Genomic DNA, 114,354 nt, shown 5'->3' with positions numbered 1-114,354 from the left:
CACAAAACCATAGGCGCGAAAGTTGCGGCAGCGCGCCGCACCGGCGGTGCAGATGCCAACCCAGATCGCCAGTGCGCCGAGAAACAGTTCGGTGTTTTGCGCAAATAACGCAATCAGCGCCACCATCACCGCCGACCCCGTCAGGGTGCCGAGGAAGCGGTAGAAACTCTTGGCGAACACCTGGCCGCTCTGCGGCTGCATGACGATGAACACGGTGATCATCGCCGTGCGCGGTTGTGGCAATTCCAGGCGCATGGCCAGCCACAGCGTGAGGAACGCCGCGATCAGCACCTTGAAAATGTAGACCCAGGTCACGCCGTCGCTGCGTGCCCAATCAAAGAAACCCCGGCGCCATTCCAGGGAGTACAGCCAGCGCAGAGGGGCGGGCAAGGGAGTCATGGAGTCTTGTTCACTCAGGAAAGTCTGGAAACGATTGAAACCCTGTGGCGAGCGCGCTTGCTCGCGCCGGGCAGCGAAGCGGCCCCAGAACTCTGGTAGCCCAAAGATCTTGTGAGTGCTTCGCACTCAAGCGCGAGCAAGCTCCCTCGCCACAAAAGTGGCCTTGCCTGACGAGTCACTTCAGAAGGCTCGGGGTTTTCGGTGGCTGGGTCTGCTGGGCATTCGGCACATCGTCACCCGCTCCCAGACCGCCACCCAATGCGGTCACCAGCTCGGCATGGGCGCTCAAACGCGCCGCCTGCACCTGCTGCTGCACCTGTTGCTGCTTAAACAACAAGGTTTGCGCGTTGAGCACATTGAGGTAATCGGTGAGCCCGCGCTGATAGGCAATCATCGCGATGTCGTAGGTCTTCTGCGCAGTGGCTACCGACTCGGCAGCGAAAGTTTGCTGCTTGTCCATCGACTCGCGACGGATCAACTGATCAGAGATGTTTTTCAGCGCGTTGACCAGGGTTTGGTTGTAATGCGCCACCGCGATGTCGTACCCGGCCGAGGCTTCACCCAACTGCGCGCGCAAACGCCCGCCATCGAAGATCGGCAAGGAGATCGCCGGGCCAACGCTGTAGTTGAGCTTCTTGCCGGTCAAAAACTCCAGCGCCCCGCCGCCGGTGGCCATGTAGCCGAGGCTGCCGACCAGATCGACGTTCGGATAAAAACCGGCATGAGCGACATCGATGCCGCGGGCTTGCGCCGCCACCTGCCAACGACTGGCGACCACGTCCGGCCGTTGACCGAGCAACTGCGCCGGCAGCGCCGACGGCAGCTTCAGCGCCGCGCCCAACGACAGCGTTGGCCGCTGAAGCTGCGCGCCCTCCCCCGGACCTTTACCGGCGAGCGCGGCCAATTGATTGCGACTCAGGGCGATTTCTTCGTCCAACGCATCGATCTGCCGATGGGTTTCCGGCAACGGCGTCTCGGCCTGGCTCACTTCGAAATGGGTGCCGATGCCGCCGCTCAAACGCTTCTGCGCCAGCTCGAGAATTTGCTGTTGCTGCTTCAGCGTCGCTTCGACGATGTCCCGTTGCGCGTAGTGCAACGACAGCTCGATGTAGACGCGCATGATATTGTTCTGCAATTCGAGTTGGGCCTGGCGCGCTTCGGCGACCGTCATATGGGCCATGTCCACGGCGCGCTCGGTGGCATTGCTTTCGCGGCCCCAGAGGTCGAGGGCATAGCTGAAACCCAGCGCGGCGTTGTTATCCCAAGTGGTGCTGTTGGCCAGGTCACCGGGACCGTAGAACGGATCGGTGGGCCAGTTGTGACGTTTGAGCGTGGACTCGCCGTTGATCTGCAACGACTCTGCTGCTTCGGCGATGCCGGCCATCGATTTGGCTTGACGCACCCGTGCGGCGGCCATGGCCAGGGTCGGACTGCCTTGCATGGCGGTTTCGATCCAGCGGTTCAGTTGCGGATCGCCATACGCCTGCCACCATTGTGCGGTGGGCCAATGCGCATCCTGTGCGGCGCTCTGGATGGCTTCGTCGGTGACCAGTGAATCGGCCTCCAGCGCCTTGCCCTGCGGGCCAATACCTCCGGTTCCGATGCAGCCGCTGATTGCCAGGGTTAAAGCGAAAACACTGAGCGGCTGAAGCGCTCTGCTGATGCGACGCGGCACTGCTGCGATTTCCTGAGGTGGGGAGTTTTGCGGGATGCGCAATTCTATGGGGCCACCGGAAGGGCGATAAGCTGGGAATCCTGTGAATCTTTGTTACCGTTAACGAGATAATCCGGAAGTCATCTTTAGTCGCCTGTAAAAAAACAGAAACTTCGTGTCACAATTTGCTATTCGCCAAGAGAGCACCCCATGGACACATTGCAAAACATGCGCGCCTTCAGTTACGTGGCCGAGGCCGGCAGTTTCACCGCCGCCGCGGTGCAACTGGACACCACCACGGCCAACGTCTCGCGCGCGGTCTCCAACCTGGAAGCCCACCTGCAAACCCGTCTGCTCAACCGAACGACCCGTCGCATCGCCCTGACCGAAGCCGGCAAGCGTTATTTGCTGCGCTGCGAGCAGATCCTGGCCTACGTCGAAGAAGCCGAAGCCGAAGCCAGCGACGCCCACGCACGCCCGGCCGGGCAGCTGAAAGTGCACACCATGACCGGCATCGGCCAGCACTTCGTGATCGACGCCATCGCCCGCTATCGCAAAACCCATCCGGACGTCACCTTCGACCTGACCATGGCCAACCGCGTACCGGACCTGCTCGACGAGGGCTACGATGTCTCCATCGTGCTCGCCAGCGAACTGCCGGACTCGGGCTTCGTCTCCCAGCGCCTGGGCATCACCTACAGCATCGTTTGCGCCTCGCCGGCCTACGTCAAAGCCAACGGCTGCGCACAAAAACCCAGCGACCTGCTCAACCACGCCTGCCTGCGCCTGGTGAGCCCGGTCATCCCCCTCGAGAAATGGGCCTTCGACGGCCCGGATGGCCAGGAAATGGTCACCATCAACAGCTCACCGTTCCTAGTCAACTCCGCCGACGCCATGAAAACCGCGATCACCAGCGGCATGGGCGTCGGCGTCTTGCCGCTGTACGCGGCCATCGACGGCCTGCGCGACGGCACGCTGGTGCGTGTGATGCCCAAATACCGATCCCAGGAACTGAACCTGTACGCCATCTACCCTTCGCGGCAATACCTGGATGCGAAGATCAAGACGTGGGTGGAGTACCTGCGTGGGTCGCTGCCGGAGTTGTTGGCGGCGCATCAGGCGGAGTTGGCGGCGTATGAACTGAGCGGGAGCCTGGGTGGGGTTCGGGTGGCGAATTGAGGTTGGCGGTGCCGAGTGGAACTTGATTGAGTGCATATCCATGCTCGGGGGGCGGGCTACCGGCCGGCCTAATTGCTTGGGCATATGATGATCCCCTGTAGGAGCCAGCCTGCTGGCGATGGTCGTCAACGATAATGTGTCCTGTCTGAATGAACGCAGTGTCTGGGGTTTTTTCGCGAGCAGGCTCGCTCCTACAATGGGATGGGGGGCATATGGTGGAAATTGGTCGGCTGGCAGGCCGCCATCGCTGCGATGCGGCGACCCGACAAGCCAGCTCCCACAGAAGGGCAAAAGCAAGCAAAAGCAAAAGTAGAACACCATACAACCGCCGTTGCTTCTCACCACTCAACAGGCCGAGCGTTAGCTCGCCTGCAGCTTTTGATCTTGATCCACCCGCCCCCTCGGCAGGCTGAGTGGAGGCGTTTATCCGGGGGTGGGCGCGTAGCGCCGTGCGGCGCAGCCGCACACATCGAGAGGAGGTCGTCGCGAAGCAGACCGGAGGCGATGCCCCCGGATGAATGCCGGAGCGAAGGAACCCCGAGCCTCAGCGAGGGGCCGTACGTCAGGGGCAAGCGTTTTTTTGGTTACTTTTTTTTGGCGCTTGTAAAAAAAGTCACTCGCCGTAAGGGCGAAACCCTAAGCCGCCGTTACCGCAGCAACGGATATGTACACGTTCTATCCAACGCCTGGCCGGCCCAGAGGCCGCCAAGGCAAGGCCAAACTGACAGCGCCGTCAGTTAGCAGTCACCTTCCCGACCCCCAAACAGGTTTATAAAGGGACATACCCTTCGCCCAAAAACCAGCCCCGGCGCCCCACTCGCATGCGAATCCAGCAAAAACCCGCCCTGCTCGTCGCCCTCCTGATTCTCCTGGCAGCGCTGGGCGTGTGGTTCGCCACCAAACCCGCCAAGGCAAAACTGGCCACCCCCACCGCCATCCCCGTGCGCGTCGTCAACGTCACCGAAAAAGACGTCCCGCGCTTCGTCAGCGGCATCGGCTCGGTGCTGTCACTGCACAGCGTCGTGGTCCGCCCCCAAATCGACGGCATCCTCACCAAAATCATGGTCAAGGAAGGCCAATTGGTGAAAAAAGGCGACCTGTTGGCCACTATCGACGATCGCTCGATCCGCGCCAGCCTTGACCAGGCCCGGGCGCAACTGGGCGAAAGCCAGGCGCAACTGCAAGTGGCGCAGGTGAACCTCAAGCGCTACAAACTGCTGAGTGTCGACGACGGCGTTTCCAAGCAGACCTACGACCAGCAACAAGCGCTGGTCAACCAGCTCAAGGCCACCGCTCAAGGCAACCAGGCCTCCATCGACGCCGCTCTGGTGCAACTGTCTTACACGCAGATTCGCTCTCCGGTGACCGGTCGCGTCGGCATTCGTACTGTGGATGAAGGCAACTTCCTGCGCATGACCGACACCCAGGGCCTGTTCACCGTGACCCAGATCGACCCGATCGCTGTGGAGTTCTCGCTGCCGCAACAGATGCTGCCAACCCTGCAGGGCCTGATCAACGACCCACAGCGCGCTCAGGTAAAGGCTTATATCGGTGCCGATACCGACGGCGAAACCGGCAATCTGCTGGGCGAAGGCCATTTGACCTTGATCGACAACCAGATCAACGCCAACACCGGCACCATCCGCGCCAAGGCCGAATTCAACAACCCGGGACAGAAGCTCTGGCCCGGCCTGCTGGTGACGGTAAAAATTCAGACCGCACTGGATAAAGATGCGCTGGTCGTACCGCCCAACGTCGTACAGCGTGGCCTCGATCAACATTTCGTCTACCGCCTCAAGGGCGACAAGGTCGAAACCGTCCCGGTGCAAATGGTCTATCAGGACAGCGGCCAGAACATCATCAAAGGCGTACAGCCCGGGGATAAGCTGGTCAGCGACGGGCAGTCCCGCCTCAAGCCCGGCTCGACGGTGCAGGTGCTGACCGATCCGCCGCAAGTAGTGCAATCGGAGTCGGCGCCATGAAGGGCCATGGTTCGGTTTCAGCCTGGTGCATCGATCATCCGGTGGCGACCATTCTGCTGACCTTTGCCCTGGTGCTGCTGGGCGCGATTGCCTTCCCGCGTTTGCCCATCGCGCCGTTGCCGGAAGCGGAATTTCCGACCATCCAGGTGGCCGCGCAATTGCCAGGTGCCAGCCCGGAAACCATGGCGTCGTCGGTGGCCACGCCTCTGGAAGTGCAATTCAGCGCCATTCCCGGCGTGACCCAGATGACCTCGAGCAGTGCTCTGGGCTCGACCAACCTGACCCTGCAATTCACCCTCGACAAGAGCATCGACACCGCCGCCCAGGAAGTCCAGGCCGCGATCAACACCGCTGCCGGCAAACTGCCCAAGGACATGCCGAACCTGCCGACCTGGCGCAAGGTCAACCCGGCCGACAGCCCGGTGCTGATCCTCAGCGTCAACTCGTCGCTGATGCCCGGCCCGGAGCTCAGCGACCTGACGGAAACCCTATTGTCCCGTCAGCTCAGCCAGGTCGATGGTGTCGGACAGGTCGCCATCACCGGTCAGCAGCGTCCGGCAATTCGCGTCCAGGTCTCCGCCGATAAACTGGCGGCCATCGGCCTCACCCTGGCCGACATCCGTCTGGCCATCCAGCAAACCAGCCTCAATCTGGCCAAAGGCGCGCTATACGGCGAGTCAAGCATCTCGACGCTTTCGACCAATGATCAACTGTTCCATCCCGACGAATACAGCCAACTGATCGTTTCCTACAAGGATGGCGCACCGGTTCATCTCAAGGATGTCGCCAAAGTCGTCAACGGTTCGGAAGATGCCTACGTTCAAGCCTGGGCGGGGTCGCAGCCGGGGGTCAACCTGGTGATTTTCCGCCAGCCAGGCGCCAACATCGTCGAGACCGTGGATCGCATTCAGGCGGCACTGCCGGCGCTGGAAGCCATGTTGCCGGCTTCGGTGCAGGTCAAGGTGCTGATCGACCGCACCCAGACCATCCGCGCGTCCTTGCATGAAGTGGAAATCACCTTGCTGATCGCCGTCCTGCTTGTAGTGGCGGTGATGGCGCTGTTCCTGCGCCAGTTGTCAGCCACGTTGATCGTGTCGGCGGTGCTTGGTGTGTCGCTGATCGCCAGTTTTGCCCTGATGTACGTCATGGGCTTCAGCCTGAACAACCTGACGCTGGTGGCGATCGTGGTGGCCGTGGGGTTTGTGGTCGACGATGCGATCGTGGTGGTGGAAAACATTCACCGTCACCTGGAGGCCGGCGACGGTATGCGCGAGGCGGCAATCAAGGGTGCCGGGGAAATCGGCTTCACCGTGGTCTCGATCAGTTTCTCGCTGGTGGCAGCATTCATTCCGCTGCTGTTCATGGGGGGCGTGGTCGGGCGGCTGTTCAAGGAATTTGCGTTGACCGCCACCTCCACCATCCTGATCTCGGTGGTGGTGTCCCTGACGTTGGCGCCGACCCTGGCCGCGCTGTTCATGCGCGCACCTGTGCATCACGCCCACGATAAACCGGGCTTCGGCGAGCGTCTGCTGGCGTGGTACGAAAAAGGTCTGCGCCGCGCCCTCGCCCACCAGAAAACCATGATCGGTGTGTTTGCGTTGTCGCTGGGGCTGGCCGTCGCTGGTTACATCTTCATTCCCAAGGGCTTTTTCCCGATTCAGGACACCGGTTTCGTCCTCGGCACCACTGAAGCCGCCGCCGATATTTCCTACGGCGACATGGTGAAAAAACACCTGGCAATGGCCGAAATCGTCGCTGCCGACCCGGCAGTCGAAACCTTCTCGCACTCGGTCGGGGTGTCAGGCAGTAACCAGACCATCGCCAACGGACGGTTCTGGATCACCCTGAAAAAACGCGGTGACCGCGATGTCTCGGCCAGCCAGTTCATTGACCGGATTCGCCCGCAACTGATGAAAGTGCCGGGCATCGTCCTGTACCTGCGCGCCGGCCAGGACATCAACCTCAGTTCCGGCCCGAGCCGTGCCCAATACCAATATGTGCTCAAGAGCAACGACGGCGCGACCCTGAGCACCTGGACCCAGCGCCTGACGGAAAAACTGCGCGCCAACCCGGCCTTCCGCGACATTTCCAACGACCTGCAGTTGGGCGGCAGCATCACCCACATCAACATCGACCGTAGCGCCGCGGCCCGTTTCGGCCTGACCGCCAGTGACGTCGACGAAGCGCTTTATGACGCGTTTGGCCAACGCCAGATCAATGAATTCCAGACTCAGGTCAACCAATACAACGTGATCCTGGAACTGGACACCCAGCAACGCGGCAAAGCCGAAAGCCTCAACTATTTCTACCTGCGCTCGCCCCTGAGCGGGGAAATGGTGCCGTTGTCGGCCCTGGCCAGGTTCGAAGCGCCGACCATAGGCCCGCTGTCCATCGCCCACGACGGCATGTTCCCCGCCGCCAACCTGTCGTTCAACCTGGCCCCCGGCGTGGCGTTGGGCGATGCGGTGATCATGCTCAACCAGGCCAAGGCCGACATCGGCATGCCAACCGCCATCAGCGGTAACTTCCAGGGCGCGGCCCAGGCGTTCCAGAGTTCGCTGGCCAGCCAGCCGTGGCTGATTCTCGCGGCGCTGTTGGCGGTGTACATCATTCTCGGTGTGCTCTACGAGAGCTTCGTGCATCCGCTGACGATCATTTCGACCTTGCCTTCGGCGGGCCTCGGCGCAGTGATCATGCTGTGGATCTGCGGTCAGGATTTTTCGATCATGGCCTTGATCGGCTTGGTGCTGTTGATCGGTATCGTCAAGAAAAACGGCATCCTGATGATCGACTTCGCCCTCGAAGCGCAGCGCAATGGCGGCCTGTCGCCGGAAGAGGCGATCTTCAAGGCCTGTATCACGCGCTTCCGGCCGATCATCATGACCACCCTCGCCGCGCTGCTTGGCGCCCTGCCGCTGATGCTCGGCTACGGCACCGGCGCCGAATTGCGCCAGCCGTTGGGTATCGCTGTAGTCGGCGGCTTGCTGGTGAGCCAGGCGCTGACGCTGTTCACCACCCCGGTCATATACTTATGGCTGGAGCGGTTGTTTCACAAACACACTCCTTCACCAGCGCCTCCGCCCGTACCGGCGCTGGCGACCACAGACTGAGGCGGGGTCATGCGCGTCCTGATTGTCGAAGACGAAGAAAAAACCGCGGACTATCTGCACCGCGGCCTGACGGAACAGGGTTACACCGTAGACCTGGCCCGCGATGGCGTGGAAGGCCTGCACATGGCGCTGGAAAGCGACTACGCGGTGATCGTCCTCGATGTGATGCTGCCGGGCCTCGACGGCTTTGGCGTCCTGCGCGCCTTGCGTGCGCGCAAGCAGACCCCTGTGATCATGCTCACCGCCCGCGAGCGGGTAGAAGATCGCATCAAAGGCCTGCGCGACGGGGCCGACGATTACCTCGGCAAACCGTTTTCCTTCCTTGAACTGGTAGCACGCCTGCAAGCGCTGACCCGGCGCAGCGGCGGTCATGAACCGGTGCAAGTGAGCATTGCCGACCTGTGGATAGATCTGATCAGCCGCAAGGCTACGCGCGGCGGCGCACGGCTGGACCTGACCGCCAAGGAGTTCTCGCTGCTCAGCGTATTGGCCCGGCGCCAGGGTGAAATCCTCTCCAAGACCGCCATCGCCGAGATGGTCTGGGACATCAATTTCGATAGCGACGCCAACGTCGTCGAAGTCGCGATCAAACGTCTGCGGGCCAAGCTCGACGGCCCTTTTGAAGAAAAACTGCTGCACACGATTCGTGGCATGGGTTATGTGCTGGAGAGCCGTGGTGTCCAGTAACTCGATCGCCCTGCGCCTGAGCGGGATGTTCACACTGGTGGCGCTTCTGGTGTTTCTGCTGATCGGCTGGGCACTCTACCAACAGGTCGACAAAGGCCTGGGGTTGTTGCCCGAGGCCGAACTGGACGCGCGTTACAGCGTGCTCGAATCAACGGTCGGCCGCTACGGCACGCCCGAGCACTGGGTGAAGATCAACAACAAACTCAAGCTGCTGGGCGAAGAAGACAAACGCATCAGTTTCTGGATCGTCAGCGGCGATCCGCGCTACGAATACGGCAATCCGACACCGCAGATCCGCGAGTTCTCCCAAGGGCCGCTGGGCATGCGCGACATGACCCTGCCCGGTCAGCCTTACCCGCTCAAAGTGCTGGTCAGCCAGTTCCCGGCCAAGGACCAGCGCCCGCCACTGCGCTTCATGATCGCCATCGACACCGAGACCTTTCACCAGACCCAGCATCAGCTGCTGATTGCCTTGATTGCCCTGGCGATCGTTGGCGTGCTGATGGCCTCGGCACTGGGCTATTGGGTGGCACGTATCGGCCTCAAGCCGTTGATCAAACTGTCCCATGAAGCCCAGCGCCTGGCCCCGCCGCTGCGTTCGGGACGCTTGAGGTTATCGCCCTTGCCGCCGGAACTGGATCAGTTCGTCAATGCTTTCAACGCCACCCTTGAGCGGGTCGAACAGGCTTACTCGCGCCTGGAGTCGTTCAATGCCGATGTCGCCCATGAACTGCGATCACCGCTGACCAATCTGATTGGCCAGACCCAGGTGGCACTGACCCGCGGACGCTCGGCGGAACATTATTTCGAAGTGCTGCAATCGAACCTCGAAGAACTCGAACGCTTGCGCTCGATCATCAATGACATGCTGTTCCTCGCCAGTGCAGACCAGGGCAGCAAAGCGACCAAACTGACCTCGACTTCGCTGGCCGATGAAGTGGCCACGACCCTGGAGTATCTAGATTTCATTCTCGAGGACGCCCGGGTTGAAGTGCAGGTCAGCGGCGATGCCCTGGTGCGCATCGAGATCGCCCATTTGCGTCGGGCGTTGATCAACCTGCTGAGCAACGCAGTCCAGCACACCGAGCCCGGGCAGGTGATTGAAGTGCGGATCGAAGCCGGGGAGCATCAGGTCAGCATCGGTGTCGCCAACCCCGGTTCGCCGATTGCCAGCGAACATCTGCCGCGCTTGTTCGAGCGTTTCTACCGCGTTGACGCTTCGCGTAGCAACAGCGGCAACAATCACGGGTTGGGTCTGGCGATCGTCAAGGCGATTGCACTGATGCATGGCGGTGATGTGTTTGTGCGCAGTGATCACGGGATGAACACGTTCGGCATTCACCTCCCCGTCTGAAACACTACCGTGGCGAGCGAGCTTGCTCGCGCTGGGCTGCGAAGCGGCCCTGAAACCTGTGCACGCGTCCTTTCAGTCAGCATTGTGCTCCCTGGATTCACGACTGCACCACAGCCGAGCGGGAGCAAGCTCCCTCGCCACAGAAAAACGCTTGGCATTACAACTATTGCCGTAACCGCAACAGTCCTTTCATGAATCCGGCCTTTTTCCCAACGCCGGACATCCTTATCTTTGCCCGCACCAAACAGCACTTGCCAAGCAAGAAGGTTTTAAAGATGTCCAACAGTATGGGTATTGCCAGCGCTTTCGTTTTGTCCTCTTTGTTCCTGTCTCCGTTCGCCATGGCTGAAGAGTCGCAAGCCTTCGTCGCGCAAAACAGCGCACGCGCCGCCGTGTACGCGCAGCACCAGAGCGAGATGACGGCCAAAGCACAGGACGCCACCCAGGCCCCGCAAGCAGCGAGCACTCAAGGCCGGGTCGAGAAAGACAGCTGATTGCTGCGCATCGCTCCCATTTCCCTCGACGCTTTTCATCGGCTCTTCCCTTTGAAAAGTTGTCTTCAAAGCCGCTGCCATCAGCGGCTTTTTTTCGCCTTTTCCACGCCACTTCACACTATCGATCAGGCATAAAAAAAGGCCACCCGAAGGTAGCCTTTAAAAAACTAGAGAGGTTTTTTACTTACACGGCCGCAACAGGACGCATGTAAGAGATCGGTGCAGTACTGGCGTCTTCGAAAGTCACGACTTCCCAAGCATCTGTCTGCTCAATCAACTTGCGCAGCAGCTGGTTGTTCAATGCATGTCCGGACTTGAAGCCCTTGAACTCACCAATCAGGCTATTGCCCAGCAGGTAGAGGTCACCAATTGCATCGAGGATCTTGTGCTTCACGAATTCGTCTTCATAGCGAAGGCCGTCTTCGTTCAGTACACCATCCGCGTCGACCACAATAGCGTTTTCAACGCTGCCGCCGAGTGCGAGGTTGTGCTTGCGCAGGTACTCGATGTCACTCATGAAACCAAAGGTACGGGCGCGGCTGACTTCTTTTACGAACGAAGTACTGGAAAAATCCACGCTTGCACTTTGTGTGCGGTCACGGAAAACAGGGTGATCGAAATCGATCTCGAAGCTCACCTTGAAACCTTCGAAAGGGACGAAAGTGGCGCGCTTGTCGCCGTCTTCCACTGTCACTTCACGCAGGATGCGGATGAACTTCTTGGCGGCTTCCTGTTCTTCCAGGCCAGCCGACTGAATCAGAAATACGAAGGGTCCAGCGCTACCATCCATGATCGGGACTTCGGACGCGGAGAGCTCGACGTAGGCGTTATCGATGCCCAGGCCAGCCATGGCCGAGAGCAAGTGCTCCACCGTATCCACTTTGGTGTCACCGTTGACCAGAGTGGTCGACATCGTGGTTTCACCAACGTTTTCCGCGCGCGCCGGGATCTGCACCGCAGGGTCCAGGTCGGCACGAACAAACACGATGCCGGTGTCGACAGGCGCAGGCTTGAGGGTCAGGTAGACCTTCTCCCCGGAGTGCAGACCTACACCTGTGGCACGGATAATATTTTTCAGTGTGCGTTGTTTAATCATGGCTTGGGCCGCTTCAGCGCAAATTGCGAACTGGTATCAACAAAGGCTGGCGATGATAGCAGACCATGCCTTTGCTGAACACCAATCACCTTCATAGCCCTGATACATTTCATCAATCGGCCTGACGACGCAGGAATGCTGGAATGTCCAGGTAGTCCAGATCATCTTGCGGATTCATCTTCGCGGCAGCCGCAGCACCGGCCTGAGCCTGGTTGCGCATGACGGTCGGACGGTCCAGGTCACGGTAGTTCACCGCTGGAGCTTCCTGACGAACAGGGGCTTGTTGTTGTGGCTGCGACGCCATCGACGTGTGAACGGTATTGTCGATGACCTTCACAGGCTTCTCGATTTTAGCGCCCAGGCCGGTCGCCACGACAGTCACGTGCAGCTCGTCGCGCATGTCCGGATCGATAACGGTACCGACCTTGACCATCGCATGCTCGGAAGCGAAGGCTTCGATGATGCTACCCACGTCGGAGTACTCACCCAGGGACAGGTCAGGACCGGCGGTGATGTTCACCAGGATGCCGCGTGCGCCTTGCAGGTTCACGTCTTCGAGCAACGGGTTGCGGATGGCTGCTTCAGTGGCTTCACGTGCACGGTTCGGACCGCTGGCGCAGCCAGTGCCCATCATCGCCATGCCCATTTCACTCATCACGGTACGCACGTCGGCGAAGTCGACGTTGATCATGCCCGGACGCTTGATGATGTCGGAGATACCGCGAACGGCACCGGCCAGTACATCGTCAGCCTTGGCGAAAGCCGACAGCAGGCTGGCGTCTTTACCGAGGATGGTCAGCAGCTTCTCGTTGGGAATGGTGATCAGCGAGTCGACGCTTTCCGACAGCAGGCGGATGCCCTCGTCGGCCAGCTGCATGCGCTTGCGACCTTCGAACGGGAACGGACGGGTCACCACCGCAACGGTGAGGATCCCCATTTCCTTGGCCACTTCGGCAATGATCGGCGCAGCACCGGTACCGGTACCACCGCCCATGCCAGTGGTGATGAACACCATGTTGGTACCCTGCAGGACTTCGGCAATGCGCTCACGGTCTTCGAGAGCGGCCTGACGACCTACTTCAGGGTTGGCACCGGCACCCAGACCTTTGGTCACGCCGGTACCCAGTTGCAGGATGGTCCGCGCGCTGATGCTTTTCAGCGCCTGGGCATCAGTGTTGGCGCAGATGAACTCGACGCCTTCAATGTTGCTCTTGACCATGTGATTCACAGCGTTGCCGCCGCCACCGCCAACACCGATAACCTTGATTACCGGACTTGCGGGGATGTTGTCTACGAGTTCGAACATTTTCCCTCTCCTTTACGTTCTCTAGTTTTTTTCGCCTACTGCGTATATCTACAACGGTGCTGCGGTAAATCCTTAGAAATTTCCCTGTACCCAGCTCTTGATGCGATCGAGCAAGGCGCCTTTCGGCTCTTCGTTGCTGTAGCTGTCGCGACTGCCGATGCCCGAGAACGAAATGCCGTCGGATTGCTTCTGCAGGCCGTACATCAACAGGCCAACGCCGGTGGAATAAATCGGGTTGCGAACTACGTCATCCAGGCCCCTCACACCGTGAGGCACGCCCAGGCGTACTGGCATATGGAAGATTTCCTCGGCCAATTCGGTGGCGCCTTCCATCTTCGACGTACCACCGGTCAGCACGATGCCGGCCGGAATCAGGTCTTCGTAGCCGCTGCGGCGCAGCTCGGCCTGGATCAGCGTGAACAGTTCGTCGTAGCGCGGCTCGACCACTTCGGCCAGGGCCTGGCGAGACAGTTCGCGCGGCGGACGGTCGCCAACACTCGGCACCTTGATGGTTTCACCGGCACCGGCCAGCTTGGCCAGGGCACAGGCGTAGCGAATCTTGATTTCTTCGGCGTACTGGGTCGGGGTGCGCAACGCCATGGCGATGTCATTGGTCACCTGATCGCCCGCGATTGGAATCACTGCGGTGTGGCGGATCGCGCCCTCAGTGAAGATCGCGATGTCAGTGGTGCCGCCGCCGATATCCACCAGGCACACGCCCAGTTCTTTTTCGTCGTCGGTCAGCACCGAATAGGCCGACGCCAGTTGCTCGAGAATGATGTCGTCGATTTCCAGGCCGCAGCGGCGCACGCATTTTTCAATGTTCTGTGCGGCGTTGACGGCGCAGGTGACCACGTGAACCTTGGCTTCCAGACGTACCCCGGACATGCCCAGTGGCTCGCGCACGCCTTCCTGGTTATCGATCACGTAATCCTGCGGCAGGGTGTGCAGCACCCGCTGGTCAGCCGGGATCGCCACAGCCTGGGCGGCGTCGAGCACGCGTTCAAGGTCGGCAGAGCTGACTTCGCGATCACGAATCGCCACGATGCCGTGGGAGTTCAGGCTGCGAATGTGATTGCCGGCCACGCCGACAAATGCCGAGTGGATGCGGCAACCCGCCATCAGCTGGGCTTCTTCAATCGCGCGCTGGATCGATTGCACGGTGGATTCGATGTTCACCACCACGCCTTTCTTCAGGCCACGGGACGGATGCGTACCGATCCCGACGATTTCCAGCGTGCCGTCGTCCGAAACCTCGCCTACCAGCGCCACCACCTTGGAGGTGCCGATATCGAGACCGACGATCATTTTGCCGCTTTGCACGTTTGCCATGGGTCCTGCCTCTTCTTAATTCTTCGCGACAGCGGGTTGGGCTGCCGTCGGCGCTACGGGTTCCCGCCAGCCAACAGCGAGGCCGTTGGCGTAGCGCAGATCGATACGCGCAATGTTCGTAATCTGTTCTTTAAGCGTCTTGTCGTAGATGGCAATGAAGCGGCGCATCTTTTCCACCTGGTTGCCGCGCCCCAGCAGCAGTTCGATCCCGGGGCCCGCACTGCCTGGGCCGGTGGTCAGGAACCAGCTGCCTCGTTCACGCAACTCCAGGCGTGCAATCGAGAAGCCCAGCGGCCGGAGCATCTGGCTCAGGACCTGGTATTGCTGCATCACCTGCTGTTGAGCCCGTTGTGGACCGAACAGCTGCGGCAAGTGTTCGTAGTTCGCCAGCTCACGCGGGGTAAAGGCCTGACCCTGGTTATTCAACAGCGACTCGTCACCCCATCGGGCAACCGGCAGTTGCTCTTCCAGGCGGATCACCACTTGATCCGGCCACACCCTGCGCACTTCGGCGTGGGCAATCCATGGCATCTGCTCCAGCTCGGTGCGCATGCTCGCCAGGTCGATGGTGAAGAAACTCGACGCCACGAATGGAGCGATCCGTTGCTGCACCGCTTGCTGGCTGATGTAGCTCAAGTCGCCCTGCACGTTGATTTTGGTGATCGGCCGGTCAGCGTACGGCAGCAAACGCTGCGCGCCTTCGTATGTACCGAACCCCAACGCCACCAGCAGCACCGGCCAGAACAGACTCTTGAGAAAACCGAAATTGGCTTTCGGCAGGCGCGCAGACATCGGCTCTTTGGCCACCATTCGGCTGGCACCCCGCGGCACCGGCTTGCGGCCGGGTACGGGTGGCTGATGTCTGACTTGAGCGCCATGCATGGTCTTAACCTCTTGCCTCGATACTTGCGGCCAGGATCGCCAGAACCAATTGCTGGAAATCCAGACCGGCAGCACGGGCCGCCATCGGAACCAGACTGTGATCGGTCATGCCCGGTGCGGTGTTCACTTCCAGAAACCAGAACTGCCCGTCGGCGTCCTGCATCACGTCCGCCCTGCCCCAACCGGCGATACCCAGCGCGTCACAGGCTTTCGCCGTGAGGTCCATGAGTTCCTTTTCCTTGGCGCTATCCAGCCCGCACGGAATGCGGTATTGGGTATCGTTGGCGATGTACTTGGCGTCGTAGTCGTAGAAACTGTGCGTCGTGCCCAGGGCGATGGGAGGCAACACCTGGTCACGCAGGGTGGCGATGGTGAACTCCGGACCTTGAATCCATTGCTCGACCAACACTTGCGAATCGTAGGTACTGGCCGCTTTCCAGGCGTCGATCAATTCGGACGCGGAAGTCACTTTGGCCATCCCGATACTTGAACCTTCATGCGCCGGTTTGACGATCAAAGGAAAGCCCAGTTCCGTCGCTGCCGAAATACAATCGGCCTCGCTGCGCAGCACGGCGTGACGTGGCGTCGGAATCCCGAGGCTGTGCCAGACCTGCTTGGTGCGCAGTTTGTCCATGGCCAGGGCCGAAGCGAGAATGCCGCTGCCGGTGTAAGGAATGCCCAGGCATTCGAGCAGGCCCTGCATGCTGCCGTCTTCACCACCGCGACCGTGGAGGATGATGAAGGCGCGGTCGATCTTTTCACTCTGCAGACGCTGCAACAGGTCGTCGCCCACATCGAGGCCGAACGCATCCACGCCCGCACTTTGCAGCGCGTCGAGAACGGCGTTGCCCGATTTCAGGGACACCTCGCGCTCGGCACTCTTGCCACCGAACAACACGGCGACGCGGCCGAAGTCCTTCGGCGCGACAGTGGAAACGAGGTTGGCGTACGCAGCAATCATTTCAACTTTCCCTCTACCGATGCCGCCACGGCACCCGTGAACAACGAACTCTTCAACAAACTCGGGGCAAGACCGCCCACATCACCCGCGCCCTGGCACAGCAGGATGTCGCCGGCACGCAGCAGCGGCTTGACGATCGGCGCCAGGTCGGCACCGCGCTCGATGTAGATCGGATCGAGCTGGCCGCGCTGGCGGATGCTGTTGCACAGCTTGCGGCTGTCAGCACCCGGGATCGGCTCTTCGCCGGCCGGATAGACTTCCATCAACAGCAGCACATTGGCGTCGGCCAGGACATTGACGAAATCGTCGTACAGGTCGCGGGTGCGGCTGTAACGGTGCGGCTGGTAGACCATCACCAGTCGGCGCTCCGGCCAGCCACCGCGCACGGCCTTGATCACCGCCGCCACTTCGGTCGGGTGGTGACCGTAGTCGTCGACCAGCATCACGCTGCCGTCGTCCACCGGCAGTTCGCCGTAGACCTGGAAGCGCCGGCCGACACCCTGGAACCCGGACAGGCCCTGAACGATGGCTTCATCGCTGACGCCCTCGTCCGTGGCGATGCAGATGGTCGCCAGTGCGTTCAATACGTTGTGGTTGCCCGGCATGTTCACCGAGACATCGAGCGGCTCGCGATCTGGACGCAGCACGGTGAAGAAGGTTTGCATACCTTGCTGGCGCACATTGATCGCGCGCACGTCGCAGTCGTCGCCGAAACCGTAAGTCACGGTCGGACGCTTCACTTGCGGCAGGATTTCACGCACCACCGGATCATCCAGACACACCACGGCCAGACCGTAGAACGGCAGGTTGTGCAGGAACTCGACGAAAGTTTTCTTCAGCTTGTTGAAGTCACCGTCGTAGGTCGCCATGTGATCGGCGTCGATGTTGGTGACCACGGCGACCAGCGGTTGCAGGTGCAGGAAGCTCGCATCGCTTTCATCGGCTTCGGCGATCAGGTAGCGGCTGGTGCCAAGCTGGGCATTGGTGCCTGCGGCGTTCAGACGACCACCGATGACGAACGTCGGGTCCAGGCCACCGGCGGCGAACACCGAAGCGATCAGGCTGGTGGTGGTGGTTTTGCCGTGGGTACCGGCGACGGCGATGCCGTGGCGATAGCGCATCAGCTCAGCCAGCATTTCTGCACGCGGTACCACCGGGATGCGGCGTTCCAGTGCAGTGGCGACTTCCGGGTTGGACGTGTTCACGGCACTCGACACCACCAGCACGTCGGCAGCGGCAGCGTTTTCGGCACGGTGGCCGATGAAAATCTGTGCGCCGAACGTTTCCAGGCGCTCGGTGACCGGCGAAGCCTTCAGGTCGGAACCGGACACTTCATAGCCCAGGTTCAACAACACTTCGGCAATCCCGCACATGCCCACACCGCCGATACCGACGAAGTGGATACGGCGGATGCGGCGCATTTCCGGTTGCGGCATGGCTTTCTGATTCTCAACCATGGGCCACCTCCAGGCAGGTGTCGACGACGTTACGGGTAGCATCGGGTTTGGCCAGGCGGCGTGCCGCAGTAGCCATTTCTTCGAGTCGTTGCGGTTGCATCAGGACCTCTGTCAGGCGAGCGGCAAGATCCGCTGCGCCAGTCGTTCTTTGCGGCATCAGGAAAGCAGCGCCTTCACGGGCCAAATAATCGGCGTTGCGGGTCTGGTGATCGTCGATGGCATGGGGCAAAGGCACCAGCATCGAGGGCAGACCGGCGGCAGCCAGTTCACTGATGGTCAGCGCGCCTGCGCGACATACCACCAGGTCGGCCCAGCCATAGGCTTGGGCCATGTCTTTGATGAAAGGCTGCACTTGCGCCTCGACGCCAGCCGCGCGATAGCGCTCTGCAGTCACTTCATCGTGGTTTCTGCCAGCCTGATGGAACACGTCCGGACGCAGGTCGACAGCGACTTGCGCCAGGGCTTCAGGCAGCAACTTGTTCAACGGCTCCGCGCCCAGGCTTCCGCCGAGGATCAGCAAACGCGCCTTGCGCCCAGCCAGGGCTGGTCGCGATGTTTCGAGGAACAGTTCGGTGCGCACCGGATTACCGGTGGTCCGTCGGCTGCTCGACAGGGTAAAGGTGTCGGGGAATGCTTCACACACCCGGGCGGCGAACGGCACAAGCAACCGATTGGCGGTGCCGGCCACGGCGTTCTGTTCGTGAACGATCACCGGCACACCGGCCAGTTTCGCCGCAATGCCGCCAGGACCGGTCACATAACCACCAAAACCGACCACGCAGGCCGGCCGCAGCCGTCGAATGATCGCCCGCGCCTGCCAGACCGACTGGAGCAACATCAACGGTGCCTTGAGCAGGGACAACTTGCCCTTGCCGCGCAAGCCACTGGCGTTGATCCGATGCAATTCGATGCCGGCCGCAGGAACCAGATCGTTTTCAATACCCCGTGGCGTACCGAGCCAGTGCACGGTATAGCCGCGAGCCTGGAATTCGCGGGCACAGGCCAGCGCCGGGAACACGTGGCCTCCGGTGCCGCCCGCCATGATCAATACGTTAGCGCCCATGGGTCGGCTCCTCGGCGAAGTCGCTCTCATGGAACTCCATCTCTTCACTGCCCAAATGGGTTCGACTCTCCCACTCAATGCGCAGGAGCAAACCGAGACAGGCACAGCAGATCACCAACGAGCTACCGCCATAACTGAGGAACGGCAATGTCAGGCCCTTGGTCGGCAGCAGGCCGACGTTCACGCCGATGTTGATCAGGAACTGGCCGATCCACAGGAACGACAACCCGTAGGCAACATACGCGGCGAAGAACTGCTTGGCCTTCTCGGCCCACAAGCCGATGTACATGCCGCGAATACATACGAAAACGAACAGCGCGACGGTGCACAGGGAACCGACAGCCCCCAGTTCTTCGGCGAGCACCGAGAACACGAAGTCAGTGTGGGCTTCCGGCAGGTAAAACTGTTTCTGCACGCTGTTGCCCAGGCCAACGCCCAGCCACTCACCACGACCGAACGCGATCAAGGCCTGGGACAGCTGATAACCGGCACCGAACTGGTCGGCCCATGGATCGGCGAAGTTGGTCAGGCGCGCCATGCGATAAGGCTGCATTTGAATCAACAGCACCACGGCCCCGACGGCCAACACCACCATCAACGAGAAACGGAACAACCCGACGCCGCCAAGGAACAGCATCGCCGCCGCAGCGCCCATCATCACCACGGTGGCACCGAAGTCCGGCTCCATCAGCAACAGGCCCGCCATGGGCAGCAGCACGATGAACGGCTTGAAGAAGCCCATCCAGCTTTCCCGCACTTCTTTCTGGCGACGTACCAGATAACCGGCGAGGTAGATCACCACGAACACCTTGGCGATCTCGGAAGGCTGGACGTTGAAGAAACTGAAACCGATCCAGCGCATCGAACCGTTCACTTCCCGGCCGATGCCCGGGATGATCACCATCACCAGCAAGCCGAACGCACCGATCAGCATCAGCCAGCCCAGGCGTTGCCATGTAGCGATCGGGATCATCATGGTGACGATGCAGGCACCCAGCCCCAGCACCACATAGATAAGGTGGCGGATCATGTAATACAGGGCACTGCCCGACTGAACCGCCGCCACCTCGGTGGACGCCGATGCGATCATGATCAGGCCCAGACCAATCAACGCCAGGCAACCGACAAGCATCGGGAAGTCGAGGTCGATGCCGCGCCCGGTGATCAATGGCGAAGGGTACGGCTTGATGATGTTCATCAGGCTCATGCCAGTTCCTCCACGGCTTGGACGAACTGGTGACCACGGTCTTCGTAGTTCTTGAACATGTCGAAACTGGCGCAGGCCGGCGACAGCAGCACCACGTCGCCCGGTTGGGCAGCGGCACGGCATTGCGCCACGGCTTCGACCAGTGAGCCCGCCCGAATCAGCGGCACGGCATCGCCGATCGCTTCGCCGATCTTGTCGGAGTCGCGACCCATGAGGATCACGGCGCGGCAGTTGGCCGCCACCGGATCGCACAGATCCTTGAACTCGGCACCCTTGCCGTCGCCACCGGCGATCAGCACGATCTTGCCGTCGATGTCCGCACCCAGGCCTTCGATGGCCGCCAATGCAGCGCCAACGTTGGTGGCTTTGGAATCGTTGTAGTAACCCACGCCGTCCAGGTCGCGCACCCACTGGCAACGATGCTCAAGCCCGGCGAAGGTGCGCAGGGCCGACAGCATGGCATCGAACGGCAGGCCGACCGCATGGCCGAGCGCCAGGGCTGCCAACGCATTGGACTGGTTGTGGGCGCCCCGAATTTTCAGCTCGCGCACCGGCATCAGGTTCTGGAATTCGAAGGCCAGGTACTTCTCGCCGTCTTCTTCGCGGATACCGAACGCCTTGAAATCGGGTTTGCTCAAACCGAAGGTCCAGCACGGCTGACCCTCGCCCATCAGCGGACGGCTCAGTGCATCCTGACGGTTGACCACGAACTGCCGGGCGCCACGGAAGATCCGGTGCTTGGCCAGGTGATAGGCCGGCAGACCGCTGTAGCGATCCATATGGTCTTCGCTGATGTTGAGTACGGTCGCCACTTCGGCGTTGAGCTGATCGGTGGTTTCCAGCTGGAAACTCGACAGTTCCATCACGTACAACTCGATGTCGTCGCTGAGCAAGTCCAGCGCCGGCGTTCCGAGGTTGCCGCCGACGGCGACACGCTTGCCGGCCGCAGCCGCCATCTCGCCGACCAAGGTGGTGACAGTGCTCTTGGCGTTGGAACCGCTGATGGCCACGATCGGCGCCTTCGCGTTACGCGCGAACAGCTCGATATCGCCGGACAACTTCACGCCACGGGCGGCGGCAGCCTGCAGGGCCGGGGTCGCCAGGGCCAGGCCGGGGCTCACGTAGAGCTCGTCGGCACGGCACAGGAATTCGACATCCAGCTCGCCACAACGCACTTCCACGTGCGGATAGTCACGCTTGAGCGTGGCCAGTTCCGGTGGATTTTCCCGCGTATCGGCCACGGCAAACGCCACGCCCCGGTTCGCCAGGAAGCGAACCAGGGACATGCCGCTCTTGCCGAGGCCGACAACGATGCGGAAGTGGTCAGAAGCGATCAGAGACACGAGTTTCTACCTCAGCTTCAGAGTGGCAAGGCCGACCAACACGAGAATCACGGTGATGATCCAGAAACGGACGATCACGCGCGGCTCGGGCCAGCCCTTGAGTTCAAAGTGGTGGTGAATCGGTGCCATGCGGAACACGCGGCGACCGGTCAGTTTGAAGGAGGCAACCTGAATGACCACTGACAGGGTTTCCATCACGAACACACCGCCCATGATGAACAGGACGATTTCCTGACGGACGATCACTGCAATGGTGCCCAGGGCCGCGCCCAGCGCCAGTGCGCCGACGTCACCCATGAAGACTTGCGCCGGGTAAGTGTTGAACCAGAGGAAACCCAGGCCGGCACCGATCAGCGCGCCGCAGAACACGATCAACTCACCGGCACCCGGTACATAAGGAATCAGCAGGTATTCGGCAAATTTCACGTTACCCGACAGGTAGCAGAAAATGCCCAGGCCACCGCCAACCATCACGGTCGGCATGATCGCCAGGCCGTCGAGGCCATCAGTCAGGTTGACCGCGTTGCTCGAACCGACGATCACGAAATAGGTCAGGACGACGAAACCTGCGCCCAATGGAATGCTGTAGTCCTTGAGCATCGGCAGGATCAACGTGGTTTCTACCGGAGTGGCCGCGGTCATATAAAGGAAGATCGCCGCGCCCAGGCCGAACACCGATTGCCAGAAATACTTCCAGCGGCTCGGCAAGCCACGGGAGTTCTTCTCGATCACTTTGCGGTAGTCATCGACCCAGCCGATGGCACCGAACAACAGGGTTACCAGCAACACGACCCAGACATAGCGGTTGGTCAGGTCAGCCCACAGCAGGGTGCTGACGCCAATGGAAGACAGAATCAACGCGCCGCCCATGGTCGGGGTGCCCGACTTGGACAGGTGCGATTGCGGACCGTCGTTACGAACGGACTGGCCGATCTGACGGTTCTGCAAAGTGCGGATCATCCACGGGCCATAGCACAGCGACAAAACCAGCGCGGTCAGTACACCGAGAATCCCGCGCAGGGTCAGGTACTGGAAGACCGCGAAGCCTTTGTAGAACTGTTGCAGATACTCCGCTAGCAGCAGCAGCATTAATGTTTCTCCAGACTGGTCCCGCACAAAGCGGCGACGATGTTTTCCATCGCTGCGCTGCGCGAGCCCTTGATCAAAATGGTGGTGTTTGTATTTTGCTCGGCGCCCAGGGCCTTGATCAGTTCAGCCTGAGTGCTGAAGTGAAAAGCCTGTGGACCGAAGGCGTTGACGGCGTGAACCATCATTGGCCCGACGGCGTACAGCGCAGAAACCTTGCCACGGGCGTACTCGCCCACGTCGCGGTGCCCCTGCTCCGCCCAATCGCCCAACTCGCCGATATCCCCGAGCACCAGAACGGTGCGGCCGGAAAAGCCGGCGAGTATATCAACGGCGGCGCACATCGAGGTGGGGTTCGCGTTGTAAGTGTCATCGATGACGCGCATGCCATTGCTGGCCAATTGCGCGACGGTACGACCCTTGACCGGTTGCACCGCGCCAAGACCGGTGGCGATGCCGAACAGCGACACACCCAGGGCATGGGCAGCGGCGGCGGCAGCCATCGCGTTGGCAACGTTATGCGTGCCGAGCAGGTTCAGTTGCACGCGCTCCACACCTTCAGGGCTGTGCAAATTGAACGCCGGGCAACCACGGGCATCGGTGGTCAGGTCACTGGCAAAGAAATCGGCGCTGGTGTTGCTCAAGGCGAATGTCAGCACCTTGCGTTCGCCGGCGCGCTTCTTCCAGATACCAAATGCCTTGTCGTCGAGGTTGAGCACGGCGATGCCATCGGCCGCTAGGCCTTCGATGATCTCGCCCTTGGCTTCGACGATTTTTTCCGGCCCGCCGAACTCGCCAACGTGGGCGGTCCCGGCGTTGTTGAGAATGGCTACGTGGGGTTTGGTCATGCCCACGGTGTAGGCGATTTCACCCAGACGCGAAGCGCCGAGTTCGATCACGGCAGCGGTGTGTTCCGGCGCCAGCTCGAGCAGGGTCAGCGGAACGCCGAGGTCGTTGTTCAGGTTGCCGCGGGTTGCCAGTACCGGACCGCGGGTCCGCAGGATGCTCGCGAGCATTTCCTTGACCGTGGTCTTGCCGCTGGAGCCGGTGACGGCTGCGACTTGCTTCGTGAAGGCCTGGCGATTCAGGGCACCCAACTGGCCGAGGGCCTGGCGGGTATCGCTGACCAGCAGTTGCGGCAGCGCGCTGTCGGCGACTTCGCGCTCGACCAATGCCGCCACGGCGCCTTTGACCGCGACGTCATTCAGATAATCATGGCCATCGAAGCGTGGTCCGGCCAAGGCAATGAACAATTGGCCAGGCTTGATCGCACGGCTGTCGATACTGACGCCATCGAAACTGGCATCGGCAGAAATCAGGCGAGCATTCAGTGCGTTCGTCAGCTCGCTCAGTTTCAAGGCCTTAAGCATGGGCCACCTCCCACGCGGTCAAGGCATGATCGGCCTCAACCAGATCGGAGAAGGCATGGCGCTCTCCGTTGATTTCCTGATAGTCCTCGTGACCTTTACCCGCGAGCACGATCACGTCGTCCGCTGAAGCGTCGGCGATCAATTGGGCAATCGCCTGGCCACGGCCAGCAACGAAGGTGACTTTATCCACAGCGGTGAAACCGGCGCGGATGTCATCGAAAATCACCGCTGGATCTTCGGTACGCGGATTGTCGTCGGTCACCAGCACGCCATCGGCCAGGCGCTCGACCACTTCAGCCATCAACGGACGCTTGCCGCGATCGCGGTCGCCGCCACAGCCGAACAGGCACAGCAAACGGCCTTTGACGTGCGGGCGCAGGGCGGTCAGGACTTTTTCCAGGGCATCCGGGGTATGGGCGTAATCGACCACCACCAACGGCTGATTGCCACCGCCAAGGCGCTGCATGCGCCCGGCCGGGCCTTCGAGTTTCGGCAACACCTTGAGAATCTCGTCCAGCGCGTAATCCAGGCCGAGCAAGGCACCGACCGCCGCCAAGACGTTGCTCAGGTTGAATCGACCGAGCAAAGTGCTGCGCAAAAGGTGTTCGCCTTGCGGCGTGACCAGCGTGGCACGCACGCCTTCGTCATCGAACTGCGCTTCACGGCAATACAGGTAAGCGCTGCTGTCGAGCAGGCTGTAGGTGATCAGCCGCGACTCACGTTTTTCGGCGGCCAGTTGCCGGCCGAAATCGTCATCGAGGTTGACCACCCGACACTTGAGATCATTCCAGGCAAACAGCTTGGCCTTGGCGTCGCCATACGCCTGCATGGTGCCGTGATAGTCCAGGTGATCGCGGGACAGGTTGGTCATCACCGCCACATCAAAAGCCAACGCAGTGACACGCCCCTGGTCCAGGCCATGGGACGAGACTTCCATGGCGACGGCTTTGGCACCGGCCTTTTTCAGGTCGCCCAGGGTCGCTTGCACAGCAATCGGATTCGGCGTGGTGTGCAGGCCGCTTTCCAGCGCGCCGTAGAAACCGCAACCCAGGGTGCCGACGATGCCGCAGTGCTGGCCCAGCAGATCCAGCGCCTGGGCAATCAGTTGGGTCACGCTGGTCTTGCCATTGGTGCCGGTCACGCCGACCAGATTCAGATGATGGCTCGGCTCGCCATAAAAGCGCCCGGCAATGTCCGACAGTTGCGCTGCCAGGCCTTTGACCGGAATCAACGGCACTTCAGTGATCGGCAGCACGGTGGCGCCTTCGACTTCGTACGCCACAGCTGCGGCGCCGCGTGCCAGAGCATCGGCAATGTGCGCACGACCATCGAATTTGCCGCCCGGCACGGCGAGGAACAAATCGCCCGCGCGGACATTGCGGCTGTCGAGCGCCAATTCACGGATCAACAGATCGTGGCCGGCGTGGGGGAAAATCTTGTTCAGACTTAATGACATCAGCCGCGCCCTCCATTGGCTTTCAGTGGAACGACCGGCGTAGCGTTCGCTTGTTGAGTAGGTGGCAGGTTGTCCGGGGTGACGTTCATCAGGCGCAGGGTGCCGGACATCACGCGGCTGAACACCGGCGCCGATACCAGACCACCGAAGTAGCCGGCCTTGGTCGGTTCGTCGATGACGACCACGATGGCGTAACGTGGATCGCTCATCGGGCCGAAACCGGCGAACAGCGAGCGATACGAGTTTTCGGCGTAACCCTTGGCCCCCACCGAAGTCTTGCGCGCAGTACCCGACTTGCCGCCCACGTGATACGCCGGCACTTGCGCACGGAAGACACCGCGCGGAGCTTCGATCACTTGTTGCAGCATGGTTTGCATGGTTTTCGCGACTGTTTCGGGCAGCACTTGAGTGGTCTGCGGCGCTTTGTCGGTTTTGATCAGCGTCAGTGGTGCGAGGCGACCGTTGTTGGCCAACGCCGAGAAGGCGTGAACCAGCTGGATCGCGGTCACGGAAACACCGTAGCCGTAGGACAGCGTCGCGGTCTCGGCCTTGCGCCATTCACGGTAATTCGGCAGGTTGCCGACGCGCTCGCCCGGGAAACCCAGGCCGGTGTCCTGACCGAGGCCGACTTTCTGTGCGAGACGGAAAATCGTCTCGCCACCGATATCGAACGCGATCTTGCTCATGCCCACGTTACTGGAGTTGATCAGGATGCCTGTCAGGTCGAGCACCGGACCTTCGGTCTTGGACACGTCCTTGATGGTGTATTTACCGATCTGCAAGGTCCCCGGGTACACCTCGACGGTATCGCTCGGTTTCCAGCGCCCGGTTTCGATCGCGGCGCTCATCGAGATCGCTTTCATCGTCGAACCCGGTTCGAACACGTCGATCATCGCGCGGTTACGCATCATCGCCGGTTGCAGGTTGCGCCGGTTGTTCGGGTTGTAGGTCGGTTGGTTGACCATCGCGAGAATCTCGCCGGTCTTCACGTCCATGATCACCAGGCTGCCGGCCTTGGCGCCGTTCTCGATGATCGCATTACGCAACTCGCGGTTGGCCAGGTATTGCAGGCGCAGGTCAATGGACAACGCCAAGGGCTTTCCGGCCTTGGCGTTTTTGGTGACCTGGACATCCTTGATCAACCGGCCGCGCCGGTCCTTGATAACCTGCCGTTTGCCCGGCACCCCGGCCAGCCATTCGTCATAGGCCAGCTCGACACCTTCGCGACCGTGATCGTCGATGTCGGTGAAGCCGACCATATGCGCGGTCACTTCACCGGCCGGATAAAAACGGCGGAATTCTTCGATACCGTAGACACCCGGCACTTTCAGATCGAGCACAGACTGGCCTTGCTCAGGCGTCAGCCCGCGCACCAGGTAAATGAATTCTTTATTGGCCTGGGCTTCAAGGCGCTCAGCCAGGGCTTTCGGATCTTGCCCGAGCGCCGCGGCGAGTGCTGGCCACTTCTCCTTGGCCAGCTGCATTTCCTTGGCGTTGGCCCACAGGGTGGTCACCGGCGTACTCACGGCCAACGGCTCGCCGTTACGGTCGGTGATCAAGCCACGGTGCGCCGGAATCGGAATATGACGAACGCTGCGCGCGTCGCCCTGACCTTTCAGGAAGTCACGGTCAACCACTTGCAGATCGATGATGCGCCAGGCGATTGCTGCCACCATGACACCGAGCAAGCCCAGCACCAGACGGAAACGCCACGGAAAGAGTGCGCCTTCAAGTTTCATCATGGCGCCACCATCTGCACTTCGGCGGCGCCCGGAATGCGCATTTTCAGTTGTTCGGTGGCGAGCACTTCGATACGGCTATGGGCGGTCCAGGTGCTCTGCTCCAGAATCAACCGACCCCATTCCGCCTGCGCCTTGTCGCGCACGCTCAACTCGCCGTAAAGCGAGTTCAGCAATTGGCGGCTCCAGTGCGCGCTGTAAGACACGCCGATGGCCGACACCAGCACGCCGACAAACAGCAGCAGCATGAAAAAGCTTCCGCCGGGCAGTGGCTTGGCGAAAAGCTTGCTCACCGAAGTTTCTCCGCCACGCGCATGACGGCGCTACGGGAACGTGGGTTGGCTTTGAGTTCGGCGTCGGAGGCCGTCTGCGCTTTGCCATGGACTTTGATTTTCGGTTCGAATGCCACGTGGCGAACCGGCAGGTTGCGCGGCAGGTTGTCGGCTTCGCCTTTCACCAGCTTGCGCATGAACAATTTGACGATGCGGTCTTCCAGCGAGTGGAAGCTGATCACAACCAGACGACCACCGATTTCCAGGCATTCCAGAGCGGCTTCGAGGCCGGCTTCCAGATCGCCCAGTTCGTTGTTGACGTGAATACGCAGCCCCTGGAACGCTCGGGTAGCAGGGTTTTTGCCTTTTTCCCAGGCAGGGTTGGCGACTTTCAACACCTCGGCAAGATCGGCAGTGCGCTCGAACGGCTTGATGTCGCGGCGTTCTGCCACTGCACGAGCCATGCGTCCGGAAAAACGCTCTTCGCCGTATTCCTTGAATACCCGGGCAATTTCTTCCACGGGCGCGGTGTTGACGAACTCCGCAGCACTGATCCCGCGGGACGGGTCCATGCGCATGTCCAGTGGGCCATCGTTGAGGAAACTGAAGCCGCGTTCAGGGTCGTCGAGCTGCGGCGAGGACACACCGAGGTCAAGCAGAATGCCGCTGACCTTGCCCTTCATGCCGCGCTCGGCAACTTCAGAACCCAGCTCGGCAAAGCTGCGCTGCACAACGACAAAGCGGCCGTCTTCGGCCGCTAGCGTCTGCCCGGTGGCAATCGCTTGAGGATCCTTGTCAAATCCGAGCAAACGACCATCGGGACCGAGCCGGCTAAGGATCAATCGGCTGTGCCCGCCGCGCCCGAACGTGCCATCCAGATAGCAGCCATCAGGACGTACGGCGAGAGCCTCGACGGCTTCGTCAAGCAGTACGGTGATGTGGTTAAAGCCGCTATCAATAGTCACAGGATCAGATCACGCAGTTCATCAGGCATCGCGCCCGGTTGTTGAATAGCAGCCAGGTCAGCGGCAGAAACCGCATTCCAGGCATCCTCGTCCCACAATTGGAACTTGTTCAATTGGCCTACCAACATCGCGCGCTTATCCAACTTGGCATATTCACGAAGACGCGGCGGAACCAGAAAACGACCACTGCCATCGAGCTCAAGGTCGACGGCATTACCAATCAGTAAACGTTGCAGGCGGCGGTTCTCTTCGCGAAGCGAAGGCAGTGCGCGCAGTTTGGTTTCAATAATTTCCCACTCATCGAGGGGGTAAACACACAAACACGGATCAACGGCATCAATGGTGACGATCAACTGGCCGGAACTGCGCGAATCGAGCTCGTCACGGTACCGGCTCGGCATAGCGAGACGGCCCTTTGCATCGAGACTGATTGCGTTGGCTCCGCGAAACACGTCAGCGTTTCTCCAAATATTAGCGTTTTGCGTTCAAAAAACCCACTTCATGCCACTTTCCGCCACTTGCGCACACTATAGGAATGCGCCTACCGCACCGTCAAGGCGCGCAGTAAAGGAAAAGCCTTACAGAACTGAGATTTAGGAGCATAAAAGGAGGGGTAACGGGAATCTGGCGGATGAAAATGACCAATAACTTGAACCAGCACGGAAGGCTGCGCCCGGAAGTTAAAGTAATTTATTAAGAGTAAGATTTTTTTGGTATTACAACCGGGGTTCTGCAGATGATTGTGTAAGAGGGGAAATTACTATCACCGACACTCTGCTCAATGATTTAAGCAGAGGGGAGAAAAAGGTGGAGAGTCGATCTGTAAGCCGGGTTCTGTCTTGAACAGTCATTCGTCTACGATGGCCATCACTGGACATCTTTAGCAACCTACCCGGTCCCAGCGCGGGCCACGCCTTGGGACCCTATTTGGTCTTGCTCCAAGTGGGGTTTACCTAGCCACGAACTGTTGCCAGACGTGCGGTGCGCTCTTACCGCACCTTTTCACCCTTACCGGCGCCGAAGCGCTTAGGCGGTTATTTTCTGTGGCACTTTCCGTAGGCTCACGCCTCCCAGGCATTACCTGGCACTTCGCCCTATGGAGCCCGGACTTTCCTCCCCCCCCTAATTTTCATAGAGGGCAGCGACTGTCCGATCGACTCTCCGCCGCGAAGGTTAACGGCAGAGCGTGCGAAGAACAAGCGCTAAAAGCCTTCAACCACGCCTGCGCGTCGGGTTTTTACTCGCCCTTCTGTTTATCCAGCGCGACTTGATAGAGAACATTCTTACGCTCCCCGGTAATTTGCGCCGCCAATGCCGCCGCGCGCTTGAGCGGCATTTCTTCGAGTAACAGATTCAGCACGCGCATTGCCTCGCTGCTGACTGCATCTTCAGACTCGGGCACTGTCCAGCCAGCGACCAGCACCACGCATTCGCCGCGCTGTTGATTGCTGTCCGACTCGACGAACTGCCGCAACTCGCCCAGTGGCAAACCCTTCAGCGTTTCAAAGGTTTTCGTCAGTTCGCGAGCAAGCAGCGCTGGACGTTCTGGCCCGAACACCAACTCCATGTCCTGCAGGCATTCCAGAATACGGTGCGGCGCCTCGTAGAAAATCAGCGTGCGCGGCTCTTCCTTTACCAGCTCAAGACGCGCACGTCTCCCAACGGCTTTGGCCGGCAGAAAACCTTCGAAGATGAAACGGTCCGACGGCAGACCCGCCGCCGACAAAGCCGCCACCAACGCACAGGCACCCGGCACGGGCACCACATTGATCCCGGCAGCGCGAGCCTGGCGCACCAGATGATAACCAGGATCAGAAATCAGCGGCGTACCGGCATCGGAGATCAGCGCCACATCGTCACCCGCGAGCAGTCGGGTAATAAAGCGACTGCCTTCATCGCGCTCGTGCTCATGGCACGCGGCGAGCGGCGTTGGAATGCCGAAGTGCTGCATCAAACGCTGGGAGTGACGAGTGTCCTCGGCGGCGATCAAGGCAACATCACGCAGGATCTTCAGCGCGCGCGCACTGATGTCGTCCAGGTTGCCGATGGGCGTCGCCACCACATAAAGCGAGCCAGCAGCGGAATTCAAAGCACCTGGAGCAGTCAAAGCGCACACCTCATGATCGATAAAGCGGGCATTGTAACCCGTAGCGGCGCTTGCGATACGCGTGAGCAATGCTCGCTTTTGCCGCGTTTTGTGCCGCACAGCAACAATTGCGCAAGCTAAATTGATCGATTCACGCCACTAACATCGCGCCCCGGCCAGTGCTTGGGTACAATTCCACGCTAATTTGATCGAGTATCAGGAACACTACATGATCGCTTGCCTGCGGCTGTTCACTGCCCTCTGCCTCGCTGCCTTGCTGGCGGCTTGCGCCAGCTCGCCCTCCTCCAGCCTTGGCGAACTTCCACGGACCCCGGATGCCAGTATCGAGCAACTGCTCGAGAAGGCCGCCCAGAGCAAATCGCCGGAGGATGCAGCATTGCTGCGCTTGAGCGCAGCTGACCTGGCCTACCGCCAGGGTAATGCCGCCCAGTCCGCACAAATCCTGCAACAAGTACCCGTCGAGCAACTCAAGCCCGGCCAGCAGGTATTCGCCAGCACACTGGCCGCCGAATTGGCGATGACCCGCAACCAGCCGAAAGCCGCGTTGACAGCCTTGAGCCATCCGAGCCTGCAACGCCTGGGCGAATTGCCCGAAGAACAGCAGGTCCGCACCGGCACCGTTCGCGCCCGCGCGCTTGAAGCCGACGGCCAGACCCTGGCTGCCGCACGGGAGCGGATCTTCATCGCGCCGATGCTCAAAGATGAAGCAGCCAGCAAAAACCATGAAGCGATCTGGGTATTGATCGCCTCGCTGCCGACCGATCAATTGCAGCCCAACACCACCGATGACCTCGGCGGCTGGATGGGCCTGGCACTGGCGGTGAAAACTGCCGGCACCCTGGAACAGCAGCAGGCTGCCATCGACAACTGGCGCGATCAGAATCCGAAACACCCGGCCGCCGCCCAGTTGCCACTGCCACTGACCAAACTCAAGGAACTGGCCAGCCAGCCCCTGAGCAAAATAGCGTTGTTGCTGCCACAAGACGGCCCACTGGCCTCGGTGGGCAAGGCGCTGCGCGAAGGCTTCATGGCCGCTCACTATCAGGCCCAACAAGCCGGGCAGAAGCCGCCAGCCATCGAGTTCTATGACAGCTCGAAACTGTCCTCCCTCGACGAGTTTTATCGCAAGGCCCAGGCAGACGGCGTGCAACTGGTCGTCGGTCCGCTTGAGAAGCCACTGGTCAAACAGCTGAGCACTCGCCCGCAACTGCCAATCACCACCCTGGCACTGAACTACAGCGAAGGCGAACAAGGTCCGCCCCAGCTGTTCCAGTTCGGGCTTGCCGCTGAAGACGAAGCCCGCGAAGTCTCCCGCCGCGCTCGCGCCGACGGCCTGCATCGCGCTGCCATCATGGTGCCGAAAGGCGAATGGGGCGATCGCGTGTTGCGTGCGTTCAGCCAGGACTGGCAAGCCAACGGCGGCAGCATCGTTGCCACCGAACGCGTCGACCAGCCAGTGCAACTGGCCCAGCAGATTGCCGACATGTTCCAGCTGCGTCAGAGCGAAGGTCGCGCCAAGAGCCTGCAAAGCACCGTAGGTTCGCAGGTCGCCGCCCAGCCTTCCCGTCGCCAGGATATCGAGTTCATCTTCCTCGCTGCCACGCCGCAACAGGCCCAGCAGATCAAGCCGACCCTGAACTTCCAGTACGCCGGCGACGTTCCGGTCTACGCCACGTCGCACGTGTTCAGTGCCAGCGGTGATGCAAACCAGTACAACGACATGAACGGCATCCGCTTCTGCGAAACCCCATGGTTGCTGGACGCCAATGATCCGCTGCGCCAACAAGTCACGGCACAATGGCCGCAAGCCGCCGGTAGCCTGGGCCGCCTGTACGCAATGGGCGTCGACGCCTATCGCCTGGCGCCACGCCTGGGTCAACTCAAGGCGCTGCCGGATAGCCGCATCGAAGGCCAGTCGGGCAGCCTCGGCATGACCCAGAACCAGCGTGTCGTGCGGCAGTTGCCGTGGGCAGAGTTCGTCAACGGCCAGGTTCAACGCCTGCCGAACACCCAACGCTGATGCCTGACAGGTCACGCCGGCAAAGCGGTCAGGATGCCGAGCGCCATGCGCTCGAGCATCTTCAACAACAAGGTCTGCGCCTGCTGGCGCAGAACTGGTTGTGCAAACGCGGCGAGCTTGATCTGGTCATGCTTGATGGCGATACAGTAGTATTCGTTGAAGTTCGCTACAGAAAAAACACTCAATGGGGTGGCGCGCTCGATAGCATTGATGAGCGCAAACGGCAGAAACTGATTTTTGCCGCGCAGTATTTTCTTCAGCGCGAGTCGCGCTGGGCCAATTCCCCTTGCCGTTTCGACGTGATTGCCATCGACAGCAATCTCGATCAGTTGAACTGGTTGCAGAATGCCTTCGACAGCTGATTGCCTGCACCACGAAGCGGATACAACCCAACATTTTTGCTCTTTGTTTTGCGGGCTGCACTTTCACGTGCCGGACAGCCGCGCTCATTAAGGTCACACAGATGGACATGCAATCCAGAATTCGCCAGCTTTTTCAGGCCAGTATCGACACCAAGCAACAGGCGATGGACGTACTTGCACCGCACATCGAGCAAGCCAGCCAGGTCATGGTCAACGCACTGCTCAACGAAGGCAAAATGCTCTCCTGCGGCAACGGCGGTTCTGCCGGCGATGCCCAGCACTTCTCGTCGGAGCTGCTCAATCGCTTCGAACGCGAACGCCCGAGCCTGCCGGCCATCGCGCTGACCACCGACAGCTCGACGATCACCTCGATCGCCAACGACTATAGCTACAACGAAATCTTCTCCAAGCAGATCCGCGCGCTGGGTCAACCCGGCGACGTATTGCTGGCGATTTCCACCAGCGGCAACTCGGCAAACATAATTCAAGCGATCCAGGCCGCACATGATCGCGAAATGATTGTCGTAGCATTGACCGGTCGCGATGGCGGCGGCATGGCGTCGTTGCTGTTGCCCGAGGACGTGGAGATTCGCGTACCCGCCAACGTCACTGCACGCATTCAAGAAGTCCACCTGCTGGCGATCCATTGCCTTTGCGACTTGATCGACAGCCAACTGTTCGGGAGTGAAGAATGACCCCTAATCGCCTCGGCCTACTGGCCCTGACCCTGTGCCTCGGCATCAGCGGCTGCACCTCGGTGGTTAATGCCAGCCGTGAAGCACCGATTGAAGACGACCGCGGCACCCGCACCTTCGGCAGCAAGATCGATGATTCGCTGATCGACACCAAGGTCGGCGTGAACATCGCCAAGGCTGACCCGGCGCTGGATAACGACTCGCACATCGTCGTGACCAGTTTCAACGGCGTGGTGCTGCTCGCCGGCCAAACCCCGCGAGCCGACCTCAAGGCCAAGGCCGAACAGGCCGCCGCTGCCGTTCAGCGCGTGAAGACCGTTCACAACGAACTGCAAATTCTCCCACCCTCCGGCTTCCTGGCCCGCCAGAACGACACCTGGCTGACCTCCAAGATCAAGACACAAATGCTCACCGACCCGAACATCCCCGGTTCGCGCATCAAGGTCGTCACCGAGAACGGCATCGTTTACCTGCTGGGCTTGCTGACCAAACAGGAAGCCGCCCAGGCAACCAACCTGGTGCAGGGAGTTTCCGGCGTTCAGAAGATTGTGAAGTTGTTCGAGTACATTGACTGATCCTCTCAGCGATGGCGATTCTGACAACGCCACCGCCCCGTAGGAGCCGGCTTGCTGGCGATGGCGCCTCCAAGATCGCCATCGCCTCGTAGGAGCACAGCTTGCTGGCGATGGCGATCTCAAGGGCGCCATCGCCAGCAAGCTGTGCTCCTACAAGTAACAAAAAAGGCGATCCTTCCGGATCGCCTTTTTTGTTATTTCACTACCTTCAAGCTCGGCCGACCGCTGGGTCGCGGCGGCTCGCTGTCCGGTGGCGGAATATCATCATCCGGCTCGATCTCTTCATCCTCGCCCATAGGCGACTCGAGATCGAAGACCATGCCCTGACCATTCTCCCGGGCGTAGATGCCCAGGATCGATGCGATAGGCACGTACAACGTATGCGGCACCCCACCGAAGCGGCCTTCGAAGCTGACTGCTTCGTTGTCCATGTGCAGATGTCGCACGGCTTGTGGCGATACGTTCAGGACAATCTGCCCGTCACTGGCAAAACCTTGCGGCACTTGCACCGAGGGATACTCGGAATTCACCAGCATGTGCGGGGTGCAATCGTTATCAACAATCCACTCGTAGAGCGCGCGGACCAGATAAGGTCGACTGGAGTTCATAGCGGCTCCTTAAGCCTTAGCGCATATCGCGTTCGACGCCAGACAGACTCGCCTGGAAAGCCTCACGCACAAACTGGCGCTCCATGTAATCAAGCAGCGGCTTGGCTGGCCGCGGCAGTTCTATACCCAGAATCGGCAATCGCCAGAGTATTGGTAATAGGCAGCAATCCACCAGACTTTGTTCCTCACTGAGGAAAAACGGCTTGTCGGCGAATAGCGGCGAAACGCCGGTCAGGCTCTCGCGCAGCTCTTTACGTGCCACGACACGGGCCGCTTCCTTGGTCCGCGAATCCAGAATCAGATCCACCAACCCACACCAGTCCCGCTGGATGCGGTGCATCAGCAGGCGGCTGTTGGCACGCGCCACCGGATAAACCGGCAGGAGCGGCGGATGCGGGTAACGCTCATCCAGATATTCCATTACCACCGTTGACTCCCACAACGCCAGGTCACGATCGACCAGGGTGGGCAAGCTGCCATAAGGGTTCACTTCGATCAGTTTAGGCGGCTGACGGCCAGCTTCAACGTAAATGATCTCGGCGCTGACACCCTTCTCTGCCAGTACGATTCGCACTCGGTGGGAATAGTGGTCGGCGGGGTCGGAGTAACAGGCCAACCGATTGGTCACGCCCATGGCGATCCTCCTCGCTTGTAGAAATTATCGGAAGCGGAAAAACGAGCGCGCCCAGAGGGCGCCTCCCGTAACGCCTGGATCACCAGACTCGTTACATTTTCAGAGGCGCCCTTGGGCGCGCGCGATTAACAGCAATAGCTTGAAGCTTTATCAGTGCACATCTTTCCAGTATTCGCGCTTGAGCAAATAGGCGAATACGAAGAAGAACGCGAGGTACAGCAATACATACGTACCGATGCGCTGATGTTGCAGCTTAACCGGGTTAGCCGAGTAAGCCAGGAAGGTTACCAGATTCTTGACCTTCTCATCGAACTGCTCTTCGGTCAAAGCACCGCTTTTCGGCACGATGGTCAGCTGATCGCACGCTTCATGGGTCAGCGCAGTACCGGTCAGCGGATCAAATTGCTTCTTGCCGTCTTCGACGATCTGAACCTGTTTGCAACCGACGACCTGACGACCTTGCAGACCCACCAGAACGTTAGGCATACCGACGTTCGGGAAGACCTTGTTGTTCACACCCCAAGGACGCGACGGATCTTCATAGAACGACTTCAGGTAACCATAGAGCCAGTCGGTGCCGCGAACCCGGGCAACCAGGGTCAGGTCGGGCGGAGCCGCACCAAACCAGGCCTTGGCGTCAGCAGGCTGCATGCCGATGTTCATGTGATCGCCGATCTTGGCGCCAGTGAACACCAGATTCTCCAGCATCAGTTCGTGAGGAATGCCCAAGTCATCGGCAACACGCTCGTAACGCTGGAACTTGGCGCTGTGGCAGCCCATGCAATAGTTGGCGAAAGTGCGTGCGCCGTCCTGCATGGCCGCCTTGTCGGAAACGTCGATGTCGACTTTTTCCAGCTCCGGCCCAGCTTGTCCAGCAGCGAATGCGAACACCGGCAGCGCCGCAAGCATCAATACAGCAAATAGTTTTTTCATCAGCCAGTCACCCTTTCCGGAACCGGTTTGGTCTTCTCGAGCCTGGTGTAGAACGGCATCAGAATGAAGTAGGCGAAGTACAGGAAGGTGCAGACCTGCGACAGCAACGTACGACCTGGCGTCGGAGCCAGCACGCCCAGCACACCCAGGATCACGAACGAGATGCAGAACACGAAAAGCCAGATCTTGCTCAGCCAGCCCTTGTAGCGCATGGACTTGACCGGACTACGGTCGAGCCACGGCAGGACGAACAGCACAGCGATGGCCGCACCCATGGCGATTACACCCAGGAGCTTGTCCGGAACCGCACGCAAGATCGCGTAGAAAGGCGTGAAGTACCAGACCGGCGCAATATGCTCAGGCGTCTTGAACGGGTTGGCCTGTTCAAAGTTCGGCTTCTCGAGGAAATAACCACCCATTTCCGGGAAGAAGAACACGATCGAGCAGAAGATGAACAGGAACACCACCACGCCGACGATATCTTTCACGGTGTAGTACGGGTGGAAGGCGATGCCGTCCAGCGGTACACCGTTTTCGTCTTTGTGCTTCTTGATGTCCACGCCGTCCGGGTTGTTCGAACCCACTTCGTGCAGCGCCAGGACGTGCAGCACCACCAGACCCAGAATCACGATCGGCAGGGCGACCACGTGCAAGGCGAAGAAGCGGTTCAGGGTAATGCCGGAAATCAGGTAGTCACCGCGGATCCACTGAGTCAGGTCGTCGCCGATGAGCGGGATCGCACCGAACAGCGAGATGATCACCTGGGCGCCCCAATAGGACATCTGACCCCATGGCAGCAGGTAGCCCATGAAGGCTTCAGCCATCAGCGCCAGGTAGATCAGCATGCCGAAGACCCACACCAGCTCGCGCGGCTTCTGGTACGAACCGTAGAGCAAGCCACGGAACATATGCAGATAGACCACGATGAAGAACATCGACGCGCCGACCGCGTGCAGCAAACGCAGGATCGAGCCATGGTTTACGTCACGCATGATGCCTTCAACGGAAGCAAATGCCTCTTCAGCCGACGGGGTGTAGCTCATGGTCAGCCAGACACCGGTGACGATCTGGTTGACCAGAACCAGCAGAGCCAGGGAGCCAAAGAAATAGAAGAAGTTGAAGTTCTTCGGGGCGTAGTACTTGCTGAGATGGTCTTCCCACATCTTGGTCGCGGGAAAGCGCGCATCAACCCAATCCATGAACTTGCTCATCACGCTTTCTCCGTATCGACGCCAATGACAATGATGTCATCGGTCTCATAGGAATGCGGGGGAACTGGCAGGTTCAAAGGCGCAGGTTGTGCCTTGTAGACGCGGCCAGCCAGGTCGTAGTGGGAGCCGTGGCAAGGGCAGAAATAGCCACCAACCCAGTCCTTGCCCAGGTCAGCAGGTGCCACTTCGGGACGGAATGTCGGCGAGCAACCCAGGTGGGTGCAGATACCGATCAACAACAGAACTTCAGGTTTGATCGACCGCGTTTCCGGATCGACATAGGTCGGTTGTGTCGAGTTCTTGGAGGTCGGGTCAGACAACTGGCCCTCGATCTTCTTCAGATTCCCCAGGATTTCCTGTGTACGGCGGACGATGAATACCGGCTGACCGCGCCACTCAGCAATCATCTGCTGGCCTGGCTCGATTTTGCTGACATTCACTTTCACCGGTGCACCTGCGGCTTTCGCCTTGGCACTGGGAAACCATGACCCCACGAACGGGACCGCAGCCCCCACCGCTCCTGCAGCACCCACCACGGATGTGGCTGCTACCAAGAAGCGACGCCGGCCTGCATTCACGCCGTCATTGCTCATTCAGTCCTCTCCCATCAGCTTTGTGGCCTGTTAAATCAGGCATCTACTAAGTAAATCTGTGCACTTATAAAAATTTTGCCGAATGGTAATGAAAAGCCCCAATTCTGACAAGGTAATTACCCCGAGGCACCACTGCCAAGCCTTGTAGTATAGGGGGTCTGCGGATGTGGCAAGTTGTCACAGCGCAATTCTTTGATAAATCTCACGCATAAAAAAACGCCCGGTTCCGTGAGGAATCCGGGCGTTCTTTTTTGAACGTGGAAACGAATTAACGCTTCGAGTACTGCGGACGCTTACGCGCTTTACGCAGACCAACTTTCTTACGTTCAACTTCACGTGCATCGCGGGTTACGAAGCCGGCTTTACGCAGAGCGCTGCGCAGAGTTTCGTCGTAATCCATCAGAGCGCGAGTGATGCCGTGGCGGATTGCGCCAGCCTGACCACTTACACCACCACCGATCACGGTGACGTAGATGTCGAACTTCTCGACAGTCTCAGTCAATTCCAGCGGCTGACGAACTACCATGCGGGCAGTTTCGCGGCCGAAGAAATTATCCAGCGAACGATTGTTGATGGAGATGTTACCAGTACCCGGACGCAGGAAAACGCGTGCGGTTGCGGTCTTGCGACGGCCAGTGCCGTAATTTTGAGTCGCCGACATAATGAACTATTCCGTTAAATCTTCAGTTCTTGGGGCTGCTGAGCAGTATGAGGGTGTGCAGCGCCCGCATAGACTTTCAGCTTACGGTACATGTCGCGACCCAGCGGGTTCTTAGGCAGCATGCCTTTGACCGCGGTCTCGATCACGCGCTCAGGGGCCTTGGCGATCAGCTTTTCAAAGTTGATCGACTTGATGCCGCCCGGGAAACCGGAGTGGGAGTAGTACATTTTGTCAGTGGTTTTAGCACCGGTAACACGGATCTGCTCAGCGTTGATTACGACGATGTAGTCGCCGGTGTCAACGTGAGGAGTGTACTCAGGCTTGTGCTTGCCACGCAGACGGCTCGCGATTTCGGTGGCCAGACGACCCAGGGTCTGACCAGCAGCGTCGACGACAAACCAGTCGCGCTTTACTGTTTCCGGTTTAGCAGTAAAAGTTTTCATTCTTTATAGCCTCAGGGGCCGCCCTGTAAATTAGACGGCGGATCTTACTGAATAGTGCGTACTTTGACAAGTCAAAGGCAGCCGGATACAGACGCTTTCGGGGGCTCGGGTCGGCGCGTCCGTTCAACGGCAAGATTCTTCGGCGGCGGCGCATCACTTCCACTGCAGAAAGAGGTGCGCAATTATGCAGATTGCGAAAAATAATTCAACCTGCTTTTATGATTGTTTTGCCCAAGGAGCACCCGATGGACTATCGCCAGCTAGGCCGGACCAATCTGAATGTGAGTGCCCTCTGCCTCGGAACCATGACCTGGGGCGAGCAAAACAGCGAGGCAGACGCCTTCGCCCAGATCGAACGAGCCAAGGGCGCGGGGATCAACTTCATCGACACCGCCGAAATGTATCCGGTGCCGCCCAAGGCCGAAACCTACGCCACCACCGAACGCTACATCGGCAACTACTTCAAAAGCCGCGGTGATCGTGCCGACTGGATCCTCGCCAGCAAGATCGCCGGTCCCGGCAACACCATCGACTACATCCGCGACAAGAACCTTCGGCACAACCGGCAGCACATCACCGAAGCCGTGGACGCCAGCCTCAAGCGCTTGCAGACCGATTACATCGACCTGTACCAGCTGCATTGGCCGGAGCGCAGCACCAACTTCTTCGGCCAGTTGGGTTACAAGCACAAGATCGAAGCCAACCTGACGCCGCTGGAAGATACCCTCGAAGCGCTGGACGAACAGGTCAAGGCCGGCAAGATCCGCCATATCGGCCTGTCCAACGAAACGCCATGGGGCACCATGCGTTTCCTCGCCCTGGCCGAAGCCCGTGGCTGGCCGCGAGCGGTGTCGATCCAGAACCCGTACAACCTGCTCAATCGCAGCTTCGAAATTGGCCTGGCAGAAATTGCCATCCGCGAACAATGCGGCCTGCTCGCCTATTCGCCGCTGGCGTTCGGCTTCCTGTCGGGCAAATACGAAGGTGGCGCGCGTCCGCCGAAAGGTCGCCTGAGCCTCTACAGCCGCTTCAGCCGCTACTTCAACTCGCAATCGGAAGCAGCCTGCAGCCGTTACGTGGCCCTGGCCCGCGAACACGGCCTGGACCCGGCGCAAATGGCCCTGGCGTTCGTGACGCAGCAGCCATTCGTGACCAGCAACATCATCGGCGCGACCACGCTGGAGCAACTGGAGAGCAACATTGCCAGTTTTGATCTGAAGCTCTCGGATGAAGTGCTGGAAGGGATTGAAGCGATACACAAGGATCATCCGAATCCTGCACCTTGATCGAATGATCGTTCCCCACGCTCTGCGTGGGAATGCAGCCCGGGACGCTCCGCGTCCCTTTTTGAAGCTGGAACGCGGAGCGTCCCTTGAGGCATTCCCACGCAGAGCGTGGGAACGATCAACACGGCATTACAGTGACCGCGCAATAATCTCCTTCATGATCTCGTTCGTCCCGGCATAGATCCGCTGCACGCGCGCATCCGCCCATGCCCGCGCAATCGGGTACTCCCACATGAATCCGTAGCCGCCATGCAGCTGCACGCACTCGTCGAGTACTTTGCATTGCAGGTCAGTGCCCCAGTACTTGGCCATCGCCGCCGTCGGCACGTCGAGCTTGCCTTGCAGGTGCAGTTCCAGGCAGCGGTCGACGAAGACGCGGCCGATCTGGATTTCGGTTGCCATCTCCGCCAGTTTGAAACGGGTATTCTGGAAATCCGCAATCGATTTGCCGAACGCCTTGCGATCGCGGGTGTAATCCAGGGTCCATTGCAGGGCCGCTTCGGCTGATGCCAAGCCGCCAATGGCCACGGTTAGGCGCTCCTGCGGCAATTCCTGCATCAAGTACGCAAAGCCCATCCCGGCCTGGCCCAGCAGGTTTTCCTTCGGTACGCGAACATCCTGGAAGAACAGCTCCGATGTGTCCTGTGCCTTCATGCCAACCTTTTCCAGACGCTTGCCCTTTTCGAACCCCGGTGTATTGGCTTCGACCAGAAACAGGCTTGTACCTTTCGCCCCGGCCTTCGGGTCGGTCTTGGCCACGACTATCACCAGGTCGGCGAGAAAACCGTTGGTGATAAAGGTCTTGGAGCCGTTGATCACATACTCGTCGCCATCGAGCACCGCAGTGGTCTTGACCCCTTGCAGGTCGGAACCCGCGCCAGGCTCCGTCATGGCAATCGCCGTGACCATTTCCCCGGAGACCAGTTTCGGCAGGTATTTGTGTTTCAGCGCTTCACTGCCGTAATGCAGGATATAAGGCGCCACGATGTCCGAATGCAGGGAGAACCCGATACCGGTCAGCCCCAGTCGCCCCACCTCTTCGATGACTACCGCGCTGTAGAGAAAATCCGCCCCCAGCCCGCCGTATTCTTCCGGCAGATGCGAGCACAGCATCCCCGCCTCCCCTGCCTTGTTCCAGAGCTTGCGATCGATAAAGCCCTGTTTTTCCCATTGACCATGGAACGGCACAGCCTCTTTTTCCAGAAAGGTGCGCACGCTGTCGCGGAAAAGCTCGTGCTCGGAACTGAACAGGGTTCTGGGGATCATGCGGCACCTTTTGGTTATTTTTGGAAGGAGATGACCTTCAGAGACTATGCCTGGCTTCCGATACAGGACACTGGACACATCCGACAAAAAATAAGACGATCCAGCCGTCTGGTGACCACTTCCCCCTATAAAAATAAAGTTGAATTATGTCTAACCAAGCCTCCACGCCATTGCGGCGCGTCAGCATCCTGGCGATTGACCGGGTTTTCGCTTCCACCCTCATGCAAGCCAAGGATTTCTTCCATCTCGCCAGCCTTCGCTACGGCAAACAATTGGGCCAAGGCCTGACACCGGCGTTCGAGACTCGCCTGGTCAGTCCCGACGGCAAACCGGTCAATACCTTCAGCGATGTGTTGATACCGGTGGATGGCGGACTGGAAAATGCCGACATCATCGTGCTTCCAGCGTTCTGGGACGATTTCGACAGCCTTTGCAAACGTTACCCGCAAGTCCTGCCCTGGTTGCGCCAGCAACATGCACGCGGCGCGGTCCTGTGCGGCGAGGCGACCGGTGTCTTCTGGCTGGCCGAAGCCGGGCTGCTCAATGGCAAGGAAGCGACCACCTACTGGCGCTTCTTCAATGCCTTTGCCGAACGCTTTCCGCGGGTGCAGCTCAATCAGGACAAACACCTGACCGACGCCGACAACCTGTTCTGCGCCGGCGGCACCACCTCGGCCTGCGACCTTTACATCTACCTGATCGAGCGCTTCTGCGGCGCCAACGTGTCCCAGGCCGTGGCGCGGGACATTCTCTATGAAGTGCAACGCAGCTATTCCCCGGGACGCATCGGGTTCGGCGGGCAAAAACTGCATCAGGACGTGATCATCCTGCAGATCCAGCATTGGCTCGAAGATCACTTCGCCGATAAATTCCGCTTCGAAGACGTGGCACGCGAGCACGGCATGAGCATCCGCAACTTCATGCGCCGCTTCCAGACGGCCACCGGCGACAAACCGTTGCATTACCTGCAACGCCTGCGCATCGAAACCGCCAAGGGCCTGCTGTCCGGTAGCCGCAAGAGCATCAAGACCATCAGCTACGAAGTCGGCTATGACGATGCGAGCTTCTTCGCGCGGCTGTTCCGCCAGCACACGGAACTTTCGCCGAACCAGTATCGGCAGCAATTTCAACAAGCGGCATAATCAGTCAAACAAGTACCGCCCTGAAGTCACAGGGCGGTACTTGCTTTAGCTTTAAACTGTACTTGGCTGCATCGTTTAAATTCAACAGACAAACGAATTACTTGCCCTACACAAAAAGCGGAATACAGAGTAGCGAGCAATCCCTTTGTACGCTTGCGCGTCGACGGCTGCAAAACCCAACATATTCTTCCCCACTGGACAGTGCGCTCAGGGAAGAACCAGATGACAACAGAAACGAGTTCCCAGCCGACTTCAAACGATGCAACGACCAATACGCCAAGTTCATTGCTGACCCGTAAAAAATGGGCGGCCCGCTTTCCCAATCCGCCGGACCTTTGTTTTGACTATCGAGCGTTGGTTGAACAGGAACATGGCATAGCCCGAGCCACTGATCCTGACCACAAAATATGCGTCATTGGTGCCGGCGTTACCGGGCTCACCGCCGCCAGAGAACTGTATCGCTGTGGATTTATCGACATAACACTGATCGAGCAATCGAAACGCATCGGTGGCAGGCATTTGACTGTTCATGGCAACCACCCGCTAGAGGAAAACCATACCCCTTTTGAGATGGGCGCAATGCGCATGCCGTTCTTCAACAGGGAAAACGAGCTGCCGAAAGCAGGTCAGTCACTGATGGCTTACTACGCCGATGAATTTGACCTGGCCATTTCGGACTTTCCCAATCCGGGCAGTCGATGGGTGAATTCGACAGGCATTTATCTGCAAGAAGGCAGCCTGGGCGGGCACCCGATGCCGCACATGTTGATCTGGACCAATAAGGATGGTTTGACGCCACCACCCGACGAGGCGCTGCAAACCGTGTGCGCCAAGTGGAAAACCTTTGTCGACAGGATGACCCGGCAGATAATGCAGGTGTACGCCACACAGCAATGGGAATCTGTCTGGGCGGCCATCGTTGAGCGGTATGAGGGTGTCTCGTTTCGCGACCTGGTAGGCATGCCGCCTCTGGAAAACTGGAATACGGAACAACCAGGGGATTTTGGCGGGGTGGGAATGACGCCCCACGAATCTACTCTTTTCTATTCGATAGGTATCGGCGATGGAAGCTGGGGGGCTTTTTATGACGTGTGTGCGCTCTATCCACTGCGAACCGCGATTTTCGGCTTCAGCAGCCGATTGCAACTTGTGCATGGTCGAGTCGATGCATGCGGGGTGCCGCTGACGGCCCCTTATTTGCACTGCGAGGCTGTTATCGACACCCAGGGCCTGCGCTTCGACAGCCCACGCTACATCGGACTTGTGGCACTCGATGAATGCCTGATGTTTTTGCCAACCGACAGCACAGGCACATCGTTCTACGAGCATTGCCTTGAAAGCGCTGGCGGTTTTTTCAGTGATTCATCGGTCAGCAAACTGGAGAAACTGGACAATCAAAAAATCCGCGTCCATTACACCTGGCAATTCAGTCAACCACTTCTATCCCGGCAGCAGTTCGATGATTTTGATTCAGTGATCATGACCCTGCCCTCATGGCTGATAGAAACTTGTATCAGGCTGGAAAACTTCAATCAGCAAATGCTGCCTTACGAGACGATCAATGCCTACAAAACTGCGCACTGGGAAACCAGTTGCAAAGTGTATGCCCCCTTAAGCAAATCGTTTCTTTCGGGGCCAAGTAAAATCCCCCAGGCCATTGTGACCGACAGTTTCATTCATGACGTATACAGTTATCGCTACAACGACAACTATCAATACGATTGCATATTGCTGAGTTACACCTGGGAGGACGACGCAACCAAACTGGCGCTGTTTACCGACCGTGAACTGGTATCAAAATGCGTCGAGGAACTTGATCGAATATTGATGAACTCTGCCAACATCCGGGAAAAGATCTCTCCGTACATTCGCATCGAACAAGCCATGGTTCAACGCTGGATGACCGACAGGAATGCCCTGGGCTGTGCAAAGTTATACCGGCCTGGCACTTACTACGATGCAGTCAGCCTGATGAAATACAACCGGGACCATTCGCACCTATCCGGCCTGTATCTTTCCGGCGAATCGTTTTCAGTTGATGCCGGCTGGACAGAACCTTGCCTGCGCGGTGCCGTGGATGCGGTGATTCATATCTGCAACAAGACTCAGGCCGTGTTTAACGGCGGTTTCTGCCTGAGCGACTATCCACATTATCGCACTCGGGGCTGAAGCCCGGAGCCATCCGCCAGAACCAACGCACCTCAACCGTTGGTTCTGCCTCGCCTTGACCGCTCTATATCAACACTCTTAGACCTGAAAACGCGTTGCCAGCGCCCTGCCCTTCGCGATCTTCGGACATGGACTACAGCCATGCCGGAAGCCGCTGACTACCGCCTCCCTGCCGTTTGAACTCTCATAAACACGCCGTTAAACAAGGCGTGAATAACAATAAAAAGAGGTCATTCGTAATGAGCGAGCCAACAAGTCCTGTTCGTGTAGCAGTCGTGCAATTCGATCCACAAGTCGGCCTGGAGCATCGTGACAGCAACCTCAGCCGTAGCCTGGAGCTGGCGCAGGAAGCGGTCGATGGCGGAGCGAACCTGATCGTCCTGCCCGAGCTTTGCAGTACCGGGTATTTCTTCAGCAATCGACAGGATGCCTTCGACCATTCGGAGGCCGTTCCCGACGGACCCAGCGTCCAGCTGTGGATGACGTTCGCCCGCAAACACAAGGTGTACCTTGTCGCCGGCCTGGCTGAACGCGACGGTATGCGCCTGTTCAACACCTGCGTTCTGCTTGGGCCTGAGGGGTTTATCGGCAAGTACCGCAAGGCTCATTTATGGAACCTCGAGAAGCTCTGGTTCAGCCCTGGCGATCTTGGTTTTCCGGTGTTTGAAACGCCCATCGGCCGTATCGGCCTGTTGATCTGCTGGGACATCTGGTTTCCGGAGGTACCACGAATCCTCAGTCAGCAAGGCGCAGACATTATTTGTAGCCTGAACAACTGGGTGTGGACGCCACCGCCGCTGTTCGATGATGCCGGCAAGTGCATGGCGTCGTACCTGACGATGACAGCGGCCCATGTCAACAATGTGTTTATTGCAGCGGCAAGCCGAATCGGTGAGGAGCGCGGCGCTCGCTATCTCGGTTGCTCGCTGATTGCCGGGACCAACGGCTGGCCGATTGGCACAGTGGCATCGGCAAACCAGCAGGAAATCCTGTTTGCCGATATCGACCTGACCAGCTCCCGCAGCGCACCGATCTGGAACAGCCTGAACGACCTGCATCGCGACCGTCGAGCCGATCTCTACGATCAAATGCTCGGTTACAGCCAACACCCCTGTCTCCCACGCTGATACAGGAGACAGACAATGAATATCACCCCGCAAAAAAACCGGCTTGCACACAGATCGCCGGTTGATACCGCGATCATTCTGTTGCTGATTGGCACAGCGTTACTGATTACCTGGCTTTCTTTCACCAACCGCACATTCTGGTCGGCCCACTGGCCAAGCTACAGCGACATGGTGTCTGCCCTTCCCGAGCCAAGCGCCTGGTTACGCTGGGTACTGGGGGACATCAGCGAAGTCGCCTTTTATAAACATGAGTTCGCCTCCATCGGCTTGTTGGCGGGTGCCTATCTCGCTTACTGGGCGAACCGGACGGGGAAAACCTGGCAAGGCTTTGCCATTTGCTATGGCACAGGTCTGTGGCCGTGGCTGGTGACCAGTTCGTTGCTTGGACTGCTGTTGAGTAACCTGCTGTGGGGCTGGACGGTGACCGCCTCGAGTTGGCAACCGACCTTTGCCGCGTTTGTTTCGCTGCCCGCGGCGATGGTGCTGATGTTTGGCGGTGGCTGGAAGGTCACGATCAATGGCGCAATCATGGGTGCGGTACTCGTCACCCCAATGTGCCTGCTGATCGTCAATCACCTGTGCAACCCGTTGGGCTTGCCAGCGGTAGTCGGCAATGTGTTGGGCATGGCGGTCGCCAGTGTGTTTGCCTTTCTGCTCTGTCGTTACCTGCCAAACCTGGTGAACACTGCACCGCCTGATCTTGCCGAGAAACCCGCCGACGCAAGCCCCGCTAGCACCAGGACACCGGACTACGGTGTCATCTGGACCTTGCGCAGAGTCCTCGCCGACTTTTCCGAAGCGCCATTCTTTGGCAATGAACTGGCCAGCCTCGGATTGATCCTGGGTGCATTGCTGGCCTACACCCTGAATCCCTTGAGCCCGGTCTACGGCTCGGGCTTGTTGCCACAACTGCTGTGCGCCCAGGCGTTGACCTCGGCCATGGGCATCATGATCTGGCGTCGGCAATGGATGTTGCGTGGCTGGTATCCCACCTACATTCCGCTGGTGTCCGTTGTGCCAGCGGCGCTGTTGACCCATGGCGGCAGCTGGCAGGTCATCACTTCAAGTGCGTTCCTGGGAGCATTGATCGCCCCTCCCCTGGCCTGTGCGATTGCCAAACGGTTGCCGACCGACATGCACGCCTACATCGCCAATGTCCTGTCCATGGCGATCAGCACGTTGCTGATCCTCCCGCTGGTGGGGTGGCTGATCACCCACTGACCCTTCTGCCCTCGGGCTGTATCGCCGCCTCAAAAGTCGATACAGCCCCGCTTACCACCATCATGTGAGGTATCAAATGGACCTGCCCAAACTGGCCATCGCTGCGCTCGGCGGCACGGTGAGTATGCAAGCCAGCCATTCCGGCGAAGGTGTTATACCGACCGTCAGCGGCGAATCCCTGCTGGCTTCAGTGCCCGAATTGGCGACACTGGCGCGGATCACCGTTGAAACGCTCGGCCTGTTGCCCAGCGCTTCATTGGATTTCGAGGTATTGCTCAGCGTGATGTCCTGGGCGAAATATCAAGTTGAGCAAGGCGCCCATGGCGTGGTTATTACCCAAGGCACCGACACGCTGGAAGAAACTTCAACGTTTCTTGATTTTCTATGGGATTGTGATCAACCGCTGGTCCTGACCGGCGCCATGCGCTCGGCAAAACAGGCAGGCGCCGATGGCCCGGCCAATCTGCTGGATGCCTGCCGCGTTGCCCTGGCTGCCAGCAGTCGACAACGGGGAGTTCAGGTGGTGATGAACGGGCAGATCCATCAGGCCCACTGTGTTCGCAAAACCGAGTCGCTCGCCCTGCAGGCATTCTCTTCCCCGGTATTCGGAATCGCCGGCCTGGTTGTGGAAAACGCGGTTCGCTATTTCCATCATCCGTCCGAGCGCAAGTGTTTACCCTGGCCGCAACACACCACGCAAAAGGTGGCCCTGCTGGAGGCGTCGCTTGGCGCCGATACCCTGCTATTGGAAAACATCCTGCACCTGGGCTACGACGGGCTGGTGATCGCCGGTTTCGGCGCCGGGCACGTCTCGCAGAAATGGGCTGAGGTGATCGAACACATTGCCGAAAAAATACCGGTGATCATTGCCACCCGCACCGGTTCCGGCTCCACCGCGCAATCCACCTACGGTTTTATTGGCAGTGAAATGGACCTGGTGCGCAAGGGGGCATCCATGGCCGGGTTTCTCTGTCCGCGCAAAGCGAGAGTCCTGCTTTGGTTGCTACTTGGTTGTCAGCGACAGCATGAGTTATCGCGCTATCTCAACCGCAGCGCATAACCCACAAAAAAGGCCTGCAATCGCAGGCCTTTCTAGTTTTCCGACATCCTACGGCTTGTGTGCCCGGGACAGGAATTCGTGGGATTGCATTTCCAGCAGGCGACTGAGCGTGCGCTGGAACTCGAAGTTCAAACGACCGCCGGTGTACAGATCCTTGAGTTCAACTTCAGCAGAAATGATCAGCTTCACGTTGCGGTCGTAGAACTCGTCGACCATGTTGATGAAGCGTCGGGCGATGTCGTCGGTGGTGACGCTCATCTGCTCGACGCCGCTGAGCAGCACGGCGTGGAAGATCTTGCCCAGTTCGATGTAGTCGTTCTGGCTGCGCGGGCCGTCGCACAGTTCGCGGAACTCGAACCACGCCACGTCATCGCAGGTGCGCAAGGCACGGATCTCGCGGTTTTCGATCATCAGCACGTCGTTCTCGATCGCCGCAGTGCATTCCGGCGTCAACGCGCGGAAGCTTTTGCGCAGGCTTTCGTGGGACGCTTCGTCGAGCGGAAAGTGGAACAGCTCAGCTTGTTCGAGGTGACGCAGACGATAATCGACGCCGCTGTCGACGTTGACGATTTCGGTGTTCTGCTTGATCAGCGCGATGGCCGGCAGGAAACGCGCGCGTTGCAGGCCGTCCTTGTACAGTCCGTCCGGCACGATGTTCGAGGTTGCGACCAGGGTTACACCGTTCTTGAACAGTTCTTCCATCAGGGTGCCGAGGATCATGGCGTCGGTAATATCGGAAACGAAGAACTCATCGAAGCAGATGACCCGGGCTTCGGTGGCGAAGCGCTTGGCGATGATGGTCAGCGGGTTTTTCTCGCCGCCCAGGGTCTTCATCTCTTCGTGCACGCGCTTCATGAAGCGGTGGAAGTGGGTGCGGGACTTTTCCTTGAACGGCAGCGCTTCGAAGAAGGTGTCGACCAGGTAAGTCTTGCCGCGACCTACACCGCCCCAGAAGTACAGGCCCTTGACTGGGGTCTGATCTTTTTTGCCAAACAGTTTGCCCAGCAGGCCCGGTTTGTTTTGCTCGGCCGCGACCAGATCGTCGTACAGGCGCTGCAAATGACGCACGGCAGTTTCCTGGGCGGCGTCGTGGAAGAATTCCGGGCGTTTCAGATCAGCTTGATATCGTTCTAGGGGCGTCATAATTCGTTAGCAAGGCAACAAAAACGGGCCGTCACTGTAGCGATGGCCCGCAGGAATGGCAATCGGCCCTTGGTCGGACCGCGCCGCTGTTTATTCCTGAACCGGGGTCAGGGCAATCCGCAATGCTTCGATGGCTGCGTCGCGGGCAGAGCTGTCGGCGAAGGCCGGGCTGTCGCCAACGCACTGGCCTTCCAGCCAGACGCTGAAGCCCAGGTCTTGATTGCGCACATCCAGTGCCTGGCCCGATTGCAGCTGCTTGGTCACTTGCCCTGCGGTTTTACCGTCGGCAAAGTTGCGCGAGAGCAACAGTTGTTCGCCATCGGCCGCCAGCAGCCGGAAGCGGAAACTGCCGTCGTCTTCGCGGAAGCTGACAAAACGCGCCGCTTTCGCGGCCTTTTTCTTGGTGGTCGCCGCCACTTGGGTCTGGGCAACGAAGGAGCGCAGGCCCACCGCTTCACGCAACTCGTTGAGGAACGGGGTCGCCACCGCTCGGGCTTTTTGTGCGCCGTGCTGCAGGATGTCTTCCAGATCCGCCGGACGTTCGATCAATTGGTGATAACGCTCGCGCGACTCGCCCAACTCGCTGTCCAGCAACTGGAAAAGACGGTTTTTCGCTTCGCCCCAGCCCAGGCCCTGCAACAGTTCGCTGCGGAACTCGTCGGCTTGCGCTGGCGTGGCGAATGCCTGGAACAGGGTGAACAGGTGCGAGTTGTCCGGATCTTTCGCTTCGCCCGGCGCTCGGGAGTCGGTGACGATCCGCGAAATCGCGTCTTTCATTTCCTTGGCGCTGCTGAACAACGGAATGGTGTTGTCGTAGCTTTTCGACATTTTGCGGCCGTCGAGACCCGGCAGTGTGGCGACGCTTTCTTCGATCAGCGCCTCAGGCATGGTGAAGAACTCCTTGCCTTTGCCGAACAGGTGGTTGAAGCGCTGGCCGATGTCCCGGGCCATTTCCACGTGTTGGATCTGATCGCGACCGACCGGGACCTTATGCGCGTTGAACATCAAAATGTCGGCGGCCATCAGTACCGGATAGCTGTACAGGCCCATGGTGATACCGGCATCCGGGTCTTCGCCGGTCTCGACGTTCTTGTCCACCGAAGCCTTGTAGGCGTGAGCGCGATTGAGCAGGCCCTTGGCGGCGACGCAGGTCAGCAGCCAGGTCAGCTCGGGGATTTCCGGAATGTCGGACTGGCGATAGAAGGTCACGCGGTCCACGTCCAGGCCACCGGCCAGCCAGGTCGCGGCGATTTCCAGACGCGAGCGCTGGATGCGCAGCGGGTCATCGCACTTGATCAGGGCGTGGTAGTCCGCCAAAAAGTAGAACGAGTCGGCATTGCTGTCACGGCTGGCAAGGATCGCCGGGCGGATGGCACCGGCGTAGTTGCCCAGGTGCGGCGTGCCGGTGGTGGTGATGCCGGTGAGGATACGGGTACGAGTCGTCATGGGTAATCGCTTGTCAGACTGCAATCAATTCGAGAGACGCGGCAGGATCAGATCCTTGAGATCGGTCAGCTTGCCATGAAAAAAGTGTCCGCATTCTGCCACTTTCAGCAGCTCATGGGGACGTTCGAGCTTGTCGGACCATTGGTAAACGACTTGAGGATCGATCACTTCGTCGGTTTCCGGCTGGATCAGGGTCAGCTCGCCGTGCCGTGGCAGTTGATCCTGGGCGCCCAGGCGCATGACGGCCGGTGCGACCATGAACAGGTGCTTGATCTGTTCGCCCTGCGCTTCCAGGCGTCCGCCGAGACTTGCGGCAACAAATCCGCCGAAGGAGAACCCGAACAGGGTCAGCGGCAGATCCGGGTGTTTGTTGCGCAACCATTGGGCCACTGCCTGGGCATCGTCGACTTCACCGGTGCCCATGTCGTGGCTGCCTTCGCTGGCGCCGACGCCACGGTAATTGAAGCGCAGGGTGATCAAACCGGCATCGCGTGCGGTGCGTTGCAGGGTCGAGACCACTTTGTTGAGCATGGTGCCGCCCTGCACCGGGTTTGGATGGCAGATCAGCGCCAGGCCGCGCGGCTGTTCGTTGTCCAGGTAAAGAGACTCGAGCTGGCCGACCGGGCCATCAATCACTACAGGGGTTTCACGCATCAGCAAGGAAAGAACTCCGTGACCTCGAAACGGGTCGACTCGTCTAGCAAATTGTCTGCAACTGTCTATTGCGAGCGAATCGCGGTATACAGCGCAGGTTCGAGCCGTTAACGTAAAGCAAAGCCGTTTATAGAGGAAGGACTCGTGGAACACTCGCTCTTAGTTTGGTTGTTGCCGACTCTTGCCCTGGTTGTGGGTGTCGCCATTGGTTTCCTGATCGCTCGCCTGGCGCCGAATGCCGCGCCCAGCAGCACACAACGTCAGCTGGACGATATTCAGGAACGTTTCGACAGTTATCAGAACGAGGTGGTGACCCACTTCAACAGCACTGCGACACTGGTCAAGAAACTGACTCAGAGCTATCAGGAAGTGCAGGATCATCTCGCCGAGGGTGCCAACCGTCTGGCCCTGGATGAACAAACCCGCCAACGCTTGCTGGCTTCGCTGCACGCCGACGCGGCGCAGACTCCGCGCGAGCGCCTGACGCCGCCGCGCAATCAGGAACCGCCACGCGACTACGCACCCAAAGCCCCGAACGCCCCGGGCATGCTCGATGAGCATTACGGCCTGAAGAAGTAATCAGGTTTCACGCGACAAAAAGCCCCCGGACAAGTGGTTGTCCGAGGGCTTTTTTATTTCTGATCCAGCATCTCGGCTGGATGTCCCGCCCTCATCGCGGACTTGCCCGCGATGAGGCCAGTACAGACCACACAACAGGATCAGATAATCAGCCCAACACCTCCCCCGCCACCTGATCGATCGCATCCTTGGTGATACCCACGATCAAGTCCGCCTCGGCCTCGGTCAGGACCAACGGCGGTGCAAAGCCGAGGATGTCGCCATGGGGCATCGCCCGGGCAATCATCCCGCGCTCCAGGCAAGCCGCCGAGACTTTCGGACCGACCTTCAAGGCGGCGTCGAATGGCGTGCGCTGTTCACGATCCGCCATGAACTCGACCGCCGCGAGCATGCCGTCACCGCGCACTTCGCCCACCAGCGGATGGCCTTCGAGGGTTTCGCGCAGCCGCCGATTGAGATAACCGCCCACCTTATCGGCGTTGGCCGTGAGGTTTTCCCGCTCTAGGATATCGAGGTTGGCCAGCGCCGCGGCCGCACAAATGGGGTGGCCGGAATAGGTCCAGCCATGGCCCATGGCGCCTTGGGATTCGGAGGCTTTTTCGATCACGTCCCAAACCTTTTCGCCGACGATCACCGCCGACAATGGCGCATAAGCGCTGGTCAGGCCTTTGGCGGTAGTGATCAGGTCCGGGCGCATGCCGTAACGCTGGCTACCCATTTTCGACCCCAGCCGACCGAAGGCGCAGACCACTTCGTCGGCGATCAACAGCACATCGTATTTGTTCAGCACTGCCTGGATCGCTGCCCAATACCCGGCGGGTGGAACAATGATCCCGCCGGTCCCCATCAGCGGCTCGCCAATGAAGGCCGCCACGGTGTCCGGACCTTCGGCGAGGATCATTTTTTCCAGCTCGTCGGCGCAATAGCGCACGAAGGCCGTTTCATCCATGCCGGTCGGCGCCTTGCGATACCAGTGCGGGCACACGGTGTGCTTGATGCCTTCGGCCGGCAGATCGAAATGCTGATGAAAACTCGGCAGACCGGTCAGGCTGCCGGTCATGATGCCCGAACCGTGGTAGCCGCGATCGCGGGAGATGATTTTCTTCTTCTGCGGGCGACCCAGCACGTTGTTGTAGTAACGCACCAGTTTGATCTGGGTTTCGTTGGCGTCAGACCCGGAAAGGCCGTAATAGACCTTCTTCATGCCTTCAGGCGCCCAGTCGATGATACGGCTCGAAAGCTCGATGATCGCTTCGGTCGAATGCCCCATGTAGGTGTGGTAATAGGCCAGTTCCCTGGCTTGCTTGTAGATCGCATCAGCAACTTCGGTGCGCCCGTAGCCGATGTTCACGCAATACAGGCCGGCGAAGGCGTCGATCAGCTCGCGGCCTTCGTGGTCGCGGATGCGGATACCCGACGCGCCTTTGATGATCCGTCCTTTAAGCGCGCCGCTGGCATGATCATGGGCGTGAGTCGAAGGGTGCATGAAGTGCGCACGGTCTTGCTCGAACAGCGAGTCAAATTCTTGGTTCATGGTGAATCTCCTCAGAACTGGCCTTGATGGTGCAGGCAGAAGTATTTGGTTTCGACAAAGGCTTCGAAGCCCTCGGTGCCGCCTTCCCGGCCCAGCCCCGAGGCTTTCATGCCACCGAACGGGATCGGATGGCCGGTAAACTTGACGCCATTGACCGCGACCATGGCGTGGTCGAGGCGGCGGATCAGCGGGTAAATCAGGTCCAGACGATTGGAACAAATGTAGGCGGCCAGACCGTATTCGGTGTCGTTGGCCATCTCGACCGCCTGATCGAGGGTGTCGAACGGCATCACCCCGGCAATCGGCGCGAAGTTTTCTTCGCGGTAGATGCGCATCTGTGGCGTGACATCGGCCAGCACCGTTGGCTGATAGAACAAACCGCCCAGTGCATGGGCCTCACCGCCCACCAGTCGTTGCGCGCCGTGTTGCAAGGCATCGGCGACCCGTTCGGTGGTGACATCGAAAGCGGCCTGATGCATCAATGGGCCGACATCGACCTGCTGCTCACGGTCGCCGAGCATCGCCGGGCCAACCCGCAACTCACGTACCGCCGCGGTAAACCCCTTGAGAAATTGCGCATAAACAGAGCGATCGACCATGATGCGGTTGGCCGCGCAGCAATCCTGGCCGGAGGTCTGGAATTTGGCGGCCACCGCGACTTTCACCGCCAGCTCAAGGTCGGCATCGGCGCAGACAATGAACGGCGCGTTGCCGCCCAACTCCAGTGCCACCTTTTTTACGTCCTGGGCTGCGGCTTGCAGCACCAACTTACCGACGCGGGTCGAGCCGGTGAAACTCACCGAACGCACGCGACTGTCCTGCACCAGGGTCTGCATGGCCATCTGCGGTTCGCCCAACACCACATTGAATACGCCGGCAGGGAAACCTGCTTCCTCGGCCAGTTGCGCCAGGGCAAACGCCGAGTACGGCGTTTCATGGGCCGGCTTGATGACCACGGTGCAACCGGCGGCCAGGGCGGCAGCGGCTTTGCGAGTGATCATTGCCGAAGGGAAATTCCATGGCGTCAGCAATGCACAGACGCCGACCGGCTCCTTGACCGTGCCCAGGTGCGCCCCTGGAATGTGGCTGGGAATGTTTTGCCCATACAGGCGCCGCGCCTCTTCGGCAAACCAGGGAATGAAACTGGCGGCATAAGCGATTTCGCCACGGGACTCGGCCAGGGACTTGCCCTGCTCCAGGCTGAGAATCCGCGCCAGGTCTTCCTGATGCTCAAGAATCAATGCCGCCCAGCGCCGCAGAATCGCCCCGCGCGCCTCCAGGCTTTGTTCGCGCCAGTCGGCGAACGCACGGTGCGCAGCATCGACGGCGGCGGCGATTTGGGACTGGTCGAGCATCGGTACATGGCCGATCAGTTTTTGATCCGCCGGGTTGTGCACCGCGATACTGTGACCGCTGTCGCTGTGCACCCAATGGCCATCGACATAGCAAAGGGCCTTGAACAACAGTGGATGTTTGTAAGTCATGGCGTTCACTCCAAATCCGTGTGCGTGGAACCATGCTAGGGCAGCCAAGCCTTGGGAATTTGGCGTTTGAACGGGGTTTGGCAGGTGGTTTTTTCTGATTGAGCGGGGCTGAACAGCGTTTTTTGCGGTGTGAACACGACACCTGAATCCACACAAATCGACTGTAGGAGCGAGCCTGCTCGCGATAGCGGTGTGTCAGTTGACATCACGGTTTCTGACTGGCCGCCATCACGAGCAGGCTCGGCTCCCACAGGTTTATTGAGTGTTCAGGATTCTTGCGACAATTCGGCCGGCAAGGCGCCGCCGGTCTTGATGGTTTTGGTGACGATGTAGGTGAAGTAGCGTTCGATTCCCAGATCATCGAGCAGCAACTGGTCGATGAAACGTTGGTAATGGTCAATGTCCGGTGCCTGGATCATTGCCATGTAATCGACACCGCCACCGGTGGCATAACAGAACGCGACTTCGGGTGCGTCGCTCATGCGTTGCTCGAAACGCCGCATGTCCTGCGCGGTGTGCCGGGCCAGGGTGATTTCCACCAGCACCTGCTGACTTTTGAACACCGCGCCCCAGTCGATGTGTGCCCGGTAGCCCTTGATCAGGCCGAGGGCTTCGAGTTTGCGCACCCGCTCCCAGGCCGGGGTCACCGAGAGATTGATCGCCTCGGCCAGGCTCGACTTGGTGATACGCCCGTCGTCAGCGAGGATTCGCAGGATTTTCAGGTCATAGCGATCGAGCTTGTGCATGGGCATATCCCTCAGGTTAATAAAAAACCTGTGGGAGCTGGCTTGCCAGCGATGGCGGTAGCACATCCAGCATTGATGTGACTGACATACCGCTATCGCTGGCAAACCAGCTCCCACAGGGATGGTTGTCAGGTCACGATATCGGCGATCACTGCGATGGTATCGCCGCACCCCACCAGCCCCGGAAAGTGCCGCGCCGCCAGCAGACCGTTGCGCGCCGCGCGATATTCCACCGGGGCCACGCCGCTGCGGGTGGTGTCGTAGACGCGGGCGATCACTTCGCCCTTGCTTACGTGATCGCCCAGGTCACGGCACATTTCCAGCAGGCCGTCGTGCTCGCTGGCGATGAAGCAATCGCCATCGGGCATGTCGAGCATGATCGATGTCGAAGCCTGCACTTGGCCCTCAAGAATCCCCGCATGCACCAGCAGATTGCGCACGCCGCGTTCGGCGATCGCCACACTGCGCGCCGTAGACGAACCGCCGCCGCCCAGCTCCGTGGTGACGAAAATCTTGCCCTGGGACTCGGCAGCGGTGTCGTACATCGCCCCGGCATCGAGTTCGAGCATGCGCATGCTGTACGGCGCATTGAACGCACGCATGCCGGCCTCGCATTGCGCCTGCTGCCGTTTGTCCGGCAACACATGACAGGCGGCGAACGGCAGGAAATCCAGGGTGCGACCACCGGAGTGAATGTCCAGCACGATGTCGGCCAGGGGCAGCAACGTGCGGGTGAAATAGTCGGCGATCTTCTCGGTCACCGTACCGTCCGGCTTGCCGGGAAAACTGCGATTGAGGTTGCCCTTGTCGATCGGCGACGTACGCCGCCCGGCGTGGAACGCCGGGGTATTCATGAACGGGACGATGATCACCCGTCCGCTGACGTCGGCGGCCGTCAGGCTTTGCGCCAGTTTGCTCAAAGCCACCGGCCCTTCGTACTCATCACCGTGGTTACCGCCGGTAAGCAGCGCGGTCGGTCCCTGGCCGCGCTGGATCACCGTAAGCGGAATCATCACCGCGCCCCAGGCAGAATCGTCCCGGGAATAGGGCAGCTTGAGAAAACCGTGCTGCACGCCTTCGCGGCTGAAATCCACCGTGGCACTGATCGGGTTGTCAGGCAGTTCACTCATGGCTCAATCCTTCACGAACAATTGGCGAGGCACATTGCACAGCGTCTCGACGCCGGTTTCGGTGATTAGAATGCTCTCAGTGATCTCCAACCCCCAGTCATCCATCCACAGGCCCGGCATGAAGTGGAAGGTCATGCCCGGTTGCAACACGCTGGTGTCGCCGGGACGCAGGCTCATGGTGCGCTCGCCCCAATCCGGTGGATAACTGATACCGATCGGGTAGCCGCAACGGCTGTCCTTGTGGATGCCGAACTTCTCCAGCACCTTGAAAAACGCCACGGCAATGTCGCCGGTGGTATTGCCCGGTTTGGCCGCTTCCAGCCCTGCCGCGATGCCTTCGACCACGGCTTTCTCGCCGTCGAGGAAATGTTGCGGCGGTTTGCCCAGATAGATCGTGCGCGACAACGGGCAGTGATAACGCTTGTAGCAGCCGGCGATTTCAAAAAAGGTGCCGGCGCCCTTTTCGAACGGTGAATCGTCCCAGGTCAGGTGCGGCGCACTGGCATCGGCGCCGGTCGGCAACAACGGCACGATGGCCGGATAATCGCCGCCATGACCGTCAGCCCCGAGGATGCCGCTGCTGTAGATTTCGGCCACCAGTTCGTTTTTGCGCATGCCCGGTTCGATGCGCTCCAGGATCCGCCCGTGCATTTTCTCGACAATGCGCGCGGCGATGCGCATGTAGGCGATTTCCTGCGGCGACTTGACCGCCCGCTGCCAGTTCACCAGCCCGACCGCGTCGATCAATCTGGCCTTCGGCAGATTTTTCTGCAGCGACAGATAAGCGGCAGCGCTGAAGTAATAGTTGTCCATTTCCACGCCGATGGTCAGTGCATCCCAACCTCGAGCGCTGATCACTTCGCGCGACAGGTAGTCCATGGGATGACGTTCCCGCGACTGCACGTAAATGTCCGGGTAGCCAACGATGTTCTCTTGCTGCATGAAGACGGTGCGCTTGGCGCCGTTGGCGTCCTGGCCGCGACCGAACCACAGCGGTTCGCCATCGAGCGCCAGCAGCACGCATTGATGAACGTAAAAAGACCAACCGTCATAGCCGGTCAGCCAGGCCATGTTCGACGGATCGGTGACCAACAACAACTCGATGCCCTGCGCCTGCATGGCCACTCGCACCTTGGCCAGACGCTGGGCGTATTCCTCCCGTTGAAACGGGAGATTGACGACTATCTGAGACATGCACATGCCCTCTGATAAATGACGCACGGATGAAAAAAGCGCTTTAACTGCCGAACTGAAAACCTTTGCCGGCCGCACGCGCACGTTCGAAGGCCAGGTTGGCCATGGCCGTGTCCTGGGCGCCGGTGCCCGTGAGGTCGCACAGGGTGATTTGCGTTGAATCGGTACGACCGGGCCTTTGGCCGGCCAACACCTGCCCCAGTTCTGCGAAGTTCGATTCGTCGCTGACCACACCCGCCGCAAGGGCGTGATGCAGCTCGCCGAGGATGCGCGTCTGGCTCAATCGATCCGCCACGTAGCGGTCGACCTGTGCCAGCGCACGGGGAGAAATTTCGTTCTTGTGTTCGGCATCCGAGCCCATGGCCGTGATGTGCAGACCGGGATGCAAATGGCGCAAATCGATCAACGGCTCACGGCTTGGTGTGCAGGTGATCGCGATGTCGACCTCGGACATCGCCTCGTCGATGCTGGCGCACGGCTTGACCGCCAGACCGCTGTCCCGGGCCAGTTCGACGCTGAAGGCCTGGGCCTTGGCGACGTCCCGCGCCCAGACCCGCACGCTGTCGATCGGCCGCACCAGACGCAGCGCTTGCAACTGCAACGCGGCCTGCTCTCCGGCACCGATCAGCGCCACGCTACGGCTGTCTTGCCGCGACAGCGCCCGCGCCGCCACGGCACCGGCCGCCGCTGTGCGCACGGCGGTCAGGTAACCGTTATCGAGCAGCAAGGCATCCAGCAAGCCGGTGCGCGCAGACAACAACATCATCATGCCGTTGAGGCTGGGCAAGCCCAGTTTCGGGTTGTCGAAAAAACCCGGGCTGACCTTGATCGCAAAGCGTTCAAGCCCCGGCAGGTAAGCGGTTTTCACATCCACTTCGCCGTTATGTTCGGGAATGTCCAGGCGCAGGATCGGCGGCATCGCCACGGCAGCGGTGGCCAGCAGTACGAAGGCCTGCTCAATGGCTTCGATACTTGGCAGGTCCAGCGACACGCAGGCGCGCAGGTCCGCTTCGTTCAGCAAGGTGATTTCACTCATCAACGCGGCACTCCATCGAGTCGTTATTGTTGGCATTCATGCATCGGCGCCGGCGAGCACACGCAGGTGTTGCTCGACATCGACGTTGCGTCCGCTGATTACCACCACGATTGGCCCGAGCGGCTCGATCAAGCCCTCGAGCAACGCGGCAATCCCCACCGCCGCCGCGCCCTCCAACACCAGACGCTCTTCGCGATAGGCATGGCGGATGGCATTGGCGATGGCGGCTTCGCTGAGCAGATGCAAGTGATCGCAGGTGTCGCGGGTCATGGCGAAGGTGTAACGGTTGTCCAGGCCGATGCCGCCGCCGAGCGAGTCAGCCAGGGTCGGCAGCTCTTCGACCTCCAGCGGATGCCCGGCCGCGAGGCTGGCGTGCATGGCCGCACCGCGTTGCATGCTGACACCGTGAGTGACGATCTGCGGGTTGGCCCTTTTCAGCGCCAGCGCGACGCCGGCGAACAGGCCGCCACCGGACAATGGAACCAGTACTTGGGCGACGTCTGGCTGCTGTTCGAGGATCTCCAGGCCCAGCGTGCCCTGCCCGGCAATGATCGCCGGATGATCGAACGGTGGCAGCAGTGTTGCGCCATGTTCGTGGGCAATCCGCTCGGCTTCACGCTGGGCATCATCCTGGGACTGACCGACAATACGCACATCAGCGCCGAGATCGCGGATGGCCTGGACTTTGTTTCCCGGCACCAGGTGCGACAGGCAAATCGTCGCCTTCACGTTTTGCCGCGATGCGGCGTAAGCGAGTGCCCGCCCATGATTGCCGGTGGACGCGGCGACCACGCCACGCGCCTTTTGCTCGGCAGTGAGTTGTGCCACGGCATTGCTCGCGCCGCGCAACTTGAAGCTGCCAGTGATTTGCAGGGATTCGAGCTTGAGGTACACCGGCACGCCCGACTGTCGCGACAGGCTGGGGGAATGTTCCATCGGCGTGCGCCGTACCAGCGCTTCGATCCGCTGGCGGGCGAGGTAGATATCGTTGAGCTGTAGCGCTGACATGACCGCATCCCGATGAGGTATTGGGCGCAGTCTAAGAGGGCTGGATTGTCGCGCTGAATGTACTAGGGCAATTTAGTCGACAAATTTTTCGACGTCTTTTGCGGCTCAAAAATCGTGGATTTGCGGGTACTGACCAAAGATTTCGCGCATGCCCATCAGCGCATCGCGCATTTCCTCGTCACTGCATTCAGCGCCTACGCATACCCGTACCGCCCGTGGCCGGGGCGTACCGCGCACGGTAAACGGGTCGGGCGACGTGACTGCAATATGCTTGTGGCGCAACGCACGCACCAGGCTGTCGAGTTCCCAATGCGGCGGGATGCCGATCCAGGCGTTCAAGGCATAGGGATGCTGGCCGAGCAGGTACTCGCCGAGGTATTCGCTGACCATCGCCTGCCGCCCGCTCAACAGCTTGCGCTGCACGCCCACCAGCGTCTCGGCGCGGCCATCGCGAATCCAGCGCGTGGCGATTTCCGAAACCATGGGCGTCGCCATCCAGCTGTTGACCCGCAAAATGCTTTCGGTGCGCAGCGCCAGACGCTTGGGCATCACCAGATAACCAATGCGCAAACCGGTGAGCACCGATTTGGTCATGCTGGTGCAATAGAACGATAGCTCCGGCAGGTAATGGCTGATCGGCGGCGCACGGCGCTCGTCCAGAAGCGGGCCGTAGACATCATCTTCGATGATGTGCACACCAAAACGCCGGGCAATCTCGGCAATTTCACGCCGCCGGTTGTCAGGCATCAGACTGGTGGTCGGGTTGTTCAGGTTCGGCGTACAGACCAGCGCGGTGATCCGTTCATTGCTGCACATGTCCTCGAAATGTTCCGGGTCAATGCCGTAGCGATCCATTTCCAGGCCCTTGAGGGTAAACCCCAGCACCTGGGAATTGCCGATCACGCCGTGGTCAGTGACACCTTCGCAAAGCACCACATCATCAGGCCCGGCGAGCGAAGCCAGGGCGAGGAAAATTCCGTGGGCCGCGCCGTTGGTGATCAGGATGTCATCGCGCTCGACGCGCAGGCCTTGGCGGGCGATCCAGTGCATCGCCGCTTCCCGGTGCGACTCGAACCCGGCAATCGGACGGAATGCGTGAATCCACGGCTGATCGTCTTCGGTACTGAGTTCGCGGCAGGTTTCGCGCCAGAACTGGTCATGTTCACGGGTGTGCATGATCCGCGTAATGGAAAAATCCACCAGCGCGCGTTCGGGACTGTCGAGAATATAGGTGGCGACCCGGTCGCTCATGCGCCGCGAGACGAAGCTGCCACGCCCCACTTCGCAACGCACCAGCCCCTGGCGCTCCAACTCCTTATAGGCGTTGGTGACCGTTTGCACGCTGATGCCCACCGCATCGGCAACCTGTCGTTGCGGCGGCAGGCGCTGATCGTTGACCAGCACGCCCTGCTCGATGTCGTCGGCAATCGCCTGCACCAGGATCTTGTATTTCGATTCGCCGCTGCGGGCGATTTGCAGTGCTGCCTTCCACTTGTCCATCGGCGCCGAACCCACGTGTTTGCCAGTGCCGACAGCATCCCGCGAGAAACCATGCAAAGCAATTGTCCTAGTGCAATGCAATGTGGCTCAGGGCTTTTGTATGCTCGGTCCAAGGTCGATGCACAGGCGGCCGAACCCGCCGCCAACAACAACCAATCGATCTGTACCGGAACTGTGGCCCAAAGCTTCGGCTCAACAGGAAAACGGCTCTCGTACGCTTTGCTCTTGTCACACTGCCTCCTACCACAGAGCCGTCTTCGACGGGTCCACAAGAAACAGGAGATTTTATCGATGAGCAATTCCATTCCCCGCAGTTCCCATGTCTTGCGTCACCTGTTCGTGGCTTGTGCGATGTTCGGTCTGGCCGCCAGCGCCCATGCCGCCACGACGCTGGAAACCATCACGAAGAACAGCAGCATTCGCATCGGCTACGCCAACGAAACGCCATTCGCCTTCACCGAAACCGATGGCCGGGTCACCGGTGAATCGCCGGAGATCGCCAAAGTCATCTTCGCCAAAATGGGCATCAAGCAAGTCGATGGCGTGCTGACCGAATGGGGCTCGCTGATTCCGGGCCTGCGCGCCGGGCGCTTCGACGTGATTGCCGCCGGCATGTACATCACGCCCGAACGCTGCAAGCAAGTCATCTTCACCGATCCGCAGTACCAGTTGCCCGATGCCCTCCTGACCGCCAAAGGCAACCCGAAAAACCTCCACAGCTATGAAGACATCGCCAAGAACCCGGATGTGAAACTGGCGATCATGGCCGGCACGGTCAATCTGAAATACGCACGGGACTCCGGGGTGAAGGACGCACAAATTCTCCAGGTGCCCGACACCACCGCCCAGTTGCAAGCCGTGCGCGCCGGTCGCGCCGATGCCGCCGTAGGCACCCAATTGACCATGAAAGGCTTGGCCGCCAAAGGCGGTGAAAAGGTCGAAGCGGTTACCGAGTTCAAGGATGACCCGTCGCATACCGGTTACGGCGCCCTCGCCTTCCGTCCGGAAGACAAGGACCTGCGGGATGCGGTCAATGCCGAACTGAAAAAGTGGCTGGGCTCTGAAGAGCACCTCAAGACGGTCGCCCCGTTCGGCTTCGACAAATCCAACGTGACCAGCAAAACGGCTGCCGAGCTCTGCGCTCAATAGTCGAGACAGGCATGGCGCTGTGGCGCGATGCCTATCCCTGCTGACTCCGGATGTTGAACCACGCAGGTGTGAACAATGGGTGAATTACTTCCGCTATTGATACAAGGCGCCTGGGTCACGCTCCAGGTGACCTTCTTCGGCTCGATCCTGGCAATTGTCGCGGCCATTCTGGCGGCGCTGGGGCGCATGTCGCCGTGGCGGCCGTTGAGCTGGTTCTCGGTCGCCTACATTGAAGTGTTTCGCGGTACGTCGTTGCTGGTGCAATTGTTCTGGCTGTTTTTCGTGTTGCCGCTGCCACCGTTCAATCTGGAACTGAGCCCCTACAGTGTGGCCATCGTCGGCCTGGGCCTGCACATCGGCGCCTATGGCGCCGAGGTGATGCGCGGTGCGATCAGCTCCGTGGCGAAAGGTCAGTACGAAGCGGCGACCGCGCTGAACTTCAGCGCTTACAAACGCTTTCGCCGAATCATTCTGCCTCAGGCTTTGCTCGCCGCGATTCCACCAGGCACCAACCTGCTGATCGAATTGCTGAAGAACACTTCGCTGGTGTCGCTGATCACCTTGTCCGACCTGAGTTTCCGCGCTCGACAATTGGATCAGGCTACCTTCCAGACCCTGGAAATCTTCAGCCTGGCGCTGGTGATGTATTTCATCCTGGCACAAGCGATCAACCTCGGCATGCGCAGCATCGAGCGGCGTCTGGCGCGTGGCCGGATGCGTGGAGGTTTGTCATGACCCTGTTCGACTGGACATACGCCTGGCAGATCCTTCCCGATTTGCTGCGCGCTTCGCTCAACACCGTGGGCATTACCCTGGTCGGTTTCCTGATCGCCATTGTGCTGGGGCTGTTCCTCGCCATCGGCCGGCGCAGCCGCTTGTACTGGTTGTCCTGGCCGATCGCCGGGGTCATCGAGTTCATCCGCAGCACACCGCTGCTGATCCAGGTGTATTTCCTTTACTACGTACTGCCCAACTACGGCGTCAGCCTGTCGGCCATGCAAGTGGGGATCATCGGCATCGGCGTGCATTACGCCTGCTACATCGCCGAGGTTTATCGCGGCGGACTCGATGCGGTTCCTCGTGCGCAATGGGAAGCGGTGACCGCGCTGAACATCGCGCCGTACAGCGCCTACCGCAACATCATCCTGCCCCAGGCTCTGCGGCCGATCCTGCCGCCGCTGGGCAATTACCTGGTGGCAATGCTCAAGGACACGCCCGTGCTGTCGGCCATCACCGTGGTGGAAATCATGCAGCAGGCCAAGAACATCGGTTCCGAAAACTTCCGCTACCTGGAACCGATCACCATGGTCGGTCTGTTCTTCCTCGCCCTGAGCATCGCCTTGGCTTATCTGGTACGGCGCCTCGAACTGCGCCTGGAGCTACGTTAATGACTTCTCCACTTTCGACTTCAAACGACCTTTCCCGGCGCGGCAATCTGACGCCGCTGCATCCGCAAGAGGCCACGGCCATGCATCAAACGAAAGCGGTCAAGCCGATAGTCAGCTTTCAGGATGTCACCAAAAGCTATGGCAGTTTCACCGTGCTCGATCATTTGAACCTGGACGTCACGCCCGGTGAAAAAGTCGCGATCATCGGCCCCAGCGGCTCGGGGAAATCCACGCTGTTGCGGGTCCTGATGACCCTCGAAGGCATCGATGACGGAGTGATCCGCGTTGAAGACGATCTGCTGACGCACATGCCCAATCGCAATGGCGTGCTGGTGCCGGCCAACGACGGACACATCCGCCGTGTACGCGGCAAGATCGGCATGGTGTTCCAGAGTTTCAACCTGTTCCCGCACATGACCGCATTGCAAAATGTCATCGAAGCGCCGGTGCAGGTTCTGGGCATGAAACCCGCCGAAGCACGGGAGCGCGCGGCGGATCTGCTGGAGTTGGTGGGTCTGGGCAGCAAGCTGGGGCATTACCCTTCGCAGCTGTCCGGTGGGCAGCAGCAACGGGTAGCGATCGCCCGCGCCTTGGCCATGCGCCCCAAAGTCATGCTGTTTGACGAAGTGACCTCGGCGCTCGATCCGGAACTGTGCGGCGAAGTACTCAATGTGATCCGCAAGCTCGGCGCCGAACATAACCTGACCATGTTGATGGTCACGCACCAGATGGGCTTTGCCCGGGAGTTTGCCGATCGTGTGTGCTTCTTCTACAAGGGCCAGATCCACGAACAGGGCACCCCGGCGCAGATCTTCGAACATCCACAGCAGGAGCGTACCTGTGCGTTTCTCAGTGCGGTAAAAGAAGCCAACTGAAACGCCGCACATAAAAAAATGGGAGCGAGCCTGCTCGCGTTGGGGCAGTCAGATTCAACATTGATGTTGACTGACCGACCGCCATCGCGAGCAGGTTCGCTCCCACAGGTTTTATGTCGCGGGTGTTACGGGTACTGCTGAACGGTGCCCGGCTGTTGCTGAGCACCATACTGCTGACCCGGAATCGCCTTGAGGTTGACCTCGACACGACGGTTCTGCGCGCGGCCATTGACGTCAGCGTTGCTGGCAACCGGGTTATCCGGGCCGGCACCACGGGCGCTCAGGTTGGCACCGCTGACACCTTGCGAAGTCAGGTAGGTCGCCACGCTCTGCGCACGACGCTGGGACAGGTCCATGTTGTGCTGGCGGCTGCCGGTGCTGTCGGTGTAACCGACGATTTCGATCTGGTTCTGGTTGAACTCTTTCAGCGAGCCGGCCAGGTTGTTCAACGGCTGGTAGAAACTCGAAGCGATGTTCGCCGAATCGGTGGCGAAAGTGATATTGCCTGGCATGATCAGTTTGATCTGATCGCCCTGACGCTGCACTTCGACACCGGTGTTGGCCATGCTGGCCCGCAGTTTTTTCTCTTGCTGGTCGGCGTAGTAACCGTAACCGGCGGCGGAAGCACCCACCACGGCGGCGCCAATCAACGCGCCCTTGCCACGGTTGTTGTGGTCAATGGCGGCACCGGCCAACGCGCCGGCCAGTGCACCGAGGCCACCGTACTTCGCGGTTTTGCTCATGCCGGTGGAGCCGCTATCGGCCTGTCCCTGGTTGTCGTAAGGGTTGGGCGATGCGCAACCGGACAACAGCGCCACGGCAGTAGCGACAATAATCAAACGACGGGTGGTGAACATGAAGAGCTCCTACTTTTTGCATTCTGTGGTGCATCAGACCAAGGCATCGGCCTTTGCGGGCGTTGGATCATTTCGATGCCTGAAAATTCCACCTGTTACAAATCAGGCTCGAACGAACGGGTTCTCACGCATTTCATCGCCAAGTCGGGTATCGGGACCATGCCCGGCCACCACGACGGCTTCTTCATCGAGGGTGTACAAACGCTGTTTGATGGAGCGCACGATAGTCGCCTGATCGCCACCCCATAAATCCGTACGCCCCACTCCACGCTTGAACAAGGTGTCGCCGGCAATCAGCAGCTTGGCATCGGCAAACCAGAAACTCATCGAACCCGGCGTGTGACCCGGCGTATGCAGCGCTACGCCACACCCACACGCCAATTCTTCATCGTCAGCCAGCCAGCGATCCGGCGATGGCACCGGCGTGTAGGGCACCCCGAACATCTGGCATTGCATCTCCAGATTGTCCCAGAGGAATTGGTCTTCCTTGTGCAAGTGCAAGGTGGCGCCGGTTTTTTCCTTCAACTGACCGGAGGCCAGGAAATGATCAAGGTGTGCGTGGGTGTGAATGATACTGACCACCTTCAGGCCCAACGCGTCCAGACGGGCGAGGATCAGCTCATGATTGCCACCCGGATCGACAACGATGGCCTTTTTCGTCACTGGATCGCCGATGATCGTGCAGTTGCACTGCAAAGGGCCGACGGGGAAGGTTTCGCGGATGAGGCCGGGGTGTTGGGACATCGGGGTCTGCTCGGTAAACGGGGACGGGTAATGTTCGCACACATCAGTATCCCGCCAATGTCTGCGATGTGTAATGTGAAATATTCCCTACCCCAGAACCCCCAGTTCCTTGGCCCGGGCAACGGCCTGTGTACGGCGCTCGACCCCCAGTTTGCTGTTGATATGGCTGGCGTGGGTCTTGACTGTGTGCAGGGAAATAAACAACTGGTCACTGATTTCCTGATTCGAACAGCCTTGGGCAATCAGTCGAAGCACAGCCAATTCGCGGGTGCTCAGTTGTTCAGCGGCAGGAGCCGGGTCCAGCACCTGACGCGCGGGCGGAGCAGGCAGTTTCTCCGTCAGGCTCTGTATGACTTCAGTCGTCGCGCATAGCTGCAATTGGCCACGCAACCACTCCGGATACCCTGCCATCAAACCTTCGAACGATTGCAGTATGCCCCCGCCAGCGGCGTCCAATGCCTGGATCAGCGCCTTGCGGGCCTCGGGCTCGCGGCCGGTGGTGAGCAACAGCGACACTTTTTGCGTCAGCGCCATCGCGCTGAGCATCTGCCGCCCGGTTTGCTGACCCTGCTCGAGCAAGACATTCAAACGCCCCTCGGCCAGCATCGGCTGACCCTGTATAACCTCAAGCAGGGCTTGTTGCAGTTCGATATGCAACGGCAATTGCGGATGGAATTCCGGTGGCGCTGCAGCATGCTCGCCATTGTAGGTTTGCCCCAGTCGCGCCAGCCAGGCTTCGGCAAGATCTGTGCGCCCCTGCGCCAGCCAGAGTTCGCATTTGACCAAGGTGATCATCGCCAGATAGTAGATCGGCGGCACGTCCCAGATGTGCATCAGGCGTTCGGCTTCAGCCAGTTCGGCAAAGGCCTTGGCAAACTCGCCGCTGCTGCCTTCGAGCCGGGCGATGACACAATGGCCGATCAACACGCTGATGTCGCGACAGGCGCGAGCCTCGTTCAAGCCCACCTGCAAACGCGCTCTCGCCGCGTGTGGTTGCAAGCGCAGAGCCAGCAGAAACCCTTCGTACAAGGTCAGCCGGGCGCGGATGGCATAGAGACGTTGCGGTGACAAACCTTGCAAACGCTGCAGCCCTTGGCGAACTTCGGCAAGGGCGCGCAGGACTTCCCCGCGCGCCTGCAATACCCGGGCACGGTCATAATGGGCCAGCGCTTCGAACAGTGGGTTGCCGACCCGTTGTGCCAACTCCAGAGAAGCGCGATTCAACCCGCGCGCACGCCACAGGTCGCCGTCGGCAATGGCCAGGTTGGACAATGTCGAAAGACACATCAGCCGCTGGCCGTAACGCTTGCAGGGAAGGCTTTCGAGTGCCTCGGTGCAATAGAGCAGCGTGAGTTCACGGTTGCCACGCCCGCGAGCGATGATCCCGCTCAGGGCCAGCCATTGCGCCAGCATCGACTTCTGCGCGGTAGCCGACGGGGCCGGCAGGAAACGGCTCAGATGACTGGCCAACTCCTCGGCAGCATCCAGTTGGCAGGCCAGTCCCAACGCCCAGCTGTAGAGCACGATCAGACGCGGCGTGCTGATCAGCAGGCTGTCGGGCAAGTCCATTTTCCAGCGCAGCAGCATGCCGACATTCTGTTCGGCGAGCAGTTGTTCCTCCGAAAGGTTTTGCACCAGGTTTGCCGCAACGTCCAGATGCCCGGCACGCAATGCCTGTTCCACCGCTTCATCGAGTAGCCCCTGGGCATTGAACCAGCGACAGGCACGCAAATGCAGCGTGCCGGCCGGCACCATCGTCTGCGCGGTGGGCCGGGTACGCAACAGATCCGAGAACAGGTGGTGATAACGGTACCAGTGGCCATGCTCGTCCAACGGCACCAGGAATACCTGGTGCGCCGCCAGAAAGCGCAGGATCTCGGCGCTGTCATGGGCGTCGCGAACGGCGTCGCACAACTCACTGCAAAAGCGTTCCTGAGGGGCGGTGTCGTAGAGAAAAGCCTGGACCTCGGCGGGCAGGCAATCGATGACTTCCTCAAGCAGATAATCGCGGATCAGACCTTCCCCGCCATTAAGCGCCTGGGGTAAAGCACCGTCGGTACCGGCCTCGGAGGCTGCCAGCAGCCAGAATCGCAAGCCGGCTACCCAGCCTTCACTGCGCTGGATGAGGTTTTCCATCGCCTCGCCACGCAGTGAACTGCTATGCCGGTCGAGCAGACTCAGGGCCTCATCGTGGGTCAACCGCAGGTCCTGTTCGTGCAACTCAAGCAGTTGCCGTGACAGGCGAAGCCGCGCCAGATGCCAATCCGGGCGCTGGCGACTGGTGACCATCACCAGCAAACCATCGGGAAGATGATTGAGGAAAAACTGCAGGCAGCGATCCAGAACCGGCCCCTGGGCCAGATGATAATCATCCAGCACCAGCAGCAATGGCGTGGCGGTGGACAAGTGCACGGCCAGTTCGTCGAGCAAGCCGTCCAGCCATTCTTCGAAGGCGAACGGTTGATGACGCTGGCGCATTTTCAGCAAACCGAGGGATTGCCTGCCCAGCTGCGGGAAATAGTCTTGAAGGCCTTCGAGCAGTCGCTCGAGGAATCGCCCCGGATCGCTGTCTCGCGGGCTCAGGCCCAACCACAGACTTTGCCAATGCGCCGGCAATGCCTGACAAAACTCTATCGCCAATGAACTCTTGCCGAACCCCGCCGGTGCACTGACCAACAGCAACCGGCCACCGAGCCCCGCACTCAGACGCTCGCACAGTCGAGGTCGCAGCACATGGCCGTCGGGCAATGGCGGTCGGAAAAAACGCCCGTCCAGCGCAGCGACAGCGACGCTTGCGGGAGCGGGTGGTGGGGACAGATCAGTCATGGCCGGCTCTTGTTTGAATTGCGGGTGGCGGCGTTGCAGATGTCCGCAGACTAGCTGTAAACGAAGAGGGAATGAAGGTTATTGCTACAAATGGCTACAAAAAGTCTACACACAAGAAAACGCCCCGAACCAGTCGGGGCGTTTGCAGAGGATGCGGCCTCGTTTCAGCGCTCGTTAGCGAACACCATCCTGACGCAATGCCGCCGGGGTGAAGTCGCTGGTGGTGGCAGTAAAGCCGAAGTCATACGCCGACTTCTCTTCGTTCTTCATGCCCAGCGCCAGGTAACGGCCAGATTGCAGGTCGTACAAGGCTTCCAGGGCGTACCACGGCACTTGCTTGTCGTAGTAGTTCTCGGCATGAGCCTCGGCGACGCGCCACAGTTGGCCGCGACCGTCGTAGTGATCGATCACCGCCGCTTGCCAGGTGTCTTCGTCGATGTAGAAGTCACGCTTGGCGTAGATGTGGCGCTGACCTTCCTTCAGCGTTGCAACGATATGCCACACACGACGCAGTTCGTACCGCGCAAGGTCCTGGTTGATGTGGCCGGCCTTGATGATGTCGGCGTACTTCAGTTTCGGATCGTCGAGCTTGTAGGCGTTGGAGGCGATGTACATCTCTTTCTTGCCTTCAAGCTTCCAGTCGTAGCGGTCCGGTGCACCGTTGTACATGTCCAGGTTGTCGGAGGTACGCAGGCCGTCGGCAGCAGTACCCGGGCCGTCATAGGACACTTGTGGCGCACGACGCACACGACGCTGGCCGGCGTTGTAGACCCACGCCGAACGCGGTTCTTTCACCTGGTCGAGAGTTTCGTGCACCAGCAGCACACCACCGGCCAGACGTGCCGGGGCAGTCACTTTCTGCTTGAAGTAGAACAGGATGTTGCCCGGGTTGGCCGGATCGTAGTCCTTCATCTTGTCACGGAACACGAACTGGTCCTGGAAGTACACCAGGCTGAACGAGCCGTTTGGCTGTGGCGTGGCCTGGGTGACCAGACGGGTCACGCTACCACCGCGATAACGGGTGATGTGGTTCCAGATCACTTCAACGCCGCTCTTCGGAATCGGGAACGGAATCGCCGTTTCGAAGTTTTCCAGGCCGTTGCCGCCGGAAACGAGCTTGGTGTTGGTGGCGTTCTTCTTGATGGCGGCGAACACTTCATCCGGCACGGTGGCACCGCGATGGGTCGGGTAGACCGGCATCTTGAAGGTTTCCGGGTAGCGCTTGAACATCGCGTACTGACCCGGCGCGAGCTTTGCCTTGTACTGGTCGACGTTCTGCGCGGTGATGGTGAACAGTGGCTTTTCACCTGGGTACGGATCGGACAGGAAGCCTTTGCTGTCGACACTGCCAGCATTCTTTGGCAGCGGCTTCCAGGCAGAAATCGAACCGTCGGCATTACCTGCCATTTCGGCGCCCATCGGGGTCAGGCTCTTGCCCAGCTTGTCCGCTTCGGCGGCCGGGACCGCCGCCATGACGCCGGTTGCCAACAGCGAAAGCCCCAGGACACCGATGTGAAACAGACTCTTGGTTATTTTCATTTTTGTGTTCGTCCTGAAAATACAGTGCTTAGAAGTTCACGCCGAAGCTGAGCGCAACGAAGTCGCGATCATCCACAGTGGTGTACTTGCCGTCGAAGAAGTTGGTGTACGCCAGGCTTGCGGTGTAGGTGTTCTGGTACTCGGCATCGACGCCCAGGCTGACCGCTTTGCGACCTTCCTCGAAGTTGCCGCCAGGACCAGGCGAGTAGCCGTCAACGTCGTGGGACCAGGCCACGTTAGGCTTGAGGTTCACACCAGCGAACACGTCGTTGTATTCCCAGATGGCACGACCGCGATAACCCCAGGAGGTGGCCGTGGTGAAGCCATCGTCGTTGCAGTTACGGGCGACGTTGTTGGTCGGGGTACCCGGGCCGGCACCGTTGATGGTGCTGGTGTTGAGGGCCACACAGGTGTTGGCACCGCCAGTGGCAGGCAGCTCGCCAGGACCGTAGACCGGATCACGGCCATAACGAACGTCGGAAGTGCTTTCCAGACCGCCAACGTGGGTGACACCCACTTCGCCCACCAGGGTCAGACGGCTGGCGCCCATGACCTGATCAAAGAAGTGCGTCAGGGTGGTCTGGAACTGGGTCACTTCCTTGCGGCGATAGCCGTGCAAGTCCTGGCCCGGTACACCGGTCAGCAGCGAAGCATTGGTCAGCGCGCCGCCCAACGGACGCACACCGGCGAACAGGATGTCGGTGGAGTTGAGCTGCACCGGTGCGTTCGGACGGTAGCTGACCTCACCGCTCCACGCCGTACCGGTAGGCAGGGTGGTGGAGAAGCTCAGGCCATAGAGGCGGATGTCTTCCGGATACTCGACGAAATAGCTCGAGTTACCCGCGACGATCAGTGGCGCCAGTGCACGGAAGGCTGCCGGCAGGGCCGCTGCGCCGGCATAGACCGATGCTGGGGCACCTGTGGCGCTGAAGATCGGCGCACGGCTGTGGTAGTTCATGAAATAGGCACCGAACTCGGTGTCCAGCGGCTCGAACATGTATTTGAGCGACGCGCCCCACTGGCCGCTGTCACGTGCATCGCGATCCGCACCACGGCGAACCAGCACACCTTCGTTGTCTACGTTGACGCCCAGACGGGTCAGCGTAGGCAGAGCCGCGGCCGGAATGGTCGAACGTTTGTTCAGCACGCGCAGGTTATTGTCGCAACCGTCGGCAATGATGTCCGGTTGGGAGAAGAAGGTGCCGCAGTTGTCGACGACAGTCTGGTCCCACTCGAGCTGGTAGAAGGCTTCCGCCGACAGGTTGTCGGTGAGGCTCTGGGACACATAGAACATGTTGACCGGGATCAGGCCTTCCTTGACCTCGGCGCCTGGTCGACGGAACGCGGACACGTCGATCGGGTTGATCGAGTTGATGCCGCTGCCGATGAAAGTACTTTCACCCCAGCTCACTACCTGCTTGCCCAGACGAACCGAGCCCGGCTGATCGGCAACCGAGTAGTTGTGGTAGACGAATGCATCGAGGATCTGACCGCCAGACGACTTGGCGCCTTCTTTGCGGTTGCTGTCGCTGATGTCCTTGAACGGACGGCTTTCGTCCTTGAGTTCAAAGTCGTACCAGTATTTGCCACGGACGAAAACGCCAGTGTCGCCGTACTTCAACTCAAGGTCATGGATACCCTTGAAGATCTTCGAGAAGGTCTCGCCGCTCTTGAAGTTCAGGTGCCCGTCATCGGAGGTCTGGGACAGGCCACGGCCGCCGTTGTTGACGCCGATGAGGTTCTTGTTGGGGCTTTGGGTAGACCAGCTCGCACCGATCGACAGGGAAGAGTCGAACTGACCTTCGATTTCACCAACGTTGAAACTGACGCCGAATGCAGGCCCGGCGAGCGTAGAGGCAAGGCTGACGGCCAGAGGCAGTTTAGCCCGGCGCCAGAACTGGTTTACTGATGTCATCGACGCTACTCCATGTGCATTTTATTGTTATGGCAGTGAGCACTTTTAAAAACGCTTGGATAACAGGGAGCCACGGCATCCCAAAGTCACTCCAAAGTTGCATCGCCCCGGTTTGTGCGTTTGCCCCGTTCTTAAAAATCCTTGAGCGGACTATAGCCAGCAGGTAGTAGTGCTTGATCCCTCTAAAGTGTGATTTGCAGCTGCCAGCCACTCTGGAACAGTCCTTTGCCAAGCCGACACCTGTCGGCACGGCAAGAATGGCTGAAATTTCGGATTTGACAAGCCAAGCGCTTGCTTGGTGGGGCTGGCGTGCCTTTTCGGGCACGCCGCAAGAGACTTAAAGCGTCGAAAGGAAGGTGCTGTTGGTGGCCTGCCATTCGGTGATGTCGACGCGAATTTTCTTCTTGTCGAGTTTGCCGACACTGGTCTTGGGAATTTCAGTAACAAGGGCGATCTGACTCGGGATCGCCCACTTGCTCAAGTGCCCCAGTTCGACAAATGGCTTGAGGTGTTCCTTGAGTTCCCGCGCCCCGATCACATGGCCTTCGCGTACCACCAGCAAGGCAAACGGACGCTCGCCCCATTGCGGGTCGGCGATCCCCACCACTGCTACTTCGCGTACCGCTGCATGGCGGCTGATCAGGTCTTCCAGATCAAGCGAGGAGATCCACTCGCCGCCGGTCTTGATCACGTCTTTGATCCGGTCGCGGATATCGATCACGCCCATGCTGTCGAGCGTTGCCACGTCACCGGTATGCAACCAGCCCCCGGCCCACAGCTCGGCGCCCTTCTGCGGCTCGTTGAAATAGCCTTCGGTGAGCCACGGCGCGCGCAGCACCAGCTCCCCTTGAGTTTCGCCGTCGGCCGGCAGGAAGTTGCCTTCGGCATCGACAATCGCCGCTTCGACCAATGGCCCGGGCACACCGGCCTTGATCCGGTAGGTGGTGCGTTCATCCTCGGAGCCGGCCATCAATTCGTCGTTGAGGTGCGCACAGGACACCAGCGGTCCGGTTTCCGACATGCCATAGGCGGCAGTCAACTGGATGCCCTTGGCCTTCGCGGCTTCGTACAGCGTACGGTTCAGCGCGCTGCCGCCAATGACGATTTTCCAGCCGGCGAAGTCGGTGTTTTGTGCCGCCTTGGCATTGAGGACCATTTGCAGGATGGTGGGCACACAATGCGAGAAGGAGACCTTTTCCTTGCGCCACAGCTCCACCAGGAACTCCGGGTCATAGCGGCCCGGATAGACCTGTTTGAGCCCAAGCATGGTCGCCACGTAAGGCAGCCCCCACGCATGGACGTGAAACATCGGGGTGATCGGCATGTACACGTCGTTGGTGCCCAGCAGGCGCACGCTGTCGATGGCGCCCATGATCGTCGACACGCCCATGGTGTGCAGCACCAGTTGTCGATGGCTGAAGTACACGCCCTTGGGATTGCCGGTGGTGCCGGTGGTGTAGAACGTGGTGGCTACCGAGTTCTCGTCGAAGTCCTGGAAGTCGTACTGCGGGCTCGCGGCGGCCAGCAATTGCTCGTACTCACCCACAAGATTGGGCAGGTCCGCGGTTTTTTCCGGCAGGTCGGTCAGCAGCAAGGTTTTCTCGACCGTGGTCAGATGACCGGCAATCGCGTTGTACAACCCCACGAACTCGCTGTTGACCAGGACAAAGCGGTCCACGGCATGGTTCATGGTATAGAGGATCTGTTCCGGCGACAGACGCACGTTGATGGTGTGGATCACTGCACCGATCATCGGAATGGCGAACATGCATTCCAGATACCGATGGCTGTCCCAATCCATGACCGCCACGGTGTCCCCGGGCTTGACCCCGGCGGCCGTCAATACGTTGGCCAGCCGCGCGACCCGTTCGATCAGGGTCGGATAGCTGTAGCGCAACTGGTCGCGGTAAACGATCTCGCGGGTTTTCTCATAACGCGCGCCGGACATGAGCAGCCGTTTGATCAGCAGCGGATACTGGTAAGCGCCTTCGGCTGGGGGGATAACGCGAGTCTGCAACATAAGAATCCCTTTTCTGACTGCACGGTCGTGGCTGTTAAGTACGCACTGTAGTGCGCCTGAACGTCAGCCAAATCAGCCAAAGGAATGATTTGCAGGGCCGCGCAAATGCTAGCGTTGCGCCAGCATTTGCCGGTGTTTGAAGACCGTTACAATCAGTGCATCTCGGTAAATGCCAGCTTCACGCCGATGGCGATCAGTACCGCGCCCATGGTTCGGTCGAACCAGTGCCCCATGCGGGCGAACCCGGCACGCACACGTTGCTGGCTGAACAACATGGCCACCAGGCAGAACCAGATCGCCGTCGCCACTGCCAGGTACACCCCGTAACCGGCCTGTACCGCCAGCGGCGTGTGCGGGTTGATCACGACGGTGAACAACGACAGGAAAAACAGCGTGGCTTTCGGATTCAGGCCGTTGGTCACGAAGCCCGAGGTGAAGGCGCCGCGAGCGGTGCGCTCGCCCGCTTCCTTGTGCAAATCGTCAGTCACCGCTTTGGCAGGTTTTGCCCGCAATGCCTTGAAGCCGATGTACAAAAGGTAAGCGGCAGCGGCCCATTTCAGGGCGTTGAACAGCATGATCGATTGGGAAACGATCAAGCCGATACCCAGCAGGGAATACCCCACATGCAGGAAAATTGCCGTACCGACACCCAGCGCTGTCCAGGTGCCCGCGCGACGACCGTGAGTGACGCTTTCACGCACCACCACGGCAAAGTCCGGGCCAGGGCTGGCCACAGCCAGCAAGTGGATCAAGGCAACGGTCAAGAACTCGGTCCAGTACATGAGGGCTCCTTCAGGCCAAGCGTAACTATTTATTTCATCTGGTAGGCTCGGCAGATTACGCCTTCAGTTCATTGCACAAAAGGTACAGTTGATGACGAACACTCGCCGCGCCGTTTTCCTTGACCACCCGTCCCTCGATCTGGGCGACCTTGATCTCAAGCCGCTACGGGATTGTTTCAGCGAGCTGCAGCTGTACTCGCAGACTTTGCCGGATCAAGTGATCGATCACCTCAAGGGCGCTACCGTGGCGATCAGTAACAAAATCCTGATCGACGCCGCGGCCATGGCTGCCAGCCCCGAGCTGAAGCTGATTCTGATCACCGCCACCGGCACCAACAACGTCGATCTTGCGGCCGCCCGTGCCCACGGCATTACCGTGTGCAATTGTCAGGGTTACGGCACACCGTCCGTGGCGCAACACACGATCATGCTGCTGCTCAATTTGGCGACGCGTCTGGCCGACTATCAGAAAGCCGTGGGCGAAGGTCGCTGGCAGCAGGCCCGGCAGTTCTGCCTGCTGGACTACCCGATCGTCGAACTGGAAGGCAAAACCCTCGGCTTGCTCGGCCATGGCGAATTGGGCGGTGCCGTCGCTCGGCTGGCCGAAGCGTTCGGCATGCGTGTGTTGCTGGGCCAGATCCCGGGGCGCCCTGCCCGCCCGGATCGTTTGCCGCTGGACGAGCTGCTGCCGCAAGTCGACGCGTTGACCCTGCACTGCCCGCTCAACGAGCACACCCGCCATTTCATTGGAGCCCGTGAATTGGCCTCGATGAAGCCCGGCGCTTTTGTGGTCAACACCGCTCGCGGTGGCCTGATCGATGAACAGGCCCTGGCCGACGCGTTGCGCAAGGGTCACCTCGGCGGTGCCGCTACCGATGTGCTGAGTGTCGAACCGCCCGTCAACGGCAATCCGCTGCTGGCCAATGACATCCCGCGCTTGATTGTCACACCGCACAACGCCTGGGGCAGTCGCGAGGCACGCCAGCGCATCGTCGGCCAAGTCACTGAAAACGCCCTCGCCTACTTCAGCGGTAAGGCGCTGCGGGTCGTCAGTTGATAGACTGCGACACTTTTTTTCACAGGAGCAGTTATGGATCCGCGCAGTGAAGTACTGCTTCGTCAGGCTGAATTATTCCAGGGGCCAGTCTTGTTGGCCGGTCTTCCCGCCGACGATTTGCTGGGCCGCCTGCCCGACGCTCGCGGCTGGTGCTGGCATGCGGGTGATCAAGCCGTACTGGACGCGCGTTTCGCCGAGCGCAGCGATTTTGGCGTACACGTGCCGGAACACCCGTTTGACGCCGCCGTGGTGTTTTTGCCCAAGTCCAAGGATTTGACCGACTACATCCTCAACGCCTTGGCCTCGCGGCTGGCGGGGCGCGAGCTGTACCTGGTGGGCGAGAAAAAAAGCGGCATCGAGGGCGCCGCCAAACAACTCAATCCGTTCGGCAAGCCGCGCAAACTCGACAGCGCGCGACACTGCCAGCTGTGGCTGGTGACTGTGGCCAATGCGCCTGCAGCCAAACCGTTGGAAAGCCTCGCCCAGACCTACGAACTGCCACTGGCTGAAGGCCCGCTCAAAGTCATCAGCCTGCCGGGCGTGTTCAGCCATGGTCGATTGGATCGCGGCAGCGCACTGTTGCTGGAGCATCTGGACAAACTGCCCAGTGGTCACCTGTTGGACTTCGGTTGCGGTGCAGGTGTTTTAGGCGCCGCGGTAAAACGGCGCTATCCGCACAATCAGGTGACAATGCTCGACGTCGACGCGTTCGCCGCCGCCAGCAGTCGCCTGACGTTAGCCGCCAACGGTCTGGAAGCCGAAGTGATTACCGGCGACGGCATCGACGCTGCACCGATGGGTTTGAGTGCGATCCTGAGCAACCCGCCCTTCCATGTCGGCGTGCACACCGATTACTTCGCCACCGAGAATTTGCTGCGAAAAGCAGCCAAACATCTGAAAAATGGTGGGGAACTTCGCTTGGTAGCCAATAGCTTCCTGAAGTATCAACCATTGATCGAAGAGCACCTTGGCGTGTGCGCCATCAAGGCCGAAGGTCAGGGTTTCAGGATCTACCGAGCCAAACGCGGGTAGAAATTTGTACTTGCCGAATGGATTTTGCCTAGGCAGAATCCGCTCCGTCCTAGGGGAGTAGTCTCCCACGAGCGCCATGCTCGTCCGGCATACGTCAACATACTTGGTCCTCAGACCATGGCGTATGCGACCCAAGCGTCCGCATCAGACGGATCGCAGGGTTTGACAAGACCTATGACACGCACACCTTACCCGGGGCGGGAAGGCTGTACGTGTCATAGCCGTGTCGACCCGCCCCTTAGGAAAACCCCTGATGCTGGATTCATTGCTCGTTCCCACCGCAATCGTTGCCTTGGCCGAAATCGGCGACAAGACGCAACTGCTCGCGCTCATTCTCGCAGCCCGTTTCCGCAAGCCTTGGCCGATCATCGCCGGTATCGTTGCCGCGACCCTTGCCAACCACGCGGCAGCCGGTGCGGTTGGCGCATGGGTGGGCAGTTTCTTCTCGGATACGTTACTGCACTGGATCCTCGCAATCAGCTTCGCCGCCACCGCTTTGTGGACCCTGGTGCCAGACAAGATGGATGACGACGAAGCCAGCACCGCCCGCAAGTTCGGGCCGTTCCTGACGACGTTGATCGCGTTCTTTCTCGCGGAAATCGGTGACAAGACCCAGATCGCGACCGTGATGCTGGCTGCGCAATATCCGGAATTGTGGCTGGTGATCATCGGCACCACCCTGGGCATGTTGATTGCCAACGTGCCGGTGGTCTTGGCGGGTAACTTCGCTGCAGACAAACTGCCGTTGACCCTGATTCGCCGCTTGGCGGCGTCGGCGTTCTTCATTCTGGCGATTGTTGCGGTATACAAGGCGATGCAGGCTAGCGGATGGGTTTGACGCGGTAGGCAATCATTGTGGCGAGGGAGCTGGCTCCCGCTGGGCGGCCTGGCAGCCCCAAACCAGATGATCGCGTGTTGTCAGACTCGACGCGTCATCCGGATTTACGACTGCTGCGCAGCCGGGCGGGAGCCAGCTCCCTCGCCACAAGTGCCCTCGCGCGCAGATCAGGACTTCTTGGCTTGTTCGTAAAGTGGCATGACTTTCGGAATCGCCGCCTTCAACGCTGCAGTCCGGGTGCTAGAGGACGGGTGCGTGCTGAGGAACTCTGGCGGAGCACCTTCGCTGGCCTTGCTCATCTTGTTCCACAGGGTAATGGCGGCATTCGGGTTGTAACCCGCGCGAGCAGCCAGCTCCAGGCCGATCAGATCGGCCTCGTTCTCATTGCCGCGGCTGTTGGGCAAGGTCATGCCGTAGTTGGCCACGGTGTCGGCCAGCGCCAGGGTATCCTGCCCCAACCCGAACAACGCACCAGCGCCCTGCTTCGCCATTTCCATGCCGTAGGCCTTGGACATCGCTTCACGACCGTGCTCACGCAAGGCATGGGCAATTTCATGGCCCATCACCGCGGCGATTTCATCGTCGGTCAATTGCAGACTGTCGATCAGTCCGGTGTAGAAAAAGATCTTGCCGCCCGGTCCGCAGTTGGCGTTGAGCTCGTCACTCTTGATCAGGTTGACTTCCCACTTCCACTGGGCCGCATCCGGGCGGAAGTTCGGCGTCTGGGCAATCAGCCGATCGGCGATCACCTGTACGCGCTTGGCATCGCTGCTGGTTTTGTCCAGCACGCCTTTACTGGACGCTTCGCCGACGGTCTTCTGATAAGACTGGGCATACATTTGGTCGACCTCTTGCGAGGACAACATGCTGAACATGTACTGCTTGCGCTCAACACCCACCGCGCCACCGCTGGTGGTGTTGACAGACTGGCAACCGGCGAGCAACAGACCTGCGCTCAGCGCACACGAAACCAATGTCTTGTTCATCAAAAAACTCCCTGAAAACATGACCGTATCCTAGGCGCGGAAATGTATCGACGCCAGATACAACGGCATATATGACGCGCATTTCAGACAAAGCTCTCGTCACTGCAGTAAAAAATTCACGAAACCGGGTAAGCCACCGTCCGTAAAGCGCGGGCAATGATTCATTTGCGACATCGAGCACCCCAAAACAGTCATTTCAGTGACGCCCGCTCATGCCCCTTCAACCCCCTGCCGATACACCTCCGCGGATGTCCTTTTGCGTGCGGAGCAACCATGAAATTCAAGTCGATCCAGTTTTCCGTGGCGGCCCTGGCCGGCGCCATCGTTCTGAGTGTGGTGGCGGCCCTGGTCGTTTATGCGCTGTTCTCCGGTGCCCGGACGCAAGACATGGTCCAGGAACGGACCCAGGCGCAATTCGAGCAAGTCATCGAGCAGCGCCTGACCTCACTGGCGCAAACCCAGGTCAGTCAGATCCAGCGCGAGCTGGAAGCCCCCCTGTTGATTGCCGGCGGCCTGGTGCGGGTCAACGCGCTGATCGGCACGCCCGGCGCCGATGGCCAACCTGCCCTGAGCCTCAGCCGCGAGCAATTGATCGGCCTGATCAAGGAAAACGTAGCCAAGAACCCGAAGATCCTCGGCACCTACATCGGCTGGGAAAAAGACGCGCTGGATCACAACGATGCGGCGTACGTCGGCACCCAGGTCGCTGGCATCGACACCAGCAACGGGCGCTTCCTGCCCTGGTGGTTCCGCAATGAAGACGGCAGCCTTGGGCTGGACAAACTGGTGGACGTCGATGACCAGAAAACCCTGTCCACCGGGGTGCGCGCCAGCGAGTACTACCTGTGCTCGAAAGAAACCAAAAAATCCTGTGTGATCGATCCGGCCCCTTACAAGGTCGGCGACAAAATCGTCATGCTCGCCTCCTTTATTGAGCCGATCATGCTCAACGGCGCCTTCCAGGGCATCGTCGGTGCCGATCTGTCAGTGAACTTCATTCAGGAAATGCTCCTCGGCGCCAACCAGAAACTCTACAGCGGCGCTGGCGAAATGGCCCTGATCGGCGGCAATGGACGAATCGTTGCCTACACCAAGGATCCGAGCAAATTCGGCGAAAAAGTCAGCGACATTCTCGACAGCAAGCAGATTGCCAACATGGCCAATCTCAAGCGTGGCGAAGTCACCTATACCGTCGACAAGGCCCAGGGCCGGATCGAGTTGTATCTGCCCTTCGGCATCGGCCAGACCGACGCCCGCTGGACCCTGATGCTGCAACTCCCACTGAATGCGGTCATGGCCGATCTGCAGAAACTCCAGGCGGACCTCGACTCCCAGCGCAAGTCGGACACGTTCGGCATGGCCATGGTCGGCCTGTTGATTGCCGGTATCGGTTTGCTGGTGATCTGGCTGGTGGGCCACGGCATTGCCCGTCCGTTGAAGCAAATGGTCGCGATGCTCGACGATATCGCCCAGGGCGAAGGCGACCTGACCCGCCGCCTGAGCAGCGACCGCGCCGATGAATTGGGCTCGATCGCCAAAGGCTTCAACACCTTCCTGAGCAAGTTGCAGGCGATGATCACTCAGGTGGTGACGTCGGTGCAGAGCGTCAGCGACTCTTCGGAACACACCGCCGACATCGCCATCCGCACCAACACCGGCGTGCACAAGCAGATGGCCGAGATCGATCAGGTCGCCACGGCGGTGCACGAAATGACCGCCACCGCCCAGGACGTAGCCCGTAACGCGACGCAAGCGGCTCAAGCCGCCAGCCATGCAGATCAGGCTGCCAGCCAGGGGATGCAAATCGTCCGTGATACCTCGAATTCCATTGGTGCTCTGGCCCTGGAAATAGGACGCGCGGTCGGTGTGGTGCAAACCCTGGCCAAGGACAGTGAAAACATCAACGCGATCCTCACCGCCATCCGCGGGATTGCCGAGCAGACCAACCTGCTGGCCCTGAACGCCGCCATCGAAGCCGCCCGGGCCGGTGAACAGGGTCGCGGCTTCGCCGTTGTGGCCGATGAGGTGCGCAACCTGGCGCAGAAAACCCAGAAGGCCACCGAAGAAATTCAGACCATGATTCAACAGTTGCAACAGGGCACACGGGATGTGGTGCGGGTCATGGAAGACAGCCAGAACCGCACGGACGAAAGCGTCCAACACGCGGCGAAGGCGGCCCAAGCGCTGGAAACCATCACGCAAGCCGTGTCGGTGATCAACGACATGAACACCCAGATCGCCAGCGCCGCCGAAGAACAAAGCGCGGTGGCCGATGACATCAACCGCAACGTGATCAATATCGGGCAAGTGGCCAATGAAGTGGCCAGCGGTGCGGATGAATCGAGCGCGGCGAGTGCGGATTTGACCAAACTGGCCGAACAGCAGCGGCGGCTGATCAATCAGTTCAAGGTCTGATCCAAAGGCCCCATCGCGGGCAAGCCAGGCTTCCACAGTGTTTTGCGTGCGCCGCAAAACACTGTGGAAGGATCTGATCCACAGGTTTCGTGAACACCGCAAAACCCTGTGGGAGCCTGGCTTGCCAGCGATTGGGTCAGCACAGACAACCCATCAACCCGGGGTCAAACACTCCGGCCCGTTGAGCTTCGGATCATTGACCATATTGGCCAACACGCGCTCGCGCAACGCGGCGGGCTCACTGGCCAGCAGGGCTTGCAAGGTGTGCAGCGGCGTCTCGGGATCGAGCCATGCCGCCTGCCCCGCCTCATCCAGAATCAGCGGCCGACGCTGGCTCGCCGCCGGCTGCGTGATGACCGCCGTACTCAACCAGACTTGTTCCTGCACCGGATACGCTTCCCAGATCGCCGCGAAAAACAATGACGAACCCTCTCCCGGCGTCAACCAGTATGGGCGCTTGCGCGTGGTGCCGCGCCACTCGTAGAAACCGTTGGCAGGCAGCAGGCAGCGCCGCAGTCGCAATGCTTCGCGAAACATGGGTTGCTCGGCCACGGTTTCGGCGCGGGCATGGGCCGGGGTTCGGGACAGATCGGTCAGCCACGGCGGCGTCAGGCCCCAGCGCGCGCGCGCCAGTTCCCGCTGGCCGTGCGCACCGGCACGCAGCATCAACACCGAATCATTGGGGGAAATGTTCCACTGCGCCTGCTGATCGGCGGGAAAACCTGGCAGGGTCGCGAAGTCGCGGTTCCAGCGAAACAGGGCATAACGTCCACACATGGGGCAGCACGACTCTTGATCAAACGAACGCCAGCCTAACAGACCAGCGTGCCGGGGAAGCTTTCCGGTTCATCGCCGGACAGCGGCAGCGCGGCATTGTACGCGCTGATCAGCTCGCGGGCGTATTCGGCCTGATCGTTATCCACCGCCAACCCCAGCAGGCCGAAGATCGGCAATTCACCGGTGGCCCCGACCAGATCGCGGCCCACCAGATGCGCCTCGATGCCCTCGCTGGCGAGCATGCCTTGCAGCAGCTCGCCTTCCATCAGGTTTTCCGGTTCGTAGATGCGCTGCATATGCGCCCCTCATTCGTTTTCGCTGAAGACTTCCAGAAACCAATCCTCACCATGAACCTGCAATACAAAAGTGATTGGCCGACAGCACACCTGACAGTCCTCAATGTAGGTCTGATCGCCGCCGGAGAGGTCCACCGTCGTCTCGACTTCTTCACCACAATACGGACATTCATACAGCGCGTTTTCCAGCATCGCGGTCTCCCGGGTGACTTGTGCGTATAATCGCCGGTCTATTTGCAGGGCTATTTTTGTCTGACTACTTTTTCAGACCGTACCCCGCCGGTTTTCGATCAGAACCTTTACTTACCCTAGCCGTTTCTAACAAGAGAGCATGATGGGCGAATTCGATGCCATCCGACCTTACGACGACAGCGAAGTCCCGGCAGTACTGGACCGGCTGCTCGGCGACAAGGCGTTTCTAGATATCCTCACCCACTTCCGCTTCCCGCGTTTTGCCGGTGCTTTAGGCTGGGCACTCAAACCCCTTATAGCTCATCGGCTGCGCCGTGAGTTCGCTGGCGTCAATTCGGTCGCCACTTTGCAGGACAAAGTCGAGGTTTACGTCGACCACACCATTGAACGCGCCACCGATGGGGTCACCTATTCCGGTGTCGAGCAGTTCAAGTCCGGCAGCGCCTATCTGTTCATTGCCAATCACCGCGACATCGTGATGGACCCGGCCTTCGTCAACTACGCCGTGTACCACGCCGGCCTGCCGACCCCGCGTATCGCAATTGGTGACAACCTGCTGCAAAAGCCCTTTGTCAGTGACCTGATGCGTCTGAACAAGAGCTTCATCGTGCACCGTTCGATTACGGGTCGCCGCGAGAAGATGGCGGCGTATCAACTGTTGTCAGCGTATATCAATCATTCGATCCGTAACGATTGCGCCTCGATCTGGATCGCCCAAGCCGAAGGCCGGGCCAAGGACGGCGATGACCGTACCGAGTCGGCGATCCTCAAGATGTTCCACATGAGCCGCAAGGACGAACCGTTCGGCGAAGTGATCCGTTCGCTGAACCTCACGCCTGTGTCGATCAGCTACGAATATGACCCTTGCGACCAGGCCAAGGCCCGCGAGCTCTACATCCGCGCCACCACCGGCACTTACACCAAGGCGCCGGGCGAAGATGACGTGAGCATCGCCAAGGGCATCACCGGCTACAAGGGCCGGGTGCACGTGAACTTTGCCGCGCCGATCACCGAGCTGTTCGAAGACACCAAGCAATTGGCCGTCGAAATGGACAAGCAAATTCTGGGCGGGTACCGCTTGTTCCCGGTGCACTACCTGGCTTATGCACAATGGACAGACGCCGACCCGCAATTGCAGGTACCGAGCGCTGCCGAGATGTTCGCGGCGGACGAATTGGCCAAGGCCCAGGAGCAATGGCAGCAACGCCTGGACGCTTGCCCTGAAGAGCATCGTCCGTACCTGGTGCTGCAATATGCAACACCGGTGCGCAATCAGTACCGGGTCAAGGCTGGACTGCCGTTGTAAGCGGTTTCGGCTGGATACGATAACGGCGCCTTCGGGCGCCGTTTTTGTTGAATCTAGACTTGCGTGCTGATCCACGACACCAGCAATGCCAGCCCCATGCAGGCGAAGCCGAAGCTGTAGAAAAACCGGTTCATGCGCAGGGTGGCCCAGTCCAGCGTCGGTTCTTCGCTGGGGCGACTCTCGCGTTGCGCTTGCAGATTGGCCATCGCGCGTTGTTCACGACGACGGGTGGCATGCAGCAACCAGCCGCCCGGAAAGGCGAAGAACAAGGCCAGCAGATTGATCAACTTGGCGGGATGGGCGGTAAACAGCGTCATCAAATGCAGCGACATCACAAACCTCAAGCAAAACCGGTGTGGCGAGCGCCAGACCGACGACCGCGGCGCGGATTCTACCGAAAGCCTCTGTACCTGCACTCCCCTTTACGACAAATAACGAAACAAATGACCAATGGCTGTCCTGCGTCACAGCTTCGTCATCTGCATCGGCGAACATGCGCGCCTCGAAACCGACACGGACTGCGTCATGCTTCACGCCGAAAACCAGGATCGCCTCTATCTCATCGCCCACAACGACGAACAACAAACCCTCGTCGGCAGCCTCGCCTTCAATGTTCAGGACCGCCATTGGCTGGTGTATTGCGCACTCGGCGGCCACCAACATGCGGATTTGCCGGAGGCGGATTTGCTGACCGGAGTCAGTGTGCTGGACTTCTACTCGCAAGCCGCGTGATACCTCGCCCCCTGCAGGAGCGAGGCTTGCCCGCGATCGCGCACTGTCAGTCGACAACAATGTTGAATGTCATGCCGCCATCGCGAGCAAGCTCAGCTCCTACAGGGAAGGGTGTACATCAGACATGAAAAAGCCCGGGACCATTGCTGGCACCGGGCTTTCTTACATCTTGCGAACGCTTATTCGCCGAGTACCTGACCCACGGTCGGGTCCTTGAACAGACGGGTCAACGCATCGCTCAACACATCGCTGACCAGCTTGGTGTTGGTTTCCTGGTTCGGCGCCATGCCGAAACGCTGGTCCAGGGACGCACCGTAGCGACCGCTGTAGCGACGGTTGGCGTTCTGCACATCGGAGCGGAAAGTCGCGCCAATAGTGGCCTCGGTCACATACATGCCCTCTTTAGGCGACTGATACTTCAATTCAGCCAGGGTCACGGTGATTTGCGGCGCGTTCGGCGCGTTGGTGCTCGGGGTGAACCCCAGCAGCCGCACGGCCGCTTCGGCCTGGGCTTGCAGTTTCGGCAGGATCTGCGCGCCCTGCACGGTAATCGCGCTGGTTTCCGGATACAGACCGCCGCGGGTACCCAGGGTCGGCGACGGACGACCGTCGACTACACGCACCACCACCGGCTGTCCGTGGCCGACCGGCGCCAGTTGGGCCGTCAACTTGGGTTCCGGGTTCAGTTGTTGCGGGCTGTGGGCGCAGCCGACCAGCGTCAAGCTGGTCACAGTGATCAAACCGAACAACAGGCGTTGCAACATGCTCTTCTCTCCAGAATCAGGCACAAACAGGCCGGCAGTATAGCGGTGGGCCACTGCGGCTAACTAGGGTCATGCAACGATTACTGAAATCTCTGACAAACCCGAGAGATCACGGTTCCTGTCACAGATTTTTCACCCAGCCTTCACTTGCACGTCACGAGTGGCTGCGAACGTAATGGTCAATCACCCAAGAGGTCTCTCGCCATGCGTTTTCTCGTTTCGCTGTTAGAAGCACGTCCGCATCACCGCAGCTTTGCGCTGCTCGACCGCAACGGCCATTGCCAGGCATTCAAACAATGCAGCCTGCAGCCCATGGGCGATGGCTGGGTCGAAATCGAAGAAATCCGCCTCAACTGGCTGCACAAGCCCTTGCCTGCCAGCGCCCGCGTGATTGCACGCCAGCCACGCTCGCGGGCACAGCAACTGTTGACCACCTGACCGAACGCCTAATAAAAGTCATTAAACACGACCAATTCCCTACGTTTCTTCGCTACAATCTCCCCCCGATTATAAGGACGTCTCCTGATCGGGCCTCGCAGCATCGTCAATGCTTCGGTTTTGGCACCCCGCACCGCCCACAGAGAGCCGCCCACACAGATCGAGTGAAGCTGGCGCGCTTGCTGTTCATCAAGCAAAACCTCCACTTTTCGCGAATCTGCAGAGCTGTCATGACGCTCGGTCACTGAGCTGTTTGCCCGTTTTGCCTGCCATGAACTCCCTGGCGGCAAAGCATTCGGGCACGGTGCCAGGCAGAGGCAGCCCTTTTTTGAGGTTCACGTCTTCAAAAGAGCGTGAAAAAAACGGGTTTTCACAACTTCACAAGAGTGTGGCGAGCAAATGAATAGTTTTGCGTCTGAACATGCACCATTAGCGTCTAGAACAGCCCAACGACACAGGACCGAGTACGCCTCGAACACCGGAGCCTGAAGCCTGTCCGCTACGGATTTGGTTGCACAAACGGATGTCTCGACCATAAGTCGAATTGCCAGCCGCCCGTTGAAATGAGTTCATAGGACTCTGATTAGACCCGGCCGGTAGCGTCCGTCGAAGTTGCAAAAAATTGCGAAGATTCGGACATGGCGATCCTGCCATGAGTTCGAGGGGCATTACTGACTCGCCCCGGAACGCCTGGCAGCCATGCCGTCAATTTGGTGCTGCAGATTTTGGAGACGCGTTAAATGGCGCATAACGAAGCAGTCGACGTAGTACTGGTTGGGGCCGGCATCATGAGTGCCACCCTGGCAGTACTGCTCAAAGAGCTCGACCCCGCGATCAAGCTGGAAGTCGTCGAGCTGATGGATTCCGGTGCCGCGGAGAGTTCCAACCCGTGGAACAACGCCGGTACCGGTCATGCCGGCCTGTGCGAGTTGAACTACACGCCACAGGCTGCCGATGGCTCCGTCGACATCAAGAAAGCCGTGCACATCAACACCCAGTTCGAGGTGTCGAAGCAGTTCTGGTCGTACCTGACCAAAAAAGGCACGTTCGGCTCGTGCAAATCGTTTATCAGCCCGGTGCCACACCTGAGTTTCGTCCAGGGCGACAGCGGCGTGTCCTTCCTCAAGGAACGCTTCAAGGTGCTGAGCAAGCACCACGCCTTCGCCGACATGGAATACACCGAAGACAAGGCGACAATGGCAGAGTGGATGCCGTTGATGATGCCTGGGCGCGACCCCGGCGAAACCCTTGCCGCCACCCGCGTGATCAATGGCACCGACGTCAACTTCGGCGCATTGACCAACCAGTTGCTCAAGCACCTGACCAGCGCACCCGATGCCCAGGTCAAATACTGCAAGCGCGTGACCGGCCTCAAGCGCAAAAACGGTGGCTGGACCGTCAGCATCAAGGACGTCAACAGCGGCAACACCCGTGAAGTCGACGCCAAATTCGTCTTCCTCGGCGCTGGCGGCGCGGCACTGCCCCTGCTGCAAGCCTCGGGTATCGAAGAGAGCAAAGGCTTCGGCGGCTTCCCGATCAGCGGCCAGTGGCTGCGTTGCGATAACCCGGAAGTGGTCAAGCACCACCAGGCCAAGGTCTACAGCCAGGCTGCCGTGGGTTCGCCACCGATGTCGGTGCCGCACCTGGACACCCGCGTCGTCGACGGCAAGAAGTCCCTGCTGTTCGGACCTTATGCCGGTTTTACCACCAAGTTCCTCAAGCACGGCTCCTTCATGGACCTGCCGATGTCGGTTCGCGCCGGCAACATCGGCCCGATGCTGGCCGTGGCGAAAAACAACATGGACCTGACCAAGTACCTGGTCAGCGAAGTGATGCAGTCCATGGAACAGCGCCTGGAGTCCCTGCGTCGCTTCTACCCTGAAGCGAAAGCCGAGGACTGGCGCCTGGAAGTGGCCGGGCAACGGGTGCAGATCATCAAGAAAGACCCGAAAAAAGGCGGCATCCTGCAATTCGGTACCGAACTGGTCGCGGCCAAGGACGGCTCTCTCGCCGCCCTGCTCGGCGCTTCGCCGGGTGCTTCGGTAACGGTTTCGATCATGCTGGAACTGATCGAAAAATGCTTCCCGAACCAGGCCAAAGGCGAATGGGCTGCCAAACTGGCAGAAATTTTCCCGGCCCGTGAAAAAGTCCTGGAAGCCGACGCTGCGCTGTATCGCAAGATCAACACGCAGAACAACGTTGCCCTGGAACTGGTTGAAGCCAGCAGCGAGACCGAAAGCTACGCTTGATTCGGCCCCATGAAAAACGCCCCGTCCTCTTTGAGAACGGGGCGTTTTTTTATGGGCGGTCAAACCTTCTTTGTGGCGAGGGAGCTTGCTCCCTCGCTACAGGGAAAAATTGATCAGCCGCGAGCCTTGTCGATCAGTTCAATGTACTCGGCCGCATTACGCTGATCCTTGATCAAGGCAATGAAGTCATTGCCTTGCTCGTCTTTGCCGTTGACGTCAAAACCGGCCTCGACGAAGAACGTCAGGAAGCGCTCGAAGTCATCAATGCGCAGGCCACGGTAGGCCTTGACCAGTTTGTGCAGGGACGGAGAAGTCGCGTCGACCGGTTCGAAATCGAGGAACAATTTGATCTGCTCATCGCCGATCTCGTCACCAATCACTTGTTTCTTATCTTTACGCATTGCCGACTCCAGCTCGCAGACATTTCACAGGGCAGGCAGTTTACCCCTGCGCGGGCGCCGGGCTCAACGCGGACGAACGGCGCCAGTGTGCAGATCGGCCCAAATGTGGCCATTGGCATAGCTCAAGAACTGGCAATACACCGTGTCATTGCGCAACAGATCGATCACCACCCGGTACTGCGCCAGCGGGTAATAGAGGGTCAGGGTCTTGGTTTTGTCGTCGTAAACCGGTTTCTTCAGGCTTTTGCTTTCGCCGTCGAAATTGACCAGCACCTGACTGATGGTTGCTCCCTTGTTCAGGGATTTGCCCTTGAGGCGAACCAGCAGCGGCGAGGTCACCGGGATCGGCTGCTGATTGGACTGGCGCTGACTGCCGACCACCACCGAATATTCGGTGACTTGCAACAACTGCTGCTGCTCGGGCTCTGCGTCACGCAGAGTCAGGTCATCCGGTGGCAGGAACTGCCCGTGCATCGGTGCCGGGGCAGCGGCCAGGGGCAGACTGAGGGTCAGCAACAGAGCGGCGCAGCTGCGAAACAAAAGGCTCATGACAAGGCTCCGGAGGGCGGGGCCGAGCACTCTATCATGGCTTTAAAAGCAAAGATCGCAGCCTTCGGCAGCGACTACAGGGTGTACATCAGGCCCTTATGGGAGCTGCCGAAGGCTGCGATGCTTTGATCTGGCTTGGATCAATCGAACTGCGCGCGCATCCAGGCGTGATACTCGGCAACACCAGGCTCGCCTTCGCGCGGCGCCCAGCCGGCAAGTTCACCTTCACCGACCGGGCGGTAAGGCCCTGCCTTGCATTCGAACATCAGGCTATCGTCTTCAAGCACCACCAGGCCGTGGAATACGCCTGTCGGCAGATCCACGCCAACACAGTCGCCACCGGCCTGAAGCACGGTCTTGCTGAGCACCGTACCGTTCTCGTCAAAGATCAACACACCCAGGCGTCCTTTGAGGACAAGCAGGGTTTCAGCCTTGTTGTCACCCAGATGCCGGTGAGGCGGAATGTAGGTGGACGGCTGCAGCGCCACCGCCATGCGATGGCAAGCGTCTTCCATCTGATGGAAGTTGTAATGCTGGCGTCCACGAGGATTGGCCGCGGCTTTCCCGGCCAGTTCCGCGAACAACGTCTGATCGAGAAAGCGAGGCGTATCCATGTCTTACATTCCTTTAACGGCAAAAATCCCGTTGGCGTTGCGCCAGTAGCCCTTGTAGTCCATGCCGTAGCCGAAGATGTAACGGTCGATGCACGGCAGACCGACGAAATCGGCTTTCAGGTCCGGGCGAGCCTTGCGGTCGTGATCCTTGTCGATCAGCACGGCGGTGTGCACTTTGCGGGCACCGGCGTGTTTGCAGAAGTCGATGATCGCACCCAGGGTGTGACCTTCGTCGAGAATGTCGTCGATGATCAAAACGTCACGGTCGATGAACGACACTTCCGGCTTGGCCTTCCAGAACAGCTCACCGCCGCTGGTTTCGTTGCGATAACGGGTGGCGTGCAGGTAGGACGCCTCCAGCGGGAATTGTAGATGGGTCAGCAGTTTGCCGGCAAAAATCAGCCCGCCGTTCATCACGCAGAACACCACCGGGTTGCTGTCCGCCAGTTCTTCATTGATGTGTGCACCCACGCGGGCGATGGCCGCCTCGACTTCAGCTTCGGTGTACAGGCAGTCAGCCTCTCGCATGATTTGACGGATATGCTCGAGATCAGCGGACATGGCGCTCTCCAGGGGATTGAGGGGGGTGGCGGTTCAGGAAAAGCGGGCAAAGGTACGCATCAAGCGAGGCCAGATCAAGCGTTTGTGGACTAACGTACTCTATGTCTATAGGACAACACCCTCGGATAGATTAATCTAGGCCGGTTTTTTTGCCCGCCGCCGGAGCCTTTCCCATGCCCATCCTCGAGATCCGCCACCCGCTGATCCGTCATAAACTTGGCCTGATGCGCCGCGCAGACATCAGCACCAAGAATTTCCGTGAGCTCGCTCAGGAAGTCGGTGCCCTGCTGACCTATGAAGCCACCAAAGACCTGCCGCTCGAAACCTACGATATCGAAGGTTGGTGCGGCACGGTGTCGGTCGAGAAAATCGCCGGCAAGAAAATTACTGTAGTACCGATTCTGCGTGCCGGTATCGGCATGCTCGAAGGTGTGTTGAGCCTGATCCCGGGCGCCAAAGTCAGCGCCGTGGGTGTGGCCCGCAATGAGGAAACCCTCGAAGCCCACACCTACCTGGAAAAACTGGTACCGGAAATCGACGAACGCCTGGCCATGATCATCGACCCGATGCTCGCCACCGGCGGCTCGATGGTCGCGACCATCGACTTGCTGAAAAAGGCCGGTTGCAGGGACATCCGCGCCATGGTGCTGGTTGCCGCGCCCGAAGGCATTGCGGTGGTCGAGAAAGCTCACCCGGACGTGACCATCTACACCGCGTCCATTGATCAAAAACTCAACGAACACGGTTACATCATCCCGGGCCTGGGCGATGCTGGCGACAAGATCTTCGGCACCAAGCAGAAGGACGCGTGAGCATGCAGCAAGAGTTCAACGATCCGCTCTGGCGCACGGTGCTGTCCGGCGCACAGATGCTGTTCGTGGCCTTCGGCGCCCTGGTGTTGATGCCGCTGATTACCGGCCTTGACCCGAACGTGGCGCTGTTTACCGCCGGCCTGGGAACCATCCTGTTTCAGGTGGTCACCGGACGTCAGGTGCCGGTGTTCCTGGCGTCGAGTTTTGCTTTCATCACCCCGATCATTCTCGCCAAGGGTCAATTCGGCCTCGCGGCGACCATGGGCGGTGTGATGGCGGCTGGCTTCGTCTACACCTTCCTCGGCCTGGCCGTGAAGATCAAAGGCACCGGTTTCATCGACCGCCTGTTGCCACCGGTGGTGATCGGCCCGGTCATCATCTCCATCGGCCTGGCCATGGCGCCGATTGCCGCCAACATGGCGATGGGCAAGGCGGGAGACGGCAGCGAGCTGATTCACTATCAGACCGCAATGCTGATCTCGATGCCGGCGCTGCTGACCACCCTGATCGTCGCCGTGTTCGGCAAAGGCATTTTCCGCCTGGTGCCGATCATTTCCGGCGTGCTGGTGGGTTTTGCCATGTCATTCTATTTCGGTGTGGTCGACACGGCGAAGATTGCCGCGGCGCCATGGTTCGCCATCCCGGCCTTCACCGCGCCGGAATTCAACTGGCAGGCGATCCTGTTCATCGTTCCGGTGGCCCTGGCCCCGGCTATCGAACACATCGGCGGTGTGATTGCCGTGGGTAGCGTGACCGGTCGCGATTACCTGAAGAAACCCGGTCTGCACCGCACGCTGCTTGGTGACGGCATTGCCACCACCGCAGCCGGTCTGTTCGGCGGCCCACCCAACACCACCTACGCCGAAGTCACCGGCGCGGTGATGCTGACCAAGAACTACAACCCGAAAATCATGACCTGGGCGGCGATATTCGCCATCAGCCTGGCATTCATCGGCAAATTCGGCGCACTGCTGCAAAGCATTCCGGTGCCGGTGATGGGCGGCATTCTGTGCCTGTTGTTCGGTTCGATTGCAGCGGTAGGCATGAACACGCTGATCCGCCACAAGATCGATCTGGGCGAGGCGCGCAATCTGGTGATTGTGTCGGTGACCCTGGTGTTCGGGATCGGCGGTGTGCTGGTGGGTACCGGCACCGGCCCGGATGATTTCGGCCTCAAAGGCATTGCGCTGTGCGCGGTGGTGGCGATTGCGCTGAACCTGATCCTGCCGGGCAATGACAGCTGGAAGCACAAGAAGGCGGAAGAGCCGCTGGTGTAACAGGCGATCCCTGTGGCGAGGGAGCTTGCTCCCGCTTGACCGGTCTGGCGCACCAGTGCGCAGCAGCCACAAAATCTTCATTTATTGCAAGATTTTGGGGCCGCTTCGCGACCCAGCGGGAGCAAGCTCCCTCGCCACAGGTTGGGTTCCTAGAGAGCCAAAGGCGCTCTTTCGCATAACTTGGTCAATGCCTGTGCCCAACGCGGGTCATCATTGAGACACGGCACCAACACCAATTCCTCGCCCCCCGCTTCGCGGAACTGCTCTTTACCGCGATCACCAATTTCCTCCAGCGTCTCGATGCAATCGGCAACGAACGCCGGGCACATGACCAATAGTTTCTTCACACCCGACTTGGCCAACTCATCAAGACGCGCTTCGGTGTAGGGCTCAATCCATTTGGCACGCCCCAGACGCGACTGGAACGACACCGACCATTTGCCGTCCGCAAGCCCCATGCGCTTGGCAAACTCCGCTGCGCTACGCAGGCATTGGGCGCGGTAACAGGTCGCCAGGGTCGCTGGCGAAGCGTTCTTGCAGCAGTCTTCATTCTTGAAGCAATGCTGGCCGGTCGGATCGAGCTTGGTCAGATGCCTCTCAGGCAAGCCGTGAAAGCTCAGCAACAGGTGGTCGTAATCCTGTTGCAGGTACGGTCCGGCCGTGGCCACCAGAGCATCAAGGTATTCCGGTTGATCGTAGAACGGCTGGAGTATCGACAGTTGCACATTGAGATTTTTCTCGCGCAATACACGCCGGACCTCTTCGATCACTGTTGTGGTGGTGCTGTCGGCAAATTGTGGATAGAGCGGCGCCACGGTTATCCGCTTATGCCCTTGGGCGATCAGTCGTGTAAGCGCCGACTCGATGGACGGTTGGCCATATCGCATGGCCAACTCAACCGGGCCGTGATGCCAGTGCGCAGTCATCGCTTGCTGCAAGCGACGACTGAGCACCACCAGCGGCGAGCCTTCGTCCCACCAGATCGAAGCATACGCGTGGGCCGACTGCTCGGGACGCTTGATCAGGATCAGTGACACCAGCAGACGCCGCACCGGCCAAGGCAGGTCGATCACGTAGGGGTCCATCAGAAACTGATTGAGGTAACGGCGCACGTCCGCCACCGAAGTGGAGGCCGGTGAGCCCAGGTTGACCAGAAGCAACGCGTGATCGGTCATGCAACGTCCTATTTCAGAGGCGGCTGGAAAGATCGTCCAGGGCCGCGCGCAAATCAGTGAACTGGAAGGTGAATCCTGCTTCGAGCAAACGCGCCGGCGTGGCCCGTTGACCACCCAGCAACAACAATGACATCTCGCCCAGGCCGACCTTCAACGCCAGCGCCGGCATCGGCATGAACGCCGGGCGATGCAATACGCTGCCCAGGGTTTTGGCAAACTCGCGATTACGTACCGGCTTCGGTGCGCAGGCATTATATGGACCGCTGGCTTCATTGCGATGCAGAAGAAAATCAATCAGGGCGATTTGATCGTTGATATGAATCCACGGCATCCACTGCCGACCGTTGCCGATCGGCCCGCCCAGCCCGAATTTGAACGGCAGCAGCAGGCGCGACAAAAAGCCGCCGTCGGCAGACAACACCAGACCGGTGCGAATGAGGATCACCCGAATCCCCAAGGCCTCCGCACGCTGCGCGGTTTCTTCCCAGGCGATGCACAGCTGGCTGGCGAAGTCGTCGATCACCGGCGGTGATTCTTCGGTCAACTCCCGCTCGCCGCCATCACCGTACCAACCCACGGCAGAGCCGGAGATCAGTACCCGGGGTTTCTGCTCGCGCTTTTCCAGCCAGGCCAGCAGGGTTTCGGTCAAGGTAATCCGGCTGCTCCATAACAGCGCTTTACGTTTGGACGTCCATGGTCGATCGGCAATCGGCGCACCCGCCAGGTTGATAATGGCGTCAATCGGTTCTTGACCGAGGTCTTCCAACAGTGCGACACCACGCACTGCAGCGCCGCAAATTTTCGCAACTTTATCGGGCGTACGACTCAAGACCGTCAGGCGATGCCCCTGACTCAACCAGTGTCGACAAAGCTGACGTCCTATCAAACCAGTACCGCCGGTCAGCAATATGTGCATGACTTCTTCCTCGCGTGGCGTTTTACCTTGATCACTAGTCTATTTTTATAAGCAAGGGATCTTTGATATCGGGCAGGCTCTGTGTTTAACAATAGGCCAAGCTGTCAGAACGATAACGCTAAAAGTTATACCAAAAAACAATATTGTACAGGTTTCAACCCCGGCGTAGTCTGTACAGAAAGGTAAACGAGGCCCTTATGACTGTACCTATCGCAATCATCGGCACCGGCATCGCCGGACTCTCAGCCGCACAAGCCCTGACAGATGCAGGGCATGTCGTGCAACTTTTCGATAAAAGCCGCGGCAGTGGCGGACGCATGTCGAGCAAGCGCAGCGATGCGGGCGCTCTGGACATGGGTGCGCAATACTTTACTGCCCGCGACCGCCGCTTCGTCACTGAAGTGCAACGCTGGCAAGCCAACGGCTGGGTGGCCGAGTGGACGCCGCAGCTGTACACCTACCATGGCGGCCAGCTCAATCTGTCGCCGGATGAGCAGACCCGCTGGGTCGGCACGCCGCGCATGAGCGCCATCACGAGGGCGCTGCTCGGTGACCTCGAAGTGCATTTCGCCTGCCGGATCACCGAGGTCTATCGCGGCGAACAACACTGGCACCTGCAGGATGCCGAGGGTTTTACCCACGGCCCCTTCAGTCACGTAGTGATCGCTACGCCGGCACCGCAAGCGACGGCACTGCTGGCCTCTGCACCGAAGCTCGCGGGGGCTGCCGCCGGGGTCAAAATGGACCCCACCTGGGCCGTCGCCCTGGCTTTCGAAACGCCGCTGGAAACGCCGATGGAAGGCTGTTTCGTGCAAGACAGCCCGCTCGACTGGCTGGCCCGCAACCGCAGCAAGCCAGGGCGCGACAACACGCTCGACACGTGGGTGCTGCACGCCACCAGCACCTGGAGCCGCCAGCACATCGACTTGCCAAAGGAAGCAGTGATCGAACAATTGCACGGTGCGTTCGCCGAACTGCTACATGATTCGATGCCCGCGCCGAGCTTCAGCCTGGCCCACCGCTGGCTCTACGCTCGTCCAGCCAGCAGCCACGAATGGGGCACGCTGGCGGATGCCGATCTGGGCTTGTATGCCTGTGGCGACTGGTGCCTGTCCGGACGTGTCGAAGGTGCCTGGCTCAGCGGCCAGGAAGCAGCCCGTCGTCTGCATGAGCACTTGCAGTGAACCGCATCAATCCGAGCAAATTGCTGCTGTCGAAATGGACAGCAGCCCACCCGCAGAACCGCGAAAAACACTTTCTGGTCACCGAGCTGTTTCGTGACGACGAGGGAACGGTCCGGGAAATCGAACTGCAGGCCGTATTGACCCGACGCAGTGAACGCTGTGCATGGCAAACCTTGCAGGACAGCAGCACTTGGCGGTTGGGCTGGTCGTAAGAACCTCTGCAACAAGCGAGCATCGAGAAAAACTTATACAAAAGATTTGACTTGCACACCTTTGAATCTATGATGAACCCAAGTTGTACAGAATTTTTCATCTGTATAGGTTTTGATTCCGAGGTATTCCGATGCCCCTGCCCCCCAACAAACCGAAAATCGCCATCAGTGCCTGCCTGATGGGCGCCGAGGTGCGCTACAACGGCGGGCACAAGGAGTCGCGGCTGTGCAGTCGCACCCTCACCGATTACTTCGATTTCGTAACGGTGTGCCCGGAAGTTGCCATTGGCCTGGGCATTCCACGCGAGCCCATTCGGTTGGTGGGTGATCCGCTCCAGCCGCAAGCCGTTGGCACGGTCGATCGTGAGATCAACGTCACCCGGCCGCTGGCCGAGTACGGACGGAAAATGGCGGCGGAACTCGGCGACATTTGCGGCTACATTTTCATGCAAAAATCCCCGTCTTGCGGCCTGGAACGCGTAAAGGTCTATCACGCCAACGGTGCGCCGGTGGACGGCGGCGGCCAGGGGATTTATGCCCGGGCTTTTTGCGCGCAGCACCCGGACTTGCCAGTGGAAGAAGACGGGCGGCTCAACGACCCGGTGTTGCGCGAGAATTTCCTTACCCGCGTATTTGCCTACAGCGCCTGGCAGCATTTACTCAAAGAAGGCCTGAGTCGCCGTGGCCTGACGGACTTTCATTCGCGCTACAAGTACCTGCTGATGGCTCACAACCCGGTGCAGTACAAAGCCTTGGGCAATCTGCTGGGCAACATGGGCAAGACCGATCCAGAAACACTCGGCCCGCAATATTTCAGCGAATTGATGGCTGCACTGAAAAAGTGTGCAACCCGCCGCACCCACACCAACGTGCTGCAACACCTCAGTGGCTACCTGAAAAAAACCCTCAGCGCCGACGACAAACAGGAAGTGCAACACGTGATCGGCCAATACCGCCACGGCATCGTGCCTCTGGTGGTGCCGCTGACATTGCTCAAGCATCACTTTCGGCAACACCCCGACCCGTACATCGCGCAGCAGGTCTACCTGCAACCGCACCCGGAAAATCTCAGCCTGCGAAACGCAATCTGATGAAAGACCTAGCTGACAGCAGCGCCAGCGAGGACTTGGGCGACGACTTTAAAAAGGCCCTGGATGAAGGCTGGTTGCCGATCCGCGAGGTAGCCCGGCAGACCGGCGTCAACGCCGTGACGCTACGCGCCTGGGAACGGCGCTACGGCCTGATCGTTCCGCAACGTACGCCCAAGGGGCATCGTCTGTTTTCCAGCGAACACATACAGCGCATCCACACGATCCTCACCTGGCTCAACCGTGGTGTTGCCGTCAGCCAGGTCAAACAACTGCTCGATACCCCACAGACTTTCAGCCAACCGGTGGAGAACGACTGGCAAAGGCTGCGTCATAGCTTGCTGGTGGCGGTCACGAAACTGACCGAACGCCCTCTGGACGACACCGTCAATCAGGCCATGGCGCTCTATCCGCCGCGAACACTGTGTGAGCAATTGTTGTTGCCGCTGCTGGCGGAGCTGGAGCAACGCTGGCAAGGCCAGTTCGGCGCACAGATGGAACGGGTATTTTTTTATTCCTGGCTGCGCAGCAAATTCGGGGCGCGCATCTACCACAACAATCGTCAGTTGCACGCACCGCCATTGCTCTTGATCAACCATTCGGACCTGCCACTGGAACCTCACCTGTGGCTCACCGCCTGGCTGATCAGCAGCGCCGATTGCCCGGTGGAAGTGTTCGACTGGCCGCTGCCTGTTGGCGAACTGGCCGTCGCAGCGGATTATCTGCAAGCTCGCGGCGTACTGCTTTTTTCCAGCAAAGCCATAAACATTTCGCAATTGCCGAAACTTTTGAACAACGTCAGCTGCCCAAAATTGATCGTTGGACCAACGGTGTGCATTCACCACGCCGAGTTGTCCGCTAAAGCTTCAGAAATTGCCGATTTACACCTGGCCGAAGATCCATTGTTGGCACATCAGGTGCTGGTTCAGCGTGGGCTCATTTAGTAGCGTTTTTATAAGGTTTGGTACGGACATCACATGCAATTGATCTGGCTGCGCAGCGACTTGCGCTCACATGACAACACCGCCCTCTCGGCTGCCGCTGCGGTTGGCCCGTGCGTGGCGGTGTACCTGCTCAGCCCGGAGCAATGGCTGGAACACGACGATGCGCCGTGCAAAGTGGATTTCTGGTTACGCAATCTCGATCAGCTGAGCCAGGTGCTGAGCCAATTGAACATTCCGCTGCTGATTCGCGAGGCTGCGCGCTGGGATGACGCACCGAAAGTACTGCTCGATGTTTGCCGGCAACTGCGCATCGAAGCTGTACATGTAAACGAGGAATACGGCATTCACGAAACCCGCCGGGACGCTGCCGTTGCGAAAACACTGGCAGGCCAAGGCATCGAATTCCACAGTTACCTTGATCAGTTGCTGTTCAAGCCGGGCAGTATCCTGACCAGAACCGGCACGTACTTTCAGGTTTTCAGTCAATTCCGCAAGGTCTGCTACGAACGCCTGCACCATGCGCTGCCGCGATTGGTCAGTACACCAATGGCCCAGGCGCCGCTTGGGATTCTCAGCGATCCGGTCCCCACCCGTGTCGAAGGATTCGAGACACCTGCCGCCAGCCTTCAAGCGCTGTGGCCCGCCGGAGAAACCGAAGCCCGCCAGCGGCTCGATACTTTCGCCGACATACAGATCGACTATTACCAGAGCGAGCGCGATTTCCCGGCCAAGCCCGGCACCAGCCAACTTTCGGCGTACCTCGCCGCCGGGGTGATTTCACCACGTCAATGCCTGCATGCCGCACTGCAAAGCAATCAGGGCGAGTTCGAAAGTGGCAAAGTCGGAGCAGTCACTTGGATCAATGAACTGCTATGGCGCGAGTTCTATAAGCACATTTTGGTGGGCTACCCGAGGGTTTCCCGTCATCGTGCCTTCCGCCCGGAAACCGAAGCCCTGGCCTGGCGCCACGCCCCCGAAGAGCTCGCAGCCTGGCAGGAGGGCCGTACCGGACTGCCGATCATTGATGCCGCCATGCGCCAGCTGCTGGAAACCGGTTGGATGCACAACCGTCTGCGCATGATCGTGGCGATGTTCCTGACCAAGAATCTGCTGATCGACTGGCGCGAGGGCGAGCGTTTTTTCATGCGTAACCTGATCGACGGCGACCTCGCCGCCAACAATGGCGGCTGGCAGTGGAGCTCGTCCACCGGCACTGATTCAGCGCCTTACTTTCGGATCTTCAATCCGTTGAGCCAGTCGGAAAAGTTCGACGCTGAAGGTGTATTCATCAAGCACTGGCTGCCGGAACTGTCCGGGCTGAACAAAAAAGAGCTGCACAACCCCGCTCACCTCGGTGGGTTGTTCGGCGTAGCCAACTATCCATCGCCGATTGTCGATCTGAGCGCATCGCGCGCGCGCGCCCTGGCTGCATTCAAAAACCTGCCGACACGGCAAAATGCCGGAGGCTTGCATGATTAGCTTCCTGCAACAGCACGACAACATTTTTTGCCACCAACATCACTTCGATGCCGGTGCTGCTCTCCAAAAACACAACCCCCTGTCGGGCCAGTTGATTACCAGGCTGAAAAGGAGAAAGGGATGATCCTGACACCGCCACGTCGATACTGGTTGACCGGTGCCAGCAACGGCATTGGTGCCGCGATGGCCGAAGAAATCCTCAAGACCGGTGCCCACGTGGCCGTCAGCTCACGCTCGCTGACGCAGCTCAAAGACATGTCCCAACGTTATCCGGGACAAGTTCTGGTGGTGGCAGGCAACCTGACCAACAGTCAGACCGTACGTGAAATCGGCGAACAGATCGCCGAGCAATGGGGTTCTCTGGATACGGTGATCCTCAATGCGGGCACCTGTGAATACGTGGATGCCAAGCAATTCGACACCTCGATCGTCGAGCATGTGGTGCGCACCAATCTGCTCGCCAGCAGCTATTGCATCGAAGCCGCCTTGCCTCTGCTGCGCAAAGGCATCGCCCCGCACCTGGTGGGGGTGGCCAGTTCGGTGACCTACCTGCCGCTGCCGCAGGCAGAAGCCCATGGCGCCTCGAAGGCCGGCTTGCGTTACTTGTTCGAATCCTCGCGTATCAACCTTGCCCCACAAGGGATTGAAGTCACCGTGGTCAGTCCTGGTTTGGCCAATACACCGCTGACGGCGAAAAACGACTTTCCCATGCCCCAGAGCTGGCCTGCGGACAAAGCCGCACGGCACATCGTCAGCAAACTCAGGGATCGGCCGCTGGAGATAACGTTTCCAGGAATGTTCATGGCCGCCCTATGGCCAATGTCGAAAATGCCGGATCAGGTAAAACTGGAGATCGGCAAAAGAATGGTGCGCCGCAACCCGCCAATCAAGGACCAGCCCTGACACCGCGCCCGTCTGCACTTTCACACAGCACCGCGCCACTGCCTTACACTGCGCGCCATGAAAACCATCCCTCATACGCAAATCGCCATTCCCGCGGTGACCTGCTCGACTTGTGCCGCCTGCTGCTGCCAGCTCGAAGTCATGTTGATCACCGATACAGGCGTACCCGAACGCTATATCGATACCGATGACTGGGGTGGCGAGGTCATGTTGCGTCTGGATGACGGCTGGTGTGCCGCGCTGGATCGCAACACGATGATGTGCACCATCTACGAGAAACGCCCGTTGATCTGTCGTGAGTTCGAGATGGGTGCGCCGGAATGCATTGAGGAGCGCCAGGGGATTTCGACGGCGTATCGCTGATTACCCATGCAGCAGCGAGCCTGCTCGCTCCTGCATGGGATCTTGTATCAGCCTTACAAAGGCATCGTGTAATGCAACGCGTAGCTCTCTACCCCGTTATTGGGACTGCTGATCCCGGCATTGGAATAGTGAGTGGCCCGAACACCGACTTCATGCCCGCCGGCAAAGCGCAGGCCAACGCCGAAACGGTCCTCGAACTGAAACGAGCTACCCAGATCGTTGTTTTCGATTTCAGTGTCGGAGAAAAGCGCCACGCCAACCCCAAGCTCGACGTAGGGTTTGACGTTCTGGCCGGCGAATTCGTAAACCAACACGGGCGAGAACGACAGACTGTTGTTACTCGAAGTCTTGTCACCTTCCCAATAGGTGTAAGCGCCGCTCCAGTAACCGGTCAGGCGACCGACGTCGGTTTGCCACCAGCTCTGGTCCCAATTGAACTGCATGCCCAGTCGATAAGTCATGGTTGACTCGCCGGTCTGGCCGACCGCAAATTCCACACCTGCGGCCTGTGCAGTGAAACTGTGCCCCATCAATGCAGCCGCAATCGCGGCCAAACAAAATAGACGCTTCATTAGAAACTTCCTTTTCCGAACGATTACGTTTGGTATTTTTGTTGCTCGACATTCACAGCTATAGAAGTCGGCGATTTATCAGAAGTTCACCCCGATTTTTTTCAACGCCCCCCTAAGACTTGCCTACGCTTCAAAGCTTCGCACAACCCCAGCTTTATTCCACAAAACCGGCAATATATTTGCGAAATGGTCTGGATCGGCACTGCTCCAGAACTGTGCAGGACGCGCAGGTCCTTCAGCCAGCAATTGGCGATCGGCCAAAAGCCGCTGAAGTTGTCGGGCGACCGCCGCGCCGGTATCGATCAGGCTGATGTCGTCGGGGATCATCTGCCTGAGCAACGGTTTGAGAAAAGGGTAATGCGTGCACCCCAGGATGATGGTGTCAGCGCCTGCGCCAAGCAGCGGCCCGACGTAACCCTCAAGCATTTCACGCAAAGCCGTACTGTGCAAATCGCCGTTCTCGATCAGCTCCACCAACCCGGGGCAAGGCTGGGTGATCACCCGAACATCAGTGGCGAAACGGTCGAGCAGCGCGGCGAACTTGGCGCTCTGCAAGGTGCCGGTGGTGGCGAGCACTCCGACCACGCCACTGCGGGTGGCGGCGGCGGCCGGTTTGACGGCAGGTTCCATGCCGACGATGGGCCACTGCGGATAATCGCGACGCAAGTCAGCAACCCCTGCAACCGTCGCCGTATTGCAGGCCAGTACCAGGGCCTTGGCGCCCTGGCGCTCAAAGAACTTGGCCATGACGCTGCAGCGCTGGCGGATAAATTCCGGCGTCTTTTCGCCGTAAGGGATATTCCCGCAATCGGCGACGTACAAGAGTGATTCGTTGGGCAGCAAACGCTGGATTTCGGCCAGCACCGAAAGTCCACCGACGCCGGAGTCGAACACGCCGATCGGCGCTTCACGCATGCTTTGGCCCACAGACGCTGCAACCCGGATCGCGCTTGACCCGCAATTCACGGAAGCGCGAGCCCAAGGCATCGATCAACAACAGGCGCCCCACCAGTGGCTCGCCGAAAACGGCCAGCAACTTCAGCGCTTCGAGCGCCTGCAAGCTGCCCACCAAACCCACCAGCGGCCCCACCACTCCGGCCTCGCTGCAGGTCAATTCGGCTTCGCTGCCGTGCCCGTACAAACAGTGGTAGCACGGGCTTTCCGGGCGGCGTGGGTCGAACACCGACAATTGCCCCTCCAGACGAATCGCCGCGCCGCTGACCAGTGGCTTACCGGCAGCCACACACGCGGCATTCACCGCTTCACGGGTGGAAAAGTTGTCGCAACAGTCGAGCACCAAATCCACGCCGGCCACCGCCGCGGCCAGGGAGTCTTCATCCAATGCCGTGCGATGGGCAACCAGTTGAATCTCGGGGTTGATGGCCGTCAGGCGCTTGATCGCTGAATCGACCTTGCTCATGCCGACGCTGTCGGTGTCATGGATGATCTGGCGCTGCAGGTTGGTCAGGTCGACGGTGTCGAAGTCCGCCAGATGCATTTCACCCACCCCCGCCGCCGCCAGATACAGCGCCACCGGAGCACCCAGACCGCCGAGGCCGACGATCAGCACGCGGCTGTCCTTCAAGCGCAATTGACCGTCGATGTCGATGTGCTGCAACAGGATCTGTCGGCTGTAGCGCAGCAATTCCTGATCATTCAGCATGGCAGGCGTCCCAGGCTGATGCGTTGATGCCCCCCCAGATCGGTGCGGCTATGGACCTGTTCAAAACCACGGGTCAAGAGCAAATCGCGCACCGCCTCGGCCTGATCGTAACCGTGTTCGAGCATCAGCCAGCCACCCGCTTCCAGATGATCCGGTGCCTGGGCGACGATCAAGCGCAAATCATCGAGCCCGTCGACACCCGCGACCAGAGCGCTGGCCGGTTCGAAGCGCACGTCGCCTTCCACCAGATGCGGATCGGCGGCGGCGATGTAAGGCGGATTACTGATGATCAACTCGAATCGTTGCCCTTGCAGCGCACTGAACCAGTGGCTGCACAGAACCGTGGCATTGTGCAGGTGCAGACGCTGGCGATTGCGCTCGGCCAGGGCAACGGCTTCCAGCACGCGGTCTACGGCCGTGACCTTCCACGCAGGACGTTCGCTGGCCAGGGCCAGGGCGATTGCGCCACTGCCGGTGCCGAGGTCCAGTACTTTTGCCGGCGTGGCGGGCAGCAATTCAAGTGCGGCTTCGACCAGAAGTTCGGTATCCGGGCGCGGAATCAATGTGTGTGGTGCCACTTCCAGATCAAGCTTCCAGAAACCTTGCTGGCCAAGAATGTAGGCCACCGGCTCACCGCCACGACGGCGTTGCAAAAACTCGGCGAAGGTCAGCGCCGCTTCGCTCGGCACGATACGTTCCGGCCAGGTGTGCAAAAAACTGCGGGACTTGCCCAACGCCGCCGCCAGCAACAGTTCGGCGTCCAGGCGCGCCGTGGGCGAGTCGGGCAAATCGGCGGCGCGCAACAAACTGGCAATGATCGTCATTTACTCACCTATCGCCGCGAGTTGATCAGCCTGGTATTCGGCCAGCAACGGCTCGATCACCGCATCGACGCCACCGGCGAGGATTTCATCGAGCGAATACAGCGTCAGGTTGACCCGATGGTCGGTGACCCGGCCCTGGGCAAAGTTGTAGGTGCGAATGCGTTCGGAGCGGTCACCGGAACCGACCAGCAACTTGCGCTCGCTGGCAATGGCGTTGGCCGCGGCGCTGGTCTGCTGGTCGTTGAGTTTGGCCGACAACCAGGACATCGCACGGGCGCGGTTCTTGTGCTGCGAACGCTCCTCCTGGCATTCCACAACGATGCCGGATGGCAAGTGCGTGATACGAATGGCCGAATCGGTTTTGTTCACGTGCTGACCACCGGCCCCCGAGGAGCGGTAAGTGTCGATCCGCAAATCCGCCGGATTGATCTCGATGGCCTCTTGCTCGTCCGGCTCGGGCAACACCGCCACAGTACAGGCCGAAGTATGGATACGACCCTGGGACTCGGTAGCCGGTACCCGTTGCACGCGGTGCGCACCGGATTCGAACTTCAGCTTGCCGTAGACGTTGTCGCCTTCGACCCGGGCGATGACTTCTTTATAGCCGCCGTGCTCACCCTCGTTTTCCGAAAGGATCTCCACGCGCCAGCCGCGACGCTCGGCGTATCGCGAATACATGCGGAACAGGTCGCCGGAGAAAATCGCCGCCTCGTCGCCGCCGGTGCCGGCACGGATTTCGAGGAACACGTTGCGTCCGTCATTCGGGTCCTTGGGCAACAGCATGCGTTGCAGGCTGGCTTCCAGTTCGACCAGGCGTTCCTTGGCTTCGCGGACTTCTTCCACGGCCATCTCGCGCATGTCCGGGTCGCTGTCCTTGAGCAGTGCCTGGGCACCTTCGAGGTCGCCTTGCACTTTGAGCAGCTGTTTATAGGTTTCGACGATCGGCTCGACTTCCGCGTATTCCTTGGAGTAGGTGCGGAATTTGTTCTGATCGGAAATGACCTCGCCATCGCCAAGCAAGGCGGTCAGTTCCTCGAAACGGTCCTGGAGGATGTCCAGCTTATTGAGCAGTGACGCTTTCATTGCGGTTTCTTATCCGAAAAGCTATCCGATGAGCCCTCATTGAGGGCAAAGAGTTCCTGGGCCATCGCCAGCGCATCGAGGCGACCTTCGGCAGAGAGCTTTTTCAACTGCACGCTGGGTGCGTGCAAGAGTTTGTTGGTCAGGCCCCGCGCCAGTTGCACCAGCACTTCTTCGGCGCTGCCGCCGTTGGCCAGCAGACGCTGGGCCTTTTGCAATTCTTCGTCGCGCAGACGTTCACTCTGTTGACGATAGGCCTTGAGCACGTCGACTGCCGCCAGTTCGCGCAAGCGGATCATGAAATCTTCGGCACCGACCGAGACCATCTCTTCCGCGGCCTGGGCGGCGCCCTGGCGGCTCTTGAGGTTCTCGGCGACAACTTCGTGGAGATCGTCGACGCTGTAGAGATAAACGTCGTCCAACTCGCCGACTTCCGGCTCGATATCCCGCGGAACGGCGATGTCCACCATGAAAATAGGTTTGTGCTTGCGCAGCTTCAGCGCGCTTTCCACAGCGCCCTTGCCGAGGATCGGCAACTGGCTGGCGGTTGAACTGATGACGATGTCGCTGCGCACCAGTTCAGCCGGAATATCCGACAGCAATACCGCATGCGCGCCAAACTGCTCGGCCAGAATGCTGGCGCGTTCCAGAGTGCGGTTGGCCACAACGATACGCTTGACCCCCAGATCATGCAGATGGCGGGCGACCAGGGTGATGGTCTCGCCCGCGCCGATCAACAGCGCCTGGCTGCGCTGCAAGTCGCTGAAAATCTGTTTCGCCAGGCTGACCGCGGCAAAGGCCACGGACACCGGGTTCTCACCGATGGCGGTGTCGGTGCGCACTTGCTTGGCGGCATTGAACGTGGCCTGGAACAAGCGCCCGAGCAGCGGCCCGATGGTGCCCGCCTCGCGAGCCACGGCATACGCCGATTTCATCTGCCCGAGAATCTGAGGCTCACCCAACACCAGCGAATCGAGCCCGGAAGCCACGCGCATCATGTGACGAACTGCCGCATCATCTTCGTGCACATAACTGCTCGCACGCAGTTCATCCAGGCTCAAATGATGATAATCGGCCAACCAGCGCAGCACGGTATCCGCCGACAGGTGATCCTGTTCTATATAGAGTTCACTGCGATTGCAGGTGGAGAGGATCGCAGCTTCGCGGCTGTCGGTGAGTCGGCAGAGCTGCTGCAAGGCCTCAACCAGCTGCTCAGGGGTAAAGGCCACGCGCTCGCGGACGTCTACTGAAGCAGTCTTGTGGTTAATACCGAGTGCAAGGAAGGCCATTCAAAGTCGCTGATGGTGACGTGAAGCCGGCAATTGTCCTACTTCGACAGATCGAGAACAACTACTCGATATCTATCGCCCCCACAGGAAGTACCGCGAGTTGCGAGCGCTTCTCGTTTACCCGGCGCGCGGGTAAATTGCCGGGCCGGTTATGTTTGGCCCAAGGCTTGTGTCATGATGATCCGACCGCAGGTTAGTCGTCCTTCTTCCTATATGAATAGATCTTCCGCGTTGCTCCTCGCTTTTGTCTTCCTCAGCGGCTGCCAGGCCTTGGCCCCCGTGTCGCCGGACAGTTCGTCCGCGGTGGAAGACAGCACTCCGGTGCCCGAAAAGCCCAAGGTTTACAGCTCATTCAGTGAAGACACGGTCTTCAGCCTGCTGAGTGCCGAACTCGCTGGTCAGCGCAATCGCTTCGACATTGCGCTGGATAACTACGTGACCCAGGCCATCAACACTCAGGATCCGGGCATTTCCGAGCGGGCATTTCGCATCGCCGAATACCTGGGTGCCGATCAAGCCGCCCTGGACACCGCGCTGATCTGGGCGAAAAACGCCCCGGACGACCTCGAGGCACAACGGGCGGCGGCCATTCAACTGGCACGCGCCGGGCGCTATGACGACTCCATGGTCTATATGGAGAAAGTCCTGCAAGGCAAGGGCGACACGCATTTCGATTTCCTTGCGCTGTCTGCGGCCGATACCGACCAGGACACCCGCAACGGCTTGATGCAGAGTTTCAACCGTTTGCTGCAACGCCACCCGAACAATGGCCAACTGATTTTCGGCAAGGCTCTGTTGCTGCAACAGGACGGCGACTCCAAAGGCGCACTGACCCTGCTGGAAGACAACCCGCCGGACGAAGGCGAAATCGCCCCGATTCTGCTGCGCGCGCGGCTGCTGCAAAGCCTCGACCGCGGCGACGAAGCATTGCCGCTGCTGCAAAAAAGCATCAAGAAGTACCCGGAGGACAAGCGCCTGCGCCTGACGTACGCACGCATGCTGGTCGAGCAGAACCGCATGGATGACGCCAAGGCCGAGTTCTCCAGCCTGGTCCAGCAATACCCGGATGACGACGAACTGCGTTATTCGCTGGCACTGGTCTGTCTCGAAGCCAAGGCCTGGGACGAGGCCAAGGGCTACCTGGAAGACCTGATCGCACGGGACAGCCACGTTGACTCGGCGCATTTGAACCTGGGCCGCATCGCCGAAGAACGCAATGACCCGCAAGGCGCGCTGATCGAGTACGGCCAGGTCGGCCCTGGCAACGACTACCTGCCGGCACAGTTGCGCCAGACCGACATCCTGATCAACAACGGCCGGACCGCCGAAGCCCAGCGCAAGCTCGCGGCCGAACGCGACGAACAGCCGGACTATGCGATTCAGCTTTACCTGATCGAAGCCGAAACCCTGTCCGCCAACAACCAGCCCGACAAGGCCTGGGCGGTACTGGAACAAGCACTGCAAAAATACCCGGACGACCTGAACCTGCTTTACACCCGGGCCATGCAGGCGGAAAAACGCAATGACCTGGCGCAGATGGAAAAAGACCTGCGCCAGATCATCAAGCGTGACCCGGACAATGCCATGGCGCTGAACGCGCTCGGATATACCCTGTCCGATCGCACCACTCGCTATGTCGAAGCCAAGGCCTTGATCGAACAGGCACACCAGATCAACCCGGAAGACCCGGCCGTTCTCGACAGCCTCGGCTGGGTGAACTTCCGCATGGGCAACCTCGACGAAGCCGAGCGTTTGCTGCGTCAAGCCCTGGAGCGTTTCCCGGACCAGGAAGTCGCCGCGCATCTGGGCGAAGTCCTGTGGGCCAATGGCAAACAACGCGAAGCCAGGCAGATCTGGAGCAAATTCCTCAAGGAACAACCCGACAGCCCTATTCTGCGCAGTACCATCAAGCGCCTGACCGGATCAGAGACCCTTTAAGATTATGTTTTTGCGCCACATCATTGTTTTCAGCTTAATCGCCCTGCTCGCCGGCTGTGCGGGTTTCGGCGCTCGCGAATCGGTCGAAGGCCACGGCAACCCTGCCCAATGGCGCGAGCACAAACAGCAGTTGGCCAACCTCGATGGCTGGCAGATCGACGGCAAGATCGGCATCCGCGCACCGAAGGACTCAGGCAGCGGCACGCTGTTCTGGTTGCAGCGCCAGGATTACTACGACATCCGCCTCTCCGGCCCATTGGGTCGCGGGGCCGCTCGCCTGACCGGGCGCCCGGGCAAGGTTTCCCTGGAAGTGGCCAATCAGGGGCGCTATGAAGCCCCCTCTCCGGATGTGTTGCTGGAAGAACAATTGGGCTGGAAATTGCCGGTGTCCAATCTGGCGTGGTGGGTCCGCGGGCTTCCGGCTCCGGACAGTAAAAGCCGCCTGACGCTGGATGGCGACAGCCGCCTGGCCAATCTCGAACAGGATGGCTGGCAGGTGGAGTACACCGCCTATACCGAACAAAACGGCTACTGGTTGCCCGAGCGGATCAAACTCCACGGCACCGACCTTGATGTCACGTTGGTGATCAAGGCCTGGCAACCTCGCAAACTGGGGCAGTGACATGCCGGCCAATCGCCTGACCTTGCCCTCGCCAGCCAAACTCAATTTGATGCTGCACATCCTGGGTCGCCGCGAAGACGGTTACCACGAGTTGCAGACAATGTTTCAGTTTCTCGACTACGGCGATGAAATCACCTTCGCTGTTCGCGATGACGGTGTCATTTGCCTGCACACCGAGTTCGAGGGCGTGCCCCACGACAGCAACCTGATCGTCAGGGCTGCCAAAAAACTGCAAGAGCAATCTGGCAGCAAACTGGGCATCGATATCTGGATCGACAAGATTCTGCCCATGGGTGGCGGGATCGGCGGCGGCAGTTCGAACGCCGCGACCACTCTGCTCGGCCTGAATCATCTCTGGCATCTGGGCTGGGATGAGGATCGGTTGGCTGCACTGGGCCTGACGCTGGGTGCCGACGTCCCGGTTTTCGTGCGCGGCCACGCAGCTTTCGCCGAGGGTGTCGGAGAGAAACTGACCCCTGTCGACCCGGAAGAACCGTGGTATGTGGTGCTCGTTCCGCAAGTCTCTGTAAGTACGGCAGAAATTTTTTCCGATCCGTTGTTGACACGTAACACGCCGCCCATTAAAGTGCGCCCCGTTCCCAAGGGAAACAGTCGTAATGACTGCTTGCCGGTGGTAACAAGGCGTTATCCAGAGGTACGTAACGCTTTGAATTTGTTAGGTAAATTTACCGAAGCAAAACTCACCGGAACTGGAAGTTGTGTGTTTGGGGGCTTCCCAAGCAAAGCTGAAGCTGATAAAGTCTCGGCCCTTCTTACAGAGACCCTTACAGGGTTTGTAGCAAAAGGAAGCAACGTCTCGATGTTGCATCGCAAGCTGCAAAGTCTGCTCTAAAAGAACCGATTACTGGGTAATCGTTGCAACAGATACAGGGGCGTCGCCAAGCGGTAAGGCAGCAGGTTTTGATCCTGCCATGCGTTGGTTCGAATCCAGCCGCCCCTGCCATTTTCTATACTCATCCAGGTTACCCTCAGCCTCTAGGTACTGCGCGTGTCCAAGATGATGGTCTTTACGGGGAATGCTAACCCCGATCTGGCTCGGCGTGTCGTACGTCAGCTGCATATCCCTCTCGGTGACATCTCTGTCGGCAAATTCTCCGACGGCGAAATCACAGCCGAGATCAATGAAAACGTTCGCGGTAAAGACGTCTTCATTATTCAGCCGACTTGCGCTCCGACCAACGATAACCTGATGGAACTGGTAGTGATGGCTGACGCCTTCCGCCGCTCCTCGGCTACTCGTATCACTGCTGTTATTCCTTACTTTGGTTATGCCCGTCAGGATCGCCGTCCGCGTTCCGCACGTGTGGCAATCAGCGCGAAAGTCGTGGCTGACATGCTTACCGTAGTCGGCATCGACCGTGTTCTCACGGTTGATCTGCATGCTGACCAAATCCAGGGTTTCTTCGATATTCCGGTAGATAACATCTACGGCTCCCCGGTTCTGGTGGATGACATTGAAGATCAGCGCTTCGAAAACCTGATGATCGTCTCCCCGGACATTGGTGGCGTCGTGCGTGCACGTGCCGTCGCCAAATCCCTGGGCGTGGATCTCGGGATCATCGACAAACGCCGTGAGAAAGCCAATCACTCTGAAGTGATGCATATCATCGGTGATGTCGAAGGGCGTACCTGTATTCTGGTCGATGACATGGTCGATACCGCCGGCACCCTGTGCCACGCGGCCAAGGCCTTGAAAGAGCATGGCGCAGCCAAGGTTTTCGCCTACTGCACGCACCCTGTGCTATCGGGTCGGGCAATCGAAAACATTGAAAATTCCGTGCTGGACGAGCTGGTGGTGACCAACACCATTCCGCTGTCCGCTGCAGCACAAGCCTGTGCGCGTATCCGTCAACTGGATATCGCACCGGTAGTTGCCGAGGCGGTCCGCCGCATCAGCAATGAAGAATCGATCAGCGCGATGTTCCGCTAAGGGCCCTGCCCTTTTCGAATGTCTCGTTGACGAAAAGCGCCCCGCCCCGGCATTCCTGTCGGGGCGGGGCTTTTTTGCCCATATCGCCTTTAGCGCTGGTCGCAAACGCTGGGGCGAGTGTGGTTATTTTGGAGATACAACATGAACGATTTTACTCTGAATGCTGAAGTGCGTTCCGACCTGGGGAAAGGTGCGAGCCGCCGCCTGCGTCGTCTCGCAAGCCTGGTTCCAGCTGTAGTTTACGGTGGCGACAAAGCCCCTGAATCCATCAGCATGCTGGCCAAAGAAGTTGCCAAACTGCTCGAAAACGAAGCGGCTTACAGCCACATCATCGAGCTGAACGTTGGTGGCACCAAGCAGAACGTCGTGATCAAAGCCCTGCAGCGTCACCCGGCCAAAGGCCACGTGATGCACGCTGACTTCGTACGCGTAGTCGCTGGCCAGAAACTGACCGCTATCGTTCCAGTGCACTTCATCAACGAAGAAGCACCGACCAAGAAAGGCGGCGAAATCTCGCACGTTACTTCGGAAATCGAAGTTTCCTGCCTGCCGAAAGACCTGCCTGAATTCATCGAAGTCGATCTGGCTAACGCCGAAATCGGTTCGATCATTCACCTGTCGGACCTCAAAGCCCCTAAAGGCGTTGAGTTCGTGGCTCTGGCACACGGCGATGACAAGGCTGTTGCCAACGTCCACGCTCCACGTGTTGCTCCAGAAGCTACCGAAGAAGGCGCAGCAGAGTAATTTCACTCTGTTCGCCGGAGTGACCGGAAACATCGCGGACTAGAGCATAGCGAGAAAGCGGGCGAGAACGCGGAGTTTACATCATGGTAAATGAGCAATTTTCGTCCACTTTCGCCGCTCTCCCTGATTGCGGCGATGTTATCCACCACTCCTAGGAAGGGCCCCTATCGTGACTGCCATCAAACTGATCGTTGGCCTGGGAAATCCAGGCGCTGAATACGAACAGACCCGGCATAACGCAGGGGCCCTTTTTGTTGAGCGCATCGCGAACGCACAAGGCGTAAACCTTGTGGCGGACCGCAAATATTTCGGCCTGACCGGTCGCTTTTCGCATCAGGGTCAGGATGTTCGTCTGCTGATTCCCACCACGTACATGAACCGCAGCGGCCAGGCCGTCGCGGCCCTTGCCGGTTTCTTCCGCATCAAGCCTGAAGAAATCCTCGTGGCGCATGACGAACTCGACCTGCCTCCGGGCGTCGCCAAGCTCAAACAGGGCGGCGGCCATGGCGGTCACAACGGGTTGCGCGACATCATTGCGCAATTGGGCAATCAGAATACCTTTCACCGCTTGCGGCTTGGCATTGGCCACCCGGGCGTTGCCAGTATGGTTTCAAACTTCGTCCTGGGTCGTGCGCCACGCGCCGAACAGGAAAAACTCGATGCCAGCATCGACTTTGCCCTCGGCGTGCTGCCGGATATCCTCGCCGGTGAATGGAACCGCGCGATGAAAAACCTGCACAGCCAGAAGGCCTGACTTTTTACCCGAGGGGAAACACCATGGGATTCAATTGCGGCATCGTCGGCCTGCCTAACGTCGGCAAGTCCACCCTGTTCAACGCCCTGACCAAATCCGGTATTGCGGCCGAGAACTTCCCCTTCTGCACCATCGAACCCAACAGCGGTATCGTGCCGATGCCGGACCCGCGCCTGGAAGCATTGGCGGCCATCGTCAACCCAAAGCGCATCCTGCCGACCACCATGGAATTCGTCGACATCGCGGGCCTGGTTGCCGGCGCGTCGAAGGGCGAAGGCCTGGGCAACAAGTTCCTGGCCAACATCCGTGAAACCGATGCCATCGCTCACGTGGTCCGCTGCTTCGAAGACGAGAACGTGATTCACGTCTCCAACAGCGTCGACCCGAAACGTGACATCGAAATCATCGACCTGGAACTGATCTTCGCCGACCTCGACAGCTGCGAGAAGCAACTGCAGAAAGTCGCGCGTAACGCCAAGGGCGGCGACAAGGATGCCGTGGTTCAGAAGGGCCTGCTGGAGCAATTGATTGCTCACTTCACCCTCGGCAAGCCGGCGCGCAGCCTGATGAAGACCATGAGCACCGATGAAAAAGCGGTGATCAAGGGCTTCCACCTGCTGACCACCAAGCCGGTCATGTATATCGCCAACGTCGCTGAAGACGGTTTCGAGAACAACCCGCACCTGGACGTGGTCAAGGCCATCGCCGAAGAAGAAGGCGCCATGGTCGTTCCGGTCTGCAACAAGATTGAAGCGGAAATCGCCGAACTCGACGACGGCGAAGAGAAAGACATGTTCCTCGAAGCCCTGGGCCTCGAAGAACCAGGTCTGAACCGCGTGATCCGCGCCGGCTACGAAATGCTGCACCTGCAGACCTACTTCACCGCCGGTGTCGAAGAAGTCCGCGCCTGGACCGTGCGCGTCGGTGCCACCGCACCGCAAGCCGCTGGCGTGATCCACACCGACTTCGAAAAAGGCTTCATCCGCGCCGAAGTGATCGCCTACAACGACTTCATCCAGTACAAAGGCGAAGCCGGTACCAAGGAAGCCGGTAAATGGCGCCTGGAAGGCAAGGACTACATCGTCAAAGACGGCGATGTGATGCACTTCCGCTTCAACGTGTAAAACCTCGACCCAAGAAAAAGCCGCGTTTGAAACGCGGCTTTTTTGTGCCTGAAATTCGGGCAACACCCCATACCCCGTAGGAGCGAGGCTTGCCCGCGAAGGCGTCATCATGCCGCTAAAAGCTTCGCGGGCAAGCCTCGCTCCTTGTATGTTGACCCTGAGTCCAAAGAGAGAGGT

Annotated in this window: 108 protein-coding genes, 1 tRNA gene, 1 other RNA gene and 1 riboswitch (1 of these 111 only partly in view); of the genes, 46 read left to right on the top strand and 64 right to left on the bottom strand. The window is 59.6% G+C overall.

Annotation, left to right across the window (positions count from 1 at the left end):
- Together D8U73_RS02265 and D8U73_RS02260 are read right to left on the bottom strand one after the other, a co-directional pair.
- Nucleotides 1–399, bottom strand: partial view of an FUSC family protein gene (locus tag D8U73_RS02265; RefSeq protein WP_130903611.1) — the start only. Its footprint begins 1,794 nt before the window's first position; 399 of the gene's 2,193 nt are visible here — the first part of the coding sequence; it begins with the start codon at nt 397–399; its stop codon lies off the left edge, out of view.
- A gap of 175 nt (nt 400–574) precedes the next feature.
- Nucleotides 575–2,074: an efflux transporter outer membrane subunit gene (locus D8U73_RS02260; RefSeq protein ID WP_130903610.1), complete on the bottom strand. Its 1,500-nt coding sequence runs from the start codon at nt 2,072–2,074 to the stop codon at nt 575–577.
- 189 nt (nt 2,075–2,263) lie between these two features.
- On the opposite strand from D8U73_RS02260, the gene D8U73_RS02255 reads away from it, so the two are divergent.
- The 6 genes from D8U73_RS02255 to D8U73_RS02220 all read left to right on the top strand — a co-directional run bounded on the left by D8U73_RS02255 (nt 2,264) and on the right by D8U73_RS02220 (nt 10,859).
- Nucleotides 2,264–3,232 carry a LysR family transcriptional regulator gene (locus tag D8U73_RS02255; protein ID WP_056853185.1) on the top strand — a complete coding sequence of 323 codons (969 nt, stop codon included), beginning with the start codon at nt 2,264–2,266 and terminating at the stop codon, nt 3,230–3,232.
- 821 nt (nt 3,233–4,053) lie between these two features.
- The gene (locus D8U73_RS02240) at nt 4,054–5,214 is read left to right on the top strand and encodes an efflux RND transporter periplasmic adaptor subunit (protein ID WP_130903608.1); all 1,161 of its coding nucleotides are present in this window, start codon (nt 4,054–4,056) and stop codon (nt 5,212–5,214) included.
- Nucleotides 5,211–8,324 (top strand): multidrug efflux RND transporter permease subunit, encoded by a 3,114-nt coding sequence (locus D8U73_RS02235; RefSeq protein WP_056853187.1) that lies wholly within the window; start codon nt 5,211–5,213, stop codon nt 8,322–8,324. Before D8U73_RS02240 ends, D8U73_RS02235 begins: the two co-directional genes overlap by 4 nt.
- Before the next feature lie 9 nt (nt 8,325–8,333).
- On the top strand, nt 8,334–9,011 hold the full coding sequence (locus D8U73_RS02230) for a heavy metal response regulator transcription factor (protein ID WP_056853188.1): 678 nt from the start codon (nt 8,334–8,336) through the stop codon (nt 9,009–9,011).
- Nucleotides 9,001–10,365 (top strand): heavy metal sensor histidine kinase, encoded by a 1,365-nt coding sequence (locus D8U73_RS02225; protein ID WP_130903607.1) that lies wholly within the window; start codon nt 9,001–9,003, stop codon nt 10,363–10,365. Before D8U73_RS02230 ends, D8U73_RS02225 begins: the two co-directional genes overlap by 11 nt.
- 275 nt (nt 10,366–10,640) lie before the next feature.
- Nucleotides 10,641–10,859, top strand: coding sequence for a hypothetical protein (locus D8U73_RS02220; protein ID WP_056853190.1), 219 nt, complete (start codon nt 10,641–10,643; stop codon nt 10,857–10,859).
- Between the two features lie 184 nt (nt 10,860–11,043).
- Here the strand turns inward: D8U73_RS02220 and lpxC are convergent, their stop codons facing one another.
- The 18 genes from lpxC to rsmI form a co-directional block, all read right to left on the bottom strand.
- On the bottom strand, nt 11,044–11,955 hold the full coding sequence (lpxC, locus tag D8U73_RS02215) for a UDP-3-O-acyl-N-acetylglucosamine deacetylase (protein ID WP_056853191.1): 912 nt from the start codon (nt 11,953–11,955) through the stop codon (nt 11,044–11,046).
- A gap of 112 nt (nt 11,956–12,067) precedes the next feature.
- Nucleotides 12,068–13,261 (bottom strand): cell division protein FtsZ, encoded by a 1,194-nt coding sequence (gene ftsZ, locus D8U73_RS02210; RefSeq protein WP_053154973.1) that lies wholly within the window; start codon nt 13,259–13,261, stop codon nt 12,068–12,070.
- A 72-nt stretch (nt 13,262–13,333) separates the two neighbouring features.
- Entirely contained in the window at nt 13,334–14,593 is a 1,260-nt protein-coding gene (gene ftsA / locus D8U73_RS02205; RefSeq protein ID WP_056853192.1) for a cell division protein FtsA, read from the bottom strand.
- Between the two features lie 15 nt (nt 14,594–14,608).
- Complete coding sequence (locus tag D8U73_RS02200) at nt 14,609–15,475, bottom strand: cell division protein FtsQ/DivIB (protein WP_056853193.1); 867 nt, start codon at nt 15,473–15,475, stop codon at nt 14,609–14,611.
- A gap of 4 nt (nt 15,476–15,479) precedes the next feature.
- Entirely contained in the window at nt 15,480–16,436 is a 957-nt protein-coding gene (locus D8U73_RS02195) for a D-alanine--D-alanine ligase (protein WP_056853194.1), read from the bottom strand.
- A complete protein-coding gene (gene murC, locus D8U73_RS02190; protein ID WP_056853195.1) occupies nt 16,433–17,893 on the bottom strand; it encodes a UDP-N-acetylmuramate--L-alanine ligase in 1,461 nt (486 codons plus the stop codon). The genes D8U73_RS02195 and murC overlap by 4 nt, the downstream gene beginning before the upstream one ends.
- A complete protein-coding gene (gene murG, locus D8U73_RS02185; RefSeq protein ID WP_130903606.1) occupies nt 17,886–18,956 on the bottom strand; it encodes an undecaprenyldiphospho-muramoylpentapeptide beta-N-acetylglucosaminyltransferase in 1,071 nt (356 codons plus the stop codon). Before murG ends, murC begins: the two co-directional genes overlap by 8 nt.
- Complete coding sequence (gene ftsW / locus D8U73_RS02180; RefSeq protein WP_177336556.1) at nt 18,946–20,157, bottom strand: putative lipid II flippase FtsW; 1,212 nt, start codon at nt 20,155–20,157, stop codon at nt 18,946–18,948. Before ftsW ends, murG begins: the two co-directional genes overlap by 11 nt.
- Nucleotides 20,158–20,159: 2 nt before the next feature.
- Nucleotides 20,160–21,506, bottom strand: a complete 1,347-nt coding sequence (gene murD / locus D8U73_RS02175) for a UDP-N-acetylmuramoyl-L-alanine--D-glutamate ligase (protein ID WP_130903605.1) — start codon at nt 21,504–21,506, stop codon at nt 20,160–20,162.
- A gap of 6 nt (nt 21,507–21,512) precedes the next feature.
- A complete protein-coding gene (mraY, locus tag D8U73_RS02170) occupies nt 21,513–22,595 on the bottom strand; it encodes a phospho-N-acetylmuramoyl-pentapeptide-transferase (protein WP_056853199.1) in 1,083 nt (360 codons plus the stop codon).
- Nucleotides 22,595–23,962: a UDP-N-acetylmuramoyl-tripeptide--D-alanyl-D-alanine ligase gene (murF, locus tag D8U73_RS02165; RefSeq protein WP_130903604.1), complete on the bottom strand. Its 1,368-nt coding sequence runs from the start codon at nt 23,960–23,962 to the stop codon at nt 22,595–22,597. Before murF ends, mraY begins: the two co-directional genes overlap by 1 nt.
- Nucleotides 23,955–25,418: a UDP-N-acetylmuramoyl-L-alanyl-D-glutamate--2,6-diaminopimelate ligase gene (locus tag D8U73_RS02160; protein ID WP_130903603.1), complete on the bottom strand. Its 1,464-nt coding sequence runs from the start codon at nt 25,416–25,418 to the stop codon at nt 23,955–23,957. The genes murF and D8U73_RS02160 overlap by 8 nt, the downstream gene beginning before the upstream one ends.
- Complete coding sequence (locus D8U73_RS02155; RefSeq protein WP_177336557.1) at nt 25,418–27,157, bottom strand: penicillin-binding protein 2; 1,740 nt, start codon at nt 27,155–27,157, stop codon at nt 25,418–25,420. Before D8U73_RS02155 ends, D8U73_RS02160 begins: the two co-directional genes overlap by 1 nt.
- The gene (gene ftsL / locus D8U73_RS02150) at nt 27,157–27,450 is read right to left on the bottom strand and encodes a cell division protein FtsL (protein ID WP_056853203.1); all 294 of its coding nucleotides are present in this window, start codon (nt 27,448–27,450) and stop codon (nt 27,157–27,159) included. Before ftsL ends, D8U73_RS02155 begins: the two co-directional genes overlap by 1 nt.
- Entirely contained in the window at nt 27,447–28,388 is a 942-nt protein-coding gene (gene rsmH, locus D8U73_RS02145) for a 16S rRNA (cytosine(1402)-N(4))-methyltransferase RsmH (RefSeq protein ID WP_130903641.1), read from the bottom strand. Before rsmH ends, ftsL begins: the two co-directional genes overlap by 4 nt.
- A gap of 2 nt (nt 28,389–28,390) precedes the next feature.
- Nucleotides 28,391–28,846: a division/cell wall cluster transcriptional repressor MraZ gene (mraZ, locus tag D8U73_RS02140; protein WP_007917012.1), complete on the bottom strand. Its 456-nt coding sequence runs from the start codon at nt 28,844–28,846 to the stop codon at nt 28,391–28,393.
- 355 nt (nt 28,847–29,201) lie between these two features.
- Nucleotides 29,202–29,555, bottom strand: an RNA gene (gene rnpB / locus D8U73_RS02135) — RNase P RNA component class A.
- 76 nt (nt 29,556–29,631) lie between these two features.
- A complete protein-coding gene (rsmI, locus tag D8U73_RS02130; RefSeq protein WP_130903602.1) occupies nt 29,632–30,501 on the bottom strand; it encodes a 16S rRNA (cytidine(1402)-2'-O)-methyltransferase in 870 nt (289 codons plus the stop codon).
- A gap of 208 nt (nt 30,502–30,709) precedes the next feature.
- Between rsmI and D8U73_RS02125 the strand changes: the two genes are divergently transcribed.
- The 4 genes from D8U73_RS02125 (at nt 30,710) to D8U73_RS02110 (ending at nt 34,153) form a co-directional block, all read left to right on the top strand.
- A complete protein-coding gene (locus tag D8U73_RS02125; RefSeq protein WP_130903601.1) occupies nt 30,710–32,521 on the top strand; it encodes a penicillin-binding protein activator in 1,812 nt (603 codons plus the stop codon).
- Nucleotides 32,521–32,883 carry a YraN family protein gene (locus D8U73_RS02120; protein ID WP_130903600.1) on the top strand — a complete coding sequence of 121 codons (363 nt, stop codon included), beginning with the start codon at nt 32,521–32,523 and terminating at the stop codon, nt 32,881–32,883. The genes D8U73_RS02125 and D8U73_RS02120 overlap by 1 nt, the downstream gene beginning before the upstream one ends.
- Nucleotides 32,884–32,984: 101 nt before the next feature.
- The gene (locus D8U73_RS02115; RefSeq protein WP_007904374.1) at nt 32,985–33,578 is read left to right on the top strand and encodes a phosphoheptose isomerase; all 594 of its coding nucleotides are present in this window, start codon (nt 32,985–32,987) and stop codon (nt 33,576–33,578) included.
- Nucleotides 33,575–34,153 (top strand): BON domain-containing protein, encoded by a 579-nt coding sequence (locus tag D8U73_RS02110; protein ID WP_056853208.1) that lies wholly within the window; start codon nt 33,575–33,577, stop codon nt 34,151–34,153. Before D8U73_RS02115 ends, D8U73_RS02110 begins: the two co-directional genes overlap by 4 nt.
- A gap of 194 nt (nt 34,154–34,347) precedes the next feature.
- Here D8U73_RS02110 and D8U73_RS02105 read toward each other — a convergent pair whose 3' ends face one another.
- The 7 genes from D8U73_RS02105 to rplM all read right to left on the bottom strand — a co-directional run bounded on the left by D8U73_RS02105 (nt 34,348) and on the right by rplM (nt 39,236).
- The gene (locus tag D8U73_RS02105) at nt 34,348–34,761 is read right to left on the bottom strand and encodes a ClpXP protease specificity-enhancing factor (RefSeq protein WP_056853209.1); all 414 of its coding nucleotides are present in this window, start codon (nt 34,759–34,761) and stop codon (nt 34,348–34,350) included.
- Between the two features lie 16 nt (nt 34,762–34,777).
- Nucleotides 34,778–35,395 (bottom strand): glutathione S-transferase N-terminal domain-containing protein, encoded by a 618-nt coding sequence (locus D8U73_RS02100; protein WP_130903599.1) that lies wholly within the window; start codon nt 35,393–35,395, stop codon nt 34,778–34,780.
- 150 nt (nt 35,396–35,545) lie between these two features.
- Nucleotides 35,546–36,328 carry a cytochrome c1 gene (locus tag D8U73_RS02095; protein ID WP_056853211.1) on the bottom strand — a complete coding sequence of 261 codons (783 nt, stop codon included), beginning with the start codon at nt 36,326–36,328 and terminating at the stop codon, nt 35,546–35,548.
- Nucleotides 36,328–37,539: a cytochrome bc complex cytochrome b subunit gene (locus D8U73_RS02090; RefSeq protein WP_130903598.1), complete on the bottom strand. Its 1,212-nt coding sequence runs from the start codon at nt 37,537–37,539 to the stop codon at nt 36,328–36,330. The genes D8U73_RS02095 and D8U73_RS02090 overlap by 1 nt, the downstream gene beginning before the upstream one ends.
- Nucleotides 37,539–38,132 carry a ubiquinol-cytochrome c reductase iron-sulfur subunit gene (petA, locus tag D8U73_RS02085; protein ID WP_130903597.1) on the bottom strand — a complete coding sequence of 198 codons (594 nt, stop codon included), beginning with the start codon at nt 38,130–38,132 and terminating at the stop codon, nt 37,539–37,541. The genes D8U73_RS02090 and petA overlap by 1 nt, the downstream gene beginning before the upstream one ends.
- A 268-nt stretch (nt 38,133–38,400) precedes the next feature.
- The gene (gene rpsI, locus D8U73_RS02080) at nt 38,401–38,793 is read right to left on the bottom strand and encodes a 30S ribosomal protein S9 (RefSeq protein WP_003228056.1); all 393 of its coding nucleotides are present in this window, start codon (nt 38,791–38,793) and stop codon (nt 38,401–38,403) included.
- 14 nt (nt 38,794–38,807) lie between these two features.
- Nucleotides 38,808–39,236 (bottom strand): 50S ribosomal protein L13, encoded by a 429-nt coding sequence (gene rplM, locus D8U73_RS02075; RefSeq protein WP_003228062.1) that lies wholly within the window; start codon nt 39,234–39,236, stop codon nt 38,808–38,810.
- A gap of 245 nt (nt 39,237–39,481) precedes the next feature.
- Here rplM and D8U73_RS02070 point away from each other — a divergent pair, with 245 nt between their 5' ends.
- On the top strand, nt 39,482–40,522 hold the full coding sequence (locus D8U73_RS02070; protein WP_130903596.1) for an NADP(H)-dependent aldo-keto reductase: 1,041 nt from the start codon (nt 39,482–39,484) through the stop codon (nt 40,520–40,522).
- Nucleotides 40,523–40,651: 129 nt separating this feature from the next.
- Here the strand turns inward: D8U73_RS02070 and D8U73_RS02065 are convergent, their stop codons facing one another.
- Complete coding sequence (locus tag D8U73_RS02065; protein WP_056853215.1) at nt 40,652–41,788, bottom strand: acyl-CoA dehydrogenase family protein; 1,137 nt, start codon at nt 41,786–41,788, stop codon at nt 40,652–40,654.
- Nucleotides 41,789–42,009: 221 nt separating this feature from the next.
- Here D8U73_RS02065 and D8U73_RS02060 point away from each other — a divergent pair, with 221 nt between their 5' ends.
- From D8U73_RS02060 to D8U73_RS02040, 5 genes are all read left to right on the top strand, one after another.
- Nucleotides 42,010–42,930 (top strand): GlxA family transcriptional regulator, encoded by a 921-nt coding sequence (locus D8U73_RS02060; RefSeq protein ID WP_177336558.1) that lies wholly within the window; start codon nt 42,010–42,012, stop codon nt 42,928–42,930.
- A 222-nt stretch (nt 42,931–43,152) separates the two neighbouring features.
- Nucleotides 43,153–45,099, top strand: coding sequence for an FAD-dependent oxidoreductase (locus tag D8U73_RS02055; protein WP_130903595.1), 1,947 nt, complete (start codon nt 43,153–43,155; stop codon nt 45,097–45,099).
- A gap of 239 nt (nt 45,100–45,338) precedes the next feature.
- A complete protein-coding gene (locus D8U73_RS02050) occupies nt 45,339–46,226 on the top strand; it encodes a nitrilase family protein (protein ID WP_130903594.1) in 888 nt (295 codons plus the stop codon).
- A 15-nt stretch (nt 46,227–46,241) separates the two neighbouring features.
- Complete coding sequence (locus D8U73_RS02045) at nt 46,242–47,447, top strand: hypothetical protein (RefSeq protein ID WP_130903593.1); 1,206 nt, start codon at nt 46,242–46,244, stop codon at nt 47,445–47,447.
- 76 nt (nt 47,448–47,523) lie between these two features.
- Entirely contained in the window at nt 47,524–48,507 is a 984-nt protein-coding gene (locus tag D8U73_RS02040) for an asparaginase (protein ID WP_130903592.1), read from the top strand.
- Nucleotides 48,508–48,555: 48 nt separating this feature from the next.
- Here the strand turns inward: D8U73_RS02040 and zapE are convergent, their stop codons facing one another.
- From zapE to D8U73_RS02025, 3 genes are all read right to left on the bottom strand, one after another.
- Nucleotides 48,556–49,650 (bottom strand): cell division protein ZapE, encoded by a 1,095-nt coding sequence (gene zapE, locus D8U73_RS02035; RefSeq protein ID WP_056853221.1) that lies wholly within the window; start codon nt 49,648–49,650, stop codon nt 48,556–48,558.
- Between the two features lie 90 nt (nt 49,651–49,740).
- Nucleotides 49,741–51,096, bottom strand: a complete 1,356-nt coding sequence (locus D8U73_RS02030; RefSeq protein WP_130903591.1) for a tryptophan--tRNA ligase — start codon at nt 51,094–51,096, stop codon at nt 49,741–49,743.
- A 24-nt stretch (nt 51,097–51,120) separates the two neighbouring features.
- Nucleotides 51,121–51,750, bottom strand: a complete 630-nt coding sequence (locus D8U73_RS02025; RefSeq protein WP_130903640.1) for an alpha/beta fold hydrolase — start codon at nt 51,748–51,750, stop codon at nt 51,121–51,123.
- A gap of 144 nt (nt 51,751–51,894) precedes the next feature.
- Here D8U73_RS02025 and D8U73_RS02020 point away from each other — a divergent pair, with 144 nt between their 5' ends.
- On the top strand, nt 51,895–52,329 hold the full coding sequence (locus tag D8U73_RS02020; RefSeq protein WP_056853223.1) for a DUF1043 family protein: 435 nt from the start codon (nt 51,895–51,897) through the stop codon (nt 52,327–52,329).
- A gap of 148 nt (nt 52,330–52,477) precedes the next feature.
- Here the strand turns inward: D8U73_RS02020 and D8U73_RS02015 are convergent, their stop codons facing one another.
- The 8 genes from D8U73_RS02015 to D8U73_RS01980 form a co-directional block, all read right to left on the bottom strand.
- The gene (locus D8U73_RS02015) at nt 52,478–53,863 is read right to left on the bottom strand and encodes an aspartate aminotransferase family protein (protein ID WP_130903590.1); all 1,386 of its coding nucleotides are present in this window, start codon (nt 53,861–53,863) and stop codon (nt 52,478–52,480) included.
- An 11-nt stretch (nt 53,864–53,874) separates the two neighbouring features.
- On the bottom strand, nt 53,875–55,347 hold the full coding sequence (locus tag D8U73_RS02010; protein WP_130903589.1) for an NAD-dependent succinate-semialdehyde dehydrogenase: 1,473 nt from the start codon (nt 55,345–55,347) through the stop codon (nt 53,875–53,877).
- Nucleotides 55,348–55,613: 266 nt separating this feature from the next.
- A complete protein-coding gene (locus D8U73_RS02005) occupies nt 55,614–56,093 on the bottom strand; it encodes an Lrp/AsnC family transcriptional regulator (protein ID WP_130903588.1) in 480 nt (159 codons plus the stop codon).
- A gap of 128 nt (nt 56,094–56,221) precedes the next feature.
- Entirely contained in the window at nt 56,222–57,223 is a 1,002-nt protein-coding gene (doeB, locus tag D8U73_RS02000) for a N(2)-acetyl-L-2,4-diaminobutanoate deacetylase DoeB (protein WP_130903587.1), read from the bottom strand.
- A 3-nt stretch (nt 57,224–57,226) separates the two neighbouring features.
- Nucleotides 57,227–58,417, bottom strand: coding sequence for an ectoine hydrolase DoeA (gene doeA / locus D8U73_RS01995; RefSeq protein ID WP_056853228.1), 1,191 nt, complete (start codon nt 58,415–58,417; stop codon nt 57,227–57,229).
- Nucleotides 58,418–58,460: 43 nt separating this feature from the next.
- Nucleotides 58,461–59,453, bottom strand: a complete 993-nt coding sequence (eutC, locus tag D8U73_RS01990) for an ectoine utilization protein EutC (protein ID WP_130903586.1) — start codon at nt 59,451–59,453, stop codon at nt 58,461–58,463.
- Between the two features lie 36 nt (nt 59,454–59,489).
- Nucleotides 59,490–60,461 carry a hydroxyectoine utilization dehydratase EutB gene (eutB, locus tag D8U73_RS01985; RefSeq protein ID WP_130903585.1) on the bottom strand — a complete coding sequence of 324 codons (972 nt, stop codon included), beginning with the start codon at nt 60,459–60,461 and terminating at the stop codon, nt 59,490–59,492.
- Nucleotides 60,462–60,566: 105 nt separating this feature from the next.
- Nucleotides 60,567–61,961: a PLP-dependent aminotransferase family protein gene (locus D8U73_RS01980; RefSeq protein WP_056853300.1), complete on the bottom strand. Its 1,395-nt coding sequence runs from the start codon at nt 61,959–61,961 to the stop codon at nt 60,567–60,569.
- 291 nt (nt 61,962–62,252) lie between these two features.
- Here D8U73_RS01980 and ehuB point away from each other — a divergent pair, with 291 nt between their 5' ends.
- The 4 genes from ehuB to ehuA all read left to right on the top strand — a co-directional run bounded on the left by ehuB (nt 62,253) and on the right by ehuA (nt 65,373).
- Nucleotides 62,253–63,110, top strand: a complete 858-nt coding sequence (ehuB, locus tag D8U73_RS01975) for an ectoine/hydroxyectoine ABC transporter substrate-binding protein EhuB (RefSeq protein WP_056853231.1) — start codon at nt 62,253–62,255, stop codon at nt 63,108–63,110.
- 75 nt (nt 63,111–63,185) lie between these two features.
- A complete protein-coding gene (gene ehuC, locus D8U73_RS01970) occupies nt 63,186–63,845 on the top strand; it encodes an ectoine/hydroxyectoine ABC transporter permease subunit EhuC (protein ID WP_056853232.1) in 660 nt (219 codons plus the stop codon).
- Nucleotides 63,842–64,498: an ectoine/hydroxyectoine ABC transporter permease subunit EhuD gene (gene ehuD / locus D8U73_RS01965; protein WP_056853233.1), complete on the top strand. Its 657-nt coding sequence runs from the start codon at nt 63,842–63,844 to the stop codon at nt 64,496–64,498. The genes ehuC and ehuD overlap by 4 nt, the downstream gene beginning before the upstream one ends.
- Nucleotides 64,499–64,578: 80 nt before the next feature.
- Entirely contained in the window at nt 64,579–65,373 is a 795-nt protein-coding gene (gene ehuA, locus D8U73_RS01960) for an ectoine/hydroxyectoine ABC transporter ATP-binding protein EhuA (protein WP_130903639.1), read from the top strand.
- 125 nt (nt 65,374–65,498) lie between these two features.
- On the opposite strand, the gene D8U73_RS01950 is transcribed toward ehuA, so the two are convergent.
- The 7 genes from D8U73_RS01950 to D8U73_RS01920 form a co-directional block, all read right to left on the bottom strand.
- Nucleotides 65,499–66,230 carry an OmpA family protein gene (locus tag D8U73_RS01950; protein ID WP_056853234.1) on the bottom strand — a complete coding sequence of 244 codons (732 nt, stop codon included), beginning with the start codon at nt 66,228–66,230 and terminating at the stop codon, nt 65,499–65,501.
- Nucleotides 66,231–66,332: 102 nt separating this feature from the next.
- Complete coding sequence (locus D8U73_RS01945) at nt 66,333–66,974, bottom strand: MBL fold metallo-hydrolase (protein WP_056853235.1); 642 nt, start codon at nt 66,972–66,974, stop codon at nt 66,333–66,335.
- 87 nt (nt 66,975–67,061) lie between these two features.
- Complete coding sequence (locus D8U73_RS01940; RefSeq protein ID WP_130903583.1) at nt 67,062–69,800, bottom strand: LuxR C-terminal-related transcriptional regulator; 2,739 nt, start codon at nt 69,798–69,800, stop codon at nt 67,062–67,064.
- A gap of 174 nt (nt 69,801–69,974) precedes the next feature.
- A complete protein-coding gene (locus tag D8U73_RS01935) occupies nt 69,975–71,339 on the bottom strand; it encodes a DUF1329 domain-containing protein (RefSeq protein WP_056853237.1) in 1,365 nt (454 codons plus the stop codon).
- A gap of 28 nt (nt 71,340–71,367) precedes the next feature.
- The gene (locus tag D8U73_RS01930; RefSeq protein WP_130903582.1) at nt 71,368–73,254 is read right to left on the bottom strand and encodes a DUF1302 domain-containing protein; all 1,887 of its coding nucleotides are present in this window, start codon (nt 73,252–73,254) and stop codon (nt 71,368–71,370) included.
- 337 nt (nt 73,255–73,591) lie between these two features.
- On the bottom strand, nt 73,592–75,274 hold the full coding sequence (locus D8U73_RS01925) for a fatty acid--CoA ligase (protein WP_056853239.1): 1,683 nt from the start codon (nt 75,272–75,274) through the stop codon (nt 73,592–73,594).
- A gap of 152 nt (nt 75,275–75,426) precedes the next feature.
- Entirely contained in the window at nt 75,427–76,056 is a 630-nt protein-coding gene (locus D8U73_RS01920) for a LysE family transporter (RefSeq protein ID WP_056853240.1), read from the bottom strand.
- A gap of 91 nt (nt 76,057–76,147) precedes the next feature.
- Here D8U73_RS01920 and D8U73_RS01915 point away from each other — a divergent pair, with 91 nt between their 5' ends.
- From D8U73_RS01915 to D8U73_RS01905, 3 genes are all read left to right on the top strand, one after another.
- A complete protein-coding gene (locus D8U73_RS01915; RefSeq protein WP_056853241.1) occupies nt 76,148–77,113 on the top strand; it encodes a 2-hydroxyacid dehydrogenase in 966 nt (321 codons plus the stop codon).
- 33 nt (nt 77,114–77,146) lie between these two features.
- Nucleotides 77,147–78,145: a class I SAM-dependent methyltransferase gene (locus D8U73_RS01910; protein WP_130903581.1), complete on the top strand. Its 999-nt coding sequence runs from the start codon at nt 77,147–77,149 to the stop codon at nt 78,143–78,145.
- 40 nt (nt 78,146–78,185) lie between these two features.
- Nucleotides 78,186–78,308, top strand: a riboswitch (yybP-ykoY riboswitch).
- Nucleotides 78,309–78,398: 90 nt separating this feature from the next.
- Nucleotides 78,399–78,983, top strand: coding sequence for a TMEM165/GDT1 family protein (locus tag D8U73_RS01905; protein ID WP_056853243.1), 585 nt, complete (start codon nt 78,399–78,401; stop codon nt 78,981–78,983).
- Between the two features lie 167 nt (nt 78,984–79,150).
- Here D8U73_RS01905 and D8U73_RS01900 read toward each other — a convergent pair whose 3' ends face one another.
- A complete protein-coding gene (locus D8U73_RS01900) occupies nt 79,151–79,969 on the bottom strand; it encodes a M48 family metallopeptidase (protein WP_056853244.1) in 819 nt (272 codons plus the stop codon).
- A gap of 273 nt (nt 79,970–80,242) precedes the next feature.
- Here D8U73_RS01900 and D8U73_RS01895 point away from each other — a divergent pair, with 273 nt between their 5' ends.
- Entirely contained in the window at nt 80,243–82,384 is a 2,142-nt protein-coding gene (locus D8U73_RS01895; protein WP_056853245.1) for a methyl-accepting chemotaxis protein, read from the top strand.
- Nucleotides 82,385–82,537: 153 nt separating this feature from the next.
- Here D8U73_RS01895 and D8U73_RS01890 read toward each other — a convergent pair whose 3' ends face one another.
- From D8U73_RS01890 to D8U73_RS01880, 3 genes are read right to left on the bottom strand one after another with little or no spacing between them, the layout of a single operon-like run.
- A complete protein-coding gene (locus tag D8U73_RS01890) occupies nt 82,538–83,161 on the bottom strand; it encodes an SOS response-associated peptidase (protein WP_056853246.1) in 624 nt (207 codons plus the stop codon).
- A gap of 35 nt (nt 83,162–83,196) precedes the next feature.
- Nucleotides 83,197–83,457, bottom strand: a complete 261-nt coding sequence (locus D8U73_RS01885; RefSeq protein ID WP_056853247.1) for a DUF2007 domain-containing protein — start codon at nt 83,455–83,457, stop codon at nt 83,197–83,199.
- Between the two features lie 9 nt (nt 83,458–83,466).
- Complete coding sequence (locus tag D8U73_RS01880) at nt 83,467–83,649, bottom strand: CPXCG motif-containing cysteine-rich protein (protein ID WP_056853248.1); 183 nt, start codon at nt 83,647–83,649, stop codon at nt 83,467–83,469.
- Nucleotides 83,650–83,788: 139 nt separating this feature from the next.
- On the opposite strand from D8U73_RS01880, the gene D8U73_RS01875 reads away from it, so the two are divergent.
- Nucleotides 83,789–84,955, top strand: coding sequence for a 1-acyl-sn-glycerol-3-phosphate acyltransferase (locus D8U73_RS01875; RefSeq protein ID WP_056853249.1), 1,167 nt, complete (start codon nt 83,789–83,791; stop codon nt 84,953–84,955).
- 53 nt (nt 84,956–85,008) lie between these two features.
- Here D8U73_RS01875 and D8U73_RS01870 read toward each other — a convergent pair whose 3' ends face one another.
- On the bottom strand, nt 85,009–85,287 hold the full coding sequence (locus tag D8U73_RS01870; RefSeq protein WP_056853250.1) for a hypothetical protein: 279 nt from the start codon (nt 85,285–85,287) through the stop codon (nt 85,009–85,011).
- A 193-nt stretch (nt 85,288–85,480) separates the two neighbouring features.
- Here D8U73_RS01870 and D8U73_RS01865 point away from each other — a divergent pair, with 193 nt between their 5' ends.
- A complete protein-coding gene (locus D8U73_RS01865; RefSeq protein WP_034149566.1) occupies nt 85,481–85,687 on the top strand; it encodes a hypothetical protein in 207 nt (68 codons plus the stop codon).
- 179 nt (nt 85,688–85,866) lie between these two features.
- Here the strand turns inward: D8U73_RS01865 and D8U73_RS01860 are convergent, their stop codons facing one another.
- On the bottom strand, nt 85,867–86,451 hold the full coding sequence (locus tag D8U73_RS01860) for a YajG family lipoprotein (protein WP_056853251.1): 585 nt from the start codon (nt 86,449–86,451) through the stop codon (nt 85,867–85,869).
- A 204-nt stretch (nt 86,452–86,655) separates the two neighbouring features.
- On the opposite strand from D8U73_RS01860, the gene D8U73_RS01855 reads away from it, so the two are divergent.
- Together D8U73_RS01855 and mqo are read left to right on the top strand one after the other, a co-directional pair.
- Entirely contained in the window at nt 86,656–86,889 is a 234-nt protein-coding gene (locus D8U73_RS01855) for a hypothetical protein (RefSeq protein WP_130903580.1), read from the top strand.
- A gap of 740 nt (nt 86,890–87,629) precedes the next feature.
- Nucleotides 87,630–89,138, top strand: a complete 1,509-nt coding sequence (mqo, locus tag D8U73_RS01850) for a malate dehydrogenase (quinone) (RefSeq protein ID WP_130903579.1) — start codon at nt 87,630–87,632, stop codon at nt 89,136–89,138.
- Between the two features lie 113 nt (nt 89,139–89,251).
- On the opposite strand, the gene D8U73_RS01845 is transcribed toward mqo, so the two are convergent.
- From D8U73_RS01845 to D8U73_RS01830, 4 genes are all read right to left on the bottom strand, one after another.
- Nucleotides 89,252–89,539 carry a PA4642 family protein gene (locus tag D8U73_RS01845; protein ID WP_130903578.1) on the bottom strand — a complete coding sequence of 96 codons (288 nt, stop codon included), beginning with the start codon at nt 89,537–89,539 and terminating at the stop codon, nt 89,252–89,254.
- A gap of 63 nt (nt 89,540–89,602) precedes the next feature.
- Nucleotides 89,603–90,088: a hypothetical protein gene (locus D8U73_RS01840; protein ID WP_056853255.1), complete on the bottom strand. Its 486-nt coding sequence runs from the start codon at nt 90,086–90,088 to the stop codon at nt 89,603–89,605.
- Nucleotides 90,089–90,228: 140 nt separating this feature from the next.
- Complete coding sequence (locus tag D8U73_RS01835; RefSeq protein ID WP_130903577.1) at nt 90,229–90,702, bottom strand: WbuC family cupin fold metalloprotein; 474 nt, start codon at nt 90,700–90,702, stop codon at nt 90,229–90,231.
- A 3-nt stretch (nt 90,703–90,705) separates the two neighbouring features.
- Entirely contained in the window at nt 90,706–91,263 is a 558-nt protein-coding gene (locus tag D8U73_RS01830) for a hypoxanthine-guanine phosphoribosyltransferase (protein ID WP_056853257.1), read from the bottom strand.
- A 173-nt stretch (nt 91,264–91,436) separates the two neighbouring features.
- Between D8U73_RS01830 and upp the strand changes: the two genes are divergently transcribed.
- Entirely contained in the window at nt 91,437–92,075 is a 639-nt protein-coding gene (gene upp, locus D8U73_RS01825; protein ID WP_056853258.1) for a uracil phosphoribosyltransferase, read from the top strand.
- 2 nt (nt 92,076–92,077) lie between these two features.
- The gene (locus D8U73_RS01820; RefSeq protein ID WP_130903576.1) at nt 92,078–93,352 is read left to right on the top strand and encodes a uracil-xanthine permease family protein; all 1,275 of its coding nucleotides are present in this window, start codon (nt 92,078–92,080) and stop codon (nt 93,350–93,352) included.
- Between the two features lie 149 nt (nt 93,353–93,501).
- Here D8U73_RS01820 and hemH read toward each other — a convergent pair whose 3' ends face one another.
- Both hemH and D8U73_RS01810 read right to left on the bottom strand, forming a co-directional pair.
- Entirely contained in the window at nt 93,502–94,527 is a 1,026-nt protein-coding gene (hemH, locus tag D8U73_RS01815) for a ferrochelatase (protein WP_130903575.1), read from the bottom strand.
- Nucleotides 94,528–94,540: 13 nt separating this feature from the next.
- Nucleotides 94,541–95,443, bottom strand: coding sequence for a TIGR01777 family oxidoreductase (locus D8U73_RS01810; RefSeq protein ID WP_056853261.1), 903 nt, complete (start codon nt 95,441–95,443; stop codon nt 94,541–94,543).
- 197 nt (nt 95,444–95,640) lie between these two features.
- Between D8U73_RS01810 and D8U73_RS01805 the strand changes: the two genes are divergently transcribed.
- The 7 genes from D8U73_RS01805 (at nt 95,641) to D8U73_RS01775 (ending at nt 101,616) form a co-directional block, all read left to right on the top strand.
- Nucleotides 95,641–96,627 carry an NAD(P)/FAD-dependent oxidoreductase gene (locus D8U73_RS01805; protein WP_056853262.1) on the top strand — a complete coding sequence of 329 codons (987 nt, stop codon included), beginning with the start codon at nt 95,641–95,643 and terminating at the stop codon, nt 96,625–96,627.
- A complete protein-coding gene (locus tag D8U73_RS01800; RefSeq protein WP_056853263.1) occupies nt 96,624–96,839 on the top strand; it encodes a TIGR02450 family Trp-rich protein in 216 nt (71 codons plus the stop codon). The genes D8U73_RS01805 and D8U73_RS01800 overlap by 4 nt, the downstream gene beginning before the upstream one ends.
- A gap of 131 nt (nt 96,840–96,970) precedes the next feature.
- On the top strand, nt 96,971–97,930 hold the full coding sequence (locus tag D8U73_RS01795) for a DUF523 and DUF1722 domain-containing protein (protein ID WP_130903574.1): 960 nt from the start codon (nt 96,971–96,973) through the stop codon (nt 97,928–97,930).
- A complete protein-coding gene (locus tag D8U73_RS01790) occupies nt 97,930–98,871 on the top strand; it encodes a MerR family transcriptional regulator (RefSeq protein WP_056853265.1) in 942 nt (313 codons plus the stop codon). Before D8U73_RS01795 ends, D8U73_RS01790 begins: the two co-directional genes overlap by 1 nt.
- Nucleotides 98,872–98,904: 33 nt before the next feature.
- Nucleotides 98,905–100,350 (top strand): deoxyribodipyrimidine photo-lyase, encoded by a 1,446-nt coding sequence (gene phrB, locus D8U73_RS01785; protein WP_130903573.1) that lies wholly within the window; start codon nt 98,905–98,907, stop codon nt 100,348–100,350.
- A 120-nt stretch (nt 100,351–100,470) separates the two neighbouring features.
- Complete coding sequence (locus D8U73_RS01780) at nt 100,471–101,253, top strand: SDR family oxidoreductase (protein WP_056853267.1); 783 nt, start codon at nt 100,471–100,473, stop codon at nt 101,251–101,253.
- Between the two features lie 57 nt (nt 101,254–101,310).
- Complete coding sequence (locus tag D8U73_RS01775) at nt 101,311–101,616, top strand: YkgJ family cysteine cluster protein (RefSeq protein WP_056853268.1); 306 nt, start codon at nt 101,311–101,313, stop codon at nt 101,614–101,616.
- A 53-nt stretch (nt 101,617–101,669) separates the two neighbouring features.
- Here D8U73_RS01775 and D8U73_RS01770 read toward each other — a convergent pair whose 3' ends face one another.
- The 6 genes from D8U73_RS01770 to hemA form a co-directional block, all read right to left on the bottom strand.
- Complete coding sequence (locus D8U73_RS01770; protein WP_130903572.1) at nt 101,670–102,188, bottom strand: acyloxyacyl hydrolase; 519 nt, start codon at nt 102,186–102,188, stop codon at nt 101,670–101,672.
- 123 nt (nt 102,189–102,311) lie between these two features.
- The gene (gene murI, locus D8U73_RS01765) at nt 102,312–103,103 is read right to left on the bottom strand and encodes a glutamate racemase (protein WP_130903571.1); all 792 of its coding nucleotides are present in this window, start codon (nt 103,101–103,103) and stop codon (nt 102,312–102,314) included.
- Nucleotides 103,096–103,851, bottom strand: coding sequence for a molybdopterin-synthase adenylyltransferase MoeB (locus tag D8U73_RS01760; RefSeq protein WP_130903570.1), 756 nt, complete (start codon nt 103,849–103,851; stop codon nt 103,096–103,098). Before D8U73_RS01760 ends, murI begins: the two co-directional genes overlap by 8 nt.
- Nucleotides 103,845–104,675 carry a peptide chain release factor N(5)-glutamine methyltransferase gene (gene prmC / locus D8U73_RS01755; protein ID WP_056853272.1) on the bottom strand — a complete coding sequence of 277 codons (831 nt, stop codon included), beginning with the start codon at nt 104,673–104,675 and terminating at the stop codon, nt 103,845–103,847. Before prmC ends, D8U73_RS01760 begins: the two co-directional genes overlap by 7 nt.
- A complete protein-coding gene (gene prfA / locus D8U73_RS01750) occupies nt 104,676–105,758 on the bottom strand; it encodes a peptide chain release factor 1 (RefSeq protein WP_047533169.1) in 1,083 nt (360 codons plus the stop codon).
- The gene (hemA, locus tag D8U73_RS01745; protein ID WP_056853273.1) at nt 105,755–107,044 is read right to left on the bottom strand and encodes a glutamyl-tRNA reductase; all 1,290 of its coding nucleotides are present in this window, start codon (nt 107,042–107,044) and stop codon (nt 105,755–105,757) included. Before hemA ends, prfA begins: the two co-directional genes overlap by 4 nt.
- Before the next feature lie 213 nt (nt 107,045–107,257).
- Between hemA and D8U73_RS01740 the strand changes: the two genes are divergently transcribed.
- The 8 genes from D8U73_RS01740 (at nt 107,258) to ychF (ending at nt 114,177) form a co-directional block, all read left to right on the top strand.
- The gene (locus D8U73_RS01740; RefSeq protein WP_130903569.1) at nt 107,258–108,982 is read left to right on the top strand and encodes a tetratricopeptide repeat protein; all 1,725 of its coding nucleotides are present in this window, start codon (nt 107,258–107,260) and stop codon (nt 108,980–108,982) included.
- A gap of 4 nt (nt 108,983–108,986) precedes the next feature.
- Nucleotides 108,987–109,604, top strand: a complete 618-nt coding sequence (gene lolB, locus D8U73_RS01735; protein WP_130903568.1) for a lipoprotein insertase outer membrane protein LolB — start codon at nt 108,987–108,989, stop codon at nt 109,602–109,604.
- A 1-nt stretch (nt 109,605) separates the two neighbouring features.
- Entirely contained in the window at nt 109,606–110,457 is an 852-nt protein-coding gene (gene ispE / locus D8U73_RS01730) for a 4-(cytidine 5'-diphospho)-2-C-methyl-D-erythritol kinase (protein ID WP_130903567.1), read from the top strand.
- Between the two features lie 36 nt (nt 110,458–110,493).
- Nucleotides 110,494–110,568: transfer RNA gene (locus tag D8U73_RS01725), tRNA-Gln, on the top strand.
- Nucleotides 110,569–110,613: 45 nt separating this feature from the next.
- Entirely contained in the window at nt 110,614–111,555 is a 942-nt protein-coding gene (locus D8U73_RS01720; RefSeq protein ID WP_003171603.1) for a ribose-phosphate pyrophosphokinase, read from the top strand.
- Between the two features lie 141 nt (nt 111,556–111,696).
- Entirely contained in the window at nt 111,697–112,299 is a 603-nt protein-coding gene (locus tag D8U73_RS01715) for a 50S ribosomal protein L25/general stress protein Ctc (RefSeq protein WP_130903566.1), read from the top strand.
- A 169-nt stretch (nt 112,300–112,468) separates the two neighbouring features.
- Nucleotides 112,469–113,053, top strand: a complete 585-nt coding sequence (pth, locus tag D8U73_RS01710) for an aminoacyl-tRNA hydrolase (protein WP_056853278.1) — start codon at nt 112,469–112,471, stop codon at nt 113,051–113,053.
- Nucleotides 113,054–113,076: 23 nt separating this feature from the next.
- Nucleotides 113,077–114,177: a redox-regulated ATPase YchF gene (gene ychF / locus D8U73_RS01705; RefSeq protein ID WP_015096822.1), complete on the top strand. Its 1,101-nt coding sequence runs from the start codon at nt 113,077–113,079 to the stop codon at nt 114,175–114,177.
- Nucleotides 114,178–114,354 lie beyond the last annotated feature (177 nt).

The sequence above is a fragment of the Pseudomonas sp. Sample_22 genome, assembly GCF_004307635.1.
In the GTDB taxonomy this organism is placed as follows: domain Bacteria; phylum Pseudomonadota; class Gammaproteobacteria; order Pseudomonadales; family Pseudomonadaceae; genus Aquipseudomonas.
Note: the sequence above shows the minus strand (reverse complement) of the source record. Positions and strands in the feature narration are given on the sequence as shown.

Bases quoted from the DNA above. Each gene is read 5' to 3' on its own strand.
- D8U73_RS02255 (WP_056853185.1), top strand. From the start codon at position 2,264: ATGGACACATTGCAAAACATGCGCGCCTTCAGTTACGTGGCCGAGGCC.
- D8U73_RS02240 (WP_130903608.1), top strand. From the start codon at position 4,054: ATGCGAATCCAGCAAAAACCCGCCCTGCTCGTCGCCCTCCTGATTCTC.
- D8U73_RS02235 (WP_056853187.1), top strand. From the start codon at position 5,211: ATGAAGGGCCATGGTTCGGTTTCAGCCTGGTGCATCGATCATCCGGTG.
- D8U73_RS02230 (WP_056853188.1), top strand. From the start codon at position 8,334: ATGCGCGTCCTGATTGTCGAAGACGAAGAAAAAACCGCGGACTATCTG.
- D8U73_RS02220 (WP_056853190.1), top strand. From the start codon at position 10,641: ATGTCCAACAGTATGGGTATTGCCAGCGCTTTCGTTTTGTCCTCTTTG.
- lpxC (WP_056853191.1), bottom strand. From the start codon at position 11,955: ATGATTAAACAACGCACACTGAAAAATATTATCCGTGCCACAGGTGTA.
- ftsZ (WP_053154973.1), bottom strand. From the start codon at position 13,261: ATGTTCGAACTCGTAGACAACATCCCCGCAAGTCCGGTAATCAAGGTT.
- ftsA (WP_056853192.1), bottom strand. From the start codon at position 14,593: ATGGCAAACGTGCAAAGCGGCAAAATGATCGTCGGTCTCGATATCGGC.
- D8U73_RS02200 (WP_056853193.1), bottom strand. From the start codon at position 15,475: ATGCATGGCGCTCAAGTCAGACATCAGCCACCCGTACCCGGCCGCAAG.
- D8U73_RS02195 (WP_056853194.1), bottom strand. From the start codon at position 16,436: ATGATTGCTGCGTACGCCAACCTCGTTTCCACTGTCGCGCCGAAGGAC.
- murC (WP_056853195.1), bottom strand. From the start codon at position 17,893: ATGGTTGAGAATCAGAAAGCCATGCCGCAACCGGAAATGCGCCGCATC.
- murG (WP_130903606.1), bottom strand. From the start codon at position 18,956: ATGGGCGCTAACGTATTGATCATGGCGGGCGGCACCGGAGGCCACGTG.
- mraY (WP_056853199.1), bottom strand. From the start codon at position 22,595: ATGCTGCTGCTGCTAGCGGAGTATCTGCAACAGTTCTACAAAGGCTTC.
- murF (WP_130903604.1), bottom strand. From the start codon at position 23,962: ATGCTTAAGGCCTTGAAACTGAGCGAGCTGACGAACGCACTGAATGCT.
- D8U73_RS02160 (WP_130903603.1), bottom strand. From the start codon at position 25,418: ATGTCATTAAGTCTGAACAAGATTTTCCCCCACGCCGGCCACGATCTG.
- D8U73_RS02155 (WP_177336557.1), bottom strand. From the start codon at position 27,157: ATGAAACTTGAAGGCGCACTCTTTCCGTGGCGTTTCCGTCTGGTGCTG.
- D8U73_RS02125 (WP_130903601.1), top strand. From the start codon at position 30,710: ATGATCGCTTGCCTGCGGCTGTTCACTGCCCTCTGCCTCGCTGCCTTG.
- D8U73_RS02120 (WP_130903600.1), top strand. From the start codon at position 32,521: ATGCCTGACAGGTCACGCCGGCAAAGCGGTCAGGATGCCGAGCGCCAT.
- D8U73_RS02115 (WP_007904374.1), top strand. From the start codon at position 32,985: ATGGACATGCAATCCAGAATTCGCCAGCTTTTTCAGGCCAGTATCGAC.
- D8U73_RS02110 (WP_056853208.1), top strand. From the start codon at position 33,575: ATGACCCCTAATCGCCTCGGCCTACTGGCCCTGACCCTGTGCCTCGGC.
- D8U73_RS02105 (WP_056853209.1), bottom strand. From the start codon at position 34,761: ATGAACTCCAGTCGACCTTATCTGGTCCGCGCGCTCTACGAGTGGATT.
- D8U73_RS02100 (WP_130903599.1), bottom strand. From the start codon at position 35,395: ATGGGCGTGACCAATCGGTTGGCCTGTTACTCCGACCCCGCCGACCAC.
- D8U73_RS02095 (WP_056853211.1), bottom strand. From the start codon at position 36,328: ATGAAAAAACTATTTGCTGTATTGATGCTTGCGGCGCTGCCGGTGTTC.
- D8U73_RS02090 (WP_130903598.1), bottom strand. From the start codon at position 37,539: ATGAGCAAGTTCATGGATTGGGTTGATGCGCGCTTTCCCGCGACCAAG.
- petA (WP_130903597.1), bottom strand. From the start codon at position 38,132: ATGAGCAATGACGGCGTGAATGCAGGCCGGCGTCGCTTCTTGGTAGCA.
- rpsI (WP_003228056.1), bottom strand. From the start codon at position 38,793: ATGTCGGCGACTCAAAATTACGGCACTGGCCGTCGCAAGACCGCAACC.
- rplM (WP_003228062.1), bottom strand. From the start codon at position 39,236: ATGAAAACTTTTACTGCTAAACCGGAAACAGTAAAGCGCGACTGGTTT.
- D8U73_RS02070 (WP_130903596.1), top strand. From the start codon at position 39,482: ATGGACTATCGCCAGCTAGGCCGGACCAATCTGAATGTGAGTGCCCTC.
- D8U73_RS02065 (WP_056853215.1), bottom strand. From the start codon at position 41,788: ATGATCCCCAGAACCCTGTTCAGTTCCGAGCACGAGCTTTTCCGCGAC.
- D8U73_RS02060 (WP_177336558.1), top strand. From the start codon at position 42,010: ATGCAAGCCAAGGATTTCTTCCATCTCGCCAGCCTTCGCTACGGCAAA.
- D8U73_RS02055 (WP_130903595.1), top strand. From the start codon at position 43,153: ATGACAACAGAAACGAGTTCCCAGCCGACTTCAAACGATGCAACGACC.
- D8U73_RS02050 (WP_130903594.1), top strand. From the start codon at position 45,339: ATGAGCGAGCCAACAAGTCCTGTTCGTGTAGCAGTCGTGCAATTCGAT.
- D8U73_RS02045 (WP_130903593.1), top strand. From the start codon at position 46,242: ATGAATATCACCCCGCAAAAAAACCGGCTTGCACACAGATCGCCGGTT.
- D8U73_RS02040 (WP_130903592.1), top strand. From the start codon at position 47,524: ATGGACCTGCCCAAACTGGCCATCGCTGCGCTCGGCGGCACGGTGAGT.
- zapE (WP_056853221.1), bottom strand. From the start codon at position 49,650: ATGACGCCCCTAGAACGATATCAAGCTGATCTGAAACGCCCGGAATTC.
- D8U73_RS02030 (WP_130903591.1), bottom strand. From the start codon at position 51,096: ATGACGACTCGTACCCGTATCCTCACCGGCATCACCACCACCGGCACG.
- D8U73_RS02025 (WP_130903640.1), bottom strand. From the start codon at position 51,750: ATGCGTGAAACCCCTGTAGTGATTGATGGCCCGGTCGGCCAGCTCGAG.
- D8U73_RS02015 (WP_130903590.1), bottom strand. From the start codon at position 53,863: ATGAACCAAGAATTTGACTCGCTGTTCGAGCAAGACCGTGCGCACTTC.
- D8U73_RS02010 (WP_130903589.1), bottom strand. From the start codon at position 55,347: ATGACTTACAAACATCCACTGTTGTTCAAGGCCCTTTGCTATGTCGAT.
- D8U73_RS02005 (WP_130903588.1), bottom strand. From the start codon at position 56,093: ATGCACAAGCTCGATCGCTATGACCTGAAAATCCTGCGAATCCTCGCT.
- doeB (WP_130903587.1), bottom strand. From the start codon at position 57,223: ATGAGTGAACTGCCTGACAACCCGATCAGTGCCACGGTGGATTTCAGC.
- doeA (WP_056853228.1), bottom strand. From the start codon at position 58,417: ATGTCTCAGATAGTCGTCAATCTCCCGTTTCAACGGGAGGAATACGCC.
- eutC (WP_130903586.1), bottom strand. From the start codon at position 59,453: ATGAGTGAAATCACCTTGCTGAACGAAGCGGACCTGCGCGCCTGCGTG.
- eutB (WP_130903585.1), bottom strand. From the start codon at position 60,461: ATGTCAGCGCTACAGCTCAACGATATCTACCTCGCCCGCCAGCGGATC.
- D8U73_RS01980 (WP_056853300.1), bottom strand. From the start codon at position 61,961: ATGGACAAGTGGAAGGCAGCACTGCAAATCGCCCGCAGCGGCGAATCG.
- ehuB (WP_056853231.1), top strand. From the start codon at position 62,253: ATGAGCAATTCCATTCCCCGCAGTTCCCATGTCTTGCGTCACCTGTTC.
- ehuC (WP_056853232.1), top strand. From the start codon at position 63,186: ATGGGTGAATTACTTCCGCTATTGATACAAGGCGCCTGGGTCACGCTC.
- ehuD (WP_056853233.1), top strand. From the start codon at position 63,842: ATGACCCTGTTCGACTGGACATACGCCTGGCAGATCCTTCCCGATTTG.
- ehuA (WP_130903639.1), top strand. From the start codon at position 64,579: ATGCATCAAACGAAAGCGGTCAAGCCGATAGTCAGCTTTCAGGATGTC.
- D8U73_RS01950 (WP_056853234.1), bottom strand. From the start codon at position 66,230: ATGTTCACCACCCGTCGTTTGATTATTGTCGCTACTGCCGTGGCGCTG.
- D8U73_RS01945 (WP_056853235.1), bottom strand. From the start codon at position 66,974: ATGTCCCAACACCCCGGCCTCATCCGCGAAACCTTCCCCGTCGGCCCT.
- D8U73_RS01940 (WP_130903583.1), bottom strand. From the start codon at position 69,800: ATGACTGATCTGTCCCCACCACCCGCTCCCGCAAGCGTCGCTGTCGCT.
- D8U73_RS01935 (WP_056853237.1), bottom strand. From the start codon at position 71,339: ATGAAAATAACCAAGAGTCTGTTTCACATCGGTGTCCTGGGGCTTTCG.
- D8U73_RS01930 (WP_130903582.1), bottom strand. From the start codon at position 73,254: ATGACATCAGTAAACCAGTTCTGGCGCCGGGCTAAACTGCCTCTGGCC.
- D8U73_RS01925 (WP_056853239.1), bottom strand. From the start codon at position 75,274: ATGTTGCAGACTCGCGTTATCCCCCCAGCCGAAGGCGCTTACCAGTAT.
- D8U73_RS01920 (WP_056853240.1), bottom strand. From the start codon at position 76,056: ATGTACTGGACCGAGTTCTTGACCGTTGCCTTGATCCACTTGCTGGCT.
- D8U73_RS01915 (WP_056853241.1), top strand. From the start codon at position 76,148: ATGACGAACACTCGCCGCGCCGTTTTCCTTGACCACCCGTCCCTCGAT.
- D8U73_RS01910 (WP_130903581.1), top strand. From the start codon at position 77,147: ATGGATCCGCGCAGTGAAGTACTGCTTCGTCAGGCTGAATTATTCCAG.
- D8U73_RS01905 (WP_056853243.1), top strand. From the start codon at position 78,399: ATGCTGGATTCATTGCTCGTTCCCACCGCAATCGTTGCCTTGGCCGAA.
- D8U73_RS01900 (WP_056853244.1), bottom strand. From the start codon at position 79,969: ATGAACAAGACATTGGTTTCGTGTGCGCTGAGCGCAGGTCTGTTGCTC.
- D8U73_RS01895 (WP_056853245.1), top strand. From the start codon at position 80,243: ATGAAATTCAAGTCGATCCAGTTTTCCGTGGCGGCCCTGGCCGGCGCC.
- D8U73_RS01890 (WP_056853246.1), bottom strand. From the start codon at position 83,161: ATGTGTGGACGTTATGCCCTGTTTCGCTGGAACCGCGACTTCGCGACC.
- D8U73_RS01885 (WP_056853247.1), bottom strand. From the start codon at position 83,457: ATGCAGCGCATCTACGAACCGGAAAACCTGATGGAAGGCGAGCTGCTG.
- D8U73_RS01880 (WP_056853248.1), bottom strand. From the start codon at position 83,649: ATGCTGGAAAACGCGCTGTATGAATGTCCGTATTGTGGTGAAGAAGTC.
- D8U73_RS01875 (WP_056853249.1), top strand. From the start codon at position 83,789: ATGATGGGCGAATTCGATGCCATCCGACCTTACGACGACAGCGAAGTC.
- D8U73_RS01870 (WP_056853250.1), bottom strand. From the start codon at position 85,287: ATGTCGCTGCATTTGATGACGCTGTTTACCGCCCATCCCGCCAAGTTG.
- D8U73_RS01865 (WP_034149566.1), top strand. From the start codon at position 85,481: ATGCTTCACGCCGAAAACCAGGATCGCCTCTATCTCATCGCCCACAAC.
- D8U73_RS01860 (WP_056853251.1), bottom strand. From the start codon at position 86,451: ATGTTGCAACGCCTGTTGTTCGGTTTGATCACTGTGACCAGCTTGACG.
- D8U73_RS01855 (WP_130903580.1), top strand. From the start codon at position 86,656: ATGCGTTTTCTCGTTTCGCTGTTAGAAGCACGTCCGCATCACCGCAGC.
- mqo (WP_130903579.1), top strand. From the start codon at position 87,630: ATGGCGCATAACGAAGCAGTCGACGTAGTACTGGTTGGGGCCGGCATC.
- D8U73_RS01845 (WP_130903578.1), bottom strand. From the start codon at position 89,539: ATGCGTAAAGATAAGAAACAAGTGATTGGTGACGAGATCGGCGATGAG.
- D8U73_RS01840 (WP_056853255.1), bottom strand. From the start codon at position 90,088: ATGAGCCTTTTGTTTCGCAGCTGCGCCGCTCTGTTGCTGACCCTCAGT.
- D8U73_RS01835 (WP_130903577.1), bottom strand. From the start codon at position 90,702: ATGGATACGCCTCGCTTTCTCGATCAGACGTTGTTCGCGGAACTGGCC.
- D8U73_RS01830 (WP_056853257.1), bottom strand. From the start codon at position 91,263: ATGTCCGCTGATCTCGAGCATATCCGTCAAATCATGCGAGAGGCTGAC.
- upp (WP_056853258.1), top strand. From the start codon at position 91,437: ATGCCCATCCTCGAGATCCGCCACCCGCTGATCCGTCATAAACTTGGC.
- D8U73_RS01820 (WP_130903576.1), top strand. From the start codon at position 92,078: ATGCAGCAAGAGTTCAACGATCCGCTCTGGCGCACGGTGCTGTCCGGC.
- hemH (WP_130903575.1), bottom strand. From the start codon at position 94,527: ATGACCGATCACGCGTTGCTTCTGGTCAACCTGGGCTCACCGGCCTCC.
- D8U73_RS01810 (WP_056853261.1), bottom strand. From the start codon at position 95,443: ATGCACATATTGCTGACCGGCGGTACTGGTTTGATAGGACGTCAGCTT.
- D8U73_RS01805 (WP_056853262.1), top strand. From the start codon at position 95,641: ATGACTGTACCTATCGCAATCATCGGCACCGGCATCGCCGGACTCTCA.
- D8U73_RS01795 (WP_130903574.1), top strand. From the start codon at position 96,971: ATGCCCCTGCCCCCCAACAAACCGAAAATCGCCATCAGTGCCTGCCTG.
- D8U73_RS01790 (WP_056853265.1), top strand. From the start codon at position 97,930: ATGAAAGACCTAGCTGACAGCAGCGCCAGCGAGGACTTGGGCGACGAC.
- phrB (WP_130903573.1), top strand. From the start codon at position 98,905: ATGCAATTGATCTGGCTGCGCAGCGACTTGCGCTCACATGACAACACC.
- D8U73_RS01780 (WP_056853267.1), top strand. From the start codon at position 100,471: ATGATCCTGACACCGCCACGTCGATACTGGTTGACCGGTGCCAGCAAC.
- D8U73_RS01775 (WP_056853268.1), top strand. From the start codon at position 101,311: ATGAAAACCATCCCTCATACGCAAATCGCCATTCCCGCGGTGACCTGC.
- D8U73_RS01770 (WP_130903572.1), bottom strand. From the start codon at position 102,188: ATGAAGCGTCTATTTTGTTTGGCCGCGATTGCGGCTGCATTGATGGGG.
- murI (WP_130903571.1), bottom strand. From the start codon at position 103,103: ATGCGTGAAGCGCCGATCGGCGTGTTCGACTCCGGCGTCGGTGGACTT.
- D8U73_RS01760 (WP_130903570.1), bottom strand. From the start codon at position 103,851: ATGCTGAATGATCAGGAATTGCTGCGCTACAGCCGACAGATCCTGTTG.
- prmC (WP_056853272.1), bottom strand. From the start codon at position 104,675: ATGACGATCATTGCCAGTTTGTTGCGCGCCGCCGATTTGCCCGACTCG.
- prfA (WP_047533169.1), bottom strand. From the start codon at position 105,758: ATGAAAGCGTCACTGCTCAATAAGCTGGACATCCTCCAGGACCGTTTC.
- hemA (WP_056853273.1), bottom strand. From the start codon at position 107,044: ATGGCCTTCCTTGCACTCGGTATTAACCACAAGACTGCTTCAGTAGAC.
- D8U73_RS01740 (WP_130903569.1), top strand. From the start codon at position 107,258: ATGAATAGATCTTCCGCGTTGCTCCTCGCTTTTGTCTTCCTCAGCGGC.
- lolB (WP_130903568.1), top strand. From the start codon at position 108,987: ATGTTTTTGCGCCACATCATTGTTTTCAGCTTAATCGCCCTGCTCGCC.
- ispE (WP_130903567.1), top strand. From the start codon at position 109,606: ATGCCGGCCAATCGCCTGACCTTGCCCTCGCCAGCCAAACTCAATTTG.
- D8U73_RS01715 (WP_130903566.1), top strand. From the start codon at position 111,697: ATGAACGATTTTACTCTGAATGCTGAAGTGCGTTCCGACCTGGGGAAA.
- ychF (WP_015096822.1), top strand. From the start codon at position 113,077: ATGGGATTCAATTGCGGCATCGTCGGCCTGCCTAACGTCGGCAAGTCC.